Annotated in this window: 106 protein-coding genes, 1 tRNA gene and 4 pseudogenes (1 of these 111 running past the window's edge); 27 read left to right on the top strand and 84 right to left on the bottom strand. The window is 62.6% G+C overall.

Translation table 11 applies throughout. The annotated features are described in order from the left end of the window. Positions 1-139: 139 nt before the first annotated feature. Both AB3L03_RS34000 and AB3L03_RS33995 read left to right on the top strand, forming a co-directional pair. On the top strand, positions 140-733 hold the full coding sequence (locus AB3L03_RS34000) for a hypothetical protein (protein WP_368509108.1): 594 nt from the start codon (positions 140-142) through the stop codon (positions 731-733). 79 nt (positions 734-812) lie between these two features. After that, entirely contained in the window at positions 813-1808 is a 996-nt protein-coding gene (locus tag AB3L03_RS33995; protein WP_368507872.1) for a dienelactone hydrolase family protein, read from the top strand. 107 nt (positions 1809-1915) lie between these two features. Here AB3L03_RS33995 and AB3L03_RS33990 read toward each other — a convergent pair whose 3' ends face one another. The 5 genes and pseudogenes from AB3L03_RS33990 to AB3L03_RS33970 form a co-directional block, all read right to left on the bottom strand. Then, positions 1916-2572 carry a carboxymuconolactone decarboxylase family protein gene (locus AB3L03_RS33990; protein ID WP_085351297.1) on the bottom strand — a complete coding sequence of 219 codons (657 nt, stop codon included), beginning with the start codon at positions 2570-2572 and terminating at the stop codon, positions 1916-1918. A gap of 62 nt (positions 2573-2634) precedes the next feature. Next, the gene (locus tag AB3L03_RS33985) at positions 2635-3453 is read right to left on the bottom strand and encodes a penicillin-binding transpeptidase domain-containing protein (RefSeq protein ID WP_085351296.1); all 819 of its coding nucleotides are present in this window, start codon (positions 3451-3453) and stop codon (positions 2635-2637) included. Positions 3454-3523: 70 nt separating this feature from the next. Further along, complete coding sequence (locus AB3L03_RS33980; protein ID WP_085351295.1) at positions 3524-3784, bottom strand: EscU/YscU/HrcU family type III secretion system export apparatus switch protein; 261 nt, start codon at positions 3782-3784, stop codon at positions 3524-3526. Further along, positions 3781-5378: pseudogene (locus AB3L03_RS33975) on the bottom strand (flagellar hook-length control protein FliK). Before AB3L03_RS33975 ends, AB3L03_RS33980 begins: the two are co-directional and overlap by 4 nt. 57 nt (positions 5379-5435) lie before the next feature. Continuing rightward, a complete protein-coding gene (locus AB3L03_RS33970; RefSeq protein WP_368507871.1) occupies positions 5436-6230 on the bottom strand; it encodes an ATP12 family chaperone protein in 795 nt (264 codons plus the stop codon). Between the two features lie 74 nt (positions 6231-6304). Here AB3L03_RS33970 and AB3L03_RS33965 point away from each other — a divergent pair, with 74 nt between their 5' ends. Then, on the top strand, positions 6305-6751 hold the full coding sequence (locus tag AB3L03_RS33965; protein ID WP_085351293.1) for a hypothetical protein: 447 nt from the start codon (positions 6305-6307) through the stop codon (positions 6749-6751). A 50-nt stretch (positions 6752-6801) separates the two neighbouring features. Here the strand turns inward: AB3L03_RS33965 and AB3L03_RS33960 are convergent, their stop codons facing one another. Genes AB3L03_RS33960 through AB3L03_RS33950 form a run of 3 tightly spaced genes read right to left on the bottom strand, consistent with a single transcriptional unit; the run spans position 6802 to position 10807 of the window. Then, complete coding sequence (locus AB3L03_RS33960) at positions 6802-8016, bottom strand: RluA family pseudouridine synthase (protein WP_085351292.1); 1215 nt, start codon at positions 8014-8016, stop codon at positions 6802-6804. 56 nt (positions 8017-8072) lie between these two features. After that, positions 8073-9404 carry a replication-associated recombination protein A gene (locus AB3L03_RS33955; protein ID WP_085351291.1) on the bottom strand — a complete coding sequence of 444 codons (1332 nt, stop codon included), beginning with the start codon at positions 9402-9404 and terminating at the stop codon, positions 8073-8075. Beyond that, a complete protein-coding gene (locus AB3L03_RS33950) occupies positions 9401-10807 on the bottom strand; it encodes a DegQ family serine endoprotease (RefSeq protein WP_085384232.1) in 1407 nt (468 codons plus the stop codon). Before AB3L03_RS33950 ends, AB3L03_RS33955 begins: the two co-directional genes overlap by 4 nt. 313 nt (positions 10808-11120) lie before the next feature. Between AB3L03_RS33950 and AB3L03_RS33945 the strand changes: the two genes are divergently transcribed. Both AB3L03_RS33945 and AB3L03_RS33940 read left to right on the top strand, forming a co-directional pair. After that, on the top strand, positions 11121-12722 hold the full coding sequence (locus tag AB3L03_RS33945; protein ID WP_085351290.1) for an OprO/OprP family phosphate-selective porin: 1602 nt from the start codon (positions 11121-11123) through the stop codon (positions 12720-12722). A gap of 81 nt (positions 12723-12803) precedes the next feature. Further along, on the top strand, positions 12804-13817 hold the full coding sequence (locus AB3L03_RS33940; protein ID WP_085360809.1) for a zinc-binding alcohol dehydrogenase family protein: 1014 nt from the start codon (positions 12804-12806) through the stop codon (positions 13815-13817). Between the two features lie 9 nt (positions 13818-13826). On the opposite strand, the pseudogene AB3L03_RS33935 reads toward AB3L03_RS33940, so the two are convergent. The 34 genes and pseudogenes from AB3L03_RS33935 to rpsL all read right to left on the bottom strand — a co-directional run bounded on the left by AB3L03_RS33935 (position 13827) and on the right by rpsL (position 35791). Then, positions 13827-15148: pseudogene (locus AB3L03_RS33935) on the bottom strand (chloride channel protein). Positions 15149-15204: 56 nt separating this feature from the next. Next, complete coding sequence (locus tag AB3L03_RS33930; protein ID WP_085351287.1) at positions 15205-15501, bottom strand: DUF1330 domain-containing protein; 297 nt, start codon at positions 15499-15501, stop codon at positions 15205-15207. Between the two features lie 67 nt (positions 15502-15568). After that, entirely contained in the window at positions 15569-16357 is a 789-nt protein-coding gene (locus AB3L03_RS33925) for an SDR family NAD(P)-dependent oxidoreductase (protein WP_085351286.1), read from the bottom strand. Between the two features lie 157 nt (positions 16358-16514). After that, positions 16515-16931: a 50S ribosomal protein L17 gene (gene rplQ / locus AB3L03_RS33920; protein WP_018456461.1), complete on the bottom strand. Its 417-nt coding sequence runs from the start codon at positions 16929-16931 to the stop codon at positions 16515-16517. 120 nt (positions 16932-17051) lie between these two features. After that, the gene (locus tag AB3L03_RS33915) at positions 17052-18083 is read right to left on the bottom strand and encodes a DNA-directed RNA polymerase subunit alpha (protein ID WP_007603046.1); all 1032 of its coding nucleotides are present in this window, start codon (positions 18081-18083) and stop codon (positions 17052-17054) included. A 111-nt stretch (positions 18084-18194) separates the two neighbouring features. Next, the gene (rpsK, locus tag AB3L03_RS33910) at positions 18195-18584 is read right to left on the bottom strand and encodes a 30S ribosomal protein S11 (RefSeq protein WP_007603045.1); all 390 of its coding nucleotides are present in this window, start codon (positions 18582-18584) and stop codon (positions 18195-18197) included. Between the two features lie 122 nt (positions 18585-18706). Further along, positions 18707-19075: a 30S ribosomal protein S13 gene (rpsM, locus tag AB3L03_RS33905; RefSeq protein ID WP_018456460.1), complete on the bottom strand. Its 369-nt coding sequence runs from the start codon at positions 19073-19075 to the stop codon at positions 18707-18709. A gap of 187 nt (positions 19076-19262) precedes the next feature. Then, complete coding sequence (locus AB3L03_RS33900) at positions 19263-20144, bottom strand: adenylate kinase (protein ID WP_085351285.1); 882 nt, start codon at positions 20142-20144, stop codon at positions 19263-19265. A 264-nt stretch (positions 20145-20408) separates the two neighbouring features. Next, positions 20409-21740, bottom strand: a complete 1332-nt coding sequence (gene secY / locus AB3L03_RS33895) for a preprotein translocase subunit SecY (RefSeq protein WP_007611601.1) — start codon at positions 21738-21740, stop codon at positions 20409-20411. Between the two features lie 152 nt (positions 21741-21892). Next, a complete protein-coding gene (gene rplO, locus AB3L03_RS33890) occupies positions 21893-22378 on the bottom strand; it encodes a 50S ribosomal protein L15 (protein WP_027518586.1) in 486 nt (161 codons plus the stop codon). A gap of 72 nt (positions 22379-22450) precedes the next feature. Then, on the bottom strand, positions 22451-22657 hold the full coding sequence (gene rpmD, locus AB3L03_RS33885; RefSeq protein WP_018456457.1) for a 50S ribosomal protein L30: 207 nt from the start codon (positions 22655-22657) through the stop codon (positions 22451-22453). A 25-nt stretch (positions 22658-22682) separates the two neighbouring features. After that, the gene (rpsE, locus tag AB3L03_RS33880; protein ID WP_007603037.1) at positions 22683-23270 is read right to left on the bottom strand and encodes a 30S ribosomal protein S5; all 588 of its coding nucleotides are present in this window, start codon (positions 23268-23270) and stop codon (positions 22683-22685) included. Between the two features lie 47 nt (positions 23271-23317). Continuing rightward, positions 23318-23680 (bottom strand): 50S ribosomal protein L18, encoded by a 363-nt coding sequence (gene rplR, locus AB3L03_RS33875; protein WP_007603036.1) that lies wholly within the window; start codon positions 23678-23680, stop codon positions 23318-23320. A gap of 11 nt (positions 23681-23691) precedes the next feature. Further along, the gene (gene rplF, locus AB3L03_RS33870; RefSeq protein WP_368507870.1) at positions 23692-24225 is read right to left on the bottom strand and encodes a 50S ribosomal protein L6; all 534 of its coding nucleotides are present in this window, start codon (positions 24223-24225) and stop codon (positions 23692-23694) included. 16 nt (positions 24226-24241) lie between these two features. Beyond that, positions 24242-24640, bottom strand: coding sequence for a 30S ribosomal protein S8 (rpsH, locus tag AB3L03_RS33865; RefSeq protein ID WP_007603034.1), 399 nt, complete (start codon positions 24638-24640; stop codon positions 24242-24244). A gap of 14 nt (positions 24641-24654) precedes the next feature. Further along, on the bottom strand, positions 24655-24960 hold the full coding sequence (gene rpsN / locus AB3L03_RS33860; RefSeq protein ID WP_007611604.1) for a 30S ribosomal protein S14: 306 nt from the start codon (positions 24958-24960) through the stop codon (positions 24655-24657). A 46-nt stretch (positions 24961-25006) separates the two neighbouring features. After that, the gene (gene rplE / locus AB3L03_RS33855) at positions 25007-25564 is read right to left on the bottom strand and encodes a 50S ribosomal protein L5 (protein WP_007603032.1); all 558 of its coding nucleotides are present in this window, start codon (positions 25562-25564) and stop codon (positions 25007-25009) included. Further along, on the bottom strand, positions 25557-25871 hold the full coding sequence (gene rplX / locus AB3L03_RS33850; protein ID WP_007603031.1) for a 50S ribosomal protein L24: 315 nt from the start codon (positions 25869-25871) through the stop codon (positions 25557-25559). The genes rplE and rplX overlap by 8 nt, the downstream gene beginning before the upstream one ends. Beyond that, a complete protein-coding gene (rplN, locus tag AB3L03_RS33845) occupies positions 25871-26239 on the bottom strand; it encodes a 50S ribosomal protein L14 (RefSeq protein WP_007603030.1) in 369 nt (122 codons plus the stop codon). The genes rplX and rplN overlap by 1 nt, the downstream gene beginning before the upstream one ends. Positions 26240-26322: 83 nt before the next feature. Next, positions 26323-26571, bottom strand: coding sequence for a 30S ribosomal protein S17 (gene rpsQ, locus AB3L03_RS33840; RefSeq protein ID WP_007603028.1), 249 nt, complete (start codon positions 26569-26571; stop codon positions 26323-26325). A gap of 13 nt (positions 26572-26584) precedes the next feature. Beyond that, positions 26585-26791: a 50S ribosomal protein L29 gene (gene rpmC / locus AB3L03_RS33835; RefSeq protein WP_007603026.1), complete on the bottom strand. Its 207-nt coding sequence runs from the start codon at positions 26789-26791 to the stop codon at positions 26585-26587. 5 nt (positions 26792-26796) lie between these two features. Then, a complete protein-coding gene (rplP, locus tag AB3L03_RS33830; RefSeq protein ID WP_007603024.1) occupies positions 26797-27210 on the bottom strand; it encodes a 50S ribosomal protein L16 in 414 nt (137 codons plus the stop codon). Positions 27211-27242: 32 nt separating this feature from the next. Next, complete coding sequence (gene rpsC / locus AB3L03_RS33825; protein WP_007603023.1) at positions 27243-27968, bottom strand: 30S ribosomal protein S3; 726 nt, start codon at positions 27966-27968, stop codon at positions 27243-27245. An 18-nt stretch (positions 27969-27986) separates the two neighbouring features. Then, on the bottom strand, positions 27987-28373 hold the full coding sequence (gene rplV / locus AB3L03_RS33820) for a 50S ribosomal protein L22 (RefSeq protein ID WP_007603022.1): 387 nt from the start codon (positions 28371-28373) through the stop codon (positions 27987-27989). Between the two features lie 10 nt (positions 28374-28383). Further along, positions 28384-28662 (bottom strand): 30S ribosomal protein S19, encoded by a 279-nt coding sequence (gene rpsS, locus AB3L03_RS33815; protein ID WP_007603021.1) that lies wholly within the window; start codon positions 28660-28662, stop codon positions 28384-28386. A gap of 12 nt (positions 28663-28674) precedes the next feature. Then, a complete protein-coding gene (rplB, locus tag AB3L03_RS33810) occupies positions 28675-29508 on the bottom strand; it encodes a 50S ribosomal protein L2 (RefSeq protein WP_007611609.1) in 834 nt (277 codons plus the stop codon). A 12-nt stretch (positions 29509-29520) separates the two neighbouring features. Next, positions 29521-29823: a 50S ribosomal protein L23 gene (locus AB3L03_RS33805; protein ID WP_007603019.1), complete on the bottom strand. Its 303-nt coding sequence runs from the start codon at positions 29821-29823 to the stop codon at positions 29521-29523. After that, positions 29820-30440 carry a 50S ribosomal protein L4 gene (rplD, locus tag AB3L03_RS33800; protein WP_007603018.1) on the bottom strand — a complete coding sequence of 207 codons (621 nt, stop codon included), beginning with the start codon at positions 30438-30440 and terminating at the stop codon, positions 29820-29822. Before rplD ends, AB3L03_RS33805 begins: the two co-directional genes overlap by 4 nt. Position 30441: 1 nt before the next feature. Next, positions 30442-31155, bottom strand: a complete 714-nt coding sequence (gene rplC, locus AB3L03_RS33795) for a 50S ribosomal protein L3 (protein ID WP_007603016.1) — start codon at positions 31153-31155, stop codon at positions 30442-30444. 53 nt (positions 31156-31208) lie between these two features. Next, the gene (gene rpsJ, locus AB3L03_RS33790) at positions 31209-31517 is read right to left on the bottom strand and encodes a 30S ribosomal protein S10 (RefSeq protein WP_002712302.1); all 309 of its coding nucleotides are present in this window, start codon (positions 31515-31517) and stop codon (positions 31209-31211) included. Between the two features lie 82 nt (positions 31518-31599). Next, positions 31600-32790 (bottom strand): elongation factor Tu, encoded by a 1191-nt coding sequence (gene tuf, locus AB3L03_RS33785; RefSeq protein ID WP_018456453.1) that lies wholly within the window; start codon positions 32788-32790, stop codon positions 31600-31602. Between the two features lie 40 nt (positions 32791-32830). Next, the gene (fusA, locus tag AB3L03_RS33780) at positions 32831-34903 is read right to left on the bottom strand and encodes an elongation factor G (protein WP_026233180.1); all 2073 of its coding nucleotides are present in this window, start codon (positions 34901-34903) and stop codon (positions 32831-32833) included. Between the two features lie 30 nt (positions 34904-34933). Beyond that, a complete protein-coding gene (rpsG, locus tag AB3L03_RS33775; RefSeq protein WP_007603009.1) occupies positions 34934-35404 on the bottom strand; it encodes a 30S ribosomal protein S7 in 471 nt (156 codons plus the stop codon). Between the two features lie 15 nt (positions 35405-35419). After that, positions 35420-35791 carry a 30S ribosomal protein S12 gene (gene rpsL / locus AB3L03_RS33770; RefSeq protein WP_007603006.1) on the bottom strand — a complete coding sequence of 124 codons (372 nt, stop codon included), beginning with the start codon at positions 35789-35791 and terminating at the stop codon, positions 35420-35422. A gap of 640 nt (positions 35792-36431) precedes the next feature. Here rpsL and AB3L03_RS33765 point away from each other — a divergent pair. Then, a pseudogene (locus AB3L03_RS33765) lies at positions 36432-37669 on the top strand (FAD-dependent oxidoreductase). Here AB3L03_RS33765 and AB3L03_RS33760 read toward each other — a convergent pair. From AB3L03_RS33760 to AB3L03_RS33705, 12 genes and pseudogenes are all read right to left on the bottom strand, one after another. Next, positions 37597-39618, bottom strand: coding sequence for an ABC transporter ATP-binding protein (locus AB3L03_RS33760; RefSeq protein ID WP_085384227.1), 2022 nt, complete (start codon positions 39616-39618; stop codon positions 37597-37599). The pseudogene AB3L03_RS33765 and the gene AB3L03_RS33760 sit on opposite strands and share 73 nt — an antisense overlap. Positions 39619-39750: 132 nt before the next feature. Beyond that, complete coding sequence (locus tag AB3L03_RS33755; protein WP_368507869.1) at positions 39751-41811, bottom strand: FAD-dependent oxidoreductase; 2061 nt, start codon at positions 41809-41811, stop codon at positions 39751-39753. A gap of 191 nt (positions 41812-42002) precedes the next feature. Further along, positions 42003-46198, bottom strand: a pseudogene (gene rpoC, locus AB3L03_RS33750) (DNA-directed RNA polymerase subunit beta'). Positions 46199-46324: 126 nt separating this feature from the next. Next, on the bottom strand, positions 46325-50440 hold the full coding sequence (gene rpoB, locus AB3L03_RS33745; protein ID WP_018456447.1) for a DNA-directed RNA polymerase subunit beta: 4116 nt from the start codon (positions 50438-50440) through the stop codon (positions 46325-46327). A 482-nt stretch (positions 50441-50922) separates the two neighbouring features. After that, the gene (gene rplL / locus AB3L03_RS33740) at positions 50923-51300 is read right to left on the bottom strand and encodes a 50S ribosomal protein L7/L12 (protein ID WP_007602994.1); all 378 of its coding nucleotides are present in this window, start codon (positions 51298-51300) and stop codon (positions 50923-50925) included. Between the two features lie 54 nt (positions 51301-51354). Beyond that, positions 51355-51873 carry a 50S ribosomal protein L10 gene (rplJ, locus tag AB3L03_RS33735; protein WP_026233178.1) on the bottom strand — a complete coding sequence of 173 codons (519 nt, stop codon included), beginning with the start codon at positions 51871-51873 and terminating at the stop codon, positions 51355-51357. Between the two features lie 577 nt (positions 51874-52450). Beyond that, positions 52451-53398, bottom strand: a complete 948-nt coding sequence (locus tag AB3L03_RS33730) for a 2-hydroxyacid dehydrogenase (RefSeq protein ID WP_085351281.1) — start codon at positions 53396-53398, stop codon at positions 52451-52453. Positions 53399-53488: 90 nt separating this feature from the next. Then, positions 53489-54181 carry a 50S ribosomal protein L1 gene (rplA, locus tag AB3L03_RS33725; RefSeq protein ID WP_007602988.1) on the bottom strand — a complete coding sequence of 231 codons (693 nt, stop codon included), beginning with the start codon at positions 54179-54181 and terminating at the stop codon, positions 53489-53491. A gap of 6 nt (positions 54182-54187) precedes the next feature. Further along, a complete protein-coding gene (rplK, locus tag AB3L03_RS33720; RefSeq protein ID WP_018456444.1) occupies positions 54188-54616 on the bottom strand; it encodes a 50S ribosomal protein L11 in 429 nt (142 codons plus the stop codon). A 130-nt stretch (positions 54617-54746) separates the two neighbouring features. Beyond that, a complete protein-coding gene (nusG, locus tag AB3L03_RS33715) occupies positions 54747-55301 on the bottom strand; it encodes a transcription termination/antitermination protein NusG (RefSeq protein WP_007602985.1) in 555 nt (184 codons plus the stop codon). Further along, complete coding sequence (secE, locus tag AB3L03_RS33710) at positions 55301-55492, bottom strand: preprotein translocase subunit SecE (protein WP_007602984.1); 192 nt, start codon at positions 55490-55492, stop codon at positions 55301-55303. Before secE ends, nusG begins: the two co-directional genes overlap by 1 nt. A 636-nt stretch (positions 55493-56128) precedes the next feature. Continuing rightward, positions 56129-56204 (bottom strand) — tRNA-Trp (locus AB3L03_RS33705). Between the two features lie 162 nt (positions 56205-56366). Between AB3L03_RS33705 and AB3L03_RS33700 the strand changes: the two genes are divergently transcribed. Continuing rightward, positions 56367-57617, top strand: a complete 1251-nt coding sequence (locus tag AB3L03_RS33700; protein ID WP_085351273.1) for a serine hydrolase — start codon at positions 56367-56369, stop codon at positions 57615-57617. Positions 57618-57727: 110 nt separating this feature from the next. Here the strand turns inward: AB3L03_RS33700 and AB3L03_RS33695 are convergent, their stop codons facing one another. The 3 genes from AB3L03_RS33695 to AB3L03_RS33685 form a co-directional block, all read right to left on the bottom strand. Further along, positions 57728-59101, bottom strand: a complete 1374-nt coding sequence (locus tag AB3L03_RS33695; RefSeq protein WP_368507868.1) for an IS30 family transposase — start codon at positions 59099-59101, stop codon at positions 57728-57730. A gap of 144 nt (positions 59102-59245) precedes the next feature. Next, positions 59246-60013, bottom strand: coding sequence for an SDR family NAD(P)-dependent oxidoreductase (locus AB3L03_RS33690; protein WP_085351272.1), 768 nt, complete (start codon positions 60011-60013; stop codon positions 59246-59248). 67 nt (positions 60014-60080) lie between these two features. Then, positions 60081-60779, bottom strand: a complete 699-nt coding sequence (locus tag AB3L03_RS33685; protein WP_085384225.1) for a histidine phosphatase family protein — start codon at positions 60777-60779, stop codon at positions 60081-60083. 134 nt (positions 60780-60913) lie between these two features. On the opposite strand from AB3L03_RS33685, the gene AB3L03_RS33680 reads away from it, so the two are divergent. After that, positions 60914-61699 (top strand): SDR family NAD(P)-dependent oxidoreductase, encoded by a 786-nt coding sequence (locus AB3L03_RS33680; protein ID WP_018456438.1) that lies wholly within the window; start codon positions 60914-60916, stop codon positions 61697-61699. A 991-nt stretch (positions 61700-62690) separates the two neighbouring features. After that, positions 62691-63863, top strand: a complete 1173-nt coding sequence (gene argE, locus AB3L03_RS33675; RefSeq protein ID WP_085384223.1) for an acetylornithine deacetylase — start codon at positions 62691-62693, stop codon at positions 63861-63863. Between the two features lie 206 nt (positions 63864-64069). Here the strand turns inward: argE and AB3L03_RS33670 are convergent, their stop codons facing one another. The 3 genes from AB3L03_RS33670 to AB3L03_RS33660 all read right to left on the bottom strand — a co-directional run bounded on the left by AB3L03_RS33670 (position 64070) and on the right by AB3L03_RS33660 (position 67210). Beyond that, complete coding sequence (locus AB3L03_RS33670; RefSeq protein ID WP_085384222.1) at positions 64070-64696, bottom strand: LysE family translocator; 627 nt, start codon at positions 64694-64696, stop codon at positions 64070-64072. 87 nt (positions 64697-64783) lie between these two features. Continuing rightward, positions 64784-65842, bottom strand: coding sequence for a phosphotransferase family protein (locus tag AB3L03_RS33665; protein ID WP_085384221.1), 1059 nt, complete (start codon positions 65840-65842; stop codon positions 64784-64786). Between the two features lie 132 nt (positions 65843-65974). Further along, positions 65975-67210, bottom strand: a complete 1236-nt coding sequence (locus AB3L03_RS33660) for an acyl-CoA dehydrogenase family protein (protein ID WP_007611657.1) — start codon at positions 67208-67210, stop codon at positions 65975-65977. Between the two features lie 222 nt (positions 67211-67432). On the opposite strand from AB3L03_RS33660, the gene AB3L03_RS33655 reads away from it, so the two are divergent. Next, positions 67433-68095, top strand: a complete 663-nt coding sequence (locus AB3L03_RS33655) for a TetR/AcrR family transcriptional regulator (RefSeq protein WP_368507867.1) — start codon at positions 67433-67435, stop codon at positions 68093-68095. A gap of 3 nt (positions 68096-68098) precedes the next feature. On the opposite strand, the gene AB3L03_RS33650 is transcribed toward AB3L03_RS33655, so the two are convergent. From AB3L03_RS33650 to AB3L03_RS33625, 6 genes are all read right to left on the bottom strand, one after another. Then, positions 68099-68491 carry a RidA family protein gene (locus AB3L03_RS33650; protein WP_162847229.1) on the bottom strand — a complete coding sequence of 131 codons (393 nt, stop codon included), beginning with the start codon at positions 68489-68491 and terminating at the stop codon, positions 68099-68101. A gap of 108 nt (positions 68492-68599) precedes the next feature. Further along, positions 68600-68815 carry a hypothetical protein gene (locus AB3L03_RS33645; RefSeq protein WP_018457601.1) on the bottom strand — a complete coding sequence of 72 codons (216 nt, stop codon included), beginning with the start codon at positions 68813-68815 and terminating at the stop codon, positions 68600-68602. Between the two features lie 189 nt (positions 68816-69004). Next, positions 69005-70234, bottom strand: a complete 1230-nt coding sequence (locus AB3L03_RS33640) for a CaiB/BaiF CoA-transferase family protein (RefSeq protein ID WP_085384219.1) — start codon at positions 70232-70234, stop codon at positions 69005-69007. Positions 70235-70403: 169 nt separating this feature from the next. Continuing rightward, the gene (locus AB3L03_RS33635; protein WP_368507866.1) at positions 70404-71609 is read right to left on the bottom strand and encodes an MFS transporter; all 1206 of its coding nucleotides are present in this window, start codon (positions 71607-71609) and stop codon (positions 70404-70406) included. Between the two features lie 114 nt (positions 71610-71723). After that, complete coding sequence (locus tag AB3L03_RS33630) at positions 71724-72572, bottom strand: 3-keto-5-aminohexanoate cleavage protein (RefSeq protein ID WP_085351263.1); 849 nt, start codon at positions 72570-72572, stop codon at positions 71724-71726. Positions 72573-72695: 123 nt separating this feature from the next. After that, positions 72696-74087 carry an MFS transporter gene (locus AB3L03_RS33625; RefSeq protein ID WP_368507865.1) on the bottom strand — a complete coding sequence of 464 codons (1392 nt, stop codon included), beginning with the start codon at positions 74085-74087 and terminating at the stop codon, positions 72696-72698. A gap of 348 nt (positions 74088-74435) precedes the next feature. Here AB3L03_RS33625 and AB3L03_RS33620 point away from each other — a divergent pair, with 348 nt between their 5' ends. Both AB3L03_RS33620 and AB3L03_RS33615 read left to right on the top strand, forming a co-directional pair. Beyond that, on the top strand, positions 74436-74693 hold the full coding sequence (locus tag AB3L03_RS33620) for a type II toxin-antitoxin system Phd/YefM family antitoxin (protein WP_018457607.1): 258 nt from the start codon (positions 74436-74438) through the stop codon (positions 74691-74693). Further along, the gene (locus AB3L03_RS33615) at positions 74690-75073 is read left to right on the top strand and encodes a type II toxin-antitoxin system VapC family toxin (protein WP_085351261.1); all 384 of its coding nucleotides are present in this window, start codon (positions 74690-74692) and stop codon (positions 75071-75073) included. Before AB3L03_RS33620 ends, AB3L03_RS33615 begins: the two co-directional genes overlap by 4 nt. Positions 75074-75127: 54 nt before the next feature. Here the strand turns inward: AB3L03_RS33615 and AB3L03_RS33610 are convergent, their stop codons facing one another. From AB3L03_RS33610 to AB3L03_RS33595, 4 genes are read right to left on the bottom strand one after another with little or no spacing between them, the layout of a single operon-like run. Further along, complete coding sequence (locus AB3L03_RS33610; protein ID WP_166520788.1) at positions 75128-75298, bottom strand: hypothetical protein; 171 nt, start codon at positions 75296-75298, stop codon at positions 75128-75130. A gap of 36 nt (positions 75299-75334) precedes the next feature. After that, on the bottom strand, positions 75335-75538 hold the full coding sequence (locus AB3L03_RS33605) for a hypothetical protein (protein WP_007611681.1): 204 nt from the start codon (positions 75536-75538) through the stop codon (positions 75335-75337). 22 nt (positions 75539-75560) lie between these two features. Further along, positions 75561-76895 carry a sorbosone dehydrogenase family protein gene (locus AB3L03_RS33600; protein WP_085383675.1) on the bottom strand — a complete coding sequence of 445 codons (1335 nt, stop codon included), beginning with the start codon at positions 76893-76895 and terminating at the stop codon, positions 75561-75563. Continuing rightward, on the bottom strand, positions 76892-77344 hold the full coding sequence (locus AB3L03_RS33595) for a DUF2231 domain-containing protein (protein ID WP_368509107.1): 453 nt from the start codon (positions 77342-77344) through the stop codon (positions 76892-76894). Before AB3L03_RS33595 ends, AB3L03_RS33600 begins: the two co-directional genes overlap by 4 nt. Before the next feature lie 192 nt (positions 77345-77536). Here AB3L03_RS33595 and AB3L03_RS33590 point away from each other — a divergent pair, with 192 nt between their 5' ends. The 3 genes from AB3L03_RS33590 to AB3L03_RS33580 all read left to right on the top strand — a co-directional run bounded on the left by AB3L03_RS33590 (position 77537) and on the right by AB3L03_RS33580 (position 80083). Beyond that, the gene (locus AB3L03_RS33590; protein WP_018457612.1) at positions 77537-78400 is read left to right on the top strand and encodes a formate/nitrite transporter family protein; all 864 of its coding nucleotides are present in this window, start codon (positions 77537-77539) and stop codon (positions 78398-78400) included. Between the two features lie 95 nt (positions 78401-78495). Then, a complete protein-coding gene (locus tag AB3L03_RS33585) occupies positions 78496-78702 on the top strand; it encodes a hypothetical protein (RefSeq protein WP_018457613.1) in 207 nt (68 codons plus the stop codon). A gap of 196 nt (positions 78703-78898) precedes the next feature. Beyond that, on the top strand, positions 78899-80083 hold the full coding sequence (locus AB3L03_RS33580) for a helix-turn-helix domain-containing protein (RefSeq protein WP_368506878.1): 1185 nt from the start codon (positions 78899-78901) through the stop codon (positions 80081-80083). A 221-nt stretch (positions 80084-80304) separates the two neighbouring features. Here AB3L03_RS33580 and AB3L03_RS33575 read toward each other — a convergent pair whose 3' ends face one another. Both AB3L03_RS33575 and AB3L03_RS33570 read right to left on the bottom strand, forming a co-directional pair. Further along, positions 80305-81264, bottom strand: coding sequence for an OmpA family protein (locus tag AB3L03_RS33575; protein ID WP_018457614.1), 960 nt, complete (start codon positions 81262-81264; stop codon positions 80305-80307). A 649-nt stretch (positions 81265-81913) separates the two neighbouring features. Then, positions 81914-82474, bottom strand: a complete 561-nt coding sequence (locus AB3L03_RS33570) for a hypothetical protein (RefSeq protein WP_368507864.1) — start codon at positions 82472-82474, stop codon at positions 81914-81916. Between the two features lie 706 nt (positions 82475-83180). Here AB3L03_RS33570 and AB3L03_RS33565 point away from each other — a divergent pair. After that, entirely contained in the window at positions 83181-85025 is a 1845-nt protein-coding gene (locus AB3L03_RS33565; RefSeq protein ID WP_026233407.1) for a caspase family protein, read from the top strand. A gap of 157 nt (positions 85026-85182) precedes the next feature. Then, positions 85183-86169 (top strand): hypothetical protein, encoded by a 987-nt coding sequence (locus AB3L03_RS33560; RefSeq protein ID WP_368507863.1) that lies wholly within the window; start codon positions 85183-85185, stop codon positions 86167-86169. Between the two features lie 18 nt (positions 86170-86187). On the opposite strand, the gene AB3L03_RS33555 is transcribed toward AB3L03_RS33560, so the two are convergent. From AB3L03_RS33555 to AB3L03_RS33545, 3 genes are all read right to left on the bottom strand, one after another. After that, positions 86188-86730 carry a DUF4384 domain-containing protein gene (locus AB3L03_RS33555; RefSeq protein ID WP_240543158.1) on the bottom strand — a complete coding sequence of 181 codons (543 nt, stop codon included), beginning with the start codon at positions 86728-86730 and terminating at the stop codon, positions 86188-86190. A gap of 123 nt (positions 86731-86853) precedes the next feature. Next, positions 86854-88632 (bottom strand): caspase family protein, encoded by a 1779-nt coding sequence (locus AB3L03_RS33550; RefSeq protein WP_039800154.1) that lies wholly within the window; start codon positions 88630-88632, stop codon positions 86854-86856. 57 nt (positions 88633-88689) lie between these two features. Then, positions 88690-90417 carry a hypothetical protein gene (locus AB3L03_RS33545; protein WP_085383673.1) on the bottom strand — a complete coding sequence of 576 codons (1728 nt, stop codon included), beginning with the start codon at positions 90415-90417 and terminating at the stop codon, positions 88690-88692. Here AB3L03_RS33545 and AB3L03_RS33540 point away from each other — a divergent pair. Together AB3L03_RS33540 and AB3L03_RS33535 are read left to right on the top strand one after the other, a co-directional pair. Beyond that, entirely contained in the window at positions 90299-90859 is a 561-nt protein-coding gene (locus AB3L03_RS33540; protein WP_244561181.1) for a hypothetical protein, read from the top strand. The two genes, AB3L03_RS33545 and AB3L03_RS33540, sit on opposite strands and share 119 nt — an antisense overlap. Positions 90860-90957: 98 nt before the next feature. Next, a complete protein-coding gene (locus AB3L03_RS33535) occupies positions 90958-91941 on the top strand; it encodes a DUF4424 domain-containing protein (protein WP_018457622.1) in 984 nt (327 codons plus the stop codon). A gap of 9 nt (positions 91942-91950) precedes the next feature. Here the strand turns inward: AB3L03_RS33535 and AB3L03_RS33530 are convergent, their stop codons facing one another. The 9 genes from AB3L03_RS33530 to AB3L03_RS33490 are packed head-to-tail and all read right to left on the bottom strand — an operon-like array spanning position 91951 to position 105548. Then, a complete protein-coding gene (locus AB3L03_RS33530; RefSeq protein ID WP_085348553.1) occupies positions 91951-93759 on the bottom strand; it encodes a serine/threonine-protein kinase in 1809 nt (602 codons plus the stop codon). Next, positions 93756-94532, bottom strand: coding sequence for a PP2C family serine/threonine-protein phosphatase (locus AB3L03_RS33525; protein WP_085348552.1), 777 nt, complete (start codon positions 94530-94532; stop codon positions 93756-93758). The genes AB3L03_RS33530 and AB3L03_RS33525 overlap by 4 nt, the downstream gene beginning before the upstream one ends. A gap of 6 nt (positions 94533-94538) precedes the next feature. After that, positions 94539-95240 (bottom strand): type VI secretion system-associated protein TagF, encoded by a 702-nt coding sequence (gene tagF, locus AB3L03_RS33520; protein ID WP_018457625.1) that lies wholly within the window; start codon positions 95238-95240, stop codon positions 94539-94541. Next, positions 95237-98773 (bottom strand): type VI secretion system membrane subunit TssM, encoded by a 3537-nt coding sequence (gene tssM, locus AB3L03_RS33515; RefSeq protein WP_368507862.1) that lies wholly within the window; start codon positions 98771-98773, stop codon positions 95237-95239. Before tssM ends, tagF begins: the two co-directional genes overlap by 4 nt. 44 nt (positions 98774-98817) lie before the next feature. Further along, positions 98818-100344, bottom strand: coding sequence for a type VI secretion system protein TssL, long form (tssL, locus tag AB3L03_RS33510; RefSeq protein WP_026233411.1), 1527 nt, complete (start codon positions 100342-100344; stop codon positions 98818-98820). Beyond that, positions 100341-101678: a type VI secretion system baseplate subunit TssK gene (gene tssK / locus AB3L03_RS33505; protein ID WP_018457628.1), complete on the bottom strand. Its 1338-nt coding sequence runs from the start codon at positions 101676-101678 to the stop codon at positions 100341-100343. Before tssK ends, tssL begins: the two co-directional genes overlap by 4 nt. Positions 101679-101727: 49 nt before the next feature. Further along, positions 101728-103098 (bottom strand): type VI secretion system-associated FHA domain protein TagH, encoded by a 1371-nt coding sequence (gene tagH, locus AB3L03_RS33500; RefSeq protein ID WP_018457629.1) that lies wholly within the window; start codon positions 103096-103098, stop codon positions 101728-101730. A gap of 12 nt (positions 103099-103110) precedes the next feature. Continuing rightward, the gene (locus AB3L03_RS33495) at positions 103111-103674 is read right to left on the bottom strand and encodes a hypothetical protein (RefSeq protein ID WP_085383668.1); all 564 of its coding nucleotides are present in this window, start codon (positions 103672-103674) and stop codon (positions 103111-103113) included. Positions 103675-103679: 5 nt separating this feature from the next. After that, positions 103680-105548 (bottom strand): type VI secretion system Vgr family protein, encoded by a 1869-nt coding sequence (locus AB3L03_RS33490; protein ID WP_085348546.1) that lies wholly within the window; start codon positions 105546-105548, stop codon positions 103680-103682. A 321-nt stretch (positions 105549-105869) separates the two neighbouring features. Here AB3L03_RS33490 and AB3L03_RS33485 point away from each other — a divergent pair, with 321 nt between their 5' ends. The 8 genes from AB3L03_RS33485 to tssH all read left to right on the top strand — a co-directional run. Beyond that, on the top strand, positions 105870-107210 hold the full coding sequence (locus AB3L03_RS33485) for an ImpA family type VI secretion system protein (RefSeq protein ID WP_368507861.1): 1341 nt from the start codon (positions 105870-105872) through the stop codon (positions 107208-107210). A 124-nt stretch (positions 107211-107334) separates the two neighbouring features. Next, positions 107335-107862, top strand: a complete 528-nt coding sequence (gene tssB, locus AB3L03_RS33480) for a type VI secretion system contractile sheath small subunit (protein WP_026233414.1) — start codon at positions 107335-107337, stop codon at positions 107860-107862. A gap of 16 nt (positions 107863-107878) precedes the next feature. Then, positions 107879-109381, top strand: a complete 1503-nt coding sequence (gene tssC, locus AB3L03_RS33475) for a type VI secretion system contractile sheath large subunit (RefSeq protein WP_018457634.1) — start codon at positions 107879-107881, stop codon at positions 109379-109381. Between the two features lie 49 nt (positions 109382-109430). Next, a complete protein-coding gene (locus AB3L03_RS33470) occupies positions 109431-109916 on the top strand; it encodes a type VI secretion system tube protein Hcp (protein WP_018457635.1) in 486 nt (161 codons plus the stop codon). A 181-nt stretch (positions 109917-110097) separates the two neighbouring features. Further along, complete coding sequence (gene tssE / locus AB3L03_RS33465) at positions 110098-110646, top strand: type VI secretion system baseplate subunit TssE (RefSeq protein ID WP_026233415.1); 549 nt, start codon at positions 110098-110100, stop codon at positions 110644-110646. Position 110647: 1 nt separating this feature from the next. Continuing rightward, on the top strand, positions 110648-112615 hold the full coding sequence (gene tssF, locus AB3L03_RS33460) for a type VI secretion system baseplate subunit TssF (protein WP_018457637.1): 1968 nt from the start codon (positions 110648-110650) through the stop codon (positions 112613-112615). Further along, positions 112579-113643: a type VI secretion system baseplate subunit TssG gene (tssG, locus tag AB3L03_RS33455; RefSeq protein ID WP_368507860.1), complete on the top strand. Its 1065-nt coding sequence runs from the start codon at positions 112579-112581 to the stop codon at positions 113641-113643. The genes tssF and tssG overlap by 37 nt, the downstream gene beginning before the upstream one ends. A gap of 97 nt (positions 113644-113740) precedes the next feature. After that, positions 113741-115343, top strand: the 5' portion of a protein-coding gene (gene tssH, locus AB3L03_RS33450; protein ID WP_368507859.1) for a type VI secretion system ATPase TssH. It continues 1037 nt past the right edge of the window; 1603 of the gene's 2640 nt are visible here — the first part of the coding sequence; it begins with the start codon at positions 113741-113743; the stop codon falls past the right edge of the window.

The raw sequence follows: 115343 nt of genomic DNA, 5'->3' as shown, positions 1-115343 counted from the left end.
GCCCGTAAATATGGCGGCCCGGCCCGGTTGACCGGACCTGCCGATTCAGGCTTGCTCACGTTTACGATCAGGCGCCGAATGTTGCGTGAGCTCAGTCGGTACGGCGGCGGTCATCATTTCCGGCTGCAAGCATCACCTCATGTCCGCGACGGTCGTTCCACTGCCGCCGAACCCATCGTCCGAAACCACCGACTTCCTGCGGCGCATGGCCAGCATGGTGTCGGGGCGGAACGGCGAGATGCTGCTACGCGCGGCCGCGCTGATCGAGTCGCTGACGCAACGGGCGATGTCGGCGGAACGCCTCTATCACCGGGAGCACGAAGAGAACACGCGCAACAGCGACCTGCGCGAGGCCGGTGAGATGGCGTCCGACGCCATGGTCAAGCAAATCGACGGGCTGCGCAGCCAGCTTGCCGAAGTCACCGCGGCCGCGGCGGCCGAGCGCGCGGCATTCGATGCCGAGCGTGGCAACCTGCTCGGCCTGATGCAGCACGCCGAGAGCCATATCGGCAAGCTCACAAGCGAGCTGGAGACGCTGCACGCCTCGGTCGACAGCTTCAACGAGACCGCCATCTCCGTGCCAATCGAGGTGCTGCGGCTGGCGCGCACCCAGTTCGATGTCCTCTCTGCCGGCTTTGCCCGCAAGGGCGACGTGATCTCGCAGGCGATGAGCGAGATTGGCGGTTTTGCGATCGACCAGGCGCTGACGGTGAAGAAGCCTGACACCGCCTGAGGCGAACCGCCGGCTTGCGTCAATTTGACAGCGCGCGGGCCTGTTGTTCTACTCACTGAAAATCACGGGGGAGGATCCGATGCCGACGGCATTCCGCGTCGCCATGGCGCTCTGCATTTCAACGCTGTTCGTCGGCATGGGCGCCAACGCACAATCGCTTCCCCGGGAAGTCGCCACCCGCGCCGAGATCTACCCGATCCCCTCGCTCACCCTCTCCGACCAGCAATTCCTCAGCGGCGACGCCGCGGCCGGCAAGCCGGTGACGGTCGCCGGCGAGCTGCGCGTGGCGCAAGGCAGCGGAAAACTCCCCGTCGTGGTGCTGATGCACGGCTCGAGCGGCGTCGGCGCAACGACCGAAGCCTGGGTGCACGCGTTCAACGCCATGGGCATCTCGACTTTCGTGATCGACGGCTTTACCGGCCGCGGGCTGACGGTGGTGGGGCCGAACCAGGCCCTGCTCGGTCGGCTCAACCTCGTCATCGACATCTACCGCTCGTTGGAGATCCTTGCAAAGCATCCCCGCGTCGATCCGGATCGCATCGTGCTGATGGGCTTTTCACGCGGCGGACAGGCGACGCTTTATGCGAGCCTCGAGCGCTTCCACAAGCTCTGGAACAAGTCCGGCATCCAGTTCGCCGCCTACATTCCCTTCTACCCCGACTGTTCGACGACCTATCAGAACGACACGGACATCGCCGCGCGCCCGATCCGCATCTTCCACGGCACGCCCGACGACTACAATCCCGTCAAGAGCTGCAAGGCTTTCATCAAGCGGCTCAAGACGGCCGGCCGCGACGTGGTGCTGACCGAATACCCCGACAGCGCGCATGGTTTTGACAGTGGGCTGCTCGGCGTCAATACGGTTGCCGTGTCCACGGGTGCGCAGACCGTGCGCAACTGCCAGATCCGCGAAGGCGACGGCGGCGTGCTGATGAACGCCGATACGAAAGCGCCGTTCACCTACCAGGACGCTTGCGTCGAGCTCAATCCGCATGTCGGCGGCAATCCAACGACTGCCGCCGAGTCGCGCAAGGCCGTTGAGGAGTTTTTGCAGGCGCTGTTCAAGCTGGGTTAGGCCAGCGCGACATGTTCCGTCATTGCGAGCGCAGCGAAGCAATCCAGAATCTTTCCGCCGAGGCAGTCTGGATTGCTTCGTCGCTTCGCTCCTCGCAATGACGAAGGCTACGGCTCGCCCGGCTTGAACGGCTCCTGCTTGTCCGGCGGCACGGTCTCTTCGGCCATTGCGAGCAACATCGCGACCATCACGTAATTGCCGGCGACCGCGGTGAGGTCGACGATCTGCTGGTCGTTGAAGACCTTCTTCGCGCGCGCGAAGGTTTCGTCGCCGACCTTCTTCGTCGCGGTGAGCTCGGTGACGAAGTCGTAGACGACGGCCTCGTCCTCGGCCATGTTCGCAGGCCGCTTATTGGCCTTCAGCTCCGCGACGATGTCGGGCGACAGGCCCGCTTTCGCCGCGAGCGGCGCATGGGCGTACCACTCCACCTGCGAGCGCCATTGCCGCCCGATGATCAGGATCGCGAACTCGTTGAGTTTTGTCGGGACCGAGGTCTCCCAGCGCAGATAGTGGAATAGGTCGAACAGGCGCTGGCCGAGCACCGGGCTGCAGATCATCGGATTGTAGGGACCGCCGATGCCGACGCTCGAGACCTTCATGATCTGCTCGCCGAGGGGCTTCTGCTTGGCGTCGAGCTGGTCCATGGTGAGCTGAGGAAAGCGCGGCTCCCTGCTGGTGGCGGGACCGGCAAACATCGTGGCGGCGAGCCAGCCGCCTGCGGCGGCAAGCGTGAGCGACGGCAGCCAGAGTGGCGTTGAGTTCATGTTCTCCTCCCGGTTTTTCTTGACCCGGGGGATGCTAGTCGAGCGGCGCCAGCGCGGTATCGCTAGATAGCGCCGATCTCGGCAAGGCAGGCTTGCGTCAGCGGCATGCGCTCTCCGACCAGGCGCGGCTCCTTGCAGTCCATGTTGAGCGCGAACACGGTGCGCGCTTCGCCCTTCTCGGCCCAGCCCACCATCCAGCCAAGCGATGGCTCGCCGCGCTCGGCGCCAAGCAGCCCGGACTTGGCGCGAATGACGCTATCGCCGACCTTGGTCACCGGCAGGATGTCAGCGACGAGATCCTGGCTGCGTTTCGAGATCGGCAGTGCGCGGCGGCGCAGCCGGTCGATGAAATCGACCTGCTCGACCGGATCGATGCGCAAGGCGCCGGTGAGCCAGAACTGGTCGATGCCGCCGCCGATGTCGCGATTGCCATAGTCGAACAGATCGACGTACTTTTGCATGCGTTCTTGCCCGATCCGGCGCGCGATCTCCTGATAGACCGGCACCGCGCTGACGAGAATCGCGCTGCGCAGCGTGTGGTCCTTGTTCCAGGCCTCGATCGGACGCTTCACGCCGTCCCAGGGAAATACGTCCTTGTCGGGGTCAGTGACCACGCCGGTTTCGAGCGCAATCAACGAGTTCGGAATCTTGAAGGTCGAAGCCGGCAGCTTCGCCTCGCCCGAACGTTCCTTGTCGCTGGCGACGACCAGATAGTCCTCGACCTTGTAGCCGACGAACGTCCCCGCCGTGCCGAGGTCAGTGAAGCGCTTTGCGAGGCTGTCACGGATTTCATTTCGCGGTGGCGCGACGTGAGCGAATGCACGCGATGGCAGGATCGCGGTTGCGGCGAGAAGGCCGAGAGTGGAACGGCGGGTAAGCACTGGCGATGTCCGTTACGCGATGAAGATGGCCCGCGACCATGCAGCCGCTAACGTGGTGAAACGATGACAGCTACCGCCTGCCCGACAGCCGCAGCACGAACACCAGCACCTCGGCGACGGCCTTGTAGAGGTCCGGCGGGATCTCCTCGCCGAGTTCGACCTTGGAGAGCGCACCGGCCAGGATCTCGTTCTCCTCGATCGGGATGTCGTTGGCCTTGGCGATCTCGACGATTTTTTCGCCGATCGTGCCCTTGCCCTTGGCGACGACGACCGGCGCGTTGCTGCCCCTCTCGTAATGCAGCGCAATCGCAAGCTTCGACGGGTCGCTCATGTAGCGCGATCCAGAAAGTGGCCGGCGCGGGCCGGTGCGGGCTGTGGCGGCGTGCCATCGCGGACCAGGATGTCGCCGGGCTTGAGCTCGGCCCTGGTCAGTGCCTGGTTGAGCTCGCCGATTCCGGCGCGAAGCTGCTGTGCGGTCGTCGGCCGCTCCGCCCACATCCGCACGAAGGTCTTGTCACCGTTGAGCGTAATCAAAGCGTGCACGGGGCCGGCCGGCTGGACATTCAGCGTGAAGCGCGCGCGCCAGGCGCGCCTGGCGGGATCGGCGGATTCATTGCCGCCGTCGCGCGAGATCTCGAACTGCGCCATTGCCGTGCCCTGCGGCGTTGCGAATGGAATCTCGAAATTCCACTGCGGCACGCTCGGATCAATCTTGTGACCGCTGGCGTCGGTGCGATCGGGGAGCGAAGCAACCTGGAGCAACGTCTGGCGCGCGAGAGCGGCATCGGTGTCATCGAGCAGGCGATGCACGGTCGCAGCGAGCGGCGTATCCGGTACGAGTGACGGCGAGGCAATGAATTGCGGCGACGGCAGCGCGCCGCGAACCGGTGGTGGCGTCGCGCGCGCGGCGGCTTCGAAAATATGTCCCTCGGGTACGGCCTTGTTCGAGCCCGGCACGTTTCCCGTCATTCGCGGCAGGCTTTGCGTGATCTCTTGCAGGAGGCTCGCGGCAAGGCCTGCGGTCATGGCCCGCGGCACCGCGGCCTGCGGAGCACCGCCAGCGATGTCCGCCAACACAGAGGCTGCGATATTGACGCTGCGCGGCATTTCCGGTGATTGGGCGATCTCGGGTTCGGTTGCGGGCAATGCGGCCTGCGTCTCCGCGGCAGTGAGCTGCGGTGTCGCCACGGTACCAGCCGGAAGCGCGGCACCTTGCGCCTGTGGCGCAATCGCCTCGAGCGTCGTCAGCGTTTGGCGCAGCACCAGCAATGCCGCCTTCAGGTCCGGCATCGTGCCGGAGGACGACGTCGCGCCCTCGGCGAGCGAGGCTTCGAGGAATAGGCCGGATTTTGGAATGCGGATTCAATGTCGCCGCCATCGAGCCCGGTGTTGAGCGGCGTCTGCTGCGCCAGCACGCCCAGCATTGCCTGCTTCAGCCCCGCCGGAAGATCGCTGCCGGTGACGACCGCGGCCAGATTGGCGAACAGCGGCGCCTGGCTGCCCTGCTTTGTGACCGCCTCGGCCGAAGCTGCGGTAACGGCGACCTGCTCCGATGGCGTCAGCACGTTGCGTCCCGCGCTCGCCGACGGAGCAATCGGCGGGCTGTCAACCAGCGAGGCCGCAGCCGGCGTCAGCGTGACCTGATCGGCGCTCGCCTCGCCTGCCCCGCCCATGACGGCGAGCCGGATGGTGCCGCCGTTCTGCGACACCGCAAGCTGGAGATTTTGGCCTGGTGCCAGCGCCACCTCGGACATCACATCCATCGACAGGTTGGCGATCGCGATCCGCACCAGATTATCGGCGAGCACGCTGACGACTCTTGCGTCGACGACGCTGCCGGCCTGCAGCACAAGATCGGGCGTCACCGCGTCAGCAACAGGGCTGGCGGCACTGACGGGAACGATCGAGCTTATCGGCGTCGGCATAGCGAGGGGCCTGGGGAGCGTAGGCCCTACCCTAAGGCCGCCCTCGTAAACCTCTCGTTAAGGACCTTTGGCCGCGGGCGCGTTCACAGCGGCCAAAACGGTCACGGCGGCATGAAAGTCCTTGAGGCGGGCGGCGCGGCGGCTGGCGGCTTCCTCGTCGACTCCCCATTTCTCGGCATTCCAGTCCTCATCGACATAAGCCGCCGCCCAGACCTGGCCGGCATCGCGCACGCCATGGGCCAGCGCCAGCGCCAGCAGGGCCGAGCCGGTCAGGGTGGTGATCACGTGGAGGGCGGCGACCGACCAGGCATCCCCCGGCAGCGCCGCACGCGCGGCCTGGACGCCCGCCTCCGGCTGCGTTACAGGCATGACGCCTTCGGACAGGATGAAATGCGCTCCCAGCGTCTCAGCGGCCCAGAACAACACTGGGTCCCAATGCGCGGCCTCGCGGGCGACGAGCCCCTCGGGATGGCCGGCGCGATAGAACAGCAGATCGGACTGGAGATACTTTGCGAGGTCGTCGCTGACGAGATCGACGCAGTCGACGACGCCCTCGACCACGCTATTGGCGATCCGCGTCAGCGGCATCGTCATGGGATTGATCGTCTCTTTCTGATCCGCCCACTCGGCAGCCACTGCGTCGGCTAGCACGCGCGCAGGGATGATCACCTGGCGGCCGGACGGCGTGCGGATCGCCTTGCCGTCAAGCGTGATGGCAAAGCCGCCCTCAGCCTCAGCGACCCCCACCTCCTTGTAGAAGCGCTTGCGCAGCGGCACGCGCGAGGCCTGGCGGACCAACTCCTGCGGATCAAGCGGGGATCGCCCCGCAGCTTCATCGAACAATTCGCGCATCTGGTTTTCGGCCCTGATCACTCAATGCTAGGCTTGTAAGGTAAGAGCGACGACCGATAAAGCGAGCGGCAGGTATGAGGGAACTTGCGGGCATTGTGGCTCTGGTCGCCGGGTTTTGGCCGGCCGCGGCGCAGGGCGGCTTTCGGACTCCGGAATCGGTGGTCCGCAACGTCTACGCTCATTACGGCCAGGGCGCGCCGGAGCTCTCAAAAGGCCTGCCGCAGGATGGCGCCACCGCCCGGCAATTCTTCGCCCCCTCTTTGCGCAAGGTGTGGTCCGCGCCGCGGGTCGAGCCCTACGATTTCCTGGTGCAGAGCCCGAGCTGGAAGCTCGGCCCGGTCGCGATCGCGGTCATTCGCAGGCAATACGACAAGACCTATGTCGCGGCGAATTTCGACAACCGCGGCCGGCCGGTGACTCTGAACTTCATCCTGGTCAGCGGGCCCGAGGGCTGGTTGATCACGGATGTCGAGAGCCCGCACGATAGCCTGCGGACGTTTCTAGAGCAGTTTCGGAATTGAGCGGGCTTCATTATTCGGAGCGCAGCGAAGCAACCCGATTGCAAACTCAATTACTCTTCCGGCGCGTTCTCGATCGGATCAAACCGGCTCGCATCGAGCCCGAGCAGGTTCCATGACTGCTGCATGTGCTGCGGCAGCGGCGCGGTCGCATCAATGAAGCCGCCGCGGGGATGCGGGATGACAATGCGGCGCGCCAGCAGGTGCAGCCGGTTTTGCAGGCCGCCCGGCAGTTGCCAGTTCTCGATGTTGAAATATTTGGGATCGCCGACGATGGGGTGGCCGATATGTTCCATGTGGGCGCGCAGCTGGTGGGTGCGCCCCGTCACCGGCTTCAGCGACACCCAGGTCAGCTTGTTGCCGGCGGTCTCGACCACCGCATAGTACGTGACAGCGTGGCTTGCGCCCTCGTCGCCATGCTGGGCGATGCGCATGATGGTGTCGTCCTCGCTCTCCTCCTTGGCAAGGAATGTCGAGATGCGGCCCTGCTTCGGCTTCGGTAGCCCGGGCACCAGCGCCCAATAGGTTTTTCGCGCCGAACGCGACCGGAACGCGCCGGTCAGATGCGAGGCGGCAAAGCGGGTCTTGGCGACCAGGAGACAGCCCGACGTCTCCCTGTCGATGCGGTGCACGAGGCGCGGCTTCTGGCCCTTCGAATCGCGCATCACCTCCAGCATCTGGTCGATGTGTCGGGTCATGCCCGAACCGCCCTGCACGGCAAGTCCGGCCGGCTTGTTCAGCACGAGAACGTCGTCGTCCTCGTAAATCGTCATCTCCTTCAGCGCCGCAAGTGTCTTTTGCGCCGCCTCCGACTGCGGATTGGGTGCCTTCGGCGTGTCGAGCTTCAGCGGCGGAATCCGGACGCTCTGGCCCTCCTCCAGCCGATCCTTGCTGTCGACGCGCTTGCCGTCGACGCGCAGCTCGCCTTTGCGAACGACGCGCTGAATGTGGGAGAACGACAGGCCGGGAAAGTGCGCTTCAAGGAAGCGATCGACGCGCATGTTGTTCTCGTCGGCCGTCACCTTGACGGTCTGCACCTTGGTCGGCAGCAATGCCTCGACGGGCTTTGCCGGTGCAGCCTTTTCTGGTTCAGCTTTGGGCGCGCGCCGCTCGACGCGCTCGCTCGCAAAGCGCGGCGCCTTCGCGCCCGGCTTGCCGCCCGGCCGCAGCCCAGCAGGCTTCGCGCTGCGCGCCTTGAACGGGCGCGCCTCCTTGCGCTCGTCGCGCGAACGGGGCTTTGGATCGGTTCTTTTGATGCGGCGGCTCATGGTGCCTGCCTAGCTCAAAACCGGCCTCACGTCACGGCGAAATGGCGATTTTGGCTTCAGCCACCCCGCTCCTTGCGCAACTTGGCCCAATAATCCAGCCGCTTCCTGATCTCCCGCTCGAACCCGCGATCGGGCGGGTCGTAGAAGGTCTGGCGGCCCAGGGCTTCCGGGAAATAATCCTGGCCGGAGAAGGCGTCGGGCGTGTCGTGGTCGTATTCGTAAGATGCGCCGTAGCCTTCCGACTTCATCAGCTTGGTCGGCGAGTTGAGGATATGTTTCGGCGGCAGCAGCGAGCCGGCCTGCTTTGCGACCTGCATTGCCTTGCCGAAGGCGGTGTAGACGGCGTTCGATTTTGGCGCGGTGGCGAGATAGACCACCGCCTGCGCGATCGCGAGCTCGCCCTCGGGATGACCGAGGAAGTCGAAAGCGTCCTTGGCTGCGTTGGCGATGACGAGCGCCTGCGGATCGGCAAGCCCGATATCCTCGACCGCCATGCGCACGACGCGGCGGGCCAGAAACAGCGGATCCTCGCCGGCATCGAGCATGCGCGCGAGATAATACAGCGCGGCATCGGGATCGGAGCCCCGCACTGACTTATGCAGCGCCGAGATCAAATTGTAATGGCCGTCTGCCGACTTGTCGTAGATCGGCGCGCGGCGCTGCAATATCTCCTGCAATTGCGCGGCGTCGAAAATCTCGTCCTTGCGCGCGGCGCGCCAGACTTCCTCGACGAGCGTCAGCGACGCGCGGCCGTCGCCATCGGCCATGCGCACCAGCACGGCGCGCGCTTCCTCGTCGAGCGGCAGCTTGCGGCCCTCGACCTCCTCGGCATGCGCAAACAGCTTTTCGATCGCGGCCGCGTCGAGCGAGCGAAACACCAGCACACGCGCGCGGGACAGAAGCGCCGCGTTGAGCTCGAAGGACGGATTTTCGGTGGTGGCGCCGACCATCACCACCGTGCCGTCTTCCATGACGGGCAGAAAGGAATCCTGCTGGGCGCGGTTGAAGCGATGCACCTCGTCGACGAACAGCAGCGTGCCCTTGCCCATCTCGCGGCGTGCACGCGCGGCCTCAAAGGCCTTCTTCAAATCGGCGACGCCGGAGAACACCGCGGAGATCTGCTCGAAATGCAAATCCGTGGCGTCCGCGAGCAGCCGCGCGACCGTGGTCTTGCCGGTGCCGGGCGGGCCCCAGAACACCAGCGAGCCTAGCGTGCGCGTCTCCAGCATGCGCGTCAGCGCGCCGTCGGGACCCAGGATGTGATCCTGGCCGACGACCTCCGAGAGCGCGCGCGGCCGCAGCCGATCCGGCAGCGGATGCGGAGCCTCGTGATCGAGCCCCGCCGCGGCGAAGAGAGTTGGCGTCCCCTGTGGTCGTTTCGGACTCATCCGCCCAGCGTGACGTTGATCTGCTGGCCGCCGCGCACCAGCGTGATGCGCCAGATCCGCTGGCGCTCGGCCGCCGCGTTTTCGAGGTCGCTGGTCTTGCTGATCTTTTGGTTGTTGACCGCCAGGATAACGTCGCCCTTCTGGAAGCCGACATTCGCCGCCGCGCTGTCGCCCCCGAGATCGGTGACCACGACGCCTTCGGTATCGGCGTCCAGATGCAGCTCGTCGGCGAGCGCGGGGGTGATGGTCGAGACCTTCGCACCTTGGAGAGGCGAGCGCGCGGTGATGACGAGCTCGTTGCGGCCGGTATCGGGCGCGGCGTCCAGCGCCACCGTCAGCTTGACCGGCTTGCCGCCGCGCTGCACGTCGATCTGCGCCGTGCCGCCGAGCGGCCGTGTGGCGAAGCGATAGTCGAAGGCGTTGGGATCATCCACCGTCTGGCCGTCGATCGAGACGATCAGGTCGGAGGATTTCAGCCCGGCCTTGGCCGCCGGTCCGTTCGGAACGACGCTTGCGACCAGCGCACCGGTCGGCGAACGCAGCCCGAGGCTCTCGGCGATCTCCGGCGTCACCGCCTGCAATTTCGCCCCTAACCAGGGCCGCTTCACCGCTTTGCCGCCGCCCTTGGCGGAGGCGACGACGACGCGCACCATGTTGGCGGGGATCGCGAAGCCGATGCCCTGCGAGCCGCCGGAGCGCGAATAGATCGCGGTGTTGATGCCCGCGAGCCTGCCGTTCATGTCGACCAGCGCGCCGCCGGAATTGCCGGGATTGATCGCCGCGTCGGTCTGGATGAAGAACTGGTAGTCGGTGATGCCGACCTGCGTGCGCGCCAAGGCCGAGATGATGCCGTGGGTGACGGTCTGGCCCACGCCGAAGGGATTGCCGATCGCCATCACGACGTCGCCGACCATCAGCTCGTCTGAATTGGTGAATTCGAGTGCCGGAAACTTCTCCTTGGTGTCCTTCAGACGCAGCACCGCGAGATCGCTGCGAGAGTCCTTCAGCACGATCTCGGCCTCGAACTCGCGCTTGTCCGACAGCGACACCTTGACCTGGTCGGCGCCTTCAATGACGTGGACGTTGGTGACGACGAGCCCGGACGCATCGACGATCACGCCCGAACCAAGCGAGCGCTGCACCTGCTCCTGCTGCTGGCCGGGCACGCCGAAGAAGCGGCGGAATATCGGGTCGTCGAGCAGGGGGTTGCGGTTCTGCACCACCTTGGCAGCATAGACGTTGACGACCGCCGGCTGCACCCGCTGCACGATCGGCGCATAGGACAGCCGCAGTTCGGCGGGCGAGGACGGCACGCGGCGGTCTTGCGCGGCGGCCGGATTGAAGTTGGCCGAAAAGGCTATGCACAGTGCCGTGACGACGGCGGTCCAGGTCGATCGAAACATTCCTACCTCTTGGAAAAGACGCCGGAATATAGGCGCGTTCGCCCCCCAATAGAAGGGCGCCCGGCGGCCTATTCGACCCCCTTTTTGGTGTGTCCAGCCTGCAAGCTCTGCGTGCGAAATGGCAATTTGCCGGGGCTGCCGATTGGCATGATGTGCGTCATCTTGCATGGTGGTGCAACGCGGATTCGGTTGCGGCGAATTTACACCAGTGGGAACCGCACAACCAGACGCGGCGTCGCGGGGTAGTCATCGATCACACCTAGGCTCTCCGCCAGCGACTTTGGGGAAGTTCGTCAAACGATGGAGTCATGACGTGAGCAGGACAAGAATTGCAGCCACGGCGATTGGTCTCGCCGCCGCACTGGCGGCCCCGCATGCCCAGGCCCAATCGGCCAGCAGCAGCGAGCAGGAGATCGCGCTCCTGAAGCAGCAGTTGAAAATGCTGGAGCAGAAGCTCGACAAGCTCCAGAGCCAGACCGCAGCGAATACCGCGGCCACGGCGAAGGCCAGGCTTGAGGCGAAAGCTGAGGCGCGGTCCGAAGCGAAGGCCGTCGTCGCCAACGCCAACGCGGCGATCCCGCTCAAGGGACCGGCGCCTGCCTCCGGCGTTGTCGTGACGATGCCGAACAACCGGCCGACCATCTGCACTGCCGATGGGGTAAACTGCGTCGGGATCACAGGTCGCGTGCATTGGGACGTCGGCGGCTACGACTATCGGCCCAACACGGCCGCAACCGTGCCGCAGAAACTCGATAGCGGCGAGAATGTCCGCCGCGCGCGCATCGGTCTCGCCGGCAAGTTCTTCAACGACTGGAATTTCGCGCTGGTCTACGACTTCGGCGGCTCCTCCGATGGGTTTGGCGGCGCAGCTCCGGGTTCGCTGCCCGGCGGCGGCGTCTCCGGCGTCGAGAACGCCTATCTCAGCTATACCGGCCTGAAACCGTTCGGCGGTAAGATGGCCATCGAAGGCGGCATCATGGACCTGCCCTACACTCTCGATGAAGCCACGAGCTCCAACGACATCATGTTCATGGAGCGCGCCTCGGCCGGCATCGTCGCCACCAGCATCGCCGCGGGCGACTTCCGCTCGGCTGTCGGCACGCGCTGGTACAACGACCAGCTCTGGATCGGCGGCTATGTCACGGGGCCCTCGACCGGCGCGATCCATTCGGCGTCGAGCGCAGCACCGAACGGTGCCTCCGAGCAGTATGGCGCCGTCGCCCGCGTTGCGGGCCAGGCCGTCAGCGGCAAGGATTACTCGCTGCATCTTGGCGGCAATGCCGAATGGCTGATCCAGCCGTCGCGCAACATGGTGACGGGTGCGCAGACGGTGACGCTTAACGATCGTCCGGAACTGCGCATCGATCCGACGGCACTGGCCACGACCGGCGCAATCGCCAATGCCTCCGGCGCGCAGGTCTACAGCGTCGAAGCGGCCGCCACCTATGGGCCATTGATGCTGCAAGGCGAGTATTTCTGGTACAACATCGATCGCAGCGCCAATACCGGCCTGCCGCCGCTGGGTGCGCCGAGCCTCAAATTCCAGGGCGGCTACGCGCAGGCCGGTTACGTGCTGACGGGCGAGGGTCGCAGCTACAATGCGGCGAATGCGGCCTATGGCGGCGTCAAGCCGGCGCACCCGTTCTCGCTCGAGGGCGGCGGCTGGGGCGCGTGGGAAGTCGCGGGACGCTTCTCCACGATCGACCTCAACGATCAGCTCGGGACCGCCACCGGCATCGCGGGCGGCCGGCAGACCGTCTACACCGCGGCGCTGAACTGGTACGTCAACGGCAACGTCCGTTTCATGCTGGACTATCTGCATGGCACGGTATCGAGGCAGGCCTCGCCGGTCTCGACCGCCGATGTCGGCTCGAAGTTCGATGCGGTCGCGATGCGGACGCAGTTCGCGTTCTAGGTCTCGCCTGTCGTCCCGGGGGCGCGCAAAAAACGCGAACCCGGGACCCAGCACCTGCAACACTATCGAAGGAGACAAGCCATGAAGGCCGTCGGCTACAAGAAATCGCTTCCGATCGAGGATCAGGACGCGCTGTTCGATTTCGAGACCGCCAAGCCCGAACCCAAGGGCCGTGATATCCGTGTCGCCGTAAAGGCGATCTCGGCCAACCCGGTCGACTACAAGGTGCGCAAGCGCGCCGCTCCGCCCGAGGGCGAGACGAAGATTCTGGGCTATGACGCGGCCGGCGTGGTCGACGCCGTCGGTCCCGACGTCACGCTGTTCAAGCCGGGCGACGAGGTATTTTACGCCGGCTCGATCCTGCGCCAGGGCACCAATTCAGAATTCCACCTTGTCGACGAGCGCATCGTCGGCAACAAGCCGAAGAGCCTGTCGTTCGCGCAGGCCGCGGCTCTTCCCCTCACCTCCATCACCGCCTGGGAGCTGTTGTTCGATCGGCTTGGTGCGGTGCCCGGCAAGATTGTCGATCCGCGCACGCTCTTGATCACCGGCGGCGCCGGCGGTGTCGGCTCGATCCTGATCCAGCTCGCCCGCCGCCTCACCGGGCTGACGGTGGTCGCGACCGCGACGCGGCCGGAGTCGCAAAAATGGTGCCTCGATCTCGGCGCCCATGCGGTGATCGACCACGGCCAACCGATGAAGGAGCAGATCGAGAAGCTCAAGCTGCCGCCGGTCGCGCTGGTGGCGAGCCTCACCTTCACCGACCAGCACTACAAGAGCATTGCCGACTTCATGGCGCCGCAGGGCAAGTTCGGCCTGATCGACGATCCCCCGGAATTCACTGTGAGCGCGTTCAAGGGCAAGGCAATCTCGGTGCATTGGGAATCGATGTTCACGCGCTCCTCGTTCCAGACCGCCGACATGATCGCGCAGCATCATCTGCTCAACGATGTCGCCGACCTCATCGACAAGGGCGTCTTGCGCACGACGCTCGACCAGACCTTTGGCACAATCAGCGCGACCAATCTCAAGCGCGCGCACGCGCTCTTGGAGAGCGGCAAGTCGCGCGGTAAGATCGTGCTGGAGGGGTGGTAGGCCGAAGGCTCAAGAGGGCGCCGCATTCGTCTGAGGCGGACGCGTCGCCCGCTCGATAAAGCCCTTCGCGAGCGCGTGGTAGATCCCTTCCTCGCAGATCATCCGCGATGTGGCATGTGCAATCAGGGCGGCGGCCATCAACGGCACCACCATGGCGTGGTTGTCGGTCATCTCGGTCACGATGACGAAAGCGGTGATCGGCGCCTGCACCACACCGGCAAAATAGGAGACCATGCCGAGCAACATGATCGCACCGAGCGGAGCGTCGTGGAAGAAGGACGCGATATTGCTGCCGAGGCCGGCTCCAACGGCGAGTGACGGCGAAAAATTCCGCCGGGTATGCCACTGATTGCCGCGAAGGTGGTGGCGAGAAGCTTGAGGATGCCGAAGTCCTGCGGCAGTGGTGCGCCCTGCTCCAGGGCCGTCTTTACCTGCTGGTAGCCTGTGCCATAGATCGTATCGCCGGAGACAATGCCGCAGATCGCGACTGCGAAGCCGCACACGAGCGCAAACCACAAGGGGTGGCCCTTGACCGAACGCCCTAGCGGATGGGCGAAGCCGCGCGCCATCACGATGACGATACGGCTGAAGATGCCGCCAGCCAAACCGCCGACCACGCCGCACACCGGAACCGCCAGCCAGTCGACGCCGGGGGCCAGCGCCGTCGCACTGCTGCCGAAATAGGCGTAGTTGCCCATCAGCGCGAGCGAGGTCAGGCCGGCCGCTATCACCGCCGCGATAATGAGACTGCTGGTGCGCGTCTCGAAAGCACGGCTCATCTCCTCGATGCCGAAGACGATCCCCGCCAGCGGTGTGTTGAAGGCGGCCGCGACGCCGGCGGCCGCGCCGGCCAGGATTAATCCGGGCTGGCGGCGTGGCGAGACGCGGCCGAGCGCGAACATGATGGAAGCGCCGACTTGAACGCTCGGTCCTTCCCGGCCGACGGAGCCGCCGCACAGCAGGCCGAACAAGGTGAGGATCACCTTTCCGATCGCGATCTGGATCGAGACCAGGCTCTCGCGCGCCGCCTGGTCGGTCAGATGCCGCGCAGCGATCGCTTGGGGAATGCCGCTGCCCTGTGCATTCGGGAACAGCCGGATGGTCAGATACGCCGAGAGCATGAAGCCGAGAGGTGTCACCGCGAGCACGGCGTAGCGCGACTTGGCCAACAGCAGCGTGAAGGCGTGCTGGGCGAGATCGGCGAGTTGCGCCAGCGCCACCGCCGCGGCGCCAACCCCGATCCCACCGAGCACGAAGATCGCCCGCCGCTGCCATCGCGCGGATGTCAGCCTGAACAGGCGTTTGTGGCGGGTCGACAGGGGCCAGAGCATAAAATCGAGGTTTAGCCGGTCCCGCCGCGAATTGAAGGGGCTATCGAGCAGACCAGCTAGACTGGAACCACGCCCTCGACGAACATCAACCGTCGCTCCAGCGCCGCCTGCCGCAGCTTCAGCGCTTCGGCATATTCCGCCGACGCGTACCATTCCTGCGCCCGCGCCATCGATGGGAACTCCACGATGATGATGGTCTTGGGCCGCGGACCGCCCTCCACCACCTCAGTGGCGCCACCACGCACGAGATAGCGGCCGCCATATTGAGCGATGGTTGCCGCGGCCAGCTCGCGATAGGCTTCCATCGTGGCTTGATCGCGCGCCTCGACCTCCGAAATCACATAGGCCGGCATGAGTTGATCCTTTTGTTTTGAGCATGATCTTTTCGGAAAACCGCGTCACACTTTTCCGGATCATGCTCTAGGCAATCGTGTTGACGATGCCGCCCTCCGCGCGCAGCGCCGCACCGTTGGTCGCGGACGCTTCCTTCGAAGCCGCATAAACCACCATGTTGGCGATCTCATCGACGCTGGCGAAGCGCTGGAGCAGCGAGCTTGGGCGATGTTGTTTGACGAAATTGGCCGCGGCCTCATCGACCGACTGGCCGTTCTGCTTGGCAAGATCCTTCACGAACGTCTCGACGCCCTCCGACATTGTCGGGCCCGGCAGCACGGAATTGACGGTGACGCCGGTGCCCCGTGTGAGCTGCGCCAGGCCCCGCGCGACCGAGAGCTGCGCCGTCTTGCTCATGCCGTAGTGGATCATCTCGACGGGAATGTTGAGCCCGGACTCCGAGGAGATGAAGACGATTCGGCCCCAGTTGCGCTTGAGCATGCCTTTCATATACGCACGCGAGAGACGCACGCCGCTCATCACGTTGACCTCGAAAAAGCGGCTCCAGTCCTCGTCCGGAATGTCGAAAAAGTCCCTCGGCTCGAAGATGCCGGCATTGTTGATGAGGATGTCGACGTCTGGCAGCGCCGCGGCCAGCGCCTTGCAGCCCGCCGCGGTCGAGACGTCGGCGGCGATGCCGCGGACCTTTCCGCCCGCCCCTTCCAGCTTGCGCACGGCCGCATCGACCTTGTCCTGGCCGCGTCCGTTGATCACGACGCTCGCACCCGAGCCGGCAAGGCCCTTGGCGATGGCGTGGCCGATGCCGGCAGTCGAGCCGGTGACGAGAGCGGTCTTTCCGGATAGGTCGATGTTCATGCGTGATCTCCGTTGATGCTTGCGGAGATATTGGGCGCTGCCGGCACGATAGCAATCGGCACTCACCGACGCGTGAGGAGCGGGACGTAACCAACAGGACGGCCAATAAAAAAGCGGCGCCCGAAGGCGCCGCTTTCTGAAAACTCTGCCGGTCGGCTTACGCCGCCTCGGCTTCCTTTTCCTGCACCGGACCGGAATCCAGGCCCTTGGCATCGACATCACGATCGACAAACTCGATCACGGCCATCGGGGCGTTGTCGCCGTAGCGGAAGCCGGCCTTGATGATGCGGGTGTAGCCACCCTGGCGATCCTTGTAGCGGGGCGCGAGCGTGTCGAACAGCTTCCTGACCTGATCCTTGTCACGCATCTCCGAGATGGCCTGACGGCGCATGGCCAGCCCGCCCTTCTTGCCGAGGGTAATCAGCTTCTCGACGATCGGACGCAATTCCTTCGCCTTCGGCAGCGTGGTGACGATCTGCTCGTGCTTGATCAGCGCGGCGCACATGTTGGCGAACATCGCGCGGCGATGCTCAGCGGTGCGGTTGAGCTTGCGATGAACCTTGCCGTGACGCATTTATCTATTCCTTGAATTTCATTCGTCGCGACGGTTCGTCGGACCAGTTGCTCAGGTGGGCTGCCTGCGTTCGCCCGCTAAGGCGCGATGAATTCGCGCCTCAGCCTGTTGTCGTTCGGATCAGTAGTGATCCTCGAAGCGCTTGGCGAGCTCGTCGATGTTCTCCGGCGGCCAGCCCGGCACTTCCATGCCGAGGTGCAGACCCATTTGGGCCAGCACTTCCTTGATCTCGTTCAGAGACTTGCGGCCGAAGTTCGGAGTGCGGAGCATTTCCGCTTCGCTCTTCTGCACGAGGTCGCCGATGTAGACGATGTTGTCGTTCTTCAAGCAATTGGCCGAGCGCACCGACAGCTCGAGCTCGTCCACCTTCTTGAGGAAGGCCGGGTTGAAGGCGAGGTCCGGGATGATCTCCTGGGCGACTTCCTTGCGCGGCTCTTCGAAGTTGACGAACACGTTGAGCTGATCCTGCAGGATGCGCGCCGCGTAGGCCACGGAATCATCCGGCGTCAGTGCGCCGTTGGTCTCGATCGTCATGGTCAGCTTGTCGTAATCGAGGATCTGGCCCTCGCGGGTGTTCTCGACCTTGTAGGAGACCTTGCGGACCGGCGAGTACAGGCTGTCGACCGGGATCAGGCCGATCGGTGCGTCCTCGGGGCGGTTGCGCTCGGCGGGAACGTAGCCCTTGCCGGTTGCGACCGTGAACTCCATGCGGATCTCGGCGCCCTCATCGAGCGTGCAGATCTGCAGGTCGGGATTGAGCACGACGACGTCGCCCACGGTCTGGATGTCGCCGGCGGTGACGACGCCCGGTCCGGACTTCTTGACGACCATGCGCTTGGGGCCTTCGCCCTGCATCTTGATCGAGATGTCCTTGATGTTGAGCACGATGTCGGTGACGTCCTCACGGACGCCCGCGATCGAGGAGAACTCGTGCAGCACGCCGTCGATGTGCACCGACTGCACTGCCGCGCCCTGGAGCGAGGACAGCAGGATGCGGCGTAGCGCGTTGCCGAGCGTCTGGCCGAAGCCGCGCTCGAGCGGTTCGGCGACGATGGTCGCGAAACGGGTCGGATCGCTGCCGGGCTGTACCTGCAGCTTGTTCGGCCGAATCAGTTCTTGCCAATTTTTCTGGATCGTCACTGTTTCACCCATACAGGCCAGTCAGACTGCTGTTGCAGGCACTGGCGTTGGAGAAAGGCCGCAGATCATTTCCACGGCTTTGCAAAAAATCATCGCGGGCGCCAATGCGCCCGCAATCTGGTATCAAACGCGCCGACGCTTACGGGGACGGCAACCGTTGTGCGGGATCGTGGTCACGTCGCGGATCGAGGTGACGGTGAAGCCCGCGGCCTGCAGCGCCCGGAGCGCCGATTCGCGGCCCGAACCGGGACCGGCGACTTCGACTTCCAGCGTGCGCATGCCGTGCTCCTGCGCCTTCTTCGACACGTCCTCGGCGGCAACCTGTGCGGCATACGGGGTCGACTTGCGCGAGCCCTTGAAGCCCATCGTGCCGGCGGAGGACCAGGCAATCGTGTTGCCCTGCGCGTCGGTGATGGTGATGGTCGTGTTGTTGAACGACGAGTTCACGTGCGCGACGCCGGAGGCGATGTTCTTGCGCTCACGACGACGAACGCGGGTGGCTTCCTTGCCCATAGACTACCTTTCCTGAAGATCTCAACGCCGCCGTAATGCCAGCGGCTACACCTGTGGAACGAAAGGCGCGTGGCGAACGGGTCATCCCCGGGTCGCCACACGCCGTGATTGGATGCGAAAACTTACTTCTTCTTGCCGGCGATGGCCTTGGCCGGACCCTTGCGCGTACGCGCGTTGGTGTGGGTACGCTGGCCACGCACCGGCAGACCGCGACGATGGCGCAGGCCGCGATAGCAGCCGAGGTCCATCAGACGCTTGATGTTGATGCCGACCTCACGACGCAAATCGCCCTCGACCATATAGTCGCGGTCGATCACTTCGCGGATCTGGAGCACTTCGGCGTCGCTGAGCTGATTGACGCGACGATCCACCGGGATCTTCACCTTCTCCAGAATCTCACCGGCGATCTTCTGACCGATGCCATGGATGTACTGGAGCGCGATCAGCACGCGCTTGTTGGTCGGGATGTTCACGCCGGCAATACGGGCCACGGCCTTCTCTCCTGTCGCCAATCCCTCGTCAGGAATCGGGCTTTAAGTGCTTGGTTTCTCGGGCAGGTGTTCACAAACGCGAACACGACGCCCACCCCTGGTCTTCCTGGGGCCCGGCATCGTTTGAAACTATCCGACTTGGATGCGGGGCTTATTAGGGGATCCAGGGGGCTTTCGTCAACCGCTGCTAGCGCTTAGCTCGCCTTTTCGTGACCTTTTTTGCGGCCTTTTTGGCACCTTTCTTGACAGCCTTCCTGGCGGTCTTTTTGGCTGCCTTCTTCTTCCCCGCCTTCTTGGCGGCTTTCTTGACGATTCTCCTGCCTGCCGTCGTAGCCTTCTTGGCCGCCTTCCTGGATTTGGCAGCCTTTTTGGCCGCTTTCGCAGGCTTTTTGGCCGATTTCTTCGCCGCCTTGGCCTTTCTGGCCGGGGCCGCCTTTGTCGCACTCCGGGCGTGCGTCTTGCCATGCGTCTTGGGCTCCACCGCCCCGAGCGCCAGGAGCTGGCGATGGATGGCGCGGGTGACCTCATCGATGGCCATCATGCCGTCGATGGTCGAGAGCTTGCGCCGCTCGGAATAGTAGTGAATCAGCGGTTCCGTCTGGCTGCGGTAGCTGGCGAGTCGCTTGGTCAGGACCTCCGGGGTGTCATCGAGCCGGACCTCTTCCCCGCGCTCGCGCATCTGGGCGACGCGAGTCTCGACGCGATTCAGGAGCGCGCTTTCGTTGACGCGGAGCTCGATCACGGCATCGAGCTTGAGGTGCTTGTGCTTGAGCAGCTCATCCAGCGCCTCGGCCTGCGGCACGGTCCGCGGGAAACCGTCAAGGATGAAACCGTTTTTGGCATCCGGCTGATCGATCCGATCGGAGATGATCCCCACCACGACATCGTCTGGCACGAGACCGCCGCTGGCCATGATCTCCTTGGCCTTGAGCCCGACCGGCGTTCCGGCCGCCACCGCTGCACGCAACATCTCGCCGGTCGAGAGCTGGACGATGCCATAGCGCTGCACCAGCAGCTGCGCCTGGGTGCCCTTGCCCGATCCCGGTGGCCCCAGAAGTATAATTCTCATCGGCGTACGCCCCCCGATTGGTGCGCGATACGTCGCGCGCCCGTGTTTTGAAGTCCAGTTACAGTGCAAATCATAATCAGCGCCGCACCGCTACCCATATCATAGGGGAGCAAATGGCCGGACGCCAAGAAGCCTTTGAGATCAATGCTTGCACGACAGGAAGAGTGACTCTGCCGAGGCGACCGAATGGCCGGCTCGCCGTCCGCGCGCATTGCACGCGCGGCGAATCGGCGGCGCAATCGCGCCGCCCGAGGGACGCCGCGCTTAACGGCGGCGGCCGCGCAGCTTCGACTTCCGGATCAGGCCTTCGTACTGATGTGCCAGGAGATAGCCCTGCACCTGCGCCACCGTATCCATGGTGACGCTGACGACGATCAGCAGCGAAGTGCCGCCAAAGTAGAACGGCACCGACGCGTAGGAGATCAGGATTTCCGGAATCAAGCAGACGATCGCCAGATACACCGCGCCGAGCACGGTGATCCGCGACAGCACGTAGTCGATATATTCCGCGGTACGCTCGCCGGGACGGATACCCGGAATGAAGCCGCCGTGCTTCTTCAGATTGTCCGCGGTCTCGGTCGGATTGAACACGATCGCGGTGTAGAAGAAGGCGAAGAACACGATCAGCGCCAGATACATGATCAGGAACAGCGGACGGCCGTGGCCGAGCTGGGTGTTGATCCACTGGAACCATTCCGGCCCGCTGCCCGCGTTGAAGTTCGCAACCGTGGTCGGCAGCAGCAGCAGCGAGGACGCGAAGATCGGCGGGATCACGCCCGAGGTGTTGAGCTTAAGCGGCAGATGCGAGGACTGCCCCTCGAACATCTTGTTGCCGACCTGGCGCTTCGGATACTGGATCAAGAGCCGGCGCTGGGCGCGCTCCACGAACACGATGAAGGCGATCACGGCCACCGCCATGATGATGACCACCAGAATCAGGCCGGTCGACATCGCACCCTGACGGCCGAGCTCGAGCATGTTGGCGAGCGCCGCGGGCAGCTCGGCGACGATGCCGGAGAGAATGATCAGGGAGATGCCGTTGCCGATGCCGCGCGACGTGATCTGCTCGCCCAGCCACATCAGGAACATGGTGCCGCCGGTCAGCGTGATCGCCGTGGACAGGCGGAAGAACATGCCGGGGTCGCTGACGACGTTGCCGGCGCCTTCGAGGCCCACCGCAATGCCGTAGGACTGGAACGCGGCCAGGATCACCGTGAGATAACGGGTGTACTGGTTGAGCAGCTTGCGGCCGGACTCGCCTTCCTTCTTCAGCGCCTCGAGCTGCGGCGAGACGGTGGTCAGGAGCTGGATGATGATGGACGCCGAGATGTACGGCATGATGTTCAGCGCAAAGATCGCCATGCGGTGAATGCCGCCGCCGGCGAACATGTTGAACATGCCGAGGATGCCGCCCGCCTGGGAGCGGAACACCTGCTCCCAGATGTTGGGATCGATGCCGGGCAACGGGATGTAGGTCCCGAGCCGATAAACGAGCAGCGCGCCCAGGGTGAACCAGATGCGCTTCTTCAGTTCGTCGGCCTTGGCAAACGCACCGAAATTGAGATTGGCTGCCAGTTGTTCCGCTGCAGAGGCCATCTTGGACTTTCTCCCGCCGCTTATTGCGCCGTTATGCCCGCGGCCGGGCTACATTATACCGGACACCGGACATTATCTGGGGCTACGGCTTCGATAAGTCCATCGTCCCGCGTGCGTAAAGGCCCGCGAGCCGCGGGCCGATGACGCAGTTGTTACGCCGCCTCGCCTTCTTCCTTGGCAGGCGCGAGGATCTTCACCGAGCCGCCGGCCTTCTCGACTGCCGCGATCGCGGTCTTCGAGGCGCCGTGCACTTCAATGTTGAGCTTGGCCTTGAACTCGCCGCGGCCGAGCAGCCGCAGGCCACCCTTGGCGCGGCGCAGCACGCCGGCCTTGACCAGGGATTCGACGTTCACGACGCTGCCGGCGTCGATCTTCTTGGCATCGACCGCATCCTGGAGCCGGTCGAGATTGATCTCGGCGAACTCCACGCGGAAGATGTTGTTGAAGCCGCGCTTGGGCAGACGGCGATGCAAGGGCATCTGGCCGCCTTCGAAACCCTTGATGCGCACGCCCGAACGCGCGGTCTGGCCCTTGCCACCGCGGCCGGCCTGCTTGCCCTTGCCCGAACCAATGCCGCGGCCGACGCGCATACGCTTCTTGCGCGAGCCGGCATTGTCGGCGATATCGCTGAGCTTCATCGCCCTGCTCCTTGTTTCTTGCGCATGACCTTCACCGAAAACGGGTCCCGCTTCGGGATCGTGCGCCTTTGCTTACTTCTCGTCGACAATGCGAACGAGATGGTGAACTTTCAAGATCATGCCGCGGACCGCCGGGGTGTCCGGCAGTTCGCTGATGCGGCCGATCTTGTTGAGCTTGAGCCCGATCAGCGTCGAACGCTGCGAGTGATGGCGGCGGATCGCGCTGCCGGTCTGCTCGAGCTTGATCGTCTTTGCGGTCGTAACGGCACTCTTGGCCATAGGCGTCTACTCCGAAAAGCTTCCGTTATTCGGCAACCGCCTCGGCGTCACCACCGATACGGCGGGACTGGAGGGTGGACACCTTGATGTTGCGGCGGGCAGCGACCGAGCGCGGCGAATCCTGATGCTTCAGCGCATCGAAGGTCGCGCGAACCATGTTGTACGGGTTCGACGAGCCGATCGACTTCGCAACCACGTCCTGGACGCCGAGCGTCTCGAACACGGCGCGCATCGGACCGCCGGCGATGATGCCGGTACCGGCCGGAGCTGCGCGCAGGTAAACACGGCCCGCGCCATGACGGCCGGCGATGTCGTGATGCAGCGTGCGGCCCTCGCGCAACGACACGCGGGTCAGGTTGCGCTTGGCGGATTCGGTTGCCTTGCGGATCGCCTCGGGCACTTCGCGCGCCTTGCCGTGACCGAAGCCGGCGCGGCCCTTCTGGTCGCCGATCACGACCAGCGCTGCGAAACCGAAGCGCTTGCCGCCCTTGACGACCTTGGCGACGCGATTGATGTGGACGAGCTTGTCAACGAACTCGCTGTCGCGCTCTTCCCTGCGTTCACGTCCGCCGCCGCGTTGATCGCGTCCACCACGTTGTTCGCGTTCTGCCATGGTTTTTCCAGTCCTTCAGAGGCTTACGCCTCAATCCTCAAATTCTGTTAGAAGCTCAGCCCGCTTTCACGCGCCGCGTCGGCAAGAGCCTTGACGCGCCCGTGATAGAGATAGCTGCCGCGATCGAACACGACTTCCTTGACACCCTTCTCGGCGGCGCGCTCGGCCAGCAGCTTGCCGACCGCCTTCGCCGCATCGATGTCGGCGCCGGTCTTGCCGCCATCGCGCATCGACTTCTCGAGCGACGAGGCAGAGGCCAGCGTCTCGCCCTTCAGGTCGTCGATGACCTGGGCGTAGATGTGCTTGGACGAGCGGAACACCGACAGGCGCGGACGGCCGCCACCCGAGCGGCGCAGCTTCAGACGTACACTGCGCTTGCGCCGGGCATTCGTAACCTTGGCTTTCGACATGACCGGCTCCGTTACTTCTTCTTGCCTTCCTTGCGGAAGATGAATTCGCCAACATACTTCACGCCCTTGCCCTTGTAGGGCTCCGGCGGACGATAGGAGCAGATCTCGGCGGCGACCTGGCCGACGCGCTGAATGTCGCTGCCCGTCACCGTGATCTCGGTCGGCTTCGGCACGGTGATCGTGATCCCTTCCGGGATCGCGTAGACCACATCGTGGCTGTAGCCGAGCGCGAGCTGCAGGTTCTTGCCCTGCAGCGCGGCGCGGTAACCGACGCCGGTGATTTCGAGCTTCTTCTCGAAACCCTTGGTGACACCCTCGACCAGATTCGCGACCTGAGCGCGAGCGGTCCCGTACAGGGCCCGCGCGCGGTTGGTCTCGACCCGCGGGTTCACCTTGACCTGGCCGTTGTCGAGCTTCACCTCGACGTCGTTATGGACGACGAACTGAAGCTGGCCCTTCGGCCCCTTCATCTTGACGGTCTGCCCGTCGACGGTCGCGGTCACACCCGACGGCACCGCTACCGGTCTTTTGCCAACACGTGACATGGATCAAAAATCCTTCTCAGAACACCGTGAAGAGAACTTCGCCGCCCACGTTCGCTTCACGCGCACTGTGGTCAGCCATGATTCCCTTCGGCGTCGACAACACCGAAATGCCGAGTCCGTTATTGACCCGCGGCAGGTTCTTCACCGAGGCGTACACGCGCCGCCCGGGTTTGGAAACACGCTCGATCTCGCGGATAACGGGCTCGCCGTCGAAATACTTCAGCTCGATCTCGATCTCGCTGCGGCCCGAGGAGTGCTCGAGCGTGGCGTAACCGCGGATGTAGCCTTCGCTCTTCAGCACCTCGAGAACGTTCTCGCGCATCTTCGAGCCAGGCGTGGAGACCTTGTTCTTGGAGCGCATCTGCGCGTTACGGATGCGGGTGATCAGATCGCTGATTGGATCGTGCGTAGACATTTAAACGACCCTCCTTACCAGCTGGACTTCACGAGGCCCGGGACCATGCCCTTGGAGCCAAGGTCCCGCATTGCGATGCGGGACAGTTTGGTCAAGCGATAGTTCGAGCGCGAACGGCCCGACAGCTCGCAACGCAGACGGATGCGGGTCGCCGACGAGTTGCGCGGCATTTCCGCCAGCTTCAGGGTCGCGGCAAACCGCTCCTCCATCGGCAGCGTCTTGTCGGCGATAATCGCCTTCAACCGCTCGCGCTTCGGGGCGGCGTTCTTCGTCATCCGCTTGCGCCGGTTGTTCTTCTCGATTGAACTCTTCTTTGCCATGCTTGGCTCCTGGGTATCCGCGTTTGAGAGGCTTTAGGTCAGCGTCTCACTGCCGGAACGGGAAATTGAATGCGGTCAACAAGGCCCTCGCCTCGTCGTCGGTCTTGGCCGTGGTGCAGACGGTGATGTCCATGCCGCGGGATTCCGTGACCTTGTCGAAGTCGATCTCGGGGAAAATGATGTGTTCCTTGAGGCCGAGCGAGTAGTTGCCGCGGCCGTCGAAGCTCTTCGGGTTCAAGCCGCGGAAGTCGCGGACGCGCGGCAGCGCAACCGTCACCAGACGATCGATGAACTCGTACATGCGGGCCTTGCGCAGCGTGACCTTGCAGCCGATCGGCTGGTTCTCACGCAACTTGAAGGTCGCGATCGCGATCCGCGAATAGGTCACGATCGCCTTCTGGCCGGCGATCTGGGTCAATTCCGCAGCGGCGTTCTCGGCCTTCTTGCGGTCGTTGACGGAATCGCCAACGCCCATGTTCAGCACGACCTTGTCCAGGCGCGGAACCTGCATGACGTTCTCATAACCGAACTTCTCGGTCATTTCCGTCCGGATCTTCGCGTCGTATTCCGCGCGCAGGCGCGGTGTGTAAGCGGCCTCAGCCATCGATCTCAGCTCCCGAGCTCTTGGCGATGCGGACCTTCTTGCCGTCCGCCAGAATCTTGAATCCGACGCGGGTCGGCTTCCCGTCCTTGCCGACATACGCGATGTTGGACAGTTGGATCGGCGACTCTTTCGAGATGATGCCGCCCTCCTGGGCCTGCGTCTGCTTCTGGTGACGCTTGACCATGTTGATGCCGCGAACCAGCGCCGTACCGGCGTCGGGACGCACTTCGAACACCTCGCCGGTGCGGCCCTTGTCGCGGCCGGTCAGCACGACGACCTTGTCGCCCTTGCGGATCTTCGCAGCCATCACAGCACCTCCGGCGCGAGCGAGATGATCTTCATGTGGTTCTTGGCGCGCAGCTCGCGCGGCACGGGCCCGAAGATACGGGTACCGACCGGCTCGGACTGATTGTTGATCAGAACGGCGGCGTTGCGGTCGAAGCGGATGACCGAACCGTCGGCGCGGCGGATGTCCTTGCGGACGCGCACCACAACGGCCTTCATCACGTCGCCCTTCTTCACCTTGCCACGCGGAATCGCTTCCTTGATCGAGACAACGATGATGTCGCCGATCGTGGCGTAGCGGCGCTTGGAGCCCCCGAGCACCTTGATACACATGACACGGCGTGCGCCAGAATTATCGGCCACGTCGAGGTTGGTCTGCATCTGAATCATTGATGCACCTCGTCCTCTTCTATTTGCGCCAGCCCAGCCGGCGCTCAACATTTACCTGAAGTCAGTCGGCTAAAGCCGACAGATCAGGCGCTTTTCTTGTGTTCGCCCCGGATCACGACCCAGCGCTTCAACTTCGAAATCGGCTTCGATTCCTCGATCCACACCATGTCGCCCGGCTTGAACTCGTTGCTCTCGTCGTGCGCGTGGTAGTTCTTCGAACGGCGGATCGTCTTCTTGTAGATCGGGTGCGTAAAGCGGCGATCGACGCGCACCACGATGGTCTTGGCTTGCTTGTCGCTGACGACCACGCCCTGCAAAGTACGTTTCGGCATCTTCGTAAGCCTCTTACTTCTTCTTCGCGCGCGTCTGCGCGGCGACGGTCTTGATCCGGGCGATGTCACGGCGGGCTTCGCGCAGGCGCGAGGTGTTCTCGAGCTGCCCGGTGGCGCGCTGGAAGCGCAGGTTGAAGCGCTCCTTCTTCAGGTTCAGGATGGCGTCGTCCTGCTGATCGGGGCTCAACGCGCGGATGTCTTCGATTTTCATCTGGGCCATGGCCATTACTCCGCAATGCGCTCGACGAAGCGCGTCTTGATCGGCAGCTTGGCTGCCGCCAGGGTCAGCGCTTCACGCGCCGTCTGGGTGTTGACGCCGTCGATCTCGAACAGCACCCGGCCCGGCTTGACGCGCGCGACCCACAATTCCGGCGCGCCCTTGCCGGAACCCATGCGGACTTCGGCAGGCTTCTTCGACACGGGAACGTCGGGGAATATGCGGATCCAGACGCGGCCGGCGCGCTTCATGTGGCGGGTCAGCGCGCGGCGAGCGGCTTCGATCTGGCGCGCGGTGACGCGCTCAGGCTCGGTCGCCTTCAGACCGAACTGGCCGAACGCCAACGTCGCGCCCGAAGACGCAACGCCGTGGATACGGCCCTTATGCGCCTTCCGGAACTTCGTTTTCTTAGGTTGCATCATGGCTTCAAGCCCTCAAATTCTCTGTGCTGGCGTCAGGCTGCAGCGTTGTCCCGGCGCTGCCGGCCGCCGCGATCGCCGCCGCCACCAGTCTCACCTTCGGCCATTCTCTTGTCCTGGGCCATCGGATCGTGCTCGAGGATCTCGCCCTTGAAGATCCAGACCTTGACACCGCAGGTGCCGAAGGTCGTGAACGCGGTCGCAACCCCGTAGTCGATGTCTGCGCGCAGCGTGTGCAGCGGCACGCGACCTTCGCGGTACCACTCCATGCGCGCGATTTCCGCGCCGCCCAGACGTCCCGAGCAGTTGATGCGGATGCCTTCCGCACCGAGACGCATTGCCGACTGGACGGCGCGCTTCATGGCGCGGCGGAACGCCACGCGGCGCTCCAGCTGCTGCGCGATCGACTCCGCCACCAGCGTCGCATCGAGCTCCGGCTTGCGGATTTCGACGATGTTGATGACGACGTCGGACGCGGTGATGTCCGCGACCTTCTTGCGCAGCTTGTCGATGTCGGCGCCCTTCTTGCCGATCACCACGCCCGGACGAGCCGAGTGGATGGTGACGCGGCACTTCTTGTGCGGACGCTCGATCACGATGCGGGCAACGGCCGCCTGCTTGAGCTCCTTGTGCAGGATCTCACGGATCTTGACATCCTCGTGCAGCAGCTTGCCGTATTCCTGTTTGCCGGCGTACCAGCGGGAATCCCAAGTCCGGTTGATGCCGAGACGCAGACCGATCGGATTGATCTTTTGACCCATCGTGTTCTCCTGCGTCCCTTAAGCCGCTGCTGCGGCTTCGACCTGACGAACGATGATCGTCAGCTGTGAAAATGGTTTGTAGACACGGCCCGAGCGGCCACGGCCGCGGGCGGCAAAGCGCTTCATCACGAGGCCGTTGCCGACGAAGGCCTGCGCCACGACGAGATCGTCGACGTCGAGGTCGTGGTTGTTCTCGGCGTTGGCAATAGCCGATTCCAGGCACTTCTTCACGTCAACCGCGATCCGCTTGCGCGAAAACTGCAGGTCGGCGAGCGCAGCAGCCGCCTTCCGGCCGCGAATGAGCTGGGCGACCAGGTTGAGCTTCTGCGGGCTCACCCGCAGCATCCGGGCGACCGCCTTGGCCTCGTTCTCGGCGAGGCTCCGTTCGCGCTTAGGTTTGCTCATCGTTTAATCCTCAAGCCTTCTTGGCTTTCTTGTCCCCGGAGTGGCCATGGAAGGTGCGGGTCGGCGAGAACTCGCCGAACTTGTGACCGACCATTTCCTCGTTGACGGCCACCGGCACGTGCTTCTGACCGTTGTAGACGCCGAAGGTCAGGCCGACGAATTGCGGCAGGATCGTCGAGCGACGGCTCCAGATCTTGATGACGTCGTGACGGCCGGACGAGCGCGCGGCATCTGCCTTCTTGAGCAGAGAACCCTCGACGAACGGGCCTTTCCAGACTGAACGAACCATGTCCGGCGTTCCTTACTTCTTCCGCTTGTGGCGGCTTAGGAGAATGAATTTGTTGGTCGACTTGTTGGAGCGGGTCTTCTTGCCCTTGGTCGGCTTGCCCCACGGAGTAACCGGGTGGCGGCCGCCCGAGGTACGACCTTCACCACCGCCGTGCGGATGGTCGATCGGGTTCATCGAAACGCCGCGGTTGTGCGGCTTGCGGCCCAGCCAACGGTTGCGGCCGGCCTTGCCGATCGACGTGTTCATGTGATCCGGGTTCGACACCGCGCCGATCGTGCCGCGGCAACGGCCGTGCACCAGGCGCTGTTCGCCCGAGTTCAGGCGGATGATCACGTAGTCCTGGTCGCGACCGACGAGCTGGGCATAGGTGCCCGCGGAACGGGCGAGCTGGCCGCCCTTCCCGATCTTGACCTCGATGTTGTGGATGATCGTACCGACCGGCATGTTGCCGAGCGGCATGACATTGCCCGGCTTCACGTCGACATAGTTGCCGGCGACGACGGAATCACCGACGGCCAAACGCTGCGGCGCCAGGATATAGGCCTGGGTGCCGTCTTCGTACTTGACCAACGCGATGAATGCGGTGCGGTTCGGATCGTACTCCAGCCGCTCGACCGTCGCGGGCGCATCGACCTTGTCGCGCTTGAAATCGACGGTACGCAACGTTCGCTTATGACCACCGCCGCGGAAGCGCACGGTGATGCGACCGGTGTTGTTACGGCCGCCGGAGGAGTGCTTGCCTTCGGTGAGCGCCTTGACCGGCTTGCCCTTGTAGAGGGCCGAACGATCGACCATGACCAGCTGGCGCTGGCCCGGCGTCGTGGGATTGAATGTCTTCAGTGCCATCGTCGTACGACCTTACAGACCGGTGGTCACGTCGATCCGGTGACCCTCTTCGAGAGTCACGATCGCGCGCTTGGAGTTCGACTGCGAGCCGAGATTGCCGCGGAAGATCTTGGTCTTGCCCTTGCGGACCAGCGTGTTGACACTCTTGACCTTGACGTCGAACAGCTTCTCGATCGCTTCCTTGATCTGCGGCTTGGTCGCCTTGGCGGCCACCTTGAACAGCACCTTGTTGTGCTCCGAGGCGATCGTGGCCTTTTCGGTCACGACCGGCGATAGGATCACGTCGTAGTGGCGAGGCTCGATGTTCTTCGTCATTTGAAGCGCGCCTCCAGCGCATCGATGGCGGCCTTGGTCAGAACAAGCTTCCGACGGCGCAGGATGTCATAGACGTTGATGCCCTGGATCGGCAGCACGTCCATGTTCGGGATGTTGCGGGCCGCAGCGGCGAAGCCGTTGTTGAGCTCGGCGCCGTCGATGATCAGCGCGTTGGTCAAACCCAGACCGGAGAAATGACCGAGCAGCGCCTTGGTCTTGGCAGCTTCCAGCGCGGCCTTGTCGATCACGATGAGATCGCCGTCCTTGGCCTTGGCCGAGAGCGCATGCTTGAGGGCGAGCGCACGGACCTTCTTCGGCAGGTCGGTGGCGTGCGAACGCACCACCGGACCGAAGGCACGGCCACCTCCGCGGAACTGCGGCACCCGGGCCGAGCCGTGACGAGCACCACCGGTACCCTTCTGCTTGTACATCTTCTTGCCGGTGCGCCAGATCTCGGCGCGGCCCTTGGCCTTGTGCGTACCGGCCTGGCGCTTGTTGAGCTGCCACTGCACGCAACGTGCAATGATGTCCTGGCGCGGCTCGAGGCCGAAAATGGTGTCGGAAAGCTGGACCGAGCCGGCTTCCTTACCTTCGAGGGTCGTGACCTTCAATTCCATCTCACGCCTCCTGCGCAGCCGGAGCAGCGTCCGCTTCGCCAGCAACCTTGAACTTGCCGGGCTTCGGAGCTTCCTTAGGCAGCGGCTTCTTGACGGCGTCGCGCACGCGGATCCAGCCGCCCTTGGAGCCGGGAACGGCGCCTTCGACGAGGATCAGACCGCGTTCGACATCGAGCTGGACGACCCGAAGGTTGAGCGTGGTGATGCGGTCGACGCCCATGTGACCGGGCATCTTCTTGTTCTTCCAGGTCTTGCCCGGGTCCTGACGGCCACCGGTCGAACCGATCGAACGGTGCGAGACCGAGACGCCGTGAGTGGCGCGCAGACCGCCGAAGTTCCAGCGCTTCATACCGCCGGCAAAACCCTTACCGACCGAAGTACCGGTGACGTCGACGAACTGACCGACGACAAAGTGGTCGGCCAGGATCTCGGCACCGACGGGGATCATCTGATCCGCGGAGACGCGGAATTCCTCGACCTGCCGCTTCGGCTCGACCTTGGCGACCGCGAACTGGCCGCGCTCCGCCTTGGGCATGTACACGGTCTTGCGGCTGCCAGAACCAAGCTGGAGCGCGACATAACCGTTTTTCTCTTCGGTGCGGTGGCCTACGACCTGGCAATTGCCGAGCTTCAGCACGGTCACGGGGATATGTTCGCCGGCCTCTGTAAAGACCCGCGTCATCCCGACCTTTTGTGCGATCACTCCGGAGCGCATCGGCGTGCTTCCTGTTCTTTCTGTCCGCTAGTGGCGAACGTGATCCAAAAATCTTAGAGCTTGATCTCGACGTCGACACCGGCGGCCAAGTCGAGCTTCATCAAAGCATCGACGGTCTGCGGGGTCGGATCGACGATGTCGAGCAGGCGCTTGTGAGTGCGCATCTCGAACTGCTCGCGGCTCTTCTTGTCGACGTGCGGCGAACGGTTGACGGTGAACTTCTCGATGCGGGTGGGCAGCGGAATGGGTCCGCGGACCTGCGCGCCGGTGCGCTTCGCCGTGTTCACGATCTCGCGGGTCGACGTATCGAGGATACGATGGTCGAACGCCTTGAGACGGATGCGAATGTTTTGGCCGTTCATTGCCGTGGTCTTTCTTCAATGGGGTGGCGAATAGCGAATAGCGAATGTCACATTCGCTATTCGCCGATCCCTATTCTCGTAATTACTCGATGATCGAGGCGACGACGCCGGCGCCGACGGTGCGGCCACCTTCGCGGATCGCGAAGCGGAGCTTCTCTTCCATCGCGATCGGCACGATCAGGTGCACTTCCATCGCGATGTTGTCGCCCGGCATCACCATCTCGGTGCCTTCCGGCAGATGCACGACACCGGTCACGTCGGTGGTGCGGAAGTAGAACTGCGGACGGTAGTTGGTGAAGAAGGGAGTGTGGCGGCCGCCCTCTTCCTTGGTGAGGATGTAGGCCTCAGCCTTGAACTTGGTGTGCGGCTTGACCGAACCCGGCTTGCACAGCACCTGGCCGCGCTCGACGTCCTCGCGCTTGGTACCGCGAAGCAGCGCACCGATGTTGTCGCCGGCCTGGCCTTGATCCAGCAGCTTGCGGAACATTTCGACACCGGTGACCGTGGTCTTCTGCGTGGCGCGCAGACCGACGATCTCGATTTCCTCGCCGACCTTGACGATACCGCGCTCGACACGGCCGGTCACGACGGTGCCGCGGCCCGAGATCGAGAACACGTCTTCAACCGGCATCAGGAACGGCAGATCGACCGGACGCTCCGGCTGCGGAATGTAAGCGTCGACCTGCTTCATCAGCTCGAGGATGGCGTCATGGCCGAGCGTCTTATCGGAATCTTCGAGGGCGGCAAGCGCCGAGCCCTTGATGATCGGGATGGTGTCGCCCGGGAATTCGTACTTCGAGAGCAGCTCGCGGACCTCGAGCTCGACGAGCTCGAGCAGTTCCGGATCGTCGACCATGTCGCACTTGTTGAGGAACACGACGAGCGCGGGAACGCCGACCTGGCGGGCGAGCAGGATGTGCTCGCGGGTCTGCGGCATCGGACCGTCGGCGGCCGACACGACCAGGATCGCACCGTCCATCTGGGCGGCGCCGGTGATCATGTTCTTCACGTAGTCGGCGTGGCCGGGGCAGTCGACGTGCGCGTAGTGGCGGTTCTTGGTCTCGTATTCGACGTGCGCCGTCGAGATCGTGATGCCGCGCGCCTTCTCTTCCGGCGCCTTGTCGATCTGGTCGTACGCGGTGAACGTCGCGCCGCCGGCTTCGGCGAGGACCTTGGTGATCGCCGCGGTCAGCGACGTCTTGCCATGGTCGACGTGACCGATGGTGCCGATGTTGCAGTGCGGCTTGTTACGTTCAAACTTTGCTTTGGCCATTTGACTCTCCGTTCAATCGTCAGTTCGAGACCGACGACAATCAGGCAAACTTCTTCTGGACTTCTGCCGACACGTTGGCCGGCGCTTCTGCGTAGTGGTCGAACTGCATGGTGAAGGTTGCGCGACCCTGGCTCATCGAGCGCAGGTTATTCACGTAACCGAACATGTTCATGAGCGGCACCATCGCGTTGATGACGTTGGCGTTGCCGCGCATGTCCTGACCCTGGATCTGACCGCGCCGCGAATTCAGGTCGCCGATGACGGAGCCGGTGTAATCTTCCGGGGTCACCACTTCGACCTTCATGATCGGCTCGAGCAGGACGGACTTGCCCTTCTGCAAGGCTTCGCGGAATGCAGCACGCGATGCGATTTCGAAGGCGAGCGCCGACGAATCGACGTCGTGATACTTGCCGTCGACGAGCTGAACCTTGACGTCGACCACGGGGAAGCCCGCGACCACGCCGGAACTCAGCACGCTGTTGATGCCCTTCTCGACGCCGGGGATGTATTCCTTCGGCACCGCACCGCCGACGACCTTGGACTCGAACTCGTAGCCCTTGCCGGGCTCGTTCGGCTCCACGATGATCGACACTTCCGCGAACTGTCCGGTACCGCCGGTCTGCTTCTTGTGGGTGTACTTGACTTCGGACCTCTTGGTGACGCGCTCACGGAACGCCACCTGCGGCGCGCCGATGTTGGCATCGACCTTGTAGGTGCGGCGGAGAATGTCGACCTTGATGTCGAGATGGAGCTCGCCCATGCCCTTGAGGATGGTCTGGCCGGACTCCTGATCGGTCGACACGCGGAAGGACGGATCCTCCGCGGCGAGCTTCGCCAGCGCCACGCCCAGCTTTTCCTGGTCGGCCTTGGACTTGGGCTCGATCGCGATCTCGATGACGGGCTCGGGGAATTCCATCTTTTCGAGGATCACCGCCTTGTCGGGATCGCACAGCGTGTCACCGGTGCGCGCTTCCTTCAGGCCAGCCAGTGCGACGATGTCGCCGGCATAGGCTTCCTTGATGTCTTCGCGGTTGTTCGCATGCATCAGCAACATGCGGCCGATGCGCTCCTTGCGGTCGCGCGTCGAATTGATCACGCCGGTGCCCGACAGCAGCGTGCCGGAATAGATGCGGCAGAAGGTGATGGTGCCGACGAACGGGTCGTCCATGATCTTGAAGGCCAACAGAGCCAGCGGCTCCTTGTCGTCCGGCAGGCGAACGACCTCGTTGCCGTCTTCATCGACGCCCTTGATGGCGGGCACGTCAACCGGCGACGGCAGATAATCCACGACCGCGTCGAGCAGAGGCTGCACGCCCTTGTTCTTGAACGCCGAGCCGCACAATACCGGGAAGAACGCGCCAGTCAGCACGGCCTTGCGGATCAAGCGCTTCAACGTCGGCTCATCGGGCTCCTTGCCGTCGAGGTAAGCGGCGAGAACTTCGTCGTCGAGCTCGACGGCGGCTTCCAACAACTTCTCGCGATATTCCTTGGCCTTCTCGACCATGTCCTCGGGAATATCGATGTCCACGAACTTGGCGTCGAGCTTCTCTTCTTCCCAGACCACGCCCTTCATGCGAACGAGGTCGACCAGGCCCTTGAAGTTGTTCTCGGAGCCGATCGGAAGCTGGATCGCGATCGGCTTTGCGCCGAGGCGGTCGACGATGTCCTGCATGCACTTGTAGAAGTCAGCGCCGGTCTTATCCATCTTGTTGGCGAAGACGATGCGCGGAACTTTGTACTTGTCGCCCTGGCGCCAAACCGTCTCGGTCTGGGGCTCGACGCCCTGGTTCGAGTCGAGCACGCACACGGCGCCGTCGAGCACGCGCAGGCTGCGCTCGACTTCGATGGTGAAGTCGACGTGGCCGGGAGTGTCGATGATGTTGAGACGCTTGCCTTCCCAGAACGCGGTGGTCGCGGCCGACGTAATCGTAATGCCGCGCTCCTGCTCCTGCTCCATCCAGTCCATCGTCGCGGCACCTTCGTGCACTTCGCCGATTTTGTGGCTCTTGCCGGTGTAATAGAGGATGCGCTCGGTGGTCGTGGTCTTGCCGGCATCGATATGCGCCATGATACCGAAGTTGCGGTAATTCTCTATGGCATGAACGCGGGGCATGGAGTGTTCCTTAGATTCCGTGTGTCGCCGTTACCAGCGATAGTGCGAGAAGGCGCGGTTGGCTTCCGCCATCCGGTGCACGTCTTCGCGCTTCTTGACGGCGTTACCCCGGTTGTTCGACGCATCCAGGAGCTCCGCAGAGAGCCGCTCGGTCATCGTCTTCTCGTTGCGATCGCGCGCAGCCGAGATCAGCCAGCGAATGCCCAGCGCCTGACGGCGCACCGAGCGAACTTCGACCGGAACCTGATAGGTCGCGCCGCCGACGCGGCGGGAGCGCACTTCGATCGTCGGCATGACGTTCTCGAGTGCCTGCTCGAACACGCCGAGCGGGTTCTGCTTGGTCTTGCTTTCGATGAGGCCGAACGCGCCGTAGACGATGCCTTCGGCGACCGACTTCTTTCCGGCGTACATCACCGAATTCATGAACTTCGTGACGATGATATTCCCGAACTTCGGATCGGGAAGGACTTCGCGCTTTTCGGCAGAATGGCGACGAGACATGGACCTGGTTCCCGCTTACTTCGGACGCTTGGCGCCGTACTTCGAACGGCGCTGCTTACGGTTCTTGACGCCCTGGGTATCCAGAACGCCGCGGAGGATGTGGTAGCGCACGCCGGGCAAGTCCTTGACGCGACCGCCGCGGATCATGACCACCGAGTGCTCCTGGAGGTTATGGCCCTCACCGGGGATGTAGCCGATCACCTCGAAGCCGTTGGTCAGGCGCACCTTGGCAACCTTACGAAGCGCCGAGTTCGGCTTCTTCGGGGTCGTGGTGTAAACGCGCGTGCAAACACCGCGCTTCTGCGGCGACTGCTGCAGCGCCGGCACCTTCTTGCGCGACTTCTGCACTTCCCGCGGTTGAGCGATCAGCTGGTTGATCGTCGGCATCCTGGCATTACCCTTTGTGTTCTGCCGCGGCCCGTCACCGGGTCCGCAAATTCTTTCGAGCTACCCGCCCGACGAGGCCGCCTTCCGCGGAACAATCCGCACAAAGCGAAATCGCGCCAACCACCCATCAACGGGCGGAAAGCGCTTCGACGCCACAGAGGACCGCAGTAGTTGAACCGGTCAGCTTGAAGCTGCGGCCCGCGCACCGAGGTCATGCATCCGAATTCGATCTCGAGAGAACATGCTCAAGAGAACTAAAATCGCACTGGCATTGCCTAGCTATGATCGACAGCGTTTGAGCGGCATTCGTCGAGGTTGGTGCCTGTCTTGGTGATCCCAGGGGATCAAACAGGTGGCCCGTTCCGACGTTGGCGATGCTCACCGCCTGTCGTTAAGTGAGGGGGTTCTATAAGTGGGAGTCGGTCAAGTCAAGGCGAAACGTCAGTCAGAAGCGCTTCCCGCACCTGCCGAAATCGCTTCTTGGGCCGCTCGCTGCGCCTTCGTGAGATGGAAACGAAGAGCGCGTCGCGCCACCTCGAAACCTATTTATACCCGGGCTAAATATACTTTTATAACCATTGGCTAAGGCTTTCTTTCCTGTTGGAGCGCCAATGTGCCGCCTTGGGCAGAGATTAGCGCCATGCGGTACACCGACATTGCCATTATCGGCGGGGGATTGTCCGGCTCGAGCGCCGCCGCGATGCTCGGCCGTAGCGGCATTTCGACCATCCTGATCGATCCGCATGAGAGCTATTCGGCGGACTTTCGGGTCGAAAAACTCAGCGGTCACGTGCAGGTCGGGCGATTCCTGCAGACGGGAATCGCCGAATCGGTGTTGCACCGCGCGACCTTTGTGGGTGAGAACTGGATCGCGCGCTTCGGCCGCCTTCTCGACAAGGCGCCGAGCCGGCAGTTCAACATCCTCTACGATTCCCTCGTCAACGCTGTCCGCGACGAAATTCCTGCCGGCGTCGAGCGCATCTGCGCCAAGGCTGTCTCGGTCGAGACGAGTGCGGAGCGGCAGAAGGTCACTCTCTCCAACGACGCGATGGTCTCCGCCCGGCTGGTCGTGCTCGCCAACGGACTCAATGTCGGCCTGCGCCACCAGCTGGGAATCGCCCGAAAAGTCGTCAGTGCCTGCCATTCGATTTCGATCGGGTTCGACGTGGTGCCGGCGGGACGGGACTCGTTCGACTTCCCTGCGCTGACCTATTTCTCGGAACGGCCGAGCGACCGCATCCCCTACCTCACTCTTTTTCCGATCGGGACGCGGATGCGCGCCAATCTGTTCGTCTATCGCAGCTTCGACGATCCCTGGCTGCGTGAGCTGCGCCGCGCGCCGGCCGAGACGTTGAACGCTGCGCTGCCACGGCTCAAGCACATCACCGGACCATTCGACATTCCCGGTGAGCTGAAAATCCGTCCGGTCGATCTCTATGTGAACGATGCCAGCGGCCAGCCGGGTCTCGCGCTGGTGGGCGATGCTTTCTCGACCTCCTGCCCGGCCGCCGGCACCGGGTGCGACAAGGTCTTCACCGACGTCGAGCGGCTCTGCAACGTCTATATCCCGCAGTGGCTGGCCTCCGACGGGATGGATACCAGCAAGATCGCCGCCTTCTACGCAGACCCGGTCAAGCGGGAGTGCGACGATTGGTCGGCGCGAAGGCCTTCGATTTCCGCTCAGTCTCCATTGCGACAAGCCCTTATTGGACGGCGCAGCGCCGGGCACGCTTCATTGCCTGGTCGGTTCAGGGACTATTGCGGCCGCTTGGAGCAGCCTTCGATCTGGAGCCGAACTTCCTCGGTCACTCCTCCTCATCGTCCTCGTCGAGGTCGTCTTCATCCTCGTCGTCATCGTCGCTGTCCTCGTCGACGTGAGCCGGCGCGCCATGCGGTTGGTGGGTCTGGTCGTTCCACAGCTTGCGATAGGTGCCGTTCTTGGCGAGCAGCTCGGCATGCGGGCCGCGCTCGATCGCCCTGCCCCCTGAAATCACGATGATCTCGTCCATCTCGACCACCGAGGTCAGGCGGTGGGTCGACCAGATCATGGTGCGGCCCTTGGCGACCTTCAGCAGCGTGCGGTTGATCGCAGCTTCCGTGGTCTGGTCGAGCGCCGAAGTGGCTTCGTCGAGCAGCAGCACGGAAGGATTGCGGATGACCGCGCGCGCGATCGCGATGCGCTGGCGCTGGCCGCCCGACAAGGTATCGCCGCGCTCGCCCACCGGCGTGTCGTAGCGCTGCGGCAGGCTCATGATGTAACGGTGGATCTCGGCTTTCTTGGCCGCCTCCTCCACCTCCTCATCGGTCGCGCCCTCCTTGCCGAGCCGAATGTTCTCCCGGATCGACATGTTGAACAGCATATTCTCCTGGAACACCACCGCCATGCTCCGGCGCAGGGAGTCCAGCGTCACCTTGCGGACGTCGACGCCGTCGATGGTGACGCGCCCCTCGTCCGGCACATAGAGCCGCAGGATCAGATTCAGCAGCGTGCTCTTGCCGGAGCCTGAGGGACCGACGATGGCAATGCGCTTGCCGACATTGAGCTTGAGGCTGAGATTGTCCAGCACCGGCGTCTGGCTGCCTTCGTACTGGAACGTCACGTGGTCGAAGGTGATGTCGTTGGTGATGCGGGGCAGATCGGGCGCGCCGGCACGATCGGCGCTGCGCGTGGGCTCGTCGAGCAACTCCTGCATATGACGGATCGCGGCTGCCGCGGAGATCGACACGGGGATGAAATGCATCACATGGGCGATGTTGTAGGACACCTCCCAGAACGCACTCTCGAAGGTGACGAAGGTGCCGATGGTAATCTGCCCCTTCGTCGCCAGATATGCGCCGATCGCGAGCACGACGAGATGCAAGAGCAGCACCGAGATGGTGACCGTCCGCTCCACCATGGTCGACAGGAACGCCGCCGAGGCCATCCTGTTTCGCGTCTCGTCGTTGCGGAATTTGAAGAAGCCGAACATCCGGCGTTGCAGGCTGAACGCCTTGATCACGGCCTGCGCCGCCACGTTCTCCTGCACCATGCCGAGCAGCGCAGATTCATTGAGCTTCTGCTCGTAATTCGCCTGGACAGCCTTCGGCGTCAGCATGCGGGGACCGATCAGCGTGATCGGGAACACCAGCAGCGCAACCGCCGCGAGCTGCCAGTTCAGGAACACCATCAGGATGATGCCCGCGATCAGCTCCAGGAACGGCAATGCCGCGCTGTTGGCGAAGGTCTTGACCGAACCCTCGAAGGCCGCGAGGTCGACTGAGAAGCGCGACAGGATCTCGCCGCGCTTGGTGCGGCCGAAATAGGCCGCCGGCAGGTCCTGGACGTGCTCGAACAGCCGTTTGCGGACGTCGGAAATGATGCACGCCGCGAGCCGCGCATCCCAGCGCTCGTACCAGACCGCGACGATCGAGGTGAATATGCCCGCGACCGCGAGCACGCCGAGGATCTTGTACAGCGCCTGAAAATCCTCCTCGCCGAGCGCGTCGTCGATCAGGTACTTCAGGCTGAGCGGCATGATGACGTTGAAGAGCGTCTCGACGAAGACGCCGAACGCCACGAAGGACAGCATCTGCTTGTAGTTGAACAGGAAGGGTTTGACGAAACCCAGGATGGTCGCGAGCGCGCCGGCGGCCTCGCGCGCGGTAAAGACGACGAGGTCCTCGTCCTCATCGTCGTCATCGAGCTCCAGCCCGCCATCCTCCTCGTCTTCATCGTCCTCGTCGTCTTCAAGGTCCGGCTTGGCGGTAGGGACAAGCTTCTCGTCGAGCTCGGCCGCCTCTTCCGCGGCGAGCTTCTGTTTGTCGGGCGGGAGGGGCTTGGACGCCATGAAACCAACCGATGCTGACGGCCGGCATGACCGCAGAGAAAGCAGGAAATAGCGCCAACCGCTACTGCATCGATTCTATGCGATCAAGATGAATTCGGCAAAACAATTGGCGAAGGCGCCCGCTTCAGGCGGCTAGTCGTCTTCCTCATCCTCGACCTTGTCGAAAAAGGAATAGCGCAAGGAATCGGCGTCGGCGTACCACTGGCCCGGTCCCTTGTTTGCGGCGAGCGTCGTCTCCCAGAGCGCGTCCGTGCAGTCCTTGCGGTGCATCGACAGCTCGAAGCCATTGCCGAAGAACAGTTCGGACCATTCCCACCAGGTGCCGAGCTTCTTGACGCCGCGCAGAAGGTCGTAGCGGTCGATCAGTGCCGGCGCCATGTCCGAGGTGATCGAGCCGAACACGAGCCCGGTCTTGACCACACGGTTCAGCTCCCTGATCGCACGGACCACCTGCTTCGGGGAAACATGGCAGAGGCTGGTCTCGAACACGAAGTCGAACGCACCGTCCTTGAACGGCATGTCGGTGATCGAACCGAGCTTGTTGTACTTCCTCAGCGCCTTCGGCGTTCTGGCGTGAATGGTGCGGTTGTTCTCGATACCGAAGGCATCGATGCCGCGATCACGTAGCGCGCCGACAAGCTCGCCGCTGGCCGAGCCCGCGATCAAGAGCTTCGTGCCTTTGGCCTTGCCCCAGACGATGCCGATCAGTTTTGTGAGATAGTCGGGATCCGTGAAGTGTTGCCACACCTCGCTGTAGGGGCCCTGGCCGCGATAATTGTCAAAATAGGCACGATCGATCTTGTCCGAGAGCGGCTTGTCGTCCTGCGAACGCTCGCGGCGCAAGCGCATCATCTCGGTCAAGATGATGTCGGTCGCCGCGTCCGAGGAATCGAGCAGGCCGTTCAGCGTCGAGTCGAACAGATAGTCGCCGACCACCACGATTCCGGGATGTTCCTTCGGCTCGGGCCGGTGGTTGGTCATGACGTCGCGCACGGGCAAGCCGCCCGGAATCGCGTTCACCGAGGACAGCCAGCGGTGGATCTTGCCTTCCATGAAATGCGCGCGTGCATCGCCGAGCGATGCCGGAAGCGATTTCAGCGCGGCATCGATCAGCTCCCGGTCGGAGAGATCTGCAAAGGCCAGCGCATCGGAGCCCGGAATCAGCCAGTTCAGCACGCCGTGCTTGCCCACATCATGGCGGGCGCCCTCGTTATAGACGCAGCAACCGCCAAAGGCTTCCGACATGAACCAGGCGCCGGCGATCTTGTCGCCCCAGAACGGCGTGTCGAACAGGATCGAGACACGCAAATAGTGCGCAGGACGGTCGAAGTACGCGACGTGCTTGACCATCGACTTGCGGAGCTGTTCGCCTTCCCAGCCGACGGTCCCAAGCCAGGAATGCGGCAGACAGACCAGCACAAGGTCGAAGTCGCGCGTCTCCGGCCCCTTGCCGTTCATCATCTTGAGTTGATAGCGGCCGGTCGGCGCCTTGCCGACCGTGAGGATTCGGTGATTGAGCTGGATGTCGGCATTGACCTCCGACTGGAGGCACTCGATGAGCTGCTCGTTGCCGTTCTGGATGGAATAGAGGCCGATATAGCCGTCGACATCCATCAGGTAGTTCTTGAGCGCGTTGAGCCCGTTGGTGTTGTGGCTCTCGGTCGCGAGGTCCGAGCGCGCCATCACCTTGAAGAATCGCTTTGCGGTCTCGTCCTCGACCTCCTCGTCGAGCACCTGTTCGGCGGTCTTGTAGGCCCAGGGATTCTCGTTGTCGTGCGCGCCGACACCCTCGTAGTACTCGATCGGCGTCATCGCCTCGGCGCAGCGCTTACGGAACGCCTCGATTGCGGCTGCGGTCTTGGCACCGTATTTGCGGCGCATGCCCGCGACGTCGTTGAGGAGCTCACCGCCGAACTGCACCTGCTCGGCATCCATCGGAATGGTCTGCAGGCCGAAATGCTGGATCAACTCGCGCAACGGATCCGGCCCGGTCATCGAGTAGTCGTAGATCTCGGCAACGCCGGCCTCGTACATCGCGGGCGCGGAATCGAATTTGCGCGTGACGATCTTGCCGCCGAGCCGGTCGGATGCCTCGTAGATGGTGACGCGGCAGAGGTCGCCAAGCTTGCGCTTCAGATACCAAGCGCTCATCAGCCCGCCGGGGCCGCCGCCTACGATTGCGAGATCAAGCATGAGAATTCCGTGGTCTCCGGCCCGCCCCCTTCACGGGACCACCGGTCTAAGCTCTCCTAGCAGAAGCGCTTTTGCGCCTGAAGGAAAGATGAACAAAGGTTGATCCTGCACCGCAACAGGGAAACAAAGCAGCAAAAAGGCCGGCTTTCGCCGGCCTTTTCAGTGTGCTCGGTATTCCTACGGATGAACGATCATTCCGCAGGTGGCAGCGCCATCGGCTCCACTTCCGGCGCCGGCGGCACGACCGCCGCCTGCTTCTCGCGCTCGTCGAGGATCATCTTGTCGCGCTTCACAGCGACTTCGCGGATCTTCGCCATGGAGGCGCCGGTGCCTGCCGGAATCAGCCGGCCGACGATGACGTTCTCCTTGAGGCCTTCGAGCGGATCGACCTTGCCGTTGACCGCCGCTTCCGTGAGGACGCGGGTGGTCTCCTGGAACGAGGCCGCCGAGAAGAAGGAGCGGGTCTGAAGGCTCGCCTTGGTGATGCCGAGCAGAACCGGGGTCCCCGTGGCGATCTTCTTGCCCTCTTCCTTGGCCTTCGCGTTGATCTGGTCGAACTCGATCTTGTCGATCTGCTCGCCCGAGATCATGTCCGTGTCGCCCTGGTCGGTGACTTCCACCTTCTGGAGCATCTGACGGACGATCACCTCGATGTGCTTGTCGTTGATGAGCACGCCCTGGAGCCGATAGACCTCCTGGATCTCGTTGACCAGATAGGCCGCGAGTTCCTCGATGCCCTTGACCGCCAGAATGTCGTGCGGCGCCGGGTTGCCTTCCACGATGAAGTCGCCCTTTTCGACGACGTCGCCGTCCTGAAGGTGGATGTGCTTGCCCTTCGGGATCAGGTACTCGCGCGCCTCTTCGGTCTTGTCCATCGGCTCGATCGAGATACGACGCTTGTTCTTATAGTCGCGCCCAAACCGGATGGTGCCCGCGATTTCGGCGATGATCGCCGCATCCTTCGACGCCGAGCCTCGAACAGTTCCGCCACCCGCGGCAGACCGCCGGTGATGTCGCGCGTCTTGGCGCTTTCGGTCGAGACACGGGCGAGAATGTCGCCCGCCTGGACCTTGGCGCCGACATCGACCGACAGAATGGCATCGACCGACAGCATGTAGCGGGCATCGCCGCCACGGGCGAGCTTGAGCACCTTGCCGTCCTTGCCCTTGATCACGATGGCGGGACGCAGGTCCCCGCCGCCGCGCATCGAGCGCCAGTCGATGACCACGCGCTTGGCAATACCGGTGGCCTCGTCGAGCGTTTCCGAGATCGACTGTCCCTCGACCAGATCCTCGAAGCCGATAGTACCTTCGACCTCGGTGAGGAGCGGACGGGTGTAGGGATCCCATTCCACGATACGCTGGCCACGCTTGACCATGTCGCCCTCGTCGACGTGCAGGCGCGAACCGTACTGAATACGGTGCGTCGCACGCTCGGTGCCGTCGGCATCGACGATCGCGATCACCATGTTGCGAACCATCGCGACCAGGTGGCCTTCGCTATTGCGGGCGATGGCCTTGTTCCTGATCACGATCTTGCCGTCGAAGTTTGATTCGACGAAAGATTGCTCGTTCAGCTGCGCCGCACCGCCGATGTGGAAGGTGCGCATGGTGAGCTGGGTGCCCGGCTCGCCGATCGACTGGGCCGCGATGACCCCGACCGCTTCGCCGTGGTTGACCGGCGTGCCGCGAGCGAGATCGCGGCCGTAGCACTTGCCGCAGATGCCGTTGACGAGCTCGCAGGTCAGCGCCGAGCGGATCTTTACCTCCTGGACGCCGCCCTGATGGATGGCATCCAGATGGCTCTCTTCCATCAGCGTACCGCGTTTGAAGATCACCTTGCCCGTGCTGTCACGCACGTCTTCGCAGGCCGTGCGTCCGAGGATGCGCGAGCCGAGCGAAGCGACCACGGTGCCGGCATCGACGATGGCGCGCATCTTGATGCCGAGCTTGGTGCCGCAATCGTCCTGCGTGATGATGCAATCCTGCGCGACGTCGACGAGACGACGGGTCAGATAGCCGGAGTTCGCAGTCTTCAACGCGGTGTCCGCGAGGCCCTTGCGGGCGCCGTGGGTCGAGTTGAAGTACTCGAGCACCGAGAGGCCTTCCTTGAAGTTCGAGATGATCGGCGTCTCGATGATCTCGCCCGACGGCTTGGCCATCAGGCCGCGCATGCCGGCGAGCTGGCGCATCTGGGCCGGCGAACCGCGGGCACCGGAGTGAGCCATCATGTAGATCGAGTTGATGTCGGCATCCGCCCCACTTGCCGTCTTCTTGGTCGAGGAGATCTCCTTCATCATCGCCTTGGCGATTTCTTCCGTTGCCTTCGACCAGGCGTCGACGACCTTGTTGTACTTCTCGCCATGGGTGATCAGACCGTCGTTGTACTGCTGCTCGAAATCCTTCGCCAGCGTACGGGTAGCGTCGACGATCTTCCACTTGGAGTGCGGCACGACCATGTCGTCCTTGCCGAACGAGATGCCGGCCTTGAACGCGTTGTAGAAGCCGAGCGCCATGATGCGGTCGCAGAAGATCACCGTCTCCTTCTGGCCGCAGTGGCGGTAGACCTGGTCGATGACGCCGGAGATCTCGCGCTTGGTCATCAGCTTGTTGATGATCTCGTACGGAACGCGCGGGTTCTTCGGCAGCAAATTGCCCAGCATGACGCGGCCGGCGGTGGTCTCGATCCAGCGCCTGGAGATCTTGCCGGTCTCGTCGATGCCTTCCCACCGGTACTTGATCTTGGTGTGGAGGTGGATGACCTTCGCGTGCAACGCGTGCTCGAGCTCCGCCATCTCGCCGAAGATCTTGCCCTCGCCGGGCAGGCCTTCGCGCATGATGGAGACGTAATAGAGACCGAGCACGATGTCCTGCGACGGCACGATGATCGGCTGGCCGTTCGCCGGATGCAGGATGTTGTTGGTCGACATCATCAGGACGCGCGCTTCCAGCTGCGCTTCCAGCGACAGCGGAACGTGCACGGCCATCTGGTCGCCGTCGAAGTCGGCGTTGAACGCGGCGCAGACCAGCGGGTGGAGCTGGATCGCCTTGCCCTCGATCAGCACGGGCTCGAACGCCTGGATGCCGAGGCGATGCAGCGTCGGTGCGCGGTTGAGCAGCACGGGATGCTCGCGGATGACCTCGTCCAGGATGTCCCAGACCTCGGGCCGCTCCTTCTCAACCAGCTTCTTGGCCTGCTTCACGGTGGTGGACAGGCCCTTGGCGTCAAGCCGCGAGTAGATGAACGGCTTGAACAGTTCGAGCGCCATCTTCTTCGGCAGACCGCACTGATGCAGGCGCAGCTCGGGGCCGACCACGATCACCGAACGGCCCGAATAGTCGACGCGCTTGCCGAGCAGGTTCTGACGGAACCGGCCCTGCTTGCCCTTGAGCATGTCGGCGAGCGACTTCAGCGGACGCTTGTTGGCACCGGTGATGACGCGGCCGCGGCGGCCGTTGTCGAACAGCGCGTCGACGGCCTCCTGAAGCATGCGCTTCTCGTTGCGGATGATGATGTCCGGCGCGCGCAGCTCCATCAGCCGCTTCAGGCGGTTGTTGCGGTTGATGACGCGGCGGTAGAGATCGTTGAGGTCCGAGGTCGCGAAGCGGCCGCCATCCAGCGGCACCAGCGGACGCAGGTCCGGCGGAATCACCGGAACCACCGTCATGATCATCCATTCCGGCTTGTTGCCGGAGTGGCGGAACGCTTCCACGATCTTCAGGCGCTTGGCGAGCTTCTTGTGCTTGATGTCGGAGTCGGTCTCCTGCATCTCCGCACGCAAGGTCAGCTCGAGCTTCTCGAGGTCCATGCCCTTGAGCAGCTCGCGAATCGCTTCCGCGCCGATCATGGCGGTGAAGGAATCCTGGCCGTATTCGTCCTGCGCCTTCAGATACTCGTCTTCCGACAAGAGCTGACGGTCCTTCAGCGCGGTGAGGCCCGGCTCGAGCACGACGTAATATTCGAAGTAGAGGATCCGCTCGAGATCCTTCAACGTCATGTCGAGCAGGAGGCCGATGCGCGAGGGCAGCGACTTCAGGAACCAGATGTGGGCGACGGGGGCCGCGAGCTCGATATGGCCCATGCGCTCGCGCCGGACGCGCGACAGCGTGACCTCGACCGAGCACTTCTCGCAGATGATGCCCTTGTACTTCATGCGCTTGTACTTGCCGCACAAGCACTCGTAGTCCTTGATCGGCCCGAAGATGCGGGCGCAGAACAGGCCATCGCGCTCGGGCTTGAAGGTACGGTAGTTGATGGTTTCCGGCTTCTTGATCTCGCCGTACGACCAGGACAGAATCTTCTCGGGGCTCGCGATCGAGATCCGGATCTGGTCGAAGACCTGAGCCGGCGTCGTCGGATTAAAGAGATTCATAATTTCTTGGTTCATCGTCTTCTCCTCGCGTGCCGGTCGCCTCCGGCAGCAAATTCGAAAATCACTATGCGGGGCGCCCTGCCCTCGATTCGAGGACTGGGCGCCGATGCCCGGCCATTCAGGCCGGGCATGAGGGTCGTATTACTCGGCCGCTTCCGCCGTCCCCGGTCCGACCTTGGAATTGTGCAAGTCGACGTTGAGGCCGAGCGAGCGCATTTCCTTGACCAGCACGTTGAACGATTCCGGAATACCGGCCTCGAAGGTGTCGTCGCCACGCACGATCGCCTCGTACACCTTGGTACGGCCGGCGACGTCGTCCGACTTCACGGTCAGCATCTCCTGGAGCGTGTACGCCGCGCCGTAAGCCTCGAGCGCCCACACTTCCATTTCGCCGAAGCGCTGACCGCCGAACTGCGCCTTGCCGCCCAGCGGCTGCTGGGTAACGAGCGAGTACGGACCGATCGAACGCGCGTGGATCTTGTCGTCGACGAGATGGTGCAGCTTGAGCATGTAGATGTAGCCCACCGTCACCTTGCGGTCGAAGGCGTCGCCGGTGCGGCCGTCATAGACGGTCGACTGGCCCGAAGCGTCCAGACCGGCAAGCTTCAGCATCTCCTCGATGTCGGCTTCCTTGGCGCCGTCGAACACCGGCGTCGCGATCGGAACGCCGCGGCTCAGATTGTGGCCGAGCTCGATCAACTCGTTGTCGTTGAGCGACTTGATCGTCTCGTCCTCGCCGTAGACCTTCTTCAAGGTTTCCTTCAGCGGCCGGATGTCCTGCTTCGACAAATAGGCATCGACCGTCTGGCCGATACGCTTGCCGAGGCCGGCACAGGCCCAGCCGAGATGGGTCTCGAGGATCTGTCCGACGTTCATGCGCGAGGGCACGCCGAGCGGATTGAGCACGATGTCGGCATGCGTACCGTCTTCGAGGAACGGCATGTCCTCGATCGGCACGATCTTCGACACCACGCCCTTGTTGCCGTGGCGGCCGGCCATCTTGTCGCCGGGCTGGATCTTGCGCTTCACCGCGACGAAGACCTTGACCATCTTCATCACGCCGGGCGGCAATTCGTCACCGCGCTGAAGCTTTTCGACCTTGTCGAGGAAGCGCTGTTCCAGCCCCTTCTTCGACTCGTCGTACTGCTTCCGCATGGCCTCGATCTCGGCCATCAGCTTGTCGTTCGGCGAAGCGAACAGCCACCACTGCGACTTCGGGTACTCCTCGAGCACCGCACGGGTGATCTTGGTGTCCTTCTTGAAGCCCTTCGGACCGGCGATGCCCTGCCGTCCTTCGAGCAGCTCGGCAAGACGGTTGTAGACGTTGCGGTCCAGGATCGCCTGCTCGTCGTCGCGGTCCTTGGCCAGACGCTCGATCTCTTCCCGCTCGATCGCCAGCGCACGCTCGTCCTTGTCGACGCCGTGCCGGTTGAACACGCGCACTTCGACGATGGTGCCCTGCACGCCCGGAGGAACGCGCAGCGAGGTGTCGCGGACGTCAGAAGCCTTCTCGCCGAAGATGGCGCGCAGGAGCTTTTCCTCCGGCGTCATCGGGCTTTCGCCCTTCGGCGTGATCTTGCCGACCAGGATGTCACCGGCGCGCACTTCCGCGCCGATGTACACGATGCCGGCTTCGTCGAGGTTCTTCAGCGCTTCTTCCGAGACGTTCGGAATGTCGCGGGTGATTTCCTCGGGTCCGAGCTTGGTGTCGCGGGCCATCACCTCGAATTCTTCGATATGAATTGAGGTAAACACGTCTTCCTTCACGATCCGCTCGGAGAGCAGGATCGAGTCTTCGAAGTTGTAGCCGTTCCACGGCATGAACGCGACGAGCACGTTCCGGCCGAGCGCGAGCTCGCCGAGATCGGTCGACGGACCGTCGGCGATGATGTCGCCCTTCTTGACGATGTCGCCGACCTTCACCAGCGGACGCTGGTTGATGCAGGTCGACTGGTTGGAGCGCTGGTACTTCATCAGCCGGTAGATATCGACGCCCGACTTGGTCGGATCGAGATCTTCCGTGGCGCGGATGACGACGCGGGTTGCGTCGATCTGGTCGATCACGCCCGAACGGCGCGCCGCGATCGCAGCACCCGAGTCACGCGCAACCACGCCTTCCATGCCGGTGCCGACGAACGGCGCCTCGGCGCGAACCAGCGGCACCGCCTGGCGCTGCATGTTCGAGCCCATCAGCGCGCGGTTGGCGTCGTCGTTCTCGAGGAACGGGATCAGCGCGGCCGCGACCGAAACGAGCTGCTTCGGCGACACGTCCATGTAGTCGACCTTGTCCGGGGTCACCGGCAAGACTTCGCCGGCGTGACGGCAGACCACGAGATCTTCGGTGAAGCGGCCCTTCGGATCGAGCGGCACGTTGGCCTGCGCGACCGTGTAGCGACCCTCTTCCATCGCCGAGAGGTACACGACCTCGTCGGTGACGCGGCCGTCCTTGACCTTGCGGTAAGGCGTCTCGACGAAGCCGTACTTGTTCACGCGCGCGAAGGTCGCGAGCGAGTTGATCAGGCCGATGTTCGGACCTTCCGGCGTCTCGATCGGGCAGATGCGGCCGTAATGCGTCGGATGCACGTCGCGCACCTCGAAGCCGGCGCGCTCGCGGGTCAGACCGCCCGGTCCAAGCGCCGACAGGCGGCGCTTGTGGGTGATCTCCGACAGCGGGTTGGTCTGGTCCATGAACTGCGAGAGCTGCGAGGAGCCGAAGAACTCGCGCACGGCGGCGGCCGCCGGCTTGGCGTTGATCAGGTCCTGCGGCATGACCGTGTCGATGTCGACCGAAGACATGCGCTCCTTGATCGCGCGCTCCATGCGGAGCAAGCCGATGCGGTACTGGTTCTCCATGAGCTCGCCGACCGAACGCACACGGCGGTTGCCGAGATGGTCGATGTCGTCGATCTCGCCCTTGCCGTCGCGCAAATCCACCAGCGTCTTGATGACGGAGAGGATGTCTTCCTTGCGGAGCGTGCGCTGGGTGTCGGGCGCATCGAGGTCGAGGCGCATGTTCATCTTGACGCGACCGACCGCCGAGAGGTCGTAGCGCTCGGCGTCGAAGAACAGTGACTGGAACATTGCCTGCGCCGAATCCAGCGTCGGCGGCTCGCCGGGACGCATCACGCGGTAGATGTCGAACAGCGCGTCCTCGCGCGTCATGTTCTTGTCGGCCGCGAGGGTGTTGCGGATGTAGGCGCCGACATTGACGTGGTCGATGTCGAGCAGCGGCAGCTCCTTGTAGCCGTGCTCGTTGAGAACCTTGATCGACTTGTCGGTGATCTCTTCACCGGCTTCCGCGTGGATCTCGCCGGTCTTGGGATTGACGAGGTCCTCGGCGATGTAGTTGCCGACGAGCTCAGCATCCGAGAGGCGCAGCGCCTTCAGCCCCTTCTCCTGCATCTGACGCGCACCGCGCACGGTGAGCTTCTTGCCGGCTTCGAGCACGACCTTGCCGGTATCGGCGTCGATCAGGTCGTTAATGGTCGAGTAGCCGCGGAAACGATTGGCGTCGAACGGAACACGCCAGCCTTCCTTGATCCGCTTGTACTGGATCTTCTTGTAGAAGGTGCTGAGGATCGCCTCGCCGTCGAGACCAAGCGCGAACATCAGCGACGTCACCGGAAGCTTGCGGCGACGGTCGATACGCGCATAGACGATGTCCTTGGCGTCGAACTCGATGTCGAGCCAGGAGCCGCGATACGGGATCACGCGAGCGGCGAACAGCAGCTTGCCCGACGAATGGGTCTTGCCCTTGTCGTGGTCGAAGAACACGCCCGGCGAACGGTGCATCTGCGAGACGATGACGCGCTCGGTGCCGTTGACGATGAAGGTGCCGTTCATCGTCATGAGCGGGATGTCGCCCATGTAGACGTCCTGCTCCTTGATGTCCTTGACCGACTTCGCGCCGGTTTCCTCGTCGATATCGAACACGATGAGGCGTAGCGTCACCTTGAGGGGGGCCGCGAAGGTCATGCCGCGCTGGCGGCACTCGTCGACGTCGTATTTCGGCGGCTCGAACTCGTAGCGGACGAATTCCAGCATCGAGGTGCCCGAGAAGTCGGAGATCGGGAACACCGAGCGGAACACCGCCTGCAAGCCCTCGTCCGATCGACCGCCCTGGGGCTCGTCGACCATCAGGAACTGGTCATAGGACGCCTTCTGAACCTCGATGAGGTTCGGCATCTCGGCCACTTCCTTGATGTGTCCGAAGAACTTGCGAACGCGTTTGCGACCGGTGAATGTCTGCTGCGCCATCGTGGCCTCTCATTTTCGTCGCCCGATTTGGGCGCGCCCTCCGGAACGCGGCGACCGCCGCTCCCCGGGTTGAATTTTTCGAACCCGTCTTGGGGGCCGGAGACTCAGTTTCAGGGAGGAATGTCCTGAATCCGTTCTTCAGACCTTCAAAACGCAAAACGACGCGCGGGGCGCAGGAGCGCGCCCGCCCGTCACAACCAACCTCTTCACGGACTGCAAAAGCCCGAAATAGCTTGCTCTCCCAACGACTTACAGGGAATGCGGCATCCCTGCCCACCGCGCTTTCGTGCTGCCGACCCGATATGGGGCGACATTAGTGCAGATTCGAGGGACAAACCCTCAAATCCCCACACTTTTTCGTGTTCGGCCTGCGTCGGGTTGTTCCGTCGCACGCCTTTTGCATCTGGCCCGCCCTTTCGGAGAGCGGACCGAGACCCCGGTTGCGATGATGCTCACCGGGATCTCGTGTCAGTAAGCGCTGCTTACTTGAGCTCGACCTTCGCGCCAGCCTTCTCGAGCTGGGCCTTGAGCTTCTCGGCTTCGTCCTTGTTCACGCCTTCCTTGACAGGCTTCGGCGCGCCCTCGACGAGGTCCTTTGCTTCCTTCAGGCCCAGGCCGGTGATGGCGCGGACTTCCTTGATGACCTCGATCTTCTTGTCGCCGGCGGCGGCAAGAACGACCGTGAACTCGGTCTTCTCTTCGGCCGGAGCGGCGGCAGCGCCACCACCAGCCGGGCCGGCCACGGCGACAGCCGCGGCAGCCGAAACGCCCCACTTCTCTTCGAGGAGCTTCGCGAGTTCGGCAGCTTCGAGCACGGTGAGGCTCGAGAGGTCGTCAACGATCTTCTGCAGGTCAGCCATTGTTCAGTTTCCTTGAATGTAAGTCTGGTTCGGGTTTGAGTTTTGCGAAGGGCGTCAGGCCGCTTCGCTCTTTGAGGCATAAGCCTGAATGACACGCGCGAGCTTGCCCGCGGGCGCGTTGGCGAGCTGAGCGATCTTGGTCGCCGGGGCCACAAGCAGGCCGACGATCTTGGCGCGCAGTTCGTCAAGCGACGGCAGCGAGGCAAGTGCCTTCACGCCGTCGACATTCAGGACGGTCGTTCCCATCGAGCCGCCAATGATGACGAACTTTTCGTTCGCCTTGGCGAATTCGACGGCGACCTTTGGCGCCGCTACCGGATCGTCCGAAGTGGCGATCACGGTCGGTCCCTTCAGCATGGGGCCGATGGCAACGACGTCAGTGCCTTCAAGAGCAATTTTGGCGAGACGGTTCTTCGAGACCTTCACCGAGGCGCCAGCCTGCTTCATCTGCGAGCGCAGCTTCTGCATCTGGGCAACGGTCAGGCCGGAATATTGGGCAACGACCGCGACGCTCGTGGTCTTGAAGACCCCATTGAGCTGTTCGACCGCTTCCTTTTTTGCCGCTCGTTCCACAGCAAGCTCTTTCCGGTTGGCGGTCATCGCGAAAGCGGGACCGCCGGGTTGCACCCATCGTCCCGCCCAAACCTGAACCTCAGGGCCAAACCCATCGGACACGCCGGGCAAGACGACAATTCAAAGCCTGCCCTCCGAGAGCCCGTTAGAGCCCACGGCGTGTCGAGGTCCGAACCAAACCCATTCCGCAACCGACCCTAAGGCGGTCACGACGTGAAATCCGGTCTTCACCCGTCTATGCAGGCCATGCGATTAAGCCGTTGAGAAATCGGAATTCCCCGCGGGCGCCTGCAGTCTTGGACAGGACAAGGTCAGCCGGCGAACCGCCCGACCTCTGCCCGCACCCCACACCCGACGGTTTTCCCTCCCTTTCCAGCAAATCCTCACGGACGCCCTGAAAAGGAATGATCTCCATCGCTTGTTTTCGGAATGCGTGCACGAACGCGCCAGCCGAGGCCGGCACGTCCGGAAGCGGTTCTTTAACCGCTCGGGGCCTGCTTGCCAAGAGCAAAATTCACACCAGTTCCAATCCGTTGCCGCTCGCGCTTAACCATGGCCGAAAAGGGCCGGTTTCCGCTCATTTGACCGCGTAAGGCAACTTCTTGCCCTCGAAAAACGCGGTCAGGTTCGCCAGCACGCAGTTCTGCATGGCGACGTGCGATTCCAGGGTGTGGCCGCCAATATGGGGGGAGAACACGACGTTGGGCAGTGCCGTCAGCGCGTCAGGAGCGTGCGGTTCCTTGTCATAGACATCGAGACCGGCTCCGGCGATGGTCTTCTCGGTAAGCGCCAGCACCAGGGCTTTCTCATCGATCACCGAGCCGCGGGAGATGTTGACGACATAGCCGTCCGCCCCGAGGCGCCTGAGGATATCGGCGCTGACGGCATGCTGGGTCTCGGCTCCTGCCCGGACCGCGATCATCAGCACGCTGCACCAGTCGGCCAGCGCCTCCAAGGTCGGGAAATATTGATAGGGCAGATCGTACCTGCTGCGGCTGAAATAGCCGATCTCGCTCTCGAAGGACGCGCAGCGCGCTGCGATCTTGCGGCCGATCTCGCCCATGCCGTAGACGCCGATGCGGCGGCCCGGCATCCCGGCCTGCGGGCGCATCATCGGCGAGGGCTTTGACGCGGCCCAATCGCCGCTTCGGACGTACTGGTCGGCCACCAGGATTCGCCGCGTCGCCGCGAGCATCAGGGTCATCGCGATGTCGGCGACGGAGGCCGCATTGGCACCCGGGCTATGTCCGACCGCAATATTGCGGGCAGCAGCGGCCTTCAGGTCAACACCGTCATAGCCGGTGCCGTAGCAGACGATGGCACCGAGCTTGGGAAACAGGTCCATCGCCTCCGCGCCCAGCGGCGTGCCGCCGGCGGTGAGCACTGCACGGATATCGCCGAGCGCGTCGGCCGAAAACATCTCCCGCGCCGGCTTGCCGCCGGTGTCGAGCAGCTCGAACCGCTCGGCGAAGCGCGCCATCATCGTCTTGGGAAAGCGCGAGTAGATCAGGACCTTGTCAGTCATTGTTCTTGTTTCCGGTGAACGCCGTCACAAACGACGAGGGGCGGAATCGGTTGCCCAATTCCGCCCCTCGCCTCATGTCATTTGCAAACCTTAGCCGAGAATGGTGCCCGGCTCGACCTTCACGCCGGGGCCCATCGACGAGGACACCGCAACGCGCTGGATGTAGGTGCCCTTGGAACCGGCCGGCTTGGCCTTGGAGACAGCGTCAGCCAAGGCCTTGATGTTTTCGACCAGTTTTTCCTCGGTGAACGAGGCCTTGCCGACGCCAGCCTGCAGGATGCCGGCCTTCTCGACGCGGAACTCGACCGAGCCGCCCTTGGCGCCCTTCACGGCGCCGGTGACGTCCATGGTCACGGTGCCGATCTTCGGGTTCGGCATCAGGCCGCGCGGGCCCAGCACCTTACCGAGACGACCGACCAGCGGCATCATGTCGGGGGTCGCAATACAACGATCGAAATCGATCGTGCCGTTCTGCACCTTCTCGACCAGGTCCTCGGCGCCGACGACGTCGGCTCCGGCAGCCTTGGCCTCGTCGGCCTTGGCGCCGCGGGCGAACACGCCGACGCGGAGCGTACGGCCGGTGCCGTTCGGCAGGGTCACAACGCCGCGGACCATCTGGTCGGCGTGACGCGGATCGACGCCGAGATTGATCGCGACCTCGATGGTCTCGTCGAACTTCGCTTTCGCGCGTTCCTTGACCATCTTGATGGCGTCTGCGAGCGGGTAAAGCTTTTCGCGATCAATACCTTCGCGGGCTTTGTTCAAACGTTTTCCGATTGCCATGACCGCTTACCCTGCCACTTCCAGACCCATCGAGCGGGCAGAGCCCTCGACCATCTTCATGGCCGCTTCGATGGAATCGCAATTGAGATCCTTCATCTTCTTCTCGGCGATCTCGCGCACCTGGGCCTTGGTCACCGCACCCGCCTTGTCACGGCCCGGCGCCTTGGAGCCGGACTGGATCTTGGCAGCCTGCTTGAGGAAGAAGGACATCGGCGGCGTCTTCATCTCGAACGTGAACGAACGATCGGCGTAGATCGTAATCACGACGGGAATCGGGGTGTTTTTCTCTTCCTTCTGGGTCTGGGCGTTGAACGCCTTGCAGAACTCCATGATGTTGAGACCGCGCTGACCGAGCGCGGGACCGATCGGGGGCGAAGGATTCGCCGCACCGGCCGGGACCTGAAGCTTCAGGTATCCGGTCACTTTCTTTGCCATGTATCACTCCTGTTGGGCCGGCCTGGGCCGGCGGTTTCAGGTTCGTGGTCTGGGTCGGATGCGGCTGGCAACCGCCCTCTCCCTCCCACGGCCTCTTGTTGCGCGAGACCGAAGCCTCACGCCTACCCGATCAGACCTTCTCGACCTGACCGAATTCCAGTTCGACCGGCGTGGCGCGGCCGAAGATCGACACCGCGACCTTCACGCGCGAGCGCGCCTCGTCGATTTCCTCGACCACACCCGAGAACGAGGCAAACGGGCCGTCGGCCACGCGCACGTTCTCGCCGATTTCGAACGACACCGACGCCTTCGGCCGCTCCACGCCCTCCTGCACCTGGTGCAGAATGCGCATGGCCTCGGCTTCCGAGATCGGCATCGGCTTGTTTTCCGCGCCGAGGAAGCCGGTCACCTTCGGCGTGTTCTTGATCAGATGAAACGCCTCGTCGGTCAGCTTCATCTTCACCAGCACGTAGCCCGGGAAGAACTTGCGCTCGGCGTCGATCTTGCGGCCGCGGCGCACTTCCGTGACCTTTTCGGTCGGGACCAACACCAGCTCGAACAGCTCCTCGAGCCCGCGCTGCTTGGCCTGCTCGCGGATCGATTCGGCGACCTTCTTCTCGAAGTTCGAATAGGCGTGGACGATGTACCAGCGCTTGTCAGACAATTGAGCCGTTGCTGTTGCCATCAGTGAATGCCCAGAAGGAAGGTGATGAGGACGCGGATGATCTGGTCGGCGGCGAAGAAGAAGATCGAGGCCACGGCGACCATCACGAACACCATGATGGTGGTGATCGTGGTCTCGCGGCGGGTCGGCCAGGTGACCTTGGCGGTCTCCGAGCGGACTTCCTGCAAGAACTTGAACGGGCTGACTGCCATCGTTTGATGTCCAACGTCCGTCGACAGACGCGAATGAATTTCAGGGATCCGAACAGCCGCCGTTGGCCCAGCCCTCTGTCTCGAAGGATGAGCCGGAAACCGGACTCGATTGTTCGGGGATTTCAAAGCCGCGCCGGAGATCCGCGTCTAACGGGCCGGCTGCGAGTGCGCGGTATCTACTGCGGATGGGGCCAAAGGTCAAGATAGCGAGGGCCGGCGTGGGCAAAACGGCCTCCACGGGCGACGGACCAGAGATCAGGCCGATCAAGGGTTTATCTGCCGCCTGCAATGCGCCGTCCCAAGGTCGCAGCCCAACGCGTTCGAGCTGGGCGCGCTGACCATCGAATTGCCCCCGCCTTTGCCGAGCAGGAGGCAGAGGTCGTTCTCCATCAGCAAGGACAACCCACTGAATTGTCGCGCGGCAAGAGTTGGGCGTTTCGGCGTCAGGCCGAGGCATTCGTCGCCGATATCGTGGAGCAGAGGACGCCGTGGCTTCCGGCGCAGATTCCGTGGCCGAGATCGCCCTTGCAGAGGCGATCTGGAAACGGCAGGTCAGCGGCTAGGATTCACGCCGTCCGGCAGCAATATCCGGCCGATGGCTGATCGCCCACGTTCTAGCTAAGTGTTTGATTTCACTGGCAGGAGTGGCAGGGCTCGAACCTGCGACCCCCGGTTTTGGAGACCGGTGCTCTACCAATTGAGCTACACTCCTACGGACCCTGCGTTGCCGCCCGGATCAGGCCGCTTTGAAGCACAGGGGGCGGCCGGATTGCAAGACCGGATTGCAAGGGTGAAGCGCGCTGGCTTCGCTTGTTTGTGCCGCGCCTTCTGGGCCACAGTCCGCTCCGAACAATAATAAGCACCGGGAGTGCCCATGACTGCCCAAGCGTCTACTGCCCAAGCGTCCGCGACAGCCGCCCCTTGGCCCTCGATCGCACCGAAGACTCCGCCTCTGCCGGAATCCCGCCCCGAGACGCTCGGGCTGTCGCGCCCTCGCCTCCAGGCCATGTCGGACGCCTTCAAGCGCGAGATCGACAAGGGAACCATTCCGGGCGTCACCGTGCTGGCGGCACGGCACGGCCAGGTCGGTTGGTTCGAGGCGCTCGGCAGGCAGAGCCCGACGGGCGCGGCGCCGATGGCGCAAGATTCGATCTTTCGCATCTTCTCGATGACCAAGCCGATCGTGTCGGTCGGCATCATGACGCTGGTCGAAGATGGGCACCTGATTCTTGCCGACCCCATCGCGAAATTCATCCCGGAGTTCGCCGACCAGAAGGTCGGCGTGGTCAGCGGCGGCAAGCTGGAACTGGTTCCGCCGAAGCGCCCGATGACGGTGCAGGACCTGCTCCGCCACACCTCCGGCCTGACCTACGAGCACCAGGGCGACGGCCCCGTGCACAAGATCTATCAAAACTCGCGGGTGCGTAGCCGCAAGATCACCAATGCCGAGCACGCCGCCCTGGTGGCGAGCTTCCCGCTGGTCTGCCATCCCGGCGACGAGTTCAACTACAGTCGCTCGACCGACATCCTCGGGCGCATTATCGAGGTCGTCAGCGGCAAGTCGCTCGGCACGTACCTCACCGAGCGCATTCTCGCGCCGTTGCAGATGGCCGAGACCGGTTTCTCGACAGCGGAGGCCAATGCCAACAGGCTCGCCGAACCGTTCGCGGCCGATCCCTGGACCGGCGACAAGGTCGCGCTGTTCAACATGCTCGAGCAGCCAATCATGGAGTCCGGCGGCGGCGGCCTCGTCTCCACCACCATGGACTATGCTCGCTTCGCGCTGATGCTGCGCAATGGCGGCACGGTCGACGGCAACAGGATCATCGGCCGCAAGACGCTGGAGCTGATGGCCTCCGATCATCTCGGCCCGAATGTGCAGACCAATGGCACGCTGCTGTCGCCTGGCCATGGTTTCGGCCTCGGCTTCGCGGTGCGGCGCGAAGCCGGCATCGCGCCCTTCCCCGGCAGCGTTGGCCAGTTTTTCTGGAGCGGCATTGCGGGGACGTTCTTCTGGATCGATCCGAAGGAGGATCTGTTCGTCGTATTCATGAGCCAGGGCCCGGGACAGCGCGATTTTACGCGGACGCTGGTGCGGGATCTGGTGTACGCGGCGGTGGATTGAAGCGGCGCCGCTATGCGCGGCGCTGCATCACATTTTCGCTGTCATGCCCCGGCTTGACCGGGGCATCCAGGGGGGATTCAAACGGTCGTCGCAACACCAGTTACTTTCACTCATAACAGAAGATCGTCAAGCGCCTCTGCCGGCGTTTTCCAGCCTAGTGTCTTCCGCGGTCGGGCATTGAGGGCCGCTGCCACAGCGGATATCTCCTCGGCGCTGTGGATGCTCAGGTCCGTGCCTTTCGGGAAGTACTGCCGCAGCAGCCCGTTGGTGTTCTCGTTAGTGCCGCGCTGCCATGGGCTTTGCGGGTCGCAGAAGTAGACCTGGATACCCGCATCGATCTTGAGACGATCGTGCTTAGCCATTTCGGCTCCCTGATCCCAGGTTAGCGAACGGCGCAGCTCTTCGGGCAAAGTGATCATGGTGCGCGTGATCGCGTCGCGCACGGCTTCGGCCCCATGTCCCGCAAGGGCTGGCCCGTTCTTCGCGCGCGGAGCTTCGCCATGCCCCGCCAACCGTGGAAGGTGCAAGAGCATCGTAAAGCGCGTCGTGCGCTCGACCAGCGTGCCGATGGCCGAGCTGCCAAGACCGAGGATAAGGTCCCCCTCCCAATGTCCCGGCACTGCTCGATCGGCAGCTTCAGCAGGGCGCTCACTGATCATGATCTCCGGCGAGACAAAGCCCTTGCCTCGCCTGCGTACGCGCGCTCTGGGCATCCGTAACACACGCCCTGTTCGCAAGCAGGCCGTCAGCTCGCGGCGTAGCGCGCCACGGCCCTGAACGAAGAGGGCTTGATAGATAGCTTCGTGGCTGATGCGCATCGTCTTGTCGTCCGGGAAGTCGATCGGCAAGCGTCGGGCAATCTGCTCAGGGCTCCAGGCTTTGGCCCATCGCCGATCCTTGCGCTGGCCATGCCGCCGCCCCTTCCACGGAACGGCGGGACCAGGAACGGGAGCGCCGGTCGGGGCTACGACGCCGCCAGCAAGTCTTTCCTCCACATAAGTGCGCAAGGTTGCATTGAGCGCAAGCTTGGTCGGCTTAGGCCGGCGGGCGGATCGATCCGCATGCCATTGGGCAGTTATTGCCCGATACCCCAACCCGCCGCCGCGAGTGGCCGCGTTGCGCCGCAGTTCACGGGAGACTGTGGAAGCAGCCCGCCCCAGGCGACGTCCAATCTCCTGTATGGAATGGCCCTGCACCTTGAGAAGTGCGATCTCCTCGCGCTCATTCAACGAGAGATACCGCCCGGAGAGAGCCTTTGCCGAAGATCTGAACATCGCTGGTGGGATGCCGCCCGCCTTTCGGAATAATCTGCTTCCGACAGGTTGTGACAATCCGGCTTCGAGTGCAGCATCTTCGCTGCTTAACCCAGCGGCAATCGCCCGCCAAAATTTATTCTGTTCATCGCGCCCGGCAATAGAGGGCCGTCCCGGCGACGGCAATGGGGCTCGTCCTGACCGCGCCGATCTGCGCCTTACAACGTTCATCGCAACCTCCAAACTCCTGGTGTTGCGACGACCGTTTGAACCCGCCCAGTACTCCGGGGCGGATGTGGTGAGAGCGAGCTCTCCAACGAAGGCCGCGGAGTACTGGATCGCCCGCCTTCGCGGGCGATGACACCTATTGGGGCCTCAACTGATCGTCGCGCCGCCGTCGATCACCATGGTCTGGCCTGTCATGAAGTCGCCGGCCTTCGAGCCCAGGAACACCGCGGCGCCCGCGATCTCGTCGGGGATCCCGATGCGCAGCAGCGGCGAACGCGCAGTCGAGGCTTTCAAATTCTCCGGATTGTCCCACAACGCTTTCGCGAAATCGGTCTTGATCAGGCCAGGCGCGATGCAGTTCACGCGGATGTTGTGCGGGCCGTATTCGCAGGCCAAATTGCGCGCGAGCTGCATGTCAGCGGCCTTCGAGATCGCGTAGGCACCGAGGATGGTCGAGCCTTTCAGGCCGCCAATCGAGGAGACGATGATGATCGAGCCATCCTTGCGCTCGATCATCTGCGGCACCACCATCGAGATCAGCCAGTTGTTGGCCACGATGTTGTTGTCCAGGATCTTTCTGAACTGATCGTCGGAGATGCCGGCGAGCGGACCGTAATACGGGTTCGACGCGGCGTTGCAGACCAGCACGTCGATCTTGCCGAAGGCGCGGTTGCTCTCGTCGATGAGGTTCTGCAGATTTTCCTTCGACGAGATGTTGGCGGCGATCGCCACCGCCGTGCCCTTGCCGAACTTGTCGTTCATGCTCTTGGCGACCTGGTCGCAAACGTCGGCCTTGCGCGAGGAGATCACCACCTTGGCGCCGTGCTCGGCCATGCGCTCGGCGATCGCAAGCCCGATGCCGCGCGTCGAACCGGTGATGACGGCGACTTTCCCCTTCATGTCGAACAAGGTCATGTTTCTCTCCCAGAGTACGTTTTGATTGCTTGAAGCTTACGCCGCGTCCGCGCCACCGGGCAATTGCTCAGGCGAGCTTCTTGACTTCCGGTCCCGCGGGTTGATGCATTGCCGCATGCGCATCGTCCGCGATCCACGGCTGCTGGTTCACCATCGGCAGCCGCCAGACATTGCGCTCGGGGCTTGCGAAATAGTCGAGCCGCGTCACCGAGCAATTGTCGATATCGAACGCGAGCCCTCGCTCCGGCTGATTGTCGAGCGCCAGCCCCAGCGCCGCCTTGATGGTGCCGCCATGTGCGACCGCGATCACGTCCTGCCCGGCGGCCTCATTGTTGATCCGCTCGATGGTGCGGCGGGTGCGGTTGTAGAGGTCCATGAAGCTTTCGCCGCCGGGTGCAGGCTCGTTGATGTCGGCAAACCAGCTCGAGCCGACGGGACGGCTGGCGATGAACTCGGCGCGGTTCATGCCCTGCCAGCGACCGAGATTCTGTTCGGCGAGGTCCGCCTCCCATTTCATCGATGCAGGCCTCGGGAATCCGGCCGCCCAGATCGCATCGGCGGTCTGATGGGTGCGCATCAGATTGCTCGAATACCAGACCGCCTTGCGTGGCAGCACCTTGGCAACAGCATTGAAGACGTAGGTATCGCTGGTGTCGCAGGCGAGATCGGACTGACCGTAGATGTTGCCACCGTCATTGCGCACGGGCGCGTGACGGACCCACCACCAGCGTGTCGTGACCACTTTGGGCTTGTCTGCACCTGCCATCGAAACCCTTCCATCCCGTCTGATGTCGCTGTACGTCAGTAGCGAACGTGTCTCAAGACACTTTACCGTTTGAAATCTTGTTTGAAATTCCGTCGCGCGGCAAGCGTCGCGCGCGAACCAAAGGGAGAAACCGCATGGGCCGTCTGCAAGGCAAATCCGTCATCATCACCGGTGCCGGCAGCGGCATCGGCCGCGCGGCCGCGCTGCTGTTCACCAGGGAAGGCGCCAAGCTGATCGCGGTCGATCGCAGCGAGGCGGTGAAGGAGACGGTCGACGAGGTGAAGAAGGCCGGCGGTGTCGCGGAAGCCATGATGGCGGATGCGGGCTCCGAAAAGGACGTCATGGCCGTGATCGACAAGGCGGTGAAGACGCACGGCCGGCTCGACGTGATCTGGGCCAATGCCGGCGTCTCCGGCGGACTCGTTCCGCTCGGCGAGCAGACCGTCGAGCAATGGCAGGAAGTCTTGCGCATCAACCTGATCGGGCCGTTTCTCGCGGTGAAGCATGCCATGCCGCACATGGTGAAGCAGCAGTCCGGCGCGATCGTGCTCACCGCGTCCGTCGCGGGCCTCAAGGCCGGCGCCAGCGGACATCCCTATGCCGCGAGCAAGGCCGGCGTCATCTCCCTGGTGCAGACCACCGCCTATTCGCTCACCGGTACCGGTGTGCGCATCAACGCGGTGTGCCCGGGCCTGATCGAGACCGGCATGACCAAGCCGATCTTCGACCGCGCCAAGGAGCGCGGCACCGCCGACAAGATCGGCCAGCTCAATCCGCTCAAGCGCCCCGGCCAGCCGCACGAGCTCGCCGCGATGGGACTGTTCTTGGCCAGCGACGAGGCGTCGTACGTCAATGGCCAGGCCTTCCCGGTGGACGGCGGACTGACGGCGTCGATGCCGTATACGGGGAAGCCGGTTTAGTTCACGCACTCTCGCGTCCCGGACGCGCTGCAGCTTTCTCACGCTGCTGCGCTGCGTCCGGGGCAGGAGACAGAAGTTTTGGCGCGCAACTGCTTCAGCATCGTCATTGCGAGCACAGCGAAGCAATCCAGAGTCTTTCCGCGGCGTCAGCCTGGATTGCTTCGCTGTGCTCGCAATGACGGAGTCTGTGGGTGGCAGGGTCGCGCTTCCATTCGCATTCCCGTTCGCAGACACACCTTCGCCCTCTCGCGGCTTGTTCGCCCGAGCTTTGCTTGGTCGCCTCACCCTCGAATGAAAGAGGGCGCAGGGAAGACCGGGCGCCGGCTGGCACCCGCGGTCCACTGTGCGAAGTTGCAGTAAAAAATCTGCACAGCGGCATACAGGTGAAGCCAAAACGTCCGGCCTTCCCTGCGCAGCGGTTTTACGGCTTATGCCGTGCTCTCCCCGGGGAGCGATGCACTATTGCCCCCGTCGCCTCATGGATGGCTGATGCGCGAACCCGGTCGGGCCGCCACGTCACCACAAGACTTGACGCACACCGGGCGTCAGGACGACACGGTTTTGCCGTACGCTGTCAGCACCGGTCGTGTACGCGACGCCTTCGCTCACGGTTGCTCGCCCTGCGAAACCATTCGCGCCGGTGTGGCCCCGCGTCCGCCGCTGTCCGGCCCGCGTTCGTGACGATCGCGATACGCCCCTCTTCCTTGGGCCGGGTTGCGGCGACACATACGTGATTTCCGAATTTCGGTAAAGTGGAATATTTTCGACGGCGCGGGTTGACCGGCAATTGGGGTGTTTTGCCCGACAGGCAACACAAGGTCTTGTAGCCCGGATGAGCGAAGCGACATCCGGGATTCCGACCACGAGCTGTCCCGGGTATCGCTTCGCTCACCCGGGCTACCGGTCTGTGTTGATTTGCTCTACCAGAGGCGACGTTGGTATGGTTCGGTGCAAGCACTTCAGCTTCCATCCCCCTGACAAGAACGTGACAATGCCAAGCTCAAGACCCGACCGTATTCGCAAGCTGCTCGCCGACCTCGTCGGCTTCGACACGATCAGCGATCGCTCCAACCTGCCCCTGATCGCGCATATCGAGAGCTATCTCGCCGCACACGGCGTCAAGAGTGAGCGCATCGTCGACGAGACCGGACAGAAAGCCGCGCTATGGGTCACCATTGGACCCGAGGACCGCCCCGGCCTGGTGCTGTCGGGACATACCGACGTGGTGCCCGTGGTCGGCCAGGACTGGAGCCACGATCCGTTCAAGCTGATCGAGCGCGACGGCCGGCTCTATGGCCGCGGCACCACCGACATGAAGGGATTTGTCGCGGTGTGCCTTGCCATGGTGCCGGAGATGCTGGAGGCGAAGCTTGCAACGCCGATCCATCTCGCGATCTCCTATGACGAGGAGATCGGCTGCGTCGGCGTGCGGCCGATGCTGCGCGAGGTCGCGAAGAAACGGATCAAGCCGCTCGGCGCCTTCATCGGCGAGCCGACCGAGATGAAGGTCATCATCGGCCACAAGGGCAAGCACGGCGTGCGCGCCACGTTCCAGGGCCTCGCCCGCCACTCCTCGATCGCGCCCGAGGGCGTCAACGCGATCGAATACGCCGCCGAGCTGATCGTCGAAATCCGCCGCCGCGCGTTCCAACTCGCAAGCACGAAAGCTACGAACAGCCTCTACGATGTCCCGCACTCGACGCTGCTCACCAGCATCGTGCATGGCGGCGCCGCGCTCAACATCGTGCCCGATACCTGCACGGTGGATTTCGAATGCCGCGGCATCGGCATAACCGAATCCAGGGAGGTGACGGATGCGATCGTCGCCTGGGCCAAGACCGAGATCGAGCCGGCGATGAGGGCGCGACACCCGGAGTGCGGCATCGACTTCGAAGAGATCCTCGATTATCCCGCCCTCGACACCGCCGCCGACGCCACCATCGTCACGCTGGCCAAGAGCCTCGCGGGGCGCAACGACCACGCCAAGGTCGCCTTCGGCACCGAGGCGAGCCTGTTCGCCAGCATGACCGATATCCCGTCAGTGGTGATCGGGCCCGGGTCGATCGCGCAGGCGCATACGCCGGACGAGTTCGTGGAGATGGCGGAGCTGGAGAAATGCGCAGGCTTCGTGGAGAAGCTGATCGCGCATTGCGTGAAGGGGTGAGGTGTTTCCGCGTCATTGCGAGGAGCTCTTGCGACGAAGCAATCCAGACTGCCACCGTGCGAAGATTCTGGATTGCTTCGCTTCGCTGCTTCGCTCGCAATGACGAGCGTCTGGAGACCCCCGTAGCCCGCATGAGCGTAGCGACATGCGGGGTCGCTGTCCCTGATATCGCTGCGCTCATCCGGGCTACGAATGAGCGGTGCGCCTCATCGCTCCTGCAAAGCCAGCCGCACGCCGACGGCGCAGTAGATGGTCCCGACCACCTTGCCCTGCCATTTCACGACGGCTGGATGGCGGCGTAGCAAATCGCCGAGACGGCCGGCGCCGACGGCGAACACCACCGTGCTAAGGAGGCCGAGCAACACGAACACAGCACCGAGCAGCGCGAGCTGCAGCGTCGTCGAACCATGCTCGGGCCGGACGAACTGCGGCAGGAACGCGAGGAAGAACAGCGCGGTCTTCGGATTCAGCACCTCGGTCAGCACGGCCTGCCGGAATGCCCGTACTGCGCTGATCGCGGGCGCGCCGCCATTCACCTCGAGCGGCGTCTTGTCGAGCATGGCGCGAATGCCGAGATAGATCAGAAAGCCCGCGCCCGCGTATTTGACCACGCTGAACAGGAGCGCCGACGTCGCGATGATCGCAGAGAGGCCGACGATCGCCATGGTGGTGTGGACCACGTCACCGGCCGCAATTCCCGCGCCCGTCGCGATACCGACCCTGGTCCCCGAGCTCGCGGCGCGCGCCATGGTGAGGAGTGTCGCCGGTCCGGGAATGAAGACGAAGCCGAGGACGATGAGGATGTAGGTGATGAGGGTGGTGTGATCGATCATGCGGGCATCTCTCGTCATTCTGTCCCGTGTCCAGACACGGGAGGAACGCAAGCAAAGGCGCGGCCGTCAGCCGCGCCTTCGGATTCCTTAAACCGCGCCCGCCTTCTGCGCGTACTCCCAAGACGCCTTCGACAGGGGAACGGTGCGCTTGGCTGACTCCAGCGCCTTGGCATTCGCCGCGGTGCCGTCGCGGACCCGGCCGGCGATGCCTTGCGTGATGCCGGCGAGACGGAACAGGTTGTAGGCGAAATACCAGTTGAGGTCAGGCACCGTCATCTTGGTGACGTTGCAATAGATCTGCGCGGCCTCCTCCACGCTCGGGATGTTGAGCGCCTTGAGGTCGGCGCCGTCCAGGCCGGGCATGACCCACTGCATCAGCAGATAGGTGAAGTCGGCCATGGGATCGCCGAGCGTCGACAATTCCCAATCGAGCACGGCCTGCACGCGTGGTTCCGTCGCGTGGAAAATCATGTTGTCGAGGCGATAGTCGCCGTGGACGATCGAGACGCGCGCCTGCTCCGGCACCGTCTTCGGCAACCATCCGGCGACCTTCTCGAACTCCGGAATGGTCTGGGTCTCGGACGCGCGGTACTGCTTGGTCCAGCGGTCGATCTGCCGGGCAAAGTAGTTGCCGGGTTTGCCGAAGTCGCCAAGACCGATCGCGACGGGATCGAACATGTGGAGTTTTGCCAGCGTCTCGATCTTGCTGGTGAAGATCTTTCGACGATCATCCCGCGTCTGGCTCGGCAGCGTCGGATCCCAGAACACCCGGCCGTCTTCCATCGACATGATGTAGAAGGCCGAACCGATGATGCTGTCGTCCTGGCACAGCGCATAGGCCTTCGCGACCGGAAAGCCCTGCTTTCCCAGCGCCGCGATCACGCGATATTCGCGATCGACCGCGTGCGCCGACGGCAACAATTTGCCGAACGGTTTTCGGCGCATCACATAGGAGCGGTTCGGCGTGTCGAGCCGATAGGTCGGGTTGGACTGGCCGCCCTTGAACTGGAGCACGACCAGCGGTCCCTCATAACCCTCGACGTTCTCGCGCAGCCAGGCTTCGAGCCGCATCTCGTCGATGCGATGACGCTCCTCGACCGGTTTGGTGCCCGAGAACTCTTCGTCTTTCCTGACGCCGTCAGCCACGATGACGCTCCCTCTTCAGTCCGAACATGATCCTAATCGGTAACCCCCAGCGCACTTGCGTCAAGCGGTCTTCCGATCACGGATCATGCCCTGTCGTTTCTTCAAATCGGGAGCGCCAGCGTGCTCTCCCGCTTAATGACTGGAAGAGTTTGCATACTTCCGAACCTCGAGCCTGGCAATGGCGCGATTGTGCACCTCGTCCGGGCCGTCGGCGAGACGGAGCGTGCGGATGTGGGCGTAATCCTTGGCGAGGCCGGCTTCGTCCGAGACGCCTGCACCGCCGAAGGCCTGGATCGCCTCGTCGATGATCTTCAGCGCCATGTTGGGGGCTGCGACCTTGATCATGGCGATCTCGGCCTGCGCGGTCTTGTTGCCGACCTTGTCCATCATGTCGGCGGCCTTGAGGCACAACAGCCGCGTCATCTCGATGTTGGTGCGGGCCTCGCCGATGCGCTGCTCCCACACCGAATGCTCGACGATCCGCTTGCCGAAGGCAGTGCGCGAGGTAAGCCGCTTCACCATTTTCTCCAGCGCCTCCTCGGCCTTGCCGATGGTGCGCATGCAGTGATGGATACGGCCGGGACCGAGGCGGCCCTGCGCGATCTCGAAGCCGCGGCCTTCGCCGAGCAGGATGTTCTCCTTCGGCACCCGCACGTTCTCGAGCAGCACCTGGGCGTGGCCGTGCGGCGCGTCGTCGAAGCCGAACACGGGCAGCATCTTCTCGACCTTGATGCCGGGAGTGTCGAGCGGAACCAGGATCTGCGACTGCTGCTGGTGCTTGGCCGCCTTGAAGTCGGTCTTGCCCATCAGGATCGCGATCTTGCAGCGGGGATCGCCGACGCCGGACGACCACCATTTGCGGCCGTTGATGACGTAGTGGTCGCCGTCGCGCACAATGCTGGTCTCGATGTTGGTGGCGTCAGACGAGGCCACGGCCGGCTCCGTCATCAGGAAGGCGGAGCGGATTTCGCCGTCCATCAGCGGACGCAGCCATTTGCGCTTCTGCTCCTTGGAGCCGTAGCGCATGAATACTTCCATGTTGCCGGTGTCGGGCGCGGAACAATTGAAGACTTCCGAAGCCCAGGAGATGTGGCCCATCTGCTCGGAGAGCAGCGCGTATTCGAGATTGGTCAGTCCCGCGCCGCGGAATTCGTCGTCCTCATGCTCGTTGGGCGGCATGAACATGTTCCAGAGGCCTTCGGCTTTCGCCTTCTTCTTGAGATCCTCGAGCACCGGGATCACCTTCCAGCGTTCGCCACTGCGATCCTGCTCATCATAGACCGGCACCGCCGGGCGCACGTGCTTGGCCATGAAGGACTGCACGCGGTCGAGCCATTCCTTCTGCTTCGGCGACAGATCGAAATCCATGGGACGCTCCTCGTCTTTGCCAACTCGTTTGGCGAACTTGTTTTGCGCCGGACTGTCCACCCGCATTGTGCGACCCGCAAGTGCGAATGCGCGGCTTGCGGATGCTCCGGAACCCATTCGCGCGTTTGCGAACGAGTCCCGATTGCGGATTGACTTTCCCGGCCTTCAAACGATAGTTTCATACAACTGTTTGAATTGCAACTCCCTCCCCGAGGGGCTCCCATGGCCAGCGATCATACCCGGACTGCCATTCTCGCCGCCGCCGAACGGCTCTATGCCGATCGCGGGTTCGGCGACGTGACGTTGCGCGACATCGTCGCTGAGGCCAATGTCAACCTCGCGGCGGTGAACTATCATTTCGGCTCAAAGGACGAGTTGATCGCGGAGCTGTTCGTGACACGCTCGATCGCCACCAATCGCGAGCGTCTGCGCGAATTGAAGGCGGCGGAAGAACAAGGCGGCGGCCGCGCGCCGATCGAGGTAATCCTGCATGCCTTGGTCGGCCCGACGCTGCGCGGCTGCCTCGGTCCCGAGAACCAGCGCTCGAGCGCGGCGCGCTTCATGATCCGCGCTTCGATCAAATCCGTGCCGCCGATCCGCCGCATCAAGAATCGCGAGATCGACCATTTGCGCAAATTCGCCGGCGCGATGCGAAGGTCCCTGCCCGACCGCAGCGACGTCGATATTTACTGGGGCCTGAACTTCGCGCTCGCCATGGCGCACCACACCATCCGCGAGAGCGAGCGGCTGACGAAACTGTCGGAAGGCAAATGCGACCTCGACGATGTCGAGGACGTGGTCGCGCGCGTCGTCAGCGTGGCGACGATGGCGCTGACGGCGGGACGGACGGAGGCGAAGGCGCCGTCAAAAGTGGCGGCGCGCTAACCTTCACATCATCGCGATGCAGTCGATCTCGACGTCGAAGGGGCCGAACCATTCCGGCGTACAGACGAAGATCCGCGCCGGCGGATCGTGCGGGAAATAGCGCGCATAGACGTTGTTGAACGCGGCGAAGTGCTTGGTCGAGGTGCAGTAGACGTTGCACTTCATGACGTTGTCGAGGCTCGCGCCCGCCGTCTCAAGGCACAGCTTCATCTGCTCCATGATCAGCTCGCTCTGCCGTTCGATCGGCACGTCCGCGATCTCGCCCGTCTCGGGGTCGAATGGCGGCAGGCCGGCGACGAAGATCATGTTGCCGGCGCGCGTGACCGGCGAGACCGGCGCCTGCCGACGATCGAGGAAAGTCGAGATCGGTTCGACGCGGAGCGCTTCGCGTTTCATTTCGAGATTCATGGGCGGCCACCTTCGGTCCAAGCGAGATGACGGCTTGCTACAGCATGTTGCAGCCGTCATGCTTCGCTTCTGATCGAAGTTTGGTCGCCGAGCCGCCTAGGCGTGCTGCGGCATCTCCTCGGCCTCTTCCTTGGCGAGCAGCAGCAGCATCTCGATGCCCATGTCGCCTTCCTGCGGCGAGCGGATGAACTTTATTTCGTCGGCGCTTTGCCGCAACGCGGCAATGATCGCGACGGCCTGGTTGGCCGTTGCCGCCTCGGTCGCCAGAATTGCCTTCTGGTTCTTGGCCTGAAACCCGATCGTGTAGGACATGCGTTCCCTCCCGGACTTAGTGGACCGATCGGATCTGAGTCGCGCGCGGAGCGGAAGCCTGTGTGAGTACGGACCGGAATTATCTGGGGATTGCCCGCAAGGTTCGCGCAAGGCCGCAGGAGCGTCATGCTGACGTCCCTTTTTATCCAGTGGCGATCAGGCCAGACCGCGCGCGCCGCTCCGCCGAAGCTAGATAATCCCCTGCTGCTTCAGCGTCTCGATCTTGCCGGCATCGTAGCCGAGCTTGCCGGCGAGCACCTCCTGGGTGTGCTCACCGAGCAGCGGCGGGGCGCGGTAATCCTTGATCGGGGTTTCCGAGAGCGTCAGCGCGTTGCGGATCAGCGAGAGATCGGGCTGGAAGGGATGATCGACCTTCACCCGCATGCCGCGCGACCGGACGTGCGGATCGGAAAACACCTGCTCGAAATTGTTGATCGGGCCGGAGGGCACGCCGGCCTCCTCCAATCTGTCCAGCCAATAGGCCACCGGCTGCTTCAGGAACAGGCCGGCGAAGATCGCCATGATCTCCTTGCCGTGCACGACGCGGTCGTTGTTCCTGACGAAACGCTTGTCGCTCGCGAGTTCGGGCGCGCCGAGCACGGCGCAGGTGCGCTGGAACTGGCCGTCATTGCCGACCACCAGCATCAGCTCGCCGTCGGTGCAGCGGAACACGCCGGCCGGCATGCCGCCATTGCCCCAGGTGCCGCGGCGCGGCGGCGTCTTGCCGTTGACGAGATAGATCTGCAGCCAGTGCGACAACGACGCGATGACGGTGTCGAACAGGCAGACGTCGATATGCTGCCCCACGCCATCATTGGCGTCGCGATGATAGAGCGCCGAGAGAATCCCGATCGAGGTGTTCATGCCGGTCATGTAGTCGACGATCGACGGGCCGACCTTCATCGGGCCCTCGCCGGGCTCGCCGTCGATATGGCCGGTGACGCTCATCAGGCCGCCCATCGCCTGCAGGATGGCGTCGTAGCCGGCGCGCGGCGCATAGGGGCCGGTCTGGCCGAAGCCGGTCACCGAGCAGTAGATAATGCCGGGATTGATCGCCTTGATGGTCTCGTAGTCGAGGCCGTAGCGCTTGAGATCGCCGACCTTGTAGTTCTCCATGAAGACGTCGACATCCTTGGCGAGCTCGCGGATAATCGCCTGCCCCTCGGGCTTGGCGATGTTGACCGTGACCGACTTCTTGTTGCGGTTGGCGCAGAGGTAGAATGAATTGTTGTTGTTGGCCTTGCCCTCGGGGTCAGTCAGGTAAGGCGGGCCGAAGGCGCGCGCGTCGTCACCGGTGCCCGGCCGCTCGATCTTGATAACCTCCGCGCCCAAATCGCCCAGCATCTGGGCCGACAGGGGCCCGGCAAGCACGCGGGTGAGGTCAAGGATCTTGATGCCTGAGAGCGGCAGGGCCGACATGTCGAATTCCTCCGGGAACTGGATCTTGGCGCGGCGGCGAGATCGCAGGCCGCGCTTCCTGCGGATACACTATTTTGGCGATCCGAGCACTGCACTGTGGGCATACGGCCATCCCCCAGCCCGCCCGGCGCAGGTCACCGCGCGGTGAATTTCCGCATGGCGAATATTCTCAGGTTGCAGCCGCTGCAGCCACCTGCGGCCGGCGGCGGCCGAGCAGGACCAGGATCAGCACCGTGGCGCAGGAGCAGACGAAGGTGAGACCGAGCGCGCCGCGGCTGCCGAACTGGGTGAGCAGGCCGACAAGGAGCGGCGGCGAGACCGCGGAGGCGAGATTGAGCGGCAGCGCGATCATCGACATCGCCTTGGCGAACTCGGTCTGATCGTAGAACACGAGCGGGATCGTTGCCCGCGCCACCGCCATCGCGCCGCTGCCGGCGCCGTAGAGCAGGATGAAGGCCGCAACCGCCCAGGTCGCGCCCTCGCTCGTCATCAGCAGCAGCATGGCGATCGGCAGCGCCGTGCCGGCGACGAGCCCGGTCGTGATTCCATCCCACCGCCCTCCGCCGAGAAAATCGAGTCCGCGGGCGCTGACCTGGATCACGCCCAGCATCGAGCCAAACGCAAGCGCCTGCGCCGGGGGAAGCCCCTCCGCCCGGAGCAACTCGATCATGATGGCGCCGATGCCAAAATTGACGAAGGCATTCAGCGTGATCGCGGCAACGACGAGGCTGAAGGTGCTCCTGGGAATCGTAGGCGGCGGCGAAGATTTCACCGGCTCGCCGCCACGATCACCGACGATTTTCCGGCGCGGTGCAAAGAATGCATAGAGCGGAAGGTTGATGACGACCATCATGGCTGCATAGACGAGGCACGTCCCGCGCCAGCCGAGCAAACCGCTGAGGAACGACGTCGTCGGCCAGAAGATGCTGCTCGACAGGCCCGTCACCAGCATCAGCGCGCCGATGGCATTCTTGGCCTGCCGCCCGGCGACCTCGTTCAGCATGATATAGGCGCCGGTCGAAAGCGTGGCGCTGCCGGCGATTCCAAGGACGATCCAGGCCGCGAAATACAGCATCGGCTCGCGCGCGAGAGACAGCATGATGAAGCCCGGCACGGTGAGGACCGTGCCTGAGATCATGACCTTTCGTGCGCCGTGCCGCGCAAACGACCTGGCGAGCCAGGGCGCGCATAGCCCCATCGACACATAGAGGACGGACGTCCCGGCGAACACCGCCGGCAGGCTCATGCCGAGATCGGCCGCGAGATCGCGTCCGACGATGGCGGGAAGACCTATCGTACCCCACCCGACAAGCTGGGAGACCGCGAGCACCAGCAGGACCCCGATGAGCCTGCTGTCAGATTTCAGAAGCCGCATTCCAACCGTCGCCTGCCCGCCAGGCGCAGATTACGCCTGTGACGGCAGTCTTACCCGCAGACTCGGCGCACGGAAACGCCGGCTGTCGAATGGCAGCAGGCGGCCGGGAGCATGTCAGGTGGCGGCAGGAGCGCCCTGCCCCGCGAGCCCGAGCAGGGATCGCGCCTCGGCCGCAGTCGCCACGCGCCGGCCGTGACGCGCGACAGCCTCACCGGCGATGGCCACGAGTTCGGCGTTGCTGGCCGCGAGGCGCGCCTTGTCGATCCTGATATTGTCCTCGAGGCCGGTGCGGACCGCATCGGCGCCCCGCGCGAGCGCCCAGCCCATGACCTCGGCCTGGTGGCGTCCGATCCCCGCTGCCGTCCATGTCGCCTTCGGGATCAGCCGCCTGAGCTCTCCCAGCAAGATGTCGAGGACATGCTCGTCCGCGGGCATGGCGTTCTTGACGCCCATGACGAACTGCACGTGCGGACGCTGGTCGATCAGCCCCGCCTCGATCAGGCGGCGGGCGCCATGCAGATGCGACAAATCGAAGATCTCGATTTCCGGCCGGATGCCATTCGCCTTCATCCCGGTGGCGAGGGTCTCGACCAGCGCGGCGCTGTTCTCGTAGACGATGGTCGGAAAGTTCACCGATCCCGTGGACAGCGAGGCCATGTCCGGCTTCAGATAGAGCGACGATCCGCGCGCCGAGGGATCGCGGCCCCGCCCTCCGGTCGAGAACTGAACGATCATGTCAGGACAGTGCTTCTTGATCCCCGCCTGCACCAGGGCGAAACGCTCGGGATCGGAGGACGGCGTCTCGTCATCGTTGCGAACATGGATATGGGCGAGCGTGGCACCGGCTTCGAAGGCCTGGTGCGTCGACTCGATCTGCTCGGACGGCAGAATCGGGACCGCGGGATTGTCCTTCTTGCGCGGAACGGAGCCGGTGATTGCGACGGCAATGACGACGGGGTTCATCTTGCAACCTCATATTGATTGCGCTCGCGCGCACCAAATTCGAATCGGCGGCCTGACTATGCAGTGAGGCCCTGCCGCCGCGAACATCATCGATCGCGGCGGCAGTTGCCTCTACCATACCCGTCAGGTCCGAACCGTGGCAGCCCCGCGCACCGCATCGCCGGCGCGCTGACGGTCATAATCTGCCCGCAGCATTGGAACGGCATTGGGATTGCCGAGATCGTCGATCCTGATCCGATAGGTTTCCCGCGCGGTCAGGGCGGCCAGCGCGGCGATGACCGTGATAGCGAAGGCAATCGCCCCCACGGTCAACGGAATGTTGGTCGAGCCGGGAGGCGCGACGGTCGCAAACAAGGCGGGCAGCAATGCGGTGATGGTGGTTCCGATGTTCTGCGATATCGCCATCGCCGAGACGCGGGTGCGGGTCGGAAACAGCTCCGGGTAAAAGCTCGGGAAGATCGCGTTGTAGCCCTGATAGACTACGCCCCACATCAAGAGCGACACCAATATTGCCAGCGGCACATTCCTGATGCTGATGGCATAGAGGTAGCCAAAGGCGAGCAAGCCAGAGAGAAGCGCGCCGACGATGATCGGGGGCTTGCGGCCGACCTTGTCGGAGAGATTGCCGACGAAGGGAATGACGAACACGGCCAGCATGTTTCCGAGCACGGGGATCCAGAGATAGACGTCCTTGGCAAAACCGATGCCGTAGGCCGGCTGCACCGCATAGGCCGCGCCGAAGATGGTCGCAACGACAGGAATGACATTCATCAGCGCCATGCAGATGACCCTGAGCATGTCGCGCCAACTCAGCTTGATCGCCTGAACGATGGGCGCGCGCGGCGTTTCTCCCCGCTCGCCCTCGCGGGCAAAAGCAGGGGTCTCGTCGACTTCGCGACGAATGATGTAGCCCGCGACGATGACGAAGAAGCTGAGCAGGAAGGGAATCCGCCAGCCCCAGCTGTTGAAGGCCTCGGTCGGCATATAGGCCGCCAACGGCAGGAAGATTGCTGCGGCGAGGATCTGTCCGGCCTGCACCCCCTGAAGGGCGAAGCTGGCATAGAAGCCCCGCCGGCCGAACGGCGCGTGCTCCAGGATCATCGAGCTTGCGCCCGAGATTTCGCCGGCCACGGCAAATCCCTGCACGAGGCGCAGAATGACGAGCAGGATTGGCGCCAGGATGCCAACCTGCTGGTAGGTCGGCAGGATACCCACGGCCATCGTCGAGATGCCCATCAAGAACATGCAGACGATGAGAACCGTCTTGCGGCCATGGGTGTCGCCCCAGTGCCCGAGGACAAACGCGCCAATCGGCCGGGCCACATACCCGACGCCATAGGTCGCCAACGAGGCGACGATCGCGACGGTGGGATTCTCCGACGGGAAGAAGATTTGCGGGAAGATCAGTGACGCGGCGGTCGCGTAGATGAAGAAGTCATAATATTCGAGAGCCGACCCGATCCAGCCGCTGGCAGCGGCTTTCCTGGACTGACTCATCTGATGGATCGCGGTCATCTCAAGATTCCTCCCTTGGGTTTTGCTGACGTCCCGTTGACGGGCTTCGCTCAAAATTGGGCAGCACTCTCCGGCCGCTCTGCGGAGTTTCGCGAGCGCTTGTCATTGCCGATGGGTGTCTGCTTGGTGGCGACGATAAGCTTTCGCCGGGCTAACACAATTACCCAGTTATTCGACAAACCTAACATGATGTTATTTTGCACGGAGAGCCCACGTTCCGGCGAACACCGCCGGCAGGCTCATGCCGAGATCAACCGCGAGATCGCGTCCGGCGATGGTGGGGTGGGAGGTGGTTGACATTGGACCATTGCATGGTCCATTTTATGAAAACTGAGGAAGGACAATGAGATGCGGGTCTCCGTTACCGACGCAAAAGGACAATTGACCGATCTTGTCCGCCGCGCAGAGGCCGGCGACGAGGTGATCCTGACGCGACATGGGCATCCCGCGGTGCGGCTCGTCCCGGTCAAGCTTTCGCCGGACCGCGCCACCCGCCGGACCGCGCTTGAGGCGGCGCGAAGGACCGGCGGGGCGAAAGCTATTCCCGGACCGAGCGCCGCGCGCAGTCAGGACTTTCTTTTCGGCGATGACGGACTGCCGGAATGATCGCAGTCGATACCTCCGCGCTGATGGCGATCGTGCTCGACGAACCGCAAGCCGATGCTTGCATCACCGCGCTGGACACCGCCGACGAAATCCTGATCTCGGCGGCCTCCGTTGCAGAAAGCCTGATCGTCGCGGCACGGCGGGGCGTCGACGAAGAGATGAACAAGCTGATTAACGATCTCGGTTTGAACGTGATCTCGGTGACCCAAGCTTCGGCCGAACGCGTGGCGCAAATCTACTCGCGTTGGGGCAAAGGCATTCGTCCTGCCGGTCTCAACTTTGGTGACTGCTTCGCCTACGATGTCGCCAAGGAGCATGGCTGCGCACTTCTTTATGTCGGCGACGACTTTGCCAAGACGGATATCGTTGCAGCGGCGTAAGTCGACGGCCGGGCGCCGACTTACCGGCCGAACAGAAAAGCCGCGGGGCAGCCGTCAGGCCGTGTGACCGGGATCGACGTGCTTCGGCGTTTTCTTGTCGCGTTGGGGTGTCATCTTGGCCGGATCCGGCGCACCCGGCACGCCGCGCGGCCCGAGCTGGTCTCGCTGAATGTCGTCTTCAGAGCGGGAGGGTTCAATGCCGTTCGGTTCACGGGGCTTGGTCATCGCAGCCTCCTGAAGTGTTCTGCTCGGAGTGTCCCATCAAATTCCCAGCGCGTTCTCGCCGGCTTCCCGGCCGGGCACGCTGACATGGACTTCGTGTCCCTCGCGAAGCGCCAGCGAGGCGGCAGCCACCGCCGATTCGAACGCCGCTTCCTTGGTGGAGTATCTGTTCTTGACGTCGCCGTCATGCAGCACGCCCCATTCGTCCTGCACCGGCACGATCGTGTATTGAGCAAGGCCCATGGTGTAACTCCTCGAGATCTATCTATCGCTGCGTGAGCTGCGGGTGCGCCGCCGTCACCCGCCACACCGTGTTGCCGCTGTCATCGGCGACCAGCAGCGCGCCGGTCTTGTCGATGGCGACGCCGACGGGCCGCCCGCGCGCCTGGTTGTCGCTGTTGAGGAAGCCGGTGACGACGTCCTGCGGCGGACCGCTCGGCCTGCCATCCGTGAACGGCACGAACACCACCTTGTAGCCGTTCAAGACCTGCCTGTTCCAACTGCCGTGCTCGCCGACGAAGGCGCCGCCGCGATAGGCCGCCGGCAAACTCGCGCTCGTGTTGAAGGCCATGCCGAGCGGCGCGACATGCGAGCTCAGCGCATAGTCAGGCACGATCGCCTTGGCGACGAGATCAGGACGCTCCGGCTTGACGCGAGGATCGACGTGCTGGCCGTAATAGCTGTAGGGCCAGCCATAGAAGCCGCCGTCCTTCACCGACGTCATGTAGTCCGGCACGAGATCGGGACCGAGTTCGTCGCGCTCGTTCACCACCGTCCACAGCGTCCCGGTCTGCGGCTCGAAGCTGAGGCCGTTGGGGTTGCGCAAGCCGCTCGCGAAGATGCGCCAGCGGCCGCTGGCACGGTCGATCTCGAGGATCGCGGCGCGATTGTGCTCGGCCTCCATGCCGTTCTCGGTGATGTTGCTGTTGGAGCCGACGCCGGCATAGAGCTTTGAACCGTCGGGGCTCGCGACCAGGCTCTTGGTCCAGTGATGATCGATTGGTCCGCCCGGCAGCGGCGTCAGCACCGTGCCCGGCGCGGTGATCTTCGTATCACCCTCCGTGTAGGGATATCTGACGATCGCATCGGTGTTGGCGACATAGAGATCGTTGCCGACCAGCGCGACGCCGAACGGCGAGTTGAGATGGTCGAGGAAGACGCTCTGCACGTCCGGCACGCCGTCGCCGTTGCTGTCGCGCAGCAGCGTGATGCGGTTGCTCGCGCCGGTGTCGCCGCCTGATGTCGCCCAGGACTCGATGTATCCCATCACGATTTCCTTGGGCCGCTTGATCGGAGCGCCCTTCGGCGCCTTGGATTCCACCACCAGCACGTCGCCGTTGGGCAGCACGTAGAGGAATCGGGGGTGCTGCAAGCCGGTCGCGAAGGCCTTGGCCTGCAAGCCCTGCGCGACGGCCGGGGTCTCGTCCTTTTTCCAGCCGACGATACGGGCGATGTGCATCGGCGGCAGCAGGTATTGCTGGATGTCGGGCAGCGTCGGGTTGGCGCCGGTTTGCGCCTTCGGATCGCCACTGCCGTCATTGCAGCCGGCGAGACACAGCAGCGAGGCACACAACAGCACCCGAACCATTGCGGAGTTCATCGCGCAACTCCTACACCGTGGCGATACACCATGGCCCAGCCGAGCCAGCCGGTGACCGGCAGGATCAATACGGTGATGGCTGAAAGAATGAGCCCGGTCGGCCACACCGAGGTCCAGGCATCGCGCGTATGGATCAACGCATTGACGATCGCCAGGACCAACGCCACCGCGTTGCCCATCAGATGCGGCCAGGCCGGCGGTTGCGCCCGCACCAGACGGTTGCCGAGAAAATCGGTCAGGCCCGCGATCGCCGCCAGTACGCCGAAGATGACGCCGACGACCAGAAGCCAGGCGGAAAAATCCGCCCACATGATCTCGGCACTGACGACATAGGCGATATCGGTCAACAGCGCTCCGATGAAACAAGCGATCGGTATCGGCACCAGCATCGGATGAATCGGATGGCCCGCGATCTGCGCGGTTGAGCGCACACGCAAATTGTCTTGCACGGTTGGCCTCTTGTCAGATCGCCACCCGCCCCGGTAGAAAACACCCGCTTTCCACGAAGGTTCCTGATGGTCGACCACGGCGCCGCTGTGCCTCAACAATGCTGCGGCGTGCGAGCACTTACCAGGAACCCCTTGCCGCTCCGAGCCTTGATCCCGGCATTGAGATGAACCTGCCCTTCAGGAGACCGCGGAGTGGACCAGCCTGGCGACGGCGCCTCCTTCAATCCAGCCTCAAAGCTCGACGGCGTCTCGCGGCGCCAGACGAAACAGATCGAATCCCAGAGCCGGCCTAGCGCAGCGCTGATCCATGAGACAATCCGCGCCGAGGGTGAGCAGGAACTGGAACGGCGATGGTGGGCCATCGTGCTGTCCGGCCTCGCCGCCGGCCTTTCGATGGGATTGTCCCTGATTGTCCAGGGCGAGTTTCACGCGCTGATTTCCGACGAGGCCACCCGACGGCTGGTGGCTCCGCTCGGCTACACGGTCGGTTTCCTGGTCGTGGTGCTGGGACGGCAGCAGCTCTTCACCGAGAACACGCTGACGCCGATGCTGCCGCTGTTGCACAACAGGGATCTCGGCACGCTTGGGAGCGTGATCAAGCTATGGGGCCTGGTCCTCGCCTCCAACATCGCAGGAACCTGGGCCGTTGGATCCGTGCTCGCGCACACCAGCATCTTCGAACCCCGCATCGTGGGCGCCTTCGTCGATCTCAGCCGCCACACCATCGAGGGTACGTTCGCGACGACCCTTGTCCGGGCGATCTTTGCCGGCTGGCTGATCGCCTTGATGGCGTGGCTACTGCCTGCCGTGAAGGGATCGCGCCCGCACCTCGTCGTCGTGATGACCTATGTGGTCGCGCTCGGCCAGTTCGCGCACATCATCGCGGGCTCGGTCGAGTGCGCCTTCCTGGTGCAGAGCGGCCTGGCGTCGCTCTCGCAATATGCCTCGGACTTCTTCGTACCGACACTCCTCGGCAATATTCTGGGCGGAACGACCCTCGTGGCCCTGCTGAACTACGGACAGGTCGCCCCCGAAATCGACGACCACAGGGAGTAAAGAGCCTGCACAAAAGCTGCCGCCTCGACAGGAACGATGGGCCCGAGCCGAGCTTGCCTCGGCAAATCAACGCGCGCCGACGAGCAGGATCAATCATGAGCACCGATACCAAGAGCCCATTCGACAAGGACCCGGCCGAAGGATCACGCGACATCATCGATCGTGAATTGCAGCGTGCCGAAGATACCGCCAACAACAAGGTCGATCATCTCCCCGGCGTGAAGGTCAGCGGGCAGCCCCAGGGCGGCGCAGTCGATCGTGCCCGGAAGCAGCGCGAGGAGAAGGACAGCAAACAGGAATAGAGCCGCTCTGCCGACCCGAAACGCACCCGGTTATCGCAAGGCCGCCCGCTCCAAGCTCCAGCCGTCACCGGGACCGACTTGACGGTCAAAGTCGGTCAATCAAGATGCATCAATTGTGAGCGGCCCGAGACATAGGTGACAAAACGTACCGGACACATGGATTACACTTTCCGCTTTTGTTCTGCGGGAGGTGTGGATGCCGTGGAAAGCGAGTTCGGTCATGGAAGAACGCCTTCGCTTTGTGGCCAGGCTTCTGGATGGGGAAGCCATGACGGATGTGTGCCGGGAGTTCGGCGTATCCCGCAAGACCGGCTATAAGATTTTCGATCGCTACAAAGAGCAGGGGCTGGCCGCCCTGAGCGATCGGTCCAGACGGCCGGTACGCTATGCCAATCAGCTCCCGGAGCAAATCGAGGGTCTGATTGTCCGCCTCAAAGCCGAGAAACCGCACTGGGGCGCGCGCAAGATCCGCGAACTGCTGGTCCGGCGGCTCGATGGCGATGTCAGGATTCCGGCCAAAAGCACCATCCATGCGGTGCTCGATCGCCATGGCCTGGTCAAGCGTGGCGGCGGGCCGCGCCACCGCGCGCGCGGCACGCCGCTGTCCACGGGTACCGGACCCAATGATTTGTGGTGCACCGACTTCAAGGGCGAGTTCAAGCTCGGCAATGGCCGCTACTGCTATCCGCTCACCGTTACCGATCATGCCTCGCGCTTCCTGTTGTTGTGCGAAGCGCTCGATTCAACGCGTGAAGACCCTGTAATTACTGCCTTCGAGCGTTTGTTCCTCGAGCGCGGCCTGCCGCTCGCCATTCGCTCCGACAACGGCGTGCCCTTCGCCAGTCCCAACGCCTTGTTCAACCTCTCCAAGCTCTCGGTGTGGTGGCTCCGACTTGGTATTGCAATCGAACGCATCAAGCCGGGCCACCCGCAACAGAACGGACGTCATGAGCGCATGCACCTCACCCTCAAAAAGGAAACCACCCGGCCGCCGGGCGGCAATAGCTTGCAGCAGCAGGAACGCTTCGATGCCTTCGTCCGCGAGTTCAACTCCGAACGCCCGCACGAGGCCCTCGACATGAAACGTCCTGCCGAGCTCTACGTCGCCTCAGCACGTTCCTATGCCGGCCTGCCGGAGCTGACCTATCCGTTCCACGATCGCGAGGTCCTTGTAACCGCGTGCGGCCGCCTTTGCCTGCACCGCAAGCGGATCAACATCTCAACCGTGCTGGCGGGCCAGAAGCTCGGCATCAAGGAGGTCGACGAGGGCATTTGGCTCGTCAGCTTCATGCACTATGATCTGGGATACTTCGACCTGGAGCAGAAAACCCTGCAACCTCTCGACAACCCGTTCGGCACGAGGCTGTCACCCATGTCTTAGGTACGTTCCGTTACCCATGTCTTCGGGCCGGACATTGTTGGGATGGAGCGGGTGAAGGGAATCGAACCCTCGTATTCAGCTTGGAAGTCTCGAAATACTGTAGTGTCTTCAAAGGCTATTCTGACATTTTCGGCGTTTTTTGACCCATTGAGATCACTACGGCGGGTCAACCCGGAGCTCCCTCGCCGACGCCGGCTAAAGGTTATGATGAGCCGATTCACTCAAGGCCCGCCAAACGGCTTCGGTCGCTCTAGCGGGACGAAAGCGCTCAAATGGGCTGGGTAGGTCGACGCGCCGCCGCCGATGGTCGTGCCCGTGCTGATGCTCAAGTAGACGTCCTTCACTCCTCTGGGCGTTTCCAGCAGGATCCAGTTCTTGCTCAAGTCCCCTATCCCGATAGTCGTAAAGCGCATTGACTTGCCGAACTGCGAACAGGAGATGGGCTTTTCGGTCGTAAACGAATTCCAGGGGCCATGCAGAGTACCCGATCTGCCGCCGGTCTTCGGAAGGGTCAAGCCGAAGCCTAGGCCGACCGCGGCATAGACGTAGGTGCACTTCAAATTGTTTTCCGTGTCCCATATGGAGAACAACGCGCTGGCAAACGCAATCCCGGCTCCGGCCCTGCCCTTCACGATGCGCTTGATGGCCGCTCTCGCTGCAAACGAGATCGAACCGTCGACCTCAAGCAGCATGGCTATCTTGAAATTTCGACTGACCTTTGGCTTCGGCGGAACGGGTCGCGGCAAGTCTGGCTTTATGATCGGTTCGAAATAGACCTTAGGCAGAACCCAAAGGACCACTGATCTATCGTTGTCTTCGTCCAGCCTGTGATTTGCCGTCTGCGTATTGCCGATGGCGTGCGTCTGCATTTGCTCCGGGCGGATGCCCATCTCTGACAGAGACCGCGCGACCGTAATGACGCGGTTGGCTGATGTCGTCATATTCCAATCAGCCGTACCGATCCGGCTCGCGGATCCCGTCATCCAGATCTGACCAGCGTCGTGCTCCACCAGGGGAACCACCTTGTTCTTGAGAAATTCGAAGTGCTCTGTCTTCAAGCCCCGAAACTGGTAGCCGGCAAAGTCATCGAAATCGAAATTCCAAAGCCGCGCGTGCAAAACCCCCACTCCCGAAAAATCCAGATCGACGTCAACCTTGCCCGGACCGGTTTTGTGGAACATTCTCTTCGACCTGCAATCGACAAATAGGAACTCGTCGGTGATCGTCCGGACGGCCGCAGGACCACCTTGTTTTAGTGCAGGCAGGAAAAGAGAAGTTCAAATCGACAGCTGCAACGAAGGTTGTGATCTTGCTCCCATTTCGATCTGGCACCGAAGGAGTATGCCCTTGTGCAATACGCGACATCACTGTCGCGATCGGAGCAGCTACGATATAAGAGAGTCGCGATAGGACGGGCCCTGGAATTCGTACAGCACGACGACTTTGCGCGATCGCCCTAGACTTGGAGGGCCGCTACCCAACCACGTTAAATCGGCAGTGCATCTGGATAGTACGTTTGCCGGCTTGTTCTGCGTCTGCCTGATCGCCCATCAAAAATAGAGCGAAACGGTAAGCGTCGTCTAGCGCAGCTGCAATATCCCGGAAGCACTTGATATGGTCGTTGGTGATCTCATCGTTGGGGTCATCTGCATATTAATCGCGGATGGCTTTTCCCAAAGCGGGAGAAGTGGCTACCAGCGTGATCGCAATCATGGACTCTTGCGCCCAACGCCTGGATTGGAGCGACGAGGATCTCGCGAATAGGAACCTGGCGAAGGCGCGCAATGTGCAGAACGACGGAGCTGACAAATTCTGCGGCCGGCCACGGACTTATCCACCAAATCGCTTGACCAGCTTTGAACCCTTGGCTGCATCAATCTGCTGGCCCGTCAGGTCAGAACCGACGCTCAATCCTATCGTCATGAGGTTCTTGACACGCCGCGCCGCCTGCTTCTCATTGGAATAGTCGATCTCGACGTGATCGAGGCTCAGTAGATGGCCGAGCTCGTGAGCCCAGGCGCGTCCATTGGCGTGGTCATTGCCATACCATTGGACGAAGCTTGCCGGCTCCGGTTGGCTATTGGGGTATGAGCTTCCACCGGCGGCCAGATTTTCAATCGAATTGACGAGGTAGATGTGGACGGCATTGTCCGGATCGTGCCGAGAGGCAAGAACACCCAGCAATCGCTGGTCATTGCTGCGCGCGCTCTTTGCCATGTCGAGCGGCTTCTCCATCAAGCAATCGCTGATCACGAACGCGATCTTGGCCTTTGACCAGATCGTATTGACCACGTCGAGCGCCTTCTTGGCTGTCTCGCTGCTCCATTGCCCGGGCTCAACGCTCCCCCTATCGGCAAATGGCGTGATGTAAATCCTCAACGGAATGGGCATCAACTTCTCCAAAGTTCGGAATTGCGATTGTATCTCCGTACGCTATCGTTCGAAATAGAGCGGCTTATATTCAGGGCTTTCTGATTAAGTCGGCTGGCGACTTGCGCACTGACGACTTCCGGCAGCGGCCACCGACGCGATCGACTGGTCGACCAAGGCCCGCCTTCGCGACTCGGAGACTGGTTCCCTCATTGCGAAGGAGCAGTTGCCGGGGCGAGCGTCCGGCAGGAACCTGAAGATCGAGCACCGGGGACCATGGAAAGCCGAACTGACGGGCTCCTGACCTCCGCGCAAGCTGTAACCGAGAGATTGACCCGCAAGCCGGCGTCCTGGACTTCACGTCCCCTCGATCTGCCGACCGCGGAATCTTCGTTTGAACTAAGCCAGAGGCTCTGCTGCACTGCCGCGAACACGCCTTAAGTGCAATAATCCTATAATTTCAAAAGCTTAATTCGCCAGCGCGAGACATCGATACTGGCGGGTGCCCATCATCCTCATGAAACGGCACACAGCGCCGGCCCGCGATTTCTTCCGTGCCGTTTGAACGCGAGCGCAGTGCCAGACAACACATAGGAATGGATCGGGCTCGAAACTGGTACTGTACGGAGATAGGCCAGCGGCCAGTGGCGTGTGAATTCAGTAATCATGCCTTACGCGGCCATCTTCGCGACGTTATCATTCGATGAGCATAGGTTGGGTGTTCGCCATGAGGTTATACAGGCACCTTCGAGTTTTGCTTCTTCTTGCCGCTTCGCTGTTACTGGCAGCCCAGCCAGCCTGGGCGACAAAGCGCGTGGCTTTGGTGGTTGGCAATGCCAACTATCAGAATGCCCCTCTGCTCCCAAACCCGGCCAACGACGCTGCCGCCATCACTGAAACCTTGAAGGGCGCAGGTTTCGATGTGGTTGACTCAAGGCTCAACCTCGCCGCGACCGATATGCGGCGGGCCCTGAGAGAATTCGCCGATCAGGCGCGCAATGCGGACATAGCCCTGGTGTACTATGCTGGCCACGGCATCGAGATCGACGGGACAAACTATCTGATCCCGACCGACGCCAGACTCGAACGTGACACTGATATTTATGACGAAGCATTCTCACTCGACCGCGTCCTGCTGGCAATCGAGCCTGCGAGACAGTTGCGCGTGGTGATCGTCGACGCGTGCCGCAACAATCCGTTTGCCGATTCGATGAAGCGTACAGTTGCCTCTCGATCAATCAGCCGCGGGCTGGCCAGGGTCGAACCCGCCGTCTCCAACACGCTGATCGCGTTTGCCGCGAAAGCCGGACTAACCGCCCTCGATGGCAACAGCAAGAATAGTCCGTATGCGACGGCTCTCGTAAAGTACATCGCAAAGCCGGGGCTCGACTTGCGTAGGGCCTTCGGCTTCGTCCGCGATGATGTCTTGCAAGCCACCGGCAACCGACAGGAGCCCTATGTCTACGGCTCGCTGGGCGGCGAAGACGTTGCACTTGTTCCCGCTGCCAAGGCTGATGAGCCGGTGCAAGCAGCCAACCCCCAGGCAGAAATTCGTCGTGATTACGAATTGGCCTTGCAACTACGCAACAAGCCCGCTCTGGACGCGTTCCTGAACCAGCATCCGGACGGATACTACGCAAATCTTGCCAAGCTGCAGCTTAATCAGCTCGATGCTGAGGACGCACGCGTCGCGGCAACAGCGAAGGCGCAGCAGGCGGAACAGCAGAAAACTCGGCTGATGTCGCAGGGCGCCCAGCGTGCCGACCAAGAGAAGGCGGCCGCGGATCTGAAGGCTGCGGAAGACGCCCGAATTGCCGCCGAGAAGGCGAAGCAGGCCGCGCAGGAGCAGGCCACCGAGGCAGAACGGAAACGAATTGCGTCCGAATCTACAATCGTTGCGGCTCTCTCCGGGAATAAGCCGGCTGTTGGGAGTGCCTTCGCGGACAATCCTACAGTCGCTGCGCTGGCTGACGACAATACGCCGCCAAAGCTTGCCGCACTCAGCGCCGAGCCGCGCCAGACCGATATCGCAAAAGCCGATATCACCAAATCCGTACAAAGCGAATTGAACCGCGTCGGCTGCTTCACCGGTAGCGTAGATGGCCGATGGAATGCGGCCTCCCAGCGCTCCTTGGCTCTCTTCAACCAGCACGCCGGAACCAAATTTGACGCCAAGCTCGCAAGTCTCGACGCACTTGACGCAATCAAGCTCAAGCCGTCCCGGGTCTGTCCCCTGATCTGTGATCATGGCTACAAGGCTGACGGCGACCACTGCAGCAGAATCTCCTGTGCAAGGGGCTCGTTCCTCAACGACGACAATGAATGCGAGAAACAGCGCGCCAGGCCCGTCAATGCCGCCAAGAGCAATGACAGTCAGCGGCAGGATCGGCCATTGCGTCAGCGGGCGCAGGCGAGCGCAGGCGGCTATGGCGCTGCGGTGGGCCATGCGACGGCCAGTCCTCAGATCATATGCAACGCCAGCAGCTGCCGTCCGGTCCAGCGCGGCTGCCATCTCGAATATCGCGGCGGTGGCGGGCCAGGCAACGAGGCCAATGTCGAGGTATGCCACTAGCCTCACCGCTCCTACACAACTGCGCGCTGGCACGGCGCCGAGTTGTCACGGCGCGTCGGAGCCATCAGGCCCGGTGGATTTGGGATCGCAAGCATGGCAAGTGGCCGAGCTAACGTCAGAGTCCCAAGCCTGATGTGGCCGAATCGGAGCGACCTGCGTGGTTGCGTGTGAGCTTGAGCAAAAGGACGCCAACGCCTTTCCTGGGGTGACGCTCTTCACGAAGCGGCAGGCGCCCGGCATGAAACCAACGGCGGTTTATCTTCCGCCAAAGCACCCAACAGCCGCCACCAAGTTCGATGTCGTGATCTGGCTTCACGGCTTCTACGTCAAAAACCATGAATTCCTTTTCCACAACGATCCAGCGCGGCTGCGCGAACAGGTCCGGGATTCCGGCAAGGACGTGGTGCTCATCGCGCCCTTCCTGGGCTACGAATATGCTGTGGGCAACACCTTTGCCGGAAACTACAGCGTGTCCGACCTGGCCACCGCGAACTGGGGTGAACGCTATCTCGAGGAGATCCTTCGAGCTCTGGCCAGGTTCCTGGGTATCTCCTCGACGTCCATTCCTCAGCTCCAAATCGGCAAGCTCATCATCGCATGCCACTCCGGCGGTGGTAACGGCATGCGCAATCTCGTCGGGAGCCTCGGAAAGTATCAGGGGAAGCTGACGGCTTGTTGGGGATTTGATTGCCTTTACGGTGCCAATGCGCGGCCCGACGATGCGACCTTTTGGTACCAGTGGCTATCTGGGCAGAGCGGCCACGCCCTCGAGATCGTGTATGGTCCGTCAACTCTCCCGCAATCGGTGAAGCTGGACCTGATCGGGCGCGGGCTGGCGACGGCCGATGGCAATCAAACCCAGCCTCAGCGCCCTGCCCTCAAGAATCTCAACGTAAGCTTGGGTCATTACGACCTGTTCCCGGCATTTGGACAGATGGTCAGGGTCAACGATCTTGACGCGGCTTTCGTGGATCGCTTCATGATACCGCAGGTCGCGGACCAACCGCGGCATAAGCCTGCGCCGCTGGACGGGGAATTCCTCCAGCACGCGATTTCCAACATTCGCAGTGCTTTTCCCTTTCCAAAGGACATTCATTACATGATCGCCCGCGGTGGCTTCTTCAGCCGACTGAGCAAGCTATAGCCCCAAGCCTCACAGGACTCACTTGATGGAATAGGATTTGACGTCGAACGACCAATTGTTCGTCACAAGCTTTCCGCTGCTGTTGTCCGGCACGCGCAGCTCACTGGTCCAGGCCGATAGATAGCTCAACGCGTCCGCCTGACCTTCCAGCTTGCGAGGCATGTCCGGCAAATCGAGCAATTGCACGCGCAGCTCGCTCAGGATGGCGATCATCACTGCGGACCCGGTCGGCGGTGCGACGACATATTCAAAACCACGCTGCCGCGCCGCCGGAGCAGGGACGACAAATTCGACACCCGGCTTGACGAGATTAATGTCGCGTTCGTTCGACTGCGCCAATAGCTCGGGGGTCGGAAAGATCTGGGACATCCGCCCTTCCGAGTCGACGTCAACCAGAATGAGATATCCAGGCCTCCTGGCGGTGACGCCGAACGAGACCTTGGCGCCGACGTTGACGGTCTGACTCGGCAGGATCTGAAGGGACACACTCGCGGTATTGGTCTGCCTGCGCACCGCTTGTGCGGGCCAAAGCCAAGGTACGTACGTCGTGCCGATATGCAACGCCCCCGTCGGCAACGGTGCTGCGGACGCAGGTCCGCTGCCCGCCTGTAGCAGCAGGAATGCGAACCATGCTCGCTTGCGGCGGATCGACTGCGATGACGGCATGGCGTGCTCCCCTAAGAGTCAGGGAGCACTGAAGAAGCCGATCGAGGCGATTCGCGCGTCCGCGGGCAAGTAACGCTCGAGACTCTTGATCACCTGCCCCGAGGCGCGACGCCGGTTGAACTGCACTAGGGCTGTCTCAAGCTCGACCATGCGTTGCTGCGAAGTCACCGCAACGATCTGTTCCGCACCGAACGGCTCGCCGACCCTGAGCGGTAGGCGCAAACTCGCCGATCTGGCCAACGCCGCATCAGCACCCACCGGATACAACAATTGGATGGTGCCATCGCCGGACACATTGAACAGCAGCACCGCCCTTGATGCCACATCAGACAAGTCAACTTCGATGGTCTGGCCAGCACGTTGTTGGCGATCGTCTGGCCAAATACGCATCACCTGCGGCGACCGTGTCGCAATGCGCTTGAGTTCACGAATTGCCGCAGTCCTATCAATCACCGTCGGCAGGCTGGCAACGTCCATCCCGTAGGCGACCACATCACCCCAAGCGATCACGTCGTGCGACACAGGATCCCATATCAGGTCGGGATTGTCCGTCGGTTGAACAGCCTGCACGGAAACATCTTTTGGCTTCACGCTTACAAAATAGCTAGTCTTGCCGTCCAGCGCCGCCAGCCGGATTGGTGCAACGAGGCGTAGAGGCCCCGGCGCGCCGGCGATCGGAAGTTCCTTGGCCGCCCCCGCAAGGGTCGGAATGGTTGGAGCCTTGGCCGTGACAGCCGACGGTGCGGGCGCCTGTCCATCGACGGGCACCCCGGCTCCGGCCTGACCCGAGGCCGCTCTCGCGGCCGGCCCCTGAATCAGCACGACACCGCGCGTCAATCCGAAGGCGACGTCGGTATCCGGCGTCTGAGCTGGCGATGATACAGTCACGATATTCTGGCGCTGGTCCGAGAGCTGATAGACCACCTGCCGAACGTTGCTGAAAAGCTCCTTAAGCGTCACCTTCCCATCGTGATTGATGTCCGCGCTACCTTCCACCGCACGCGCGACCGCATAGCTGAGAGCCCCGCGTAGGCCATCGATGCCAGGGATGCGGACTTCCGGCGCTTTGGTGTAGCGGTCCACCGCGGCCAGAAACGCCGTGTGGTCAAGGTCAAGTTCAGACTTCGGATCGTTGCTGTCCGACACCGGCTTCAGTTCGTCGACCAGCAACGTGTAGCGCGGGACCTGCCGGAAGCTCATCTCAGCGGCACGCGGATCGATGTCGCGCACCATACCGCCACCGTGGCACGTGTCAGCCACGAAGATCACCCTCGCTCCGCGCAGCTCGAACTGCCGTATGAAATGGTTGAACTCGCTGCCCAGAACCCGCTCAACGGACCCGGTTGGCGTGGTTTCAAAGCCTGGCAGCAGGAACACGTTCTCCATCCCGTCCGGCTCCGCGCCCTTGACGCGCTCCGGCTCCTGGGTGCCATGGCCGGCGATCGACAGAAAGATGAGGTCGTTGTTCTTGGTCCGCTCCACCAGTGCACTGATCTCGCGCAGGACGCCTGCCCTGTCGGCCTGCGCGTTAGTCAGTTCGACGACGTCGCCAACCCCCATGGATTTAAGGCTGGTCACGATGTCCGTAGCGTCAGCGACCGCACCCTTCAATTTGCGCACGTGCTGGTAGTCGTCGATCCCGATCACGAGCGCACGCACCGCCGCCCCATCTGGATTGCTGAGCGACAAATCTCCTGCCGCATGCGCCCGCGGGATTGTCAGTCCGATCAACGCGGCGAGCCCGATGGTGGCGCACAGCCGCCCGATCCCGCAGTCAAGTCCTCTGGGCATCCGCATCGTGATCCACCTCGACATCATGCCTACCCATTTTGTAGCTCTGGCGACACACTGGGTTCAGCGCCTTTTGCCTGCCGTTTTGCGGCCCGCCGGCGGTTGTTCAGTCTGCTCCTGATAGGCGCCCGCTGAAACCGTCGTCTGATCATCCGCGAACGCCCGAAAGCGGACCGGAACATAGCCGCGCGCGAGCAAGCTCGCCAAGGGATAGACGTTGCGACAGACGCGGCCGTTGCAGCCACCGGTCGAGGATTCCATCACCTCGGCCTTGCGATCAGGCGTGAACCGCAGGAACAGCATCACGTGCGAGCCTGGCTTGTTCAGCGCATCGCCGGGCCTCAGGTCCCAAGGATTTGCCACGGGCGCAGCGATCGCGGGGATAGCTGCAGTCGTATAGTGGACGGAGAGCCCCCACGCGGCGCTGACGAATGCCGAACAGTCGACGCCCGCCACATCGGGCCGTGGCGCATTGCGGGTGCACACATTGCCAGCCAGCGTTCCGCTCTCGATCCGCTGCCGGAAGTTCGCGAGCGAACCGTGGCAGCCCCAGCAATACGGTACGCCGCGCACCTCCTGGTTCACTTTTCCCTGCAGATACCACGGCCGACGAACACGGCTGAAGCCGCTGCATTGGCTGTCGGGATCGTTGCCGTAGTTCGCCTGCGTCAGCTTCCACTGGATACCCTCGAACGCAAACGCGGTCTCGATCGCCTGCTGGCGATTGGACGGCCTCACGGCGGCCGAAGCGTCAAATTTGACGCCGGATTGTGGTGCCGGCGCCGTCGTCGTTCGCGACGGCCGCACGTCGATAATCGAGGCATTGGTCAGAGGTCGGAACCCGACGCCAATCACTTCGATACCGTCCGGCTTGGTTCGCAGGAAATAGACATCGCCACTGCCCGACACCGTGACGAACCGTCTGGTCAGCGGCGTATTTTCCAGAGGAAGCTCATAGATTCCCTCGAGACGCCCGTTCGCGGCATAGCGTGCGACGAACGTGGAGGCGTTCTTTCCTGATGGCGGAACGTCCTCGGCCAGCACGTAGAAGCGGTCGCTGTTGTCGATCTCGAGAAACTCCACCGTGCCGAGCTGGTTGCGCACGCGCAGGCCGAGTTGGCCGATGGTTTCGTTGGTGACCATGGTCTGGATCTCGACCCGTACGCTGGCATTGCTCTTGTCCGGAATGATGTCGGCGATCACCGAGCCCTTGCTTCGAGAAGCCACGTATTGCCGGTCAGGCTGCCGGGTCGTCCTGATGATGGCCGCGCGGGTGTTCTGATCGAGCAGGTCCGCCGCGCTGCCGGGTGCCTGCGATCCCATCTGGGCGAAAGCGGAGACGGCGACCTGGTCGTTTGCCCCACGGCTCGAGACCTCCTCAAGCTGGATCACGTCACCGCCGAGTCCGCGCGTGGATTGCCCCGGCGCCGCCTTCAGCGTCCGTACGCCGCCGTCCCAAACCATTATGTCGTCGTCATGGACGACGAGATCGGTCGGCTGGACGTCTTTCGGCATCTTGAGGACGTCGGGATCGGAGTTCGGCTGTTTCGGGTCAAACTGGATGATCCGACCGTTGATCTGATCGAGCAAAAACAGGTTGCCCTGCCCGTCGGCGCTGAGTGCTTGCGGTCCCGCGAGTTCCACGTCCTCGCTGGCCGGGACTATGCCGACCATGGAAGCAGCCGAACCGCCGGTAAAGCTGCGTACGACAGTATCGTCGGCGTGCGCCTTGGTTCCGAAAATGCCCGCGCTAACGATGAAGACCCAGATCCAATGTTTTGGACGAAGCATATTCGCCTCAATGTACCCCGAACCGATCGCCGCGTCGGATCGACTAATCCGAGATGCCGTTGATGCCGCGCGTCAATTAGTGGTGAGCAATCTCAATCGCGTTCAATTTTATCACTGGACGGTGATAGTCCGAAATTTCTTCAGCTTGCGGAGGAAAACCATGGCCCGGAATAGATTTGAGCAAGTGAACGAAGTCCAGCCCGACGCGGTCACGCTGCTCCTGAAACGCGACAGTGACGGTGCCTCCGGAGCGATCGTGCTGCCTGCCGCCGCGAGCCAAGGGCGGCTGACCACCGACCAAGTCAGCGCGCAATTGCCGGCTCAGGATGCTTTTCGCGGCGCGATCCGGCTGGCTAACGACGTCAAGCTCGCGCTCGTGGTGTGCGATCCAGACGGGGTCTGGAAGCCCGAATGGGGCGATCTTTATCAACCGATCGATTGACCCGCATCGGATGGAGCCGGCAAATGCTGCGACGCCGCATACAGACTAGCTTGCCGAACGAACCCTCCGCCCGACTGTCGTTCCTTATACCGGCCCTGATGGTCGCGCTGCTCGTTGCGACAGGCTGGCCGGCACGCGCCAACGACTCGGCTGCGGAATTGTCGATCGGTGGGCTCCAGTTCGTACGCACCAATGACGTGGCCATGGAGAGCGAGAACCTTCGTATCACGCTCGACAGAATCAGCGTTCGCTACCAATTCGCGAACCTCACCGCCAAGCCGGTCACGCTTAATGTTGCCTTTCCGCTGCCCGACATCGACCTGTCGGAGGCTGAGAATGTTGCATTGCCGTCAAGTGATCCGATCAACTTCGTCGAATTCGAGACCAAGGTCGATGGCAACCCGGCGCCGCTGACCGTCGATCAGCGCGCCATGGTTGGCAACAGGGATGTCAGTGCCCTGCTCCGCGAACTCAAGTTGCCGCTGCTGCCGATTGGTGGCCGCGAGATCCGGGTGACCGACCTGCCCGCGGCGACCCGGACCCGGCTTGTGGACGACGGACTTCTGATGCCTGCCGGAATGAGCGACAACGGTCGCCAGCAATATGCGCCGGGGTGGACCGTCAAGACCTCGGCTGTGCGCCAGCAGTTGTTTCCGCCCGTGCGCAGCGTCACGGTCGAACACCAGTACCGGCCGAGCGTCGGCTCCAGTCCTGACACCATTCTGCGCTCGAGCCTGCGCCGCAGCAGCGCACTCGGTCAGGAAGTTGCGCGTTACCGGAAAGAATACTGCATCCAGGATACGTTCCTTGCCGAGCTCGACAAGCGCACGGGCAATAACCAGACCAACGGCGCAAATCTCCAGGAGCGGCGCATATCGTACGTGCTCAAGACCGGCGCGAATTGGGCTGGGCCGATCCGGTCATTCAAGCTGACTATCGACCCAGGCGGCAGCGACCGCTTGGTGAGCTTCTGTCCTGGGCGGCTAAAGGCATCGTCCGCTACTGGAAACACGCTTGAATATACGGCAAGCGACTTCAAGCCGGATGCCGACCTGAAAATCCTGGTGATCGGAACATTCTGAGCGTGCCGGTCAATTGGTGAGCAGCACGTAGCGCACGGCCGCGATGACAGTCATCTTATTGCGCTGAGCCTCGCTTAGCGCCTGCAGGAAGAACGTGTCGGCGGCGATCGGTCGCGGCTGGCGCAACGAGTCGAGAACCTGCGGGACCGCCACGACCAATAGCAGTTGCGGACCGCTCGCGCGCGCTGTCGGGAGCGTAAACGAAAGTGAGTCGATGCCCGGCTTCAGAAGATAAGACAGGCTCTGAACTTCGCCGCGATCAGATACCATCAGGAGCTCCACCACGCGGTTGGCAAAGTTCTCGATGGTCCCATTGAGGGTTTCACCGCCCTTCAGCTCTGTCGCTGACAAGGTGATGCGTGGCATTCGCGCCTGATCGCTCCCGACCTGACTCAAGAACTTGACGGCTGGGCATTGCGCCTGGGTCACTTGCCTGACGCCGATCGAAGCCTCGAAACCCTGCTCACGCCGAAACGCTTTGTCGAACGTGTCGAATGGGACGGTCGAGGCACCGAACCCTTCGATGACAGCGGCATTTGGGCTCACGGCAATCGGCAACACGAAGAAGCAGTCACCGCCGGAATATTGGGCCACGTATTTGCGGATGCGCTCGGCGCGCCCTGGCCCATCGAGTGCCGGAGACTGCGTCGCCGTCGGCTGTGCGGGCAACTTCTCCGGCTCTTGGCGTCCGGGCTGTGGTCCGGCGGGCTCGACCTTCGGCGGCGCCATTGCTCCGGCGAGTTTCGGGGGTGGCGACAAGACCGCGGTGCCTGGCGCTGACCAAACCAGCTTGTAGAAGGCATATCCACCACCGCCGACCAGCAGCAACAATGCCGCGGCGCCCGCCCCCAGCCAGAGGCGGCGCGGACTCCGCGCGATCTCCGGCATCCTGTCCTGCGGCGCCGGCGACGCGCTTTCCGGCCGCCGCAGCGGATCGAAGCCATATAACGGCGCGGCCGGCGTCTGGGCGGAACCGGTTGGCGTCCAGCTGGCGACCTCCCCCATAGTGGGGCGCAATGCCGGATCAGGCTGCAGCATCCGCTCCAGCAAAGGTCGGATGCGCATATCCACACCACCGAGATCGGGCACACGCCGGCGCTTCTCCACCAGTTGAAATTGGCTGCCGCCCATGTCGAGTTTCTGTCCGGTCAGCGCATGGAACAGCACAAGACCGAGGCTGTAGACATCGGATTTCGCAGTCACGTCATTGCCGTACAACCCTACTTGCTCCGGCGATGCGTAGTTGTCCTTGCCGGCGAAGCCCGAGCCGATGATGGTTTTGTCGCCCATTTGGGTCGACCGAGCGATGCCGAAGTCGATGATCTTGGCCCGACTGACGTCGTCGAGCGGAATGATGATGTTGTCCGGAGACACGTCGCGATGGATGATGCCGTGCTCATGTGCGGCCTCCAGTCCCAATGCGACACGCTGCCTCAGCCTGATCAGCGCCTCGAAGGTCAACGGCCCATCATCGAGCATGTTCGAGAGCGAGCGGCCATTCACGAACTCCATCGCGAGATAAGGTCGCTGCAGCACCGGCTCGACGGTAAACAGGAAGTAGCGAACGATCGCGTCGTGCGGAAGATTGTGGAGTGCCGCGGCCTCTCGACGGAACAGCGCGAGCGCGGCCTCGTTATCAACCACGTCGGGCAGTAGCATTTTCACCGCAATAGGCGATCCAGTCTGGATCTCACGGCATTTGTAGACCTCACCCATGCCGCCCGCGCCGATCACCGCTTCGACCTCGTAAATGCCATTGAGACGGGTGCCGGGCGGCACGCCGTGATAGGACGATCGGAACGGATCGCTCGGACTCATGGTTGCGGCTCCCGATTGAGCGGAGATCTTGTCGTCCCCTGAGATCGTGGCGTCAGTAGTCGCACGATCACAATCGTCAAATTGTCAAGCCCGCCACGATCAAGAGCCAGCGCGAGCATGTCATCGCAAGCCGCCTGGGCGCGTCGCGTAGCCGCGTGCTGCAGGATCTCGTCGTCCTGCACGTGCCTGGTCAGGCCATCGCTGCAGATCACGAAGATATCTTCTGGCTCCGCCGGGCCTGTCACCACCTCGAATTCCGGATCATCGGCGACACCGACGGCACGCGTAATGGCATTGCTCGGCCAATCATTCACGTCTTCGCGCGACAGCGCACCTTTTGCGATCAGCTCCTCCAGTTCGCTGTGATCATGCGAGACCTGGCGAATTGCGCCGCGACTAATAAGGTAGACCCGGCTGTCACCCGCCCATATGCAGGCATAGTAGTTATCGCGAACGAGCAGAACCGCCGCTGTGGTCCCGACGGTGGCACCCTGTCGTTCATGACTAAGCGCCAGTATCTGCTGGTTTGCGCTGAAAAGCCGCTCCTCGCATTCCGCCAGCAGGTCTGCGGCTGATTCTGGTGTGGCGATAGCGTCGAGCGACTGCACTACGATGCGACTGGCGAGATCACCGGCCTCGTGCCCCCCCATGCCGTCGGCGACCGCCCACAGACCAACGTCGGTTCGTACCAAACATGAATCCTCGTTCCGCTCCCGCACGCGTCCGGCATGGGTGACGCTGCCAACATCGAACAAGGACGGAATATGCACCATCGCGCGTCATCCATTCCCGGATGCCGCGGGTCCGAGATCACCGGTCAGCAGCGTGACGTAGTGAAACGGATCTGGCAATCCGCGACAACTCAGCGCCATTGGCGGGAAGCCTTCCCCTCCGGCGGTCCACCAGAAGCTAGCCGCGGCGTAGACCTGTGGGTTGGCAGCGCAAAGTGCTGCAAACGACGCCGCGAACGCTTCGACCGCCGAAGCCCTCCCCATTGCCGCAGTACCAAGCGACGTGACCGGCGGATCGCCGGTGATGGTCTCCTGCAGTCGTGGCACCGAAAGCCGATCCAATGCATCGGAGATCTGCTCGAAGGTTGCGGCCCGATCCAGGGTCGAAAGCAGAAACGCCTCCACTTGCCCGAACCATTCGTCCTGCGGATCAATGCTCGGCGGCGGCAGCGAGACGGCCTCGCCGGTCACCGCATGCAGGGTCAAGGGATAGTATCGCCCCACCCCATCGAGCGAGGGCATGATCGCACCCGCCACTGTCGTGCCGCAGATCGCGGCGCCGAGCCAAAACCGCCAGACCGGCGCGGTCAGAAAGGCCTGTTGCCATCCTGGGCCAAGCTGGTGGCGACTTGCTGACAGCGCAGCCTGTACCCACGGCTCCCAGGCTTCCAGGAAGCTGCGCGGGGTCGCGATCGCGATGAAATCGCGCTTCGCACCGATTTTGCCGAATATCCCGCAACGCATGGTCATATCCCGGTCGGGCAACGAAACTCGCGCAGCACTGACAGGTTCAGCGGGTTGCGCAACGATCCGGTCGAAATTTGATAGTTGAGCTCGCGCCCGGCGACGATGAAACTCGCGCTGGCGGTTTCCGCTTTCACCACTAACGAGCCCGCCTCCAACATCCGAAACAACGACCAGGGACCAATGCGCTCAAGCACGGATGGCGGGCCGGTATCGTTACTGACTGAAATTGCCGTTCGCGGCGCTGGGCCCGGCCATAGGATAGTAGTCGGCGAGTTGGTCTGCGGCTGTGGCGGTGGCGGTGGCGTAGGTTGCGGCCCGCCGAACAAGGACGGAGGGGCCGATCCGGGAATGGTTGGGCTCGCAATTGTGGTGCCACCGATCTCGGTCTTAACTGTCACGCCTGGTCCCGGTGCCCCAGGGGGTCGGATCGCGAATGAAACGGCGGGCATACCGCCGCCCGTCTGGAAGAACGCATCCCGGATATAAGCCGCGTTCTGGAATTGTTTGAGCGTCTCGGGCGAGAACGACCGACCAACGGGGCTCTCCTTTCGCCAAGCCCAGTCCGACCGCGACGTGTCGGCATAAGGTGCCAGGTACTGGGTGAAGAACCTGTCCATAACGCCATTCGGACTGAACAATTTGGCAAAATCCGCGAGCGGAACTTCCTGGCCGCTGCCGCGGATAAACGGGTAGCGGTTAGTCACGGTCTGTTGGCAGACTGGCGTGACCTGATCGCGCAACGTTTGCAGGATTTGTCCGGCGGTTGAAGCCGCGATGCTACCTTCGAACTCCGCGGCTGCTGCTCGCAACATATCGGAGAATGGCGGCGGCATGCGCGAGGCGTTGTTGCGGAGCGCTGCGACCTGGTTCTGGAGCGCAGCTGTGGCTTGTGCGGTCAGTTGGGGATTCTCGATGATCAGCGTCAGGTTCTGCGCGATGTCGTTCAGGTTCGCGACGGTCGAGTCGATTGGCCGGCGGGTGCTCTCGCCTTCGAGCGCTGCGTGGTAAGGCTTGAACTGTGCTTCGATCATCGTGCCAGGCGGTCCATCCTGAGCATTCGTGAAGAGTGCTGGCGCCGATGCGGCAGCTGGCGCCGAAGCGCTCTTCGCCCGTTCCTTGGTCAGCACCGTCTCGTCGCGCACCGACTCCAGAATTTGCCGCATCGGCGAGGTCGGCGCCGAAAGCGCCCGAAGCACCTCATATTTCGGTTTGTCGGCGAGCAGCTTCTTCAGGCGCAGGCTCCCGAGCGCCGTTCGCCAGGTCGTCACGAAATCGTTTGAATAGATGCTGAGCAGATCGCCGGCCAGATTGTCGTACTGCTGGTTGATGGCCGACTGCTGGCCGGCATCCCCCAAAACCCATCGCTCCCGCTTCATCCGCTCAGACAATCCGGACAGCCGGGCGACGAACTTCTGATGGAAGCCGTTATACGTGAAGAACTCAGGTACCCGCACGGCGTCCAAAGGCTGCCCGGTCGTGGTTTCGAACACGACACCCATGTCGGGTCCGCCATGGCGGCTGGCGATCCAGTCGCCGGCGATCGACGCGCGAGCCTCCGATTTCAGAAACTCGTACGCTCGTTGCGACACGCTCAGGCGCGCCAAGGAGTTCTGGGCCTGCTTGATCAACCGGCCGTCGAGTTCGACCAAGGGCGGCTGTTCGGTCTCGAGGTCGAACATTGCCACGAGGTTCTCGTCGAGCAGACGCCGCCCTTCTGCGTTGGTGGCGCCAGGATAGAGATTATCCGCCCAGTCACGTTGCATCCAGGAGCGGATCAACTCGCGATCCGGCGACTGCAGGCCACCGATCATCAGATAGACCTTGAGCGCCTCATAGACGAAGGCAGGCTCGTTTATGCGCGCATTGAGCTGCTCTTCCAGGCGATACAGCAGGCGCGGTCGGAACATGCGTTCAAGCGCGGTGTGATAGGCCGCTTTCGAGGGCGACAGCAGCCGGGCGCGCTGACTGAGCCCGTAGCGAGCCGACAGAGGCACCGATTCGCCGCGCGATCCGTAGCCCGCCGGGGCGTTGCGAAGCCGGTAGAGTAGCGGCAGCACCTTGTCGAGATCATGATCGGCAATCAACGTCTGCTTGATAAGTGCCGCGCCGGCGGTTGCATACTCGCTATCCGCCTGCAGGCTTTGCTCGATCAAATCGGCGTTCCGCTTGTAGCTCACCAGCCAAGCTGCGATCAGCCCGATCGAGACCAGACCGATCAATGACAGGGCTGCGGTCTTCAGGACCAGCGCGCGGCGCACCGCGGCACGGTCAGTCGAGACCCAGTCGGCCTCGCCGATGATGACCTTGGAAATCAGATCGGCAAGGAAGAAGCTCTTGCCCGTGCCCGAATAGGATCCGGAACCGACTTCCTCAGCGCCGAACGTGCGCGCCAGCGACCCGATCAATTGATCGATCGGCGTGCCCTGCTGCGTACCCGAAGTAAAGTAGAATCCGCGCAGGTTCGCGTTCACGTGATAGCGCGTCGGCTCGAAGATCAGGTTGAGGAAATCGTGGATCTGAGGCTTGAGCCGCGCCATCTGTGCCGGAAAACCGAACAATTGCACGCGGTGCTGGGGCGTCGGCTCGTCCTGCAGACGGTCGAGCGTCTCTTCGCTCAGGCGCTCCAGCAGACGGTCGAACTCGAACGGGATCTGCCCAACCAGATTCTGGGTCTTGTCGGCGGTCTGGAACGTGGCACCCCAGACTTGACGGGGGCCGGCCTCCCCGAGATAGGCGAAATACTCGGTGAAGCCGGCAACGAGATCCGCTTTGGTAAATAGCGCGTAGACTGGGAAGCTGACCTTGAGTCTCTGATGCAGCTCGAGCAGGCGCATCCTGATGGCATCGGCATGAAGTGCGAGCTCCTGCTTCGGCAGCGTCAGGATGTCTTCGATACTGATGGCGACAAGAACGCCGTTGATCGGTTGGCGCGACCGGCTTTTCTTCAGGATATCCAGGAACGCCAGCCAGCTGTCCTTGTCGGCCTTGCTGTTGGAGTCCTGGGTGGTGTAGCGGCCGGCGGTATCGATCAGCACCGCCTCCTCTGTAAACCACCAGTCGCAGTAGCGGGTACCGCCGACCCCTGCGATCGCCGCGGGCGTTGCCCCGCGCGCGAGCGGAAATTTGAGCCCGGAATTGACAAGGGCCGTGGTCTTGCCGGCGCCGGGCGGACCGATGATGACGTACCAGGGGAGATCGTAGAGATAGCCCGACTTGTTGCCGCTGGCGGTCTTCAGCGTCGCGAGCGCATCCTTCATGCGCTCCTTGAGCACTGGTTCATCGCTGACGGGCTGGTCTGCACCAGCGATACCATCGGCAATCTCCTTGGCACCCTTGCGCCGCTTGAACAGATTGAGGCCAACGATGCCTGCCCCGGCCGTGGTGAGCAGCAGAATAGCGATCTGCCGGACGATATGGTTCTCCAGCGGCCGCCAATCGCCGAATGCGATGAAGGGACCGGCGAAATAGATCACCGCTCCGAGCGAGCTGAGCCCGACCCCGTAGAGAACGATGCGAAGAATGTCCTTGGCAAGCATCTAACCGTACCCGTCGCAAAACCACCTGATCCGGCGGTGTGTGCCTATTCGCTGCGTTCGATAAAGATCTCGACGCGCCGGTTCTTGGCACGTCCCTCGGGCGTTGTGTTGCTGGCAATCGGCGCATCTGCTCCTTTGCCCTCGACGTCGACGCGCGAACCATCGTTCAAGCCAGGTTTCAGTGCCGCGGCAACCGCCTTGGCGCGCTCGACCGACAACTCGAAATTGGTCGGGAAGCGGACTGTGCGGATCGGCGAACTGTCCGTATGGCCGACGACCCGGATCCGTCCCGGCTCCTTGTCGAGGGTTGCTGCGACGCGGAGAGCGATCGGCTTAAAGCCGTCGAGGATGGTCGCTTGGCCCGACGCAAACAAGGCCAGGTCGCAGACCCTGATCACGATGAAGCTGGGGGTCTGGTCCGCCGTCATGGCGCAGGCGGTGTTCTCCTTCGCGAGCGCATTGCGGATGCGTTGCAACTGGGTAATGCGATCCGGCGGCGGCGGAGGCGGCGGCGGTGGGGGTGGTGCAACGACCTGACGCTTGAGTTCGATCGGACCGGCCGGATGGAGCGCGAGCGCCACCTCAGCAGCATTCTCTGCCCGTCCAGCGAGGAGCGTCCGCAGAACGAAATAGGACCCGGTCAGCAGCGCGGCGACCACGGCTGCCACGAGCCAGACCGGAACACGCAGACGCTGCCGGCGCCCCGCCAGCGCCTGCCCGCGCCAGTTGGGCGACAGGTCGCTCATCGTTTTCGGTCTAACCCGGCGCAGCAATTCATAGAGGTTGCGCTGGATCAGTTGCAGGTTCGCAAGTCCGCCCCCTGACGTCCGGTGGATGCCCTGAAAACCAAGCGCAAGGCAGGCGTGCTGAAGTTCGAGGACCGGATAGTTGACCAGTGGATCAACCTTCAAATGGTCGAGGATCTCAAAGAAACGGACGCCGCCGACACGCTCGCCGAAGAACCGGCTCAGCATCGAATATTGCGTCCAGACGTGACGCTCTTCGGTTGGGATGTGCTGCACGATATCGTCAGCAGTGGCACACAGGATGTATTTTGCTGTGTTGGCCTGGTGCTCGGAAATGCCCGCTGAACGGATGTCCTTCTCAAAGAATTTGATCGCGTCTGCGACCTGCTCCATCAGGCTGGCGAACGACGCTCGCATGAGCGCCACACGCAACCGACCGAGCAGTTGCAGCAACGGGCCCGCAGCGCGCATCACCGGATTGGCATTTGGCGCGACCAGATCGTCAACGCGCAACGGCGGCCCTGGCGGCATCAAGGGTTGCGGCACCTGGCCTTGCGCGGGTGTCGAAATCCATTCCTCGGCTGGATGGCTGGCCGGCGCGGAGGCGTAGTTCGAGCCCTGTGGAACGGGCGAAAAGGATGGTGGTGGGGCCGGCGTGCCGGGAGAGGGTACGGGTGATGGCGAATAGGCTGGGCGTGCTGCGGGCCCCCCACCCGGCGGAGGTTGAGAGATCGGCGCCGGCGGCAACTTCCCGCCGGGGTTGGGACGGATGATCGTCCGTTCGCCCCGCCCGAAAGGATTGACCGGCTTGTCCTTGTCGCTCATGGCCTGTCTTCCAGGATAGCCCAAAGATACAGCTCAAGCTCGGGCCAGTCGCCGGAAAAATGCATTCCGATCGACGCAGCCGTACTGAACTCGGGCCACAGCGGTGACTTGCGGTCGAGATAGAAATAGACGTGATCCGTGATGGCCCGGATATGCGGCGGCGGCGTCGGCAAATGCGCCAACGTGAGGCCCGGCAGGTTTGCGTGCACGATCTCGTTCATCTTTGTGTTCGGCCCGACCTTGAACAGGTGCGGGAAATCGTTCTGGATCTCCACAAGCGGCCGCCGTGCGGCAACTTCCAGCACCAGGGTCGCATTTCGGAATAGCGCTCGATCGCGGATCGGCGATACGAACGCATTCTGTGCGCGCTCGATGATCTCCAGGCGGATCGCCCGCCGACCCAGCCGCGCGCTCAAGAAGTCCTGGATGTCGCTCACCAAGGGTGTGAAGACGTTCTCGAGATCGTCGTGATTGTACGCCGGATAGTTGCGCGCCCGCCGTTCCGCCGTGGAAAACGTCGCAAGTTCACCCGCGAACCTCAGCAATTCCTCGTACAGGCGCTCCGGGTGAACGCTGCCGGAGCGCTGGAAATGAGTCAGCACGGGAATGGTACGGTTCAGCACTTGCAGGACCAGATAGTCGACGCTCTGCAACCCACCACCGGATGACGGATCGACGGCGTAACGCGCCAACTCGTCGAGTTTAGTCTCAACCCAGCCGATGATGCGGTTGAGCCAGCCATCGATGATCGGATGCGCGGCGCAGACCAGCATCGGCGGCACGAACTTGTCGTCGAACAGGATGTTCTTGTCGCGCACCTCCAGAATGCGCGCGATGCCCAGGCCCATGTATCCGGGCTTGCTCGTCTTGCGCAGTTCGAAAGACAGGCGCGGATAAGCGATGTCGATCTCTTCCTCGATGCGGAGCGCCGAGGTCGAGTCGATGAAGGTTTCCGAAGTGCGAACATAACGACTGGCGCTGTCGGTGCGGTCCTCGTCGACCTCGCGGGTGTTTGGCGCCGCGACCGGCATCATCAGCCAGACGATCTGGCCTGCAGCCGTCTCCGGCACCTCGATCGATTCGGGTATTGGGCTGTCCGCAGGGATATCGAACGGCGTACCGTCCGGCATGAGGCCGGACGCACTGCGCACCGCGAATTTGCTCTGTTCGGTAAGATCCCTATCGATCTCTAGCTCGGCAAAGCCCCAAGGGTATGGTGTCGTGTAGCGAACGCGCTTTTCCAGCAAGTGTTCGATGTAGCGGTCGTTCTGCTGCAGATGATGCGGCCGCAGAAACAAACCTTCCGACCAGAAGACCTTGCTGTACCAAGACATTCCTATATCCACTTAGAAATTGTAGGCAACCTCGTGGGTCGCCGAGAGTTTACTTTGAGCCGGGCTTATCACCGCGGTCGTAATAGTTCGAGAAAAGCAACATAAAGGTTTCGATCGGCGCGTTGTTGTCGCGGCCAAGATGCGCTTTCCAGCGCGTCAAGAACTCGTCCCAGAGTTTGCCCTTGTTCGTGCCGAGCCAGGAGCTTGCGCCACGCTGAAGCTCGAGCTCGCGCGCCATCAGCGTCGGATCTATGCCCGCAATCAGCTCATGGACAGCGTGCTGCATCGCCATATAGGTTCTCAACTGATGTGACTTGAGATCACTGAAGCCCTGTGCAAAGGCGCGCTGTGCATCGAGATAGCTGCGTGTCGGCGGCCCAAAGAGAATGCGCATCGCTTCCTCCGAGGTCGGCGAGAATTTCAGCGGATTATTTTCAAGGGCTTGGACGGTGGTCTGGCTGGTGCTACGGGTCAGCTGCTTGGCTTGGGTTCGCGCTTGCAGCAGCGCCATCAGATTGTCCACGGTCATACGCAAGATGATGCCAAGCTGTTCGGCGAGTTCGGCATCGGACTTGCTGGCGAAGAAATTCTCCGGCAATCCCGCAGCGCGCGCCACCAGTCGCGCGAACTCGGTACCACCGACTGGCTTGGCCGCGACAGGTCGCTCGTCTGCTGCTTGCGCCGTCTCGACCTGCGGGTGCGATGGCGATGTTGGCGGCTGGGCAGCGACTGGTTCATCATCGATCCAAACCGACGGCCGGCGTGGAGTCGGGATGGCTTGCGGGCGCTCGACTTGCGGTTTCGGCGCGGTGACCGGACCGGCTGCCCAGTTCATGTCATCGTCCTGCACGGACGGTTGGGACGTAGACGTCGGCGATGACCATCGAAATGGGTCTACACCCGGCGCCGGCACGCTCGCTGCCCAATCAAGGAACCCCGGATTGACGGGCCGCGCCGCCTCGCGTGGCTTCTTCAACAGTTGCGGATCGATCGGCGGCGGAACGTCACGATCGGCCGTCCAAAGCTCTCCGTAATCCGCATGCTGCTGGACCGAGGGTTCGTGCAGTTGCGCCGCTTGATTTGGGATACGCCCGCCAGCCTCATCCTCCAGCGAAACTCCGATGATGTAGTGGCCGATCGTGAGCCGATCGCCGTCGCGCAAGCGGTGCGGCCCCCGCATGCGCTGGTCGGCACCATTGAGAAAGGTGCCGTTGGTCGAGACGTCGTGCAGCCAATAGCCACCGTCGCGAAAGTGCACCTCGCAATGCTTTCCGGAAATAGTCCGCGCCGGATCCGGCAGCGTCCAGTCGAGGTGACGGTCCCGGCCAATATCGACCGAACGCCTGCCGGTGACCGTAAACGTCACAGGTCCGCCGTCCGGAAGATTCGGTTCGTTCTCGATATTAAAGCGAAGCACCATCACATCGTCTCGTTAGCGCGGAGGGCGCGGTTCGCCGCGTGCCAATTGAATACCATCCTCCAGGCACGACGTCATTATCTGGTCCCGGAAGTCACGGGGGAGCCGGCAGAGGCCAATCAGCAGTGCTGTACGCACCGCCCGTGCGGCCTGATCTGGCTTGGCTTCCACGGGCGCAAATTCCGGGGGAACCACGCTTCCGCCGGACCAGCCGGCCGCCAGCGCCAGCCACGTTGCCGGCTGCTCAGGATCGTTGGCATTGCCGACAGCCAGCGCCTTGTTCCGGGACTGCTCGTCCGGTTGCCGGACCCAGGTCTCCACAATATTGAGCGACCTGCTATCGCTGGCATCGAAATGATCGAACATCCGTCGCAGAGAGCGACATCCCCAGCCAATTGCCACACGCCTTGGAAGTAGGTATGCACAATAAGACACGGCCGCGTGCCAATTGCACGCGTCGGCGGCCTCCTGAAGGAAATCCAGCGAAGGCTTGTCAGCGTCGGCTCTGCCGACATCATAGCGCGCCAACGGATAGGCCTGAAACAGATCCTGTACCGTTCCGAATCGAACCTGCCCCATGATCGTCAGCCGACAAGAGTTGGAGTGCCGTGAGCGACCAGCGGACCGCCGGCAGCAAGCGCCATGCCGGCCTGCGCTGTCATGGCGATCGTCGGCGCGTTGATGACGATGCCCGCCGGGGTCAGGATAATCTGGCTGGGACCAACCTGCAGGGTGATATTGGCGTTGGCCGTGAGCGTGATGCTGATGCCCGCATTGACAGACTGGTCCATGGCCAGCGTGATGTGTTGACCGCCCAATTCGATATCGAGTTTGTCATTGCCTTTCTTGAGCGTGGTCTTGCGGGTATCGCCGCCGAATGCAGCTTCGCCGATGGTCCGTGTCTCGGTGTCCCGGACCGTCACGTCATGGTCCTTCTCGGCATGCACCGTGATCTTCTCGGACCCCTTCTTGTCCTCGAAGCTCCACTCGTTGAAGCCGCCGCCACCTTTGGTGGAGTCCGACTTCAAGCCGCCAATCGTCTTTTTCGACGGCAGATCGTAAGGCAGCTTGTATTCGTCGTTGTACACGGTGCCGATCACCAGGGGACGGTCCGGATCCCCTTCCAGGAATTCGACAACGACTTCCTGCCCGACGCGTGGGATAATCTGACCGCCCCAGCGCTTGCCAGACCAAACCTGGGCGACGCGCAACCGGCACGACCGCTTCTTCTTGCGATCCCAGAAAAAGCGGACATAGATTTCGCCGAGCGACTCGACGTCGATTTCCTCGCTCGAATTGTCGTCTTTGGTCACTACCTTGGCAGTCTGGATGCCATTGATCCTTGGCTTCGGCGTCGTCATTGGCGCTCGAAACGGCCGATCGCTCGGCAGAAACTCGTAGCTGCCGAAATAGACGTGTTGCCCGGCGTCGCTCGGACCTCCGGTGCGATAAGATTCGATCGAGAACGAGTGCGTGGCTCGCACCACGAGATATTCCACGTTCTGCGAATCCTTGGAGTGCTTTTCAAGCTTCGTTAACCCACCGGGGAACAGGTTGACGGCGTCGCCGTTGCCGCGGCGCCTTCGGTCCATTGCCTGCTCGGCCTGGAGCTGGATCTTCGCGTAGCGCTCGCCGTCGGATTTTTCCTTGAACTTCCCTGGATAGTCGTAAAACTCCATCTCCGACCGGGTGTAGTGCTCGGAGCCCTTGGCGTCGCTGATCATCTGCGCGTTGGGCTTTTGATAGTTGTAGTCGTTAAGCTCGATCTTGCCGGTTCGAAACCGGCGCTCCGAGACCCATTCGTAGATATGCTGCTCGCCTCGACGATCTGCCCCTGTTAACGGGATATAGGGAATCGTAGCAAGACCGTTGATCGGGCTATGCGACGATTTGGAATCCGCCAACACCAGCGTATGTTTGCCGCCCTCGTGCTTGAAGAAGTAGTAGATGCCGTGCTGTTCCATCAGCCGGCACACGAAATTCATGTCAGTCTCGCGGTACTGAACGCAATATTCGAGCTTCGGACAGGACCCCTCTTCGGTCAGTTTGGATTCATAATCGGTGAAGCCGCGTTCGTTGAATACCTCCTTGATAATGTCGGGCGCTTTCTTGTCCTGAAAGATCCGGCAATCGGTGGTCCGCGACAACAGCCAAAACCAGGGCCTCAGCACGATCCGGTAGCTAAAATAGTCGTTCCTTACCCCGAGCCACTGGGCCTCCGTCAGAATGCCACTGAACTCGCGCTCCTTTTCATGCAGCTTTATGGTCAGCGTGCATTGCTGACCGATGGCTCGGTCGAAGTCGAGGTCGGCATCCTCACTGAGACACTCTATGCGATACTCGAACAGTTCGCTGAGACCTTCCGAGCCCTCGAATCCGGCAAAAACCAGAACGTCTTTGCCAAGAGGCGTCTTGAGTTCGCAGAGGCGGGTATCCTGAGTAAGCTGGCCCATGTGGGCTTAAACTCCCTCCTTCGATCGAATGACCCGCTGCAAAGAGCTGATCAGACGTATGCAAGATCCGCGGAAATCCTGCCCCGCCAATTGGCAGTACCGGCAAGTCCGCCCCGGGGCTGGCCTCCTGACGTTTCACGACAGCCGTCCAAAGAACCACCCTGGCCATCAAGTAGTCGGCTCCAAGAGCTTGCCGGTTCACGAGAAAATGGCATGATCTTCGGGAATGAACCAAGATCAGCAGGCATCTGACCCATAGGTATAGAATCGGATCATGCGCCCCGCGCGATCCCTTAGTCGTCACGGCTCGGCAGCGGGGCCGTGACCGAGCAGATGGACGATCCTCGCATGCTTGATGTCGCCTCCCTGACGCTGCCCATTACCGCTGACGATCCCTGCGGACCGGATCTCGACGCCATCGGAGACGTCCAATATCTGAACTTCTTCGCAGGTGCGGAATCCCTGCTGCCAATGTCGTTCTTCGAGGTCGTCAATGCCAATGGGGAGCGTGGACGCTTCGATCCAAAGGCAGTCGATTTTGCCGGCCAATTTGCCGCTGCACAGCCCCTCCTGGCGCGTACCCGCGATCTGCGCCTAAACCTGCTGCTCGCGAAGTTTTCAATCCTCAACCGCGATCTCGACGGCTTTCTTAACTGCCTGAGGGCGACCAACTTGCTGCTGCGCGAGCAGTGGGAAGCGGTACATCCGAGGGGTGAGAACGGCGACTACGCGCTTCGGGCCGTCACGGTCGAAGCAATCGACGTGTTTCCGACCGTGATCAACCCGCTCCAGTTCCTCCCCCTGATCGAGAACCGCAGACACGGCAACCTCCACTACCGTGCCTATCAAATCGCGCAAGGCGAAATTCCCGCCGGCGATGCCGACGCCGACGGGCTCGATCTCGCGACTATCGAGCGCATCGTCAGCGAGACGGATCTCGATACTCTCAAGGCAATCAGCGCGCGGTGCTCCGCGGTCGCTGCTGAAATCGCAGGTATCAAGGCGACCTGGCGTGAGAAGATGAATTCGGGGCAACCTATCAGCCTCGACAGGCTCTCCGGCTTGGTTGACGGCATGGCTGCATGGCTTGCGGGTCTTGTCGCATTGCGTGATCCGGTGGCGATTGCCGCAACTGCGGAAGATGCCGGTCCCGTCGATACGCAGGTGCCGTTGGACGCAACCACGATGTTTGCTTCATCTGCACAGGCGTCCGCAGCGCTCGGCGCAGCGGCCGCCTATTTTGCCCGAATGGAACCATCCAACCCGGCGCTGTTGCTGGTACGTCAAGCGCAGGAGATGGTCGGCAAATCATTTATTGAAGTGATGCGGATGCTGGTGCCGTCCCACGTGGGGAGCGCTGCCATCAACATCGGGCGGGACAAAGTCTTCGACCTGCCGATCGAACGGATGGCGGAGCTCGCGACCCCGCTCTCATCAACGACGGATGAGAGCGCCCAAGATATTGTTTTTTCGGTGGAAAATAGAGCGCAGGCCTTGGGTCTGCTGACGAAGGTGGCGTCGTTTTTCCGAACCACGGAGCCGTCCAGCCCGATCCCCTTTTTGGTCGATCGCGCGCGCGACCTCGCACAGCGGGATTTCCTCAGCCTTCTGAATGATGTCCTTCCTGAGGGCGCTCTCAAGACAATCGACAAATCGTATTGAACCACCTTTCTCTCGAAGGCACTAACTGGACATAAGAATGTTTTGCCGACCGCAAGTTGAGACGCCTTAGTCAATCTGCGTCGTGCAATTTGGCTTCTGATGCGATTTCGCAGGGAGGGGAACCATGGCTACTGACAGCGGTCAAAAATTCATTCGACGAAACCGCGCACCACGCGTGCACATAACATACGAGGATCCTTACGATGCCGAGCGGCTGATCGAGCTGCCGTTCGTCATGGGCGTCCTCTCCGACCTCTCCGGCAACAACCCCGGCATCGAGAAGTCGAAGGTCGAGGAGCGTAAGTTCCTCGAGTTCGATATGGACAATTTCGACAACCGCATGGCCGCAATCCAGCCCGGCGTGACGGCGCGCGTCGCCAATCGCCTCAGCGATGGTTCCGACGAAAAGATCTCGGTCAACTTGCGCTTCAACAAGATGGCAGACTTCACTCCGGTGGCAGTCGCCCGCCAGGTGCCGGCCACCGCCAAGCTGCTCGAGGCACGCGAACAACTCGCCAACCTGCTGCGCTACATGGACGGCAAGGTGGCCGCCGAGGACCAGCTGAAAAAACTTCTCGCCGATCCTCAACTGATGGCAGCGCTGCGGGAACGCGCGACAAGCCAGTCGAGCGAACCTGGCACCGAGAGCTAAGGAAGGAATGGGGACCATGGCAAAAGAAGCTGTTCACACAGAGAGCCCTACCCAAGTCAAAACCGTCGAAGCTGATGAGTTTGCCAGCCTGCTAAAGCAAAGCTTCAAACCGCGCACTGAACGTGCAGCGACCGAAGTCGAAAACGCCGTATCCACGCTCGTTCAAGAGGCGTTGAAGGACACAAGCGTCATAAAGTCGGACGTCCTCGACACCATCGAGGAGATGATCGCGCGGATCGACCAGAAGCTGACCGCGCAAATGAACGAGATTCTTCATACACCTGAGTTCCAGGCAATCGAAAGTGCGTGGCGCGGTCTCCACTACCTCGTCTTCAATTCCGAGACCGACGCCAACCTGAAAATCCGGGTGATGAACGTCTCAAAGAACGAGCTGTATCGAAATCTGCGGCTTTATCCCGATGCACGCTGGGACCAGAGCCCCCTTTTCAAGCAGATCTATGAGTATGAATTCGGCCAGCTGGGTGGCGAGCCTTTCGGCTGCCTGATCGGCGACTATTATTTCAGTCACCTCCCCACCGATGTGCAACTGCTCCGCGATCTCAGCAAGATCGCCGGCGCCGCACACGCCCCCTTCTTCAGCGGCGCCGAGCCGACGCTGATGGGAATGGACTCTTGGACCGAGCTGTCCAACCCTCGGGACATCGGCAAGGTGTTCGACACGCCGGAATATGCCGCATGGAAGGGACTGCGCGATCAGGACGACTCGCGCTATCTCGGCCTGTGCATGCCGCGCGCGCTCGGCCGCCTCCCCTACGGCGCGAAATCGGAGCCCGTGGAAGAGTTCGCCTTCGAAGAGGAGACGGACGGACACACCGGCGACAAATACGGCTGGATCAACGCCGCCTACGCAATGGCCGTCAACATCAACCGCGCCTTCAAGGAGTTTGGCTGGTGCACGCGCATCCGCGGTGTGCAGTCCGGCGGTGAAGTTATCAACCTGCCGACGCACACGTTCCCGACCGATGACGGCGGCGTCGACCTGAAATGCCCGACCGAGATCGCAATCAGCGATCGCCGTGAGCACGAACTTGCGAAGGCGGGCCTCATCCCGCTGATCCATCGCAAGAACACCGACAAGGCGGCGTTCATCGGCGCTCAGTCGCTCTACAAGCCGAAGAAGTATTTCGGCGAGAAAGGCGTGGATGCCACCGCCTCTGATAACCTGTCGTCACGACTGCCCTACATGTTCGCTGTGTCTCGCTTTGCGCACTATCTGAAGTGCATGGTTCGCGACAAGATCGGATCCATGAAGGAGAAGGATGAGCTGACGGTCTGGCTGCAGACCTGGATCAACGAGTACGTTGATGCCAATCCAGCCCTGTCGTCAGAAGCTCAGAAGGCGCGCAAGCCGCTGGCCGCTGCGAAGGTAGAGGTCATAGCAAACGAGGAGAACCCGGGATATTACAACGCGCGCTTCTTTCTTCGTCCACACTTTCAGTTGGAGGCGATGGACGTCGGCCTCAGTCTGGTTTCGCGCCTTCCCGGCCCCGGCTCCTGACGCCGCAGCATCGCAACCGTAACATGCAGAAATTTGAAAGGACTATGCTATGGCTGTCGACATTTTCCTGAAACTCGATCCGATTAAGGGCGAGTCGCTGGACGACAAGCACAAGGACGAAATCGATATTTTGAGCTGGTCGTTCGGCGAGAGCCAGTCAGGCACTTTCCACAGCGGTTCGGGCGGCGGTGCCGGCAAGGTCAGCATCCAGGACCTGCATTTCACGCACTTCGTCGACAAGGCCACGCCGGAGCTTTTCAAAGTCTGTGCGAACGGCAAGCACATTGATACGGCGATCCTCACGGTGCGCAAGGCGGGTGAAAATCCGCTGGAGTATCTCAAGATCGAGATGAAGCACATTCTGGTCACGAGTGTATCGACGGGCGGATCGCACGGCGAAGATCGCCTCACTGAAAACGTGAGTCTGAATTTCGCCAAGGTCAAGATGACGTACAAGACCCAGACGGAAAAAGGCGGCGCTGGAGCGGCGCCGGTGTTTGGCTGGGACGTTCCCGCCAACAAGGAATGGGCCTGATCGTCGGCTTCTGCTTGGCGTTGGTTGCGATTAGCTGAGCCGGCGCCGCACGGTGCGATTGCGTTGACGTCTCGGCGGGAGCGGTTACGAGCACGACCGCCTGCCGAGGCGACAACCATCCTAGAGACCAGCTGATGCTCCGCGAAAGGGCATAGCGGGCCCGGCATCTTGGGGAAGGTAAATGACCATTACTCCAAAGAGGGATCGTCTCTCTCCCCCGCTAATGCTGGCCTTTCGCTTGGCTCATGAAGCTCGCGATGCGCGCAAGAAGCTCAATTTGCGCGATGAATTCGGTGAACGGGTCATTGCCGGACGGCGTAGCGCCGGCCGCTTTCCGATCTCGGAAACGCTGTTGCGGCGGGAAATCTCTCATGACCTAGAAGCCCTTCTCAATACCATTGCTCTGGAATCGACTTTGGATCTGAGCGACCGGGATTGCGTCCGGAGATCGATCTTGAACTACGGCTTCCCCGATATCGCCCACCGCTCGATCGACGAGGTTACGGACGACGAACTCACCGACGCGTTGCGCGAGACGCTAGCGACCTACGAACCCAGACTCGACCGCAAGACGATTCGGGTTCGTCGCGACGGCTCGGTCGGCCCTGAGCAGCTGAAGCTGCGCTTCATCGTTCACGCCGACCTCAAAGCTGAGCCGCTCAACGTCCCCGTGGAATTTGTCGCCGACGTCGATCTCGACAGCGGCGACATCCAGATCAATCGACTTTAGCATGAATCGCGAATTCCTCGATTTCTACAATCGTGAACTGTCATTGCTGTACGAGCAGGCGGGAGATTTCGCCGAAGAATATCCAGGTATCGCAGAGCGCCTCGGCGGCCTGATCCGAGACCGCTCGGACCCGATGATCACGGGACTGCTGGAAGGCGCTGCCTTTCTTGCCGCCCGCGTTCAACTCAAGCTCAAGCACGAGTTCCCGGAATTCACTGCAAATCTGCTCGAGCAACTGGTACCGAACTATCTTGCGCCGACACCTTCGGCCATGCTGGTGACCGCACGGCCACCCTATGCCGACCCGGCGCTGCGTGACGGCAGGAAGATCGCGCGCGGCGCCTATTTCGACGCGACCTATCGCGAGAGAGAGCGAAGTCTTTCCTGCCGGTTTCGACTTTGCCGCGACATCGTGCTCTGGCCATTTGACGTCACAAGCGCCGAGTATTTCTCGACGGCGGGCGCTCTGCAGGCGCTTGGTATCCCGATCGACAGTGACGTCATCGCGGGGCTGAGGCTATCGTTGACCCATCGTAGTGCGGCCCGGCTCGAGGACGAGCCGCCGGACGCGGAGGCTCGGACCAAGCCGGAAACGTGGTTCGCAGGCTGCCGCGTGAGCGAGCTTCCGATCTACCTGTCCGGTGCGGAATCCGACGCCATCGCGCTTTACGAGCAGTTGATCTCGAATTGCAGGGGGGTCTACTTCCGGCATCTCGACGACTTTGGCGATCCGGTGGTGACTCGTGCCCCCCATGACAGCGTGCAGCAAATTGGTTTCGACGAGAATGAGTCTCTATTTCCTAACGATAACCGGATCTTTCGTGGCTCGGAATTGCTGCGTGAATACTTCATGTTTCCACGCAAGTTCCTCGGCATTACCCTCACCGGACTTCGCGGCGTGATGTCACGGCTGCGCAGCAAATCGATCGATATTGTCTTCGCATTCGATGAACACAGCTCACGATTGGCCGCCTCGGTGCGCCCCGAGACGTTCAGGCTCTATACCGCGCCGGCGATCAATCTGTTCGAGAAGACGAGTGACCGTATTCCGGTCAAGTCGAATACGCACGAGTACCATGTGGTGCCAGATCGCAGCCGCTATCTGGAATACGAACCGCACCAGGTGCTCGAAGTCTACGCACACCTTCCGGCAGAGAAGGATAAGCGCCCCGTGCGCCCGCTATATTCGGCCGCCGTCGACCGGAGCGGCGGGTCGGCCGACAGGCTTTATTTCACTGTGCGCCGCTTGCCGCGGCGCCGCACAGTGGAAGAAAAGACATACGGCGCCTCCTCAGACTACACCGGGACGGACATGTTCCTGTCACTGCTCGAGCCCGGTGAATTGAGCGGCAAAGGCTCTGTCGCCGAACTGAGCGTTCGGGCTCTCTGCTCCAATCGCCATCTCACGGAGCACTTGCCGGTCGGCCAGGGCGGCGCCGATTTTCGTTTGCTGGACGACACATCTCTTGATCTGATGTGCGTCGCTGGTCCGACGCCGCCGCGCGAGCCGGTGGTGGCCCAATTGCGCAGCCGCAGCGAAATCGTCAACAGCGGCGTTGTCAGCTGGCGGCTCATCAACATGCTCAGCCTCAACTATCTTGGGCTCGTCGAGCGCGGTGGCGGCAAGAACGCCGGAGCGCTGCGCGAGATGCTGTCCTTGTTCGCCGACCAATTCGACGACGCCACGGAACGCAAGATCCGCGGCGTGCGCAGCATAGAAAGCCGCCCCATCGTGCGACGCGTGCGTGAGCGCACCGGCAGCGGCGCAGCACGTGGCTTGGAGATTATCGTCACACTCGACGAGAAGGCATTTGAGGGCAGCGGCGTGTTCTTGCTCGGGGCGATCCTGGAACGCTTCTTTGCCGACTATTCCGGCTTCAACACCTTCACCCAGACGGTCATCTCGACGCCGGAGCGCGGCGAGATCATGCGATGGCCGCCGCGCATGGGCACGCGGAGACCGCTATGACCCTGATCGACCAGATGAAGGCCGAGCCCTGGCGTTTCGATTTCTTCCATACGTTACGCCAGTTCGAGCGCGCCAACCCGGATCGACCGCGGATCGGTGACAGTGCCGCGCGCCGCGACGAATATGTCGACCTCGGCCAAGTGCCTTATCTGGAGTTTCCCGCCTCGAATCTCGCGGCCGTGGACGACCAGAGTGGCCGGCTCAGGATACTCGTCAAATTTCTCGGCCTCCTGGGCCCGCAGGGCGCCCTGCCCATTGCCACCACCGACGAAAGCCTCAGCTGGTGGCTGATGCGGGATGACGCTTTCCCGCGCTTTCTCGATCTGTTTAACGGGCGCTTCCTGCAACTCTTCTTTCGTGCCTGGGCCGACGCGCGCCCGATCGCGCAGCACGACCGCCCGGCAGACGATCGCTTCATTGCCTATGTCGGCTCCTTCGCCGGCTTGGGCACCGATGTTTTCGCCGATCGCGATACCGTTCCGGACATGGCGAAGCTCAGCTTCGCTGGACTGGTCGCGCCAAGGGCGAAGTGTGCATCACGGTTGACGCGATTCCTGCAAGGACTGTTCGAGGTCAAAGTCGAGATCGACGAATTCGTCGGCACTTGGCTCTCGTTCGACCCAAGTCACTGCAGCCGGCTCGGCGGAACGCATGCGAGGCTCGGTCAGGACGCCCTTCTGGGCTCGCGCGTGTTCAGCGTCGAGGACAAGATCAGAGTTCGGGTCTTTGTCAGAACATTTGCTCAGTACGAAGAATTCCTGCCGACCGAAACACCCAACCTGTCGGAGCCACTGGCCGACGCCGTTTTCTTCTATGTCGGCGACGAATTGGAATGGGAGGTAGAGCTCGCCATTCCTGCCGGAGAGGTTGTACCGGTCAGGCTCGGACAAAGTGGTCGACTTGGATGGACTTCTTGGGTCTCGCCGAACTGGGCCTCCACAGAAGAATATCGCCGCGATGCACGCTTTCAGCTCGGGGAGCGATTGAGATCCCGCCGGAGCGCCGCAGCCAATGCCACGGCGATTTGAACCTATCCATAGTGCTGATCGCCTAATGCTATGGAATTTGAAGCCAATTCCGCATGATGACAAGCATCCGCGGAGGAGTTGAGCAGGAGGAGCCGCCGTGACCGACATCAGCATTGAAGCTGTAACGGGCAAGCTGAACCGGGCCGGCTATGATGCCTTCATACAGGCCCTGCGCCACGCAAAGAGCGCCGGCAATCGCAACGTCGAGCTTGCGCACTGGCTGTTTCATATTCTGCAGCAGGAGGGCAACGATCTCAGCCTCTCGGTCGATCACTACAAGCTCGACCGCGCGCGCTTATTGTCGGACCTGGCCGGCGTGATCAGCGGCTTTGCTAAGAACGAGACCGACATGCCGGGCGTCGCGAATTCGGTCATCGATCTGCTCGATCGCGGCTGGCACTATGCCACGCTTTTCTTTGGCGAGACCCAGATCCGCACCGGTCATCTGCTCGTTGCCGGCCTGAAATCGAACGATATTCGTCGCGCGCTGAACAACCTCTCGCGGGAATTTGCCAAGGTCAACGTCGACGCACTGGCGGCGGAACGCCGCGCTGTCTGGACCGGCTCCGACGAGGAGAACATGCGGCCGATGGACGGATCGGGCCTGGTTGGCGCCGGCACGGAAGGCGCGGCCCAAGCTGGTCCGAAGGGCACGACGCCGCTCGACCGGTTCTCCCAGGACCTCACTGCCAAGGCTAAATCGGGCGAAATGGATCCGATCCTTGGCCGGGACGAAGAAATCCGCCAACTGATCGACGTGTTGATGCGTCGGCGGCAGAACAATCCAATTCTCACCGGCGAGGCTGGCGTCGGCAAGACCGCAGTTGTCGAAGGCTTTGCGCAGCGCATTGCCGCCGGCGACGTGCCGCCACCGCTGCGCAATGTAAGGCTCTGCGCACTCGACATCGGCCTGATGCAAGCCGGCGCCTCCATGAAGGGCGAGTTCGAGCAGCGCTTGCGGTCGGTGATCGACGAGGTCCAGAGCTCACCTACTCCCATCATCTTGTTCATCGATGAGGCCCACACACTCATCGGCGCCGGCGGCGCCGCCGGTACCGGCGATGCGGCCAATCTCCTGAAACCTCCCCTCGCCCGTGGCACGCTTCGTACGATCGCCGCCACCACATGGGCGGAATATCGCCAGTACATCGAGAAGGATCCCGCGCTCACCCGGCGCTTCCAGCCAATCCAGATCGATGAACCTGATGTGGAGACCTGCTGCATCATGCTTCGCGGACTTCTCGGTCCGATGGAAAAGCACCATGGCGTTCGCATTTCGGATGCTGCGATCGTCGCAGCAGTCAACCTGTCCCACCGATACATTCCTTCACGGCAGTTGCCGGACAAGGCGGTTAGCCTGCTTGATACAGCCTCGGCACGCGTAGCCATCAGCCAGAGCGCGACGCCGGCCTTGATCGAGGATGCACGCGTGGCGATTGCCGCTCGTGAAGCTGAGAGATCTGCGCTCGTCAGCGACGGCGACCTTGGGATAGAGGACAACGAGCGCATTGTCGCGATCGACAACGACATCGCCGCACTGAAAGACAAGCTGACGAACCTCGATGGCGATTGGGCGGTCGAGCAGGAGCTCATCAAGGACATCCGCAGCATTCGTGAAATCCTGTCCAGGCCCAAGGAAGGCGAAGATCCGGCTGCCAGGCGCGCGGAGCTGCGCGGCAAGTTCGACACACTTGAGACCA

Origin of the sequence: Bradyrhizobium lupini, assembly GCF_040939785.1 — a bacterium.
GTDB classification, from domain to species: domain Bacteria; phylum Pseudomonadota; class Alphaproteobacteria; order Rhizobiales; family Xanthobacteraceae; genus Bradyrhizobium; species Bradyrhizobium canariense_D.
The sequence above is the reverse complement of the archived record's forward strand: the minus strand, read 5'-3'. Positions and strand labels throughout refer to the sequence as shown.

Coding starts and splice junctions, on each gene's coding strand:
- AB3L03_RS34000 (WP_368509108.1), top strand. CDS start 140: ATGTCCGCGACGGTCGTTCCACTGCCGCCGAACCCATCGTCCGAAACC.
- AB3L03_RS33995 (WP_368507872.1), top strand. CDS start 813: ATGCCGACGGCATTCCGCGTCGCCATGGCGCTCTGCATTTCAACGCTG.
- AB3L03_RS33990 (WP_085351297.1), bottom strand. CDS start 2,572: ATGAACTCAACGCCACTCTGGCTGCCGTCGCTCACGCTTGCCGCCGCA.
- AB3L03_RS33980 (WP_085351295.1), bottom strand. CDS start 3,784: ATGAGCGACCCGTCGAAGCTTGCGATTGCGCTGCATTACGAGAGGGGC.
- AB3L03_RS33970 (WP_368507871.1), bottom strand. CDS start 6,230: ATGCGCGAATTGTTCGATGAAGCTGCGGGGCGATCCCCGCTTGATCCG.
- AB3L03_RS33965 (WP_085351293.1), top strand. CDS start 6,305: ATGAGGGAACTTGCGGGCATTGTGGCTCTGGTCGCCGGGTTTTGGCCG.
- AB3L03_RS33960 (WP_085351292.1), bottom strand. CDS start 8,016: ATGAGCCGCCGCATCAAAAGAACCGATCCAAAGCCCCGTTCGCGCGAC.
- AB3L03_RS33955 (WP_085351291.1), bottom strand. CDS start 9,404: ATGAGTCCGAAACGACCACAGGGGACGCCAACTCTCTTCGCCGCGGCG.
- AB3L03_RS33950 (WP_085384232.1), bottom strand. CDS start 10,807: ATGTTTCGATCGACCTGGACCGCCGTCGTCACGGCACTGTGCATAGCC.
- AB3L03_RS33940 (WP_085360809.1), top strand. CDS start 12,804: ATGAAGGCCGTCGGCTACAAGAAATCGCTTCCGATCGAGGATCAGGAC.
- AB3L03_RS33930 (WP_085351287.1), bottom strand. CDS start 15,501: ATGCCGGCCTATGTGATTTCGGAGGTCGAGGCGCGCGATCAAGCCACG.
- AB3L03_RS33925 (WP_085351286.1), bottom strand. CDS start 16,357: ATGAACATCGACCTATCCGGAAAGACCGCTCTCGTCACCGGCTCGACT.
- rplQ (WP_018456461.1), bottom strand. CDS start 16,931: ATGCGTCACGGCAAGGTTCATCGCAAGCTCAACCGCACCGCTGAGCAT.
- AB3L03_RS33915 (WP_007603046.1), bottom strand. CDS start 18,083: ATGGGTGAAACAGTGACGATCCAGAAAAATTGGCAAGAACTGATTCGG.
- rpsK (WP_007603045.1), bottom strand. CDS start 18,584: ATGGGCAAGGAAGCCACCCGCGTTCGTCGTCGTGAGCGCAAGAACATC.
- AB3L03_RS33900 (WP_085351285.1), bottom strand. CDS start 20,144: ATGAGAATTATACTTCTGGGGCCACCGGGATCGGGCAAGGGCACCCAG.
- secY (WP_007611601.1), bottom strand. CDS start 21,740: ATGGCCTCTGCAGCGGAACAACTGGCAGCCAATCTCAATTTCGGTGCG.
- rplO (WP_027518586.1), bottom strand. CDS start 22,378: ATGAAGCTCAGCGATATCGCCGACAATGCCGGCTCGCGCAAGAAGCGT.
- rpmD (WP_018456457.1), bottom strand. CDS start 22,657: ATGGCCAAGAGTGCCGTTACGACCGCAAAGACGATCAAGCTCGAGCAG.
- rpsE (WP_007603037.1), bottom strand. CDS start 23,270: ATGGCAGAACGCGAACAACGTGGTGGACGCGATCAACGCGGCGGCGGA.
- rplR (WP_007603036.1), bottom strand. CDS start 23,680: ATGTCGAAAGCCAAGGTTACGAATGCCCGGCGCAAGCGCAGTGTACGT.
- rplF (WP_368507870.1), bottom strand. CDS start 24,225: ATGTCACGTGTTGGCAAAAGACCGGTAGCGGTGCCGTCGGGTGTGACC.
- rpsH (WP_007603034.1), bottom strand. CDS start 24,640: ATGTCTACGCACGATCCAATCAGCGATCTGATCACCCGCATCCGTAAC.
- rpsN (WP_007611604.1), bottom strand. CDS start 24,960: ATGGCAAAGAAGAGTTCAATCGAGAAGAACAACCGGCGCAAGCGGATG.
- rplE (WP_007603032.1), bottom strand. CDS start 25,564: ATGGCTGAGGCCGCTTACACACCGCGCCTGCGCGCGGAATACGACGCG.
- rplX (WP_007603031.1), bottom strand. CDS start 25,871: ATGGCTGCGAAGATCCGCAAGGGCGACAAGGTCGTCGTGCTGACCGGC.
- rplN (WP_007603030.1), bottom strand. CDS start 26,239: ATGATTCAGATGCAGACCAACCTCGACGTGGCCGATAATTCTGGCGCA.
- rpsQ (WP_007603028.1), bottom strand. CDS start 26,571: ATGCCGAAACGTACTTTGCAGGGCGTGGTCGTCAGCGACAAGCAAGCC.
- rpmC (WP_007603026.1), bottom strand. CDS start 26,791: ATGGCCCAGATGAAAATCGAAGACATCCGCGCGTTGAGCCCCGATCAG.
- rplP (WP_007603024.1), bottom strand. CDS start 27,210: ATGATGCAACCTAAGAAAACGAAGTTCCGGAAGGCGCATAAGGGCCGT.
- rpsC (WP_007603023.1), bottom strand. CDS start 27,968: ATGGGTCAAAAGATCAATCCGATCGGTCTGCGTCTCGGCATCAACCGG.
- rplV (WP_007603022.1), bottom strand. CDS start 28,373: ATGAGCAAACCTAAGCGCGAACGGAGCCTCGCCGAGAACGAGGCCAAG.
- rpsS (WP_007603021.1), bottom strand. CDS start 28,662: ATGGTTCGTTCAGTCTGGAAAGGCCCGTTCGTCGAGGGTTCTCTGCTC.
- rplB (WP_007611609.1), bottom strand. CDS start 29,508: ATGGCACTGAAGACATTCAATCCCACGACGCCGGGCCAGCGCCAGCTG.
- AB3L03_RS33805 (WP_007603019.1), bottom strand. CDS start 29,823: ATGACGAAGAACATCGAGCCTCGCCACTACGACGTGATCCTATCGCCG.
- rplD (WP_007603018.1), bottom strand. CDS start 30,440: ATGGAATTGAAGGTCACGACCCTCGAAGGTAAGGAAGCCGGCTCGGTC.
- rplC (WP_007603016.1), bottom strand. CDS start 31,155: ATGCGCTCCGGAGTGATCGCACAAAAGGTCGGGATGACGCGGGTCTTT.
- rpsJ (WP_002712302.1), bottom strand. CDS start 31,517: ATGAACGGCCAAAACATTCGCATCCGTCTCAAGGCGTTCGACCATCGT.
- tuf (WP_018456453.1), bottom strand. CDS start 32,790: ATGGCCAAAGCAAAGTTTGAACGTAACAAGCCGCACTGCAACATCGGC.
- fusA (WP_026233180.1), bottom strand. CDS start 34,903: ATGCCCCGCGTTCATGCCATAGAGAATTACCGCAACTTCGGTATCATG.
- rpsG (WP_007603009.1), bottom strand. CDS start 35,404: ATGTCTCGTCGCCATTCTGCCGAAAAGCGCGAAGTCCTTCCCGATCCG.
- rpsL (WP_007603006.1), bottom strand. CDS start 35,791: ATGCCGACGATCAACCAGCTGATCGCTCAACCGCGGGAAGTGCAGAAG.
- AB3L03_RS33760 (WP_085384227.1), bottom strand. CDS start 39,618: ATGGCGTCCAAGCCCCTCCCGCCCGACAAACAGAAGCTCGCCGCGGAA.
- AB3L03_RS33755 (WP_368507869.1), bottom strand. CDS start 41,811: ATGCTTGATCTCGCAATCGTAGGCGGCGGCCCCGGCGGGCTGATGAGC.
- rpoB (WP_018456447.1), bottom strand. CDS start 50,440: ATGGCGCAGCAGACATTCACCGGTCGCAAACGCGTTCGCAAGTTCTTC.
- rplL (WP_007602994.1), bottom strand. CDS start 51,300: ATGGCTGACCTGCAGAAGATCGTTGACGACCTCTCGAGCCTCACCGTG.
- AB3L03_RS33730 (WP_085351281.1), bottom strand. CDS start 53,398: ATGACTGACAAGGTCCTGATCTACTCGCGCTTTCCCAAGACGATGATG.
- rplA (WP_007602988.1), bottom strand. CDS start 54,181: ATGGCAATCGGAAAACGTTTGAACAAAGCCCGCGAAGGTATTGATCGC.
- rplK (WP_018456444.1), bottom strand. CDS start 54,616: ATGGCAAAGAAAGTGACCGGATACCTGAAGCTTCAGGTCCCGGCCGGT.
- nusG (WP_007602985.1), bottom strand. CDS start 55,301: ATGGCAACAGCAACGGCTCAATTGTCTGACAAGCGCTGGTACATCGTC.
- secE (WP_007602984.1), bottom strand. CDS start 55,492: ATGGCAGTCAGCCCGTTCAAGTTCTTGCAGGAAGTCCGCTCGGAGACC.
- AB3L03_RS33700 (WP_085351273.1), top strand. CDS start 56,367: ATGACTGCCCAAGCGTCTACTGCCCAAGCGTCCGCGACAGCCGCCCCT.
- AB3L03_RS33695 (WP_368507868.1), bottom strand. CDS start 59,101: ATGAACGTTGTAAGGCGCAGATCGGCGCGGTCAGGACGAGCCCCATTG.
- AB3L03_RS33690 (WP_085351272.1), bottom strand. CDS start 60,013: ATGACCTTGTTCGACATGAAGGGGAAAGTCGCCGTCATCACCGGTTCG.
- AB3L03_RS33685 (WP_085384225.1), bottom strand. CDS start 60,779: ATGGCAGGTGCAGACAAGCCCAAAGTGGTCACGACACGCTGGTGGTGG.
- AB3L03_RS33680 (WP_018456438.1), top strand. CDS start 60,914: ATGGGCCGTCTGCAAGGCAAATCCGTCATCATCACCGGTGCCGGCAGC.
- argE (WP_085384223.1), top strand. CDS start 62,691: ATGCCAAGCTCAAGACCCGACCGTATTCGCAAGCTGCTCGCCGACCTC.
- AB3L03_RS33670 (WP_085384222.1), bottom strand. CDS start 64,696: ATGATCGATCACACCACCCTCATCACCTACATCCTCATCGTCCTCGGC.
- AB3L03_RS33660 (WP_007611657.1), bottom strand. CDS start 67,210: ATGGATTTCGATCTGTCGCCGAAGCAGAAGGAATGGCTCGACCGCGTG.
- AB3L03_RS33655 (WP_368507867.1), top strand. CDS start 67,433: ATGGCCAGCGATCATACCCGGACTGCCATTCTCGCCGCCGCCGAACGG.
- AB3L03_RS33650 (WP_162847229.1), bottom strand. CDS start 68,491: ATGAAACGCGAAGCGCTCCGCGTCGAACCGATCTCGACTTTCCTCGAT.
- AB3L03_RS33645 (WP_018457601.1), bottom strand. CDS start 68,815: ATGTCCTACACGATCGGGTTTCAGGCCAAGAACCAGAAGGCAATTCTG.
- AB3L03_RS33640 (WP_085384219.1), bottom strand. CDS start 70,234: ATGTCGGCCCTGCCGCTCTCAGGCATCAAGATCCTTGACCTCACCCGC.
- AB3L03_RS33635 (WP_368507866.1), bottom strand. CDS start 71,609: ATGCGGCTTCTGAAATCTGACAGCAGGCTCATCGGGGTCCTGCTGGTG.
- AB3L03_RS33630 (WP_085351263.1), bottom strand. CDS start 72,572: ATGAACCCCGTCGTCATTGCCGTCGCAATCACCGGCTCCGTTCCGCGC.
- AB3L03_RS33625 (WP_368507865.1), bottom strand. CDS start 74,087: ATGACCGCGATCCATCAGATGAGTCAGTCCAGGAAAGCCGCTGCCAGC.
- AB3L03_RS33620 (WP_018457607.1), top strand. CDS start 74,436: ATGCGGGTCTCCGTTACCGACGCAAAAGGACAATTGACCGATCTTGTC.
- AB3L03_RS33615 (WP_085351261.1), top strand. CDS start 74,690: ATGATCGCAGTCGATACCTCCGCGCTGATGGCGATCGTGCTCGACGAA.
- AB3L03_RS33610 (WP_166520788.1), bottom strand. CDS start 75,298: ATGACCAAGCCCCGTGAACCGAACGGCATTGAACCCTCCCGCTCTGAA.
- AB3L03_RS33605 (WP_007611681.1), bottom strand. CDS start 75,538: ATGGGCCTTGCTCAATACACGATCGTGCCGGTGCAGGACGAATGGGGC.
- AB3L03_RS33600 (WP_085383675.1), bottom strand. CDS start 76,895: ATGAACTCCGCAATGGTTCGGGTGCTGTTGTGTGCCTCGCTGCTGTGT.
- AB3L03_RS33585 (WP_018457613.1), top strand. CDS start 78,496: ATGAGCACCGATACCAAGAGCCCATTCGACAAGGACCCGGCCGAAGGA.
- AB3L03_RS33580 (WP_368506878.1), top strand. CDS start 78,899: ATGCCGTGGAAAGCGAGTTCGGTCATGGAAGAACGCCTTCGCTTTGTG.
- AB3L03_RS33575 (WP_018457614.1), bottom strand. CDS start 81,264: ATGTTCCACAAAACCGGTCCGGGCAAGGTTGACGTCGATCTGGATTTT.
- AB3L03_RS33570 (WP_368507864.1), bottom strand. CDS start 82,474: ATGCCCATTCCGTTGAGGATTTACATCACGCCATTTGCCGATAGGGGG.
- AB3L03_RS33565 (WP_026233407.1), top strand. CDS start 83,181: ATGAGGTTATACAGGCACCTTCGAGTTTTGCTTCTTCTTGCCGCTTCG.
- AB3L03_RS33550 (WP_039800154.1), bottom strand. CDS start 88,632: ATGCGGATGCCCAGAGGACTTGACTGCGGGATCGGGCGGCTGTGCGCC.
- AB3L03_RS33540 (WP_244561181.1), top strand. CDS start 90,299: ATGGAAGCAGCCGAACCGCCGGTAAAGCTGCGTACGACAGTATCGTCG.
- AB3L03_RS33545 (WP_085383673.1), bottom strand. CDS start 90,417: ATGCTTCGTCCAAAACATTGGATCTGGGTCTTCATCGTTAGCGCGGGC.
- AB3L03_RS33535 (WP_018457622.1), top strand. CDS start 90,958: ATGGTCGCGCTGCTCGTTGCGACAGGCTGGCCGGCACGCGCCAACGAC.
- AB3L03_RS33530 (WP_085348553.1), bottom strand. CDS start 93,759: ATGAGTCCGAGCGATCCGTTCCGATCGTCCTATCACGGCGTGCCGCCC.
- AB3L03_RS33525 (WP_085348552.1), bottom strand. CDS start 94,532: ATGGTGCATATTCCGTCCTTGTTCGATGTTGGCAGCGTCACCCATGCC.
- tagF (WP_018457625.1), bottom strand. CDS start 95,240: ATGACCATGCGTTGCGGGATATTCGGCAAAATCGGTGCGAAGCGCGAT.
- tssM (WP_368507862.1), bottom strand. CDS start 98,773: ATGCTTGCCAAGGACATTCTTCGCATCGTTCTCTACGGGGTCGGGCTC.
- tssL (WP_026233411.1), bottom strand. CDS start 100,344: ATGAGCGACAAGGACAAGCCGGTCAATCCTTTCGGGCGGGGCGAACGG.
- tssK (WP_018457628.1), bottom strand. CDS start 101,678: ATGTCTTGGTACAGCAAGGTCTTCTGGTCGGAAGGTTTGTTTCTGCGG.
- tagH (WP_018457629.1), bottom strand. CDS start 103,098: ATGGTGCTTCGCTTTAATATCGAGAACGAACCGAATCTTCCGGACGGC.
- AB3L03_RS33495 (WP_085383668.1), bottom strand. CDS start 103,674: ATGGGGCAGGTTCGATTCGGAACGGTACAGGATCTGTTTCAGGCCTAT.
- AB3L03_RS33490 (WP_085348546.1), bottom strand. CDS start 105,548: ATGGGCCAGCTTACTCAGGATACCCGCCTCTGCGAACTCAAGACGCCT.
- tssB (WP_026233414.1), top strand. CDS start 107,335: ATGGCTACTGACAGCGGTCAAAAATTCATTCGACGAAACCGCGCACCA.
- tssC (WP_018457634.1), top strand. CDS start 107,879: ATGGCAAAAGAAGCTGTTCACACAGAGAGCCCTACCCAAGTCAAAACC.
- AB3L03_RS33470 (WP_018457635.1), top strand. CDS start 109,431: ATGGCTGTCGACATTTTCCTGAAACTCGATCCGATTAAGGGCGAGTCG.
- tssE (WP_026233415.1), top strand. CDS start 110,098: ATGACCATTACTCCAAAGAGGGATCGTCTCTCTCCCCCGCTAATGCTG.
- tssF (WP_018457637.1), top strand. CDS start 110,648: ATGAATCGCGAATTCCTCGATTTCTACAATCGTGAACTGTCATTGCTG.
- tssG (WP_368507860.1), top strand. CDS start 112,579: ATGGCCGCCGCGCATGGGCACGCGGAGACCGCTATGACCCTGATCGAC.